General features: G+C 61.4%; 107 protein-coding genes (2 of these 107 running past the window's edge). 59 read left to right on the top strand and 48 right to left on the bottom strand.

Going from position 1 to position 114,191, the window contains the following annotated elements:
• Positions 1-1,103, top strand: partial view of a sigma-54 interaction domain-containing protein gene (locus tag AC1RME_RS23280; protein WP_096821136.1) — the 3' portion only. It extends 1 nt beyond the left edge of the window; 1,103 of the gene's 1,104 nt are visible here — the last part of the coding sequence; only part of the start codon is in view: it crosses the left edge, with 2 bases visible at positions 1-2; the stop codon is at positions 1,101-1,103.
• Here the strand turns inward: AC1RME_RS23280 and AC1RME_RS23275 are convergent.
• Positions 1,100-1,465: an antibiotic biosynthesis monooxygenase gene (locus tag AC1RME_RS23275; protein WP_096821135.1), complete on the bottom strand. Its 366-nt coding sequence runs from the start codon at positions 1,463-1,465 to the stop codon at positions 1,100-1,102. The two genes, AC1RME_RS23280 and AC1RME_RS23275, sit on opposite strands and share 4 nt — an antisense overlap.
• Positions 1,466-1,555: 90 nt before the next feature.
• On the opposite strand from AC1RME_RS23275, the gene soxR reads away from it, so the two are divergent.
• The gene (soxR, locus tag AC1RME_RS23270; RefSeq protein ID WP_192558599.1) at positions 1,556-2,014 is read left to right on the top strand and encodes a redox-sensitive transcriptional activator SoxR; all 459 of its coding nucleotides are present in this window, start codon (positions 1,556-1,558) and stop codon (positions 2,012-2,014) included.
• Positions 2,015-2,050: 36 nt separating this feature from the next.
• Here soxR and AC1RME_RS23265 read toward each other — a convergent pair whose 3' ends face one another.
• The 3 genes from AC1RME_RS23265 to AC1RME_RS23255 all read right to left on the bottom strand — a co-directional run bounded on the left by AC1RME_RS23265 (position 2,051) and on the right by AC1RME_RS23255 (position 4,777).
• Positions 2,051-2,821, bottom strand: a complete 771-nt coding sequence (locus tag AC1RME_RS23265) for a MetQ/NlpA family ABC transporter substrate-binding protein (protein WP_493091792.1) — start codon at positions 2,819-2,821, stop codon at positions 2,051-2,053.
• Between the two features lie 73 nt (positions 2,822-2,894).
• Positions 2,895-3,560 (bottom strand): methionine ABC transporter permease, encoded by a 666-nt coding sequence (locus AC1RME_RS23260; RefSeq protein ID WP_493091791.1) that lies wholly within the window; start codon positions 3,558-3,560, stop codon positions 2,895-2,897.
• A gap of 2 nt (positions 3,561-3,562) precedes the next feature.
• On the bottom strand, positions 3,563-4,777 hold the full coding sequence (locus tag AC1RME_RS23255) for an SfnB family sulfur acquisition oxidoreductase (protein ID WP_493091789.1): 1,215 nt from the start codon (positions 4,775-4,777) through the stop codon (positions 3,563-3,565).
• Between the two features lie 272 nt (positions 4,778-5,049).
• Between AC1RME_RS23255 and AC1RME_RS23250 the strand changes: the two genes are divergently transcribed.
• From AC1RME_RS23250 to AC1RME_RS23205, 10 genes are all read left to right on the top strand, one after another.
• Complete coding sequence (locus AC1RME_RS23250) at positions 5,050-5,508, top strand: VOC family protein (RefSeq protein ID WP_493091788.1); 459 nt, start codon at positions 5,050-5,052, stop codon at positions 5,506-5,508.
• Between the two features lie 143 nt (positions 5,509-5,651).
• Complete coding sequence (locus AC1RME_RS23245) at positions 5,652-6,527, top strand: alpha/beta fold hydrolase (RefSeq protein ID WP_493073150.1); 876 nt, start codon at positions 5,652-5,654, stop codon at positions 6,525-6,527.
• 224 nt (positions 6,528-6,751) lie between these two features.
• A complete protein-coding gene (locus AC1RME_RS23240; protein ID WP_493091787.1) occupies positions 6,752-7,951 on the top strand; it encodes a PepSY-associated TM helix domain-containing protein in 1,200 nt (399 codons plus the stop codon).
• Positions 7,952-7,965: 14 nt separating this feature from the next.
• Positions 7,966-8,490 (top strand): PA2404 family protein, encoded by a 525-nt coding sequence (locus tag AC1RME_RS23235; protein ID WP_493073162.1) that lies wholly within the window; start codon positions 7,966-7,968, stop codon positions 8,488-8,490.
• Entirely contained in the window at positions 8,487-8,819 is a 333-nt protein-coding gene (locus tag AC1RME_RS23230) for a hypothetical protein (protein ID WP_096821127.1), read from the top strand. The genes AC1RME_RS23235 and AC1RME_RS23230 overlap by 4 nt, the downstream gene beginning before the upstream one ends.
• Positions 8,816-9,391 carry a DUF6162 family protein gene (locus AC1RME_RS23225; RefSeq protein ID WP_493091785.1) on the top strand — a complete coding sequence of 192 codons (576 nt, stop codon included), beginning with the start codon at positions 8,816-8,818 and terminating at the stop codon, positions 9,389-9,391. Before AC1RME_RS23230 ends, AC1RME_RS23225 begins: the two co-directional genes overlap by 4 nt.
• Positions 9,392-9,426: 35 nt before the next feature.
• Complete coding sequence (locus AC1RME_RS23220) at positions 9,427-10,356, top strand: metal ABC transporter substrate-binding protein (protein WP_102620413.1); 930 nt, start codon at positions 9,427-9,429, stop codon at positions 10,354-10,356.
• Positions 10,353-11,096 (top strand): metal ABC transporter ATP-binding protein, encoded by a 744-nt coding sequence (locus tag AC1RME_RS23215; protein WP_096821124.1) that lies wholly within the window; start codon positions 10,353-10,355, stop codon positions 11,094-11,096. The genes AC1RME_RS23220 and AC1RME_RS23215 overlap by 4 nt, the downstream gene beginning before the upstream one ends.
• A complete protein-coding gene (locus AC1RME_RS23210; RefSeq protein ID WP_096821123.1) occupies positions 11,096-11,995 on the top strand; it encodes a metal ABC transporter permease in 900 nt (299 codons plus the stop codon). Before AC1RME_RS23215 ends, AC1RME_RS23210 begins: the two co-directional genes overlap by 1 nt.
• Complete coding sequence (locus AC1RME_RS23205; protein ID WP_493091783.1) at positions 11,996-12,901, top strand: metal ABC transporter substrate-binding protein; 906 nt, start codon at positions 11,996-11,998, stop codon at positions 12,899-12,901.
• A 113-nt stretch (positions 12,902-13,014) separates the two neighbouring features.
• Here AC1RME_RS23205 and AC1RME_RS23200 read toward each other — a convergent pair whose 3' ends face one another.
• From AC1RME_RS23200 to AC1RME_RS23180, 5 genes are all read right to left on the bottom strand, one after another.
• Positions 13,015-13,239, bottom strand: a complete 225-nt coding sequence (locus AC1RME_RS23200; RefSeq protein WP_096821121.1) for an MbtH family protein — start codon at positions 13,237-13,239, stop codon at positions 13,015-13,017.
• Between the two features lie 83 nt (positions 13,240-13,322).
• Positions 13,323-14,735, bottom strand: a complete 1,413-nt coding sequence (locus AC1RME_RS23195) for an aspartate aminotransferase family protein (protein WP_493091781.1) — start codon at positions 14,733-14,735, stop codon at positions 13,323-13,325.
• 143 nt (positions 14,736-14,878) lie between these two features.
• Positions 14,879-15,364, bottom strand: a complete 486-nt coding sequence (locus AC1RME_RS23190) for a GNAT family N-acetyltransferase (protein ID WP_096821119.1) — start codon at positions 15,362-15,364, stop codon at positions 14,879-14,881.
• A 101-nt stretch (positions 15,365-15,465) separates the two neighbouring features.
• Entirely contained in the window at positions 15,466-16,788 is a 1,323-nt protein-coding gene (locus AC1RME_RS23185) for an ATP-binding protein (RefSeq protein WP_096821118.1), read from the bottom strand.
• A complete protein-coding gene (locus tag AC1RME_RS23180) occupies positions 16,788-17,468 on the bottom strand; it encodes a response regulator (protein ID WP_085607085.1) in 681 nt (226 codons plus the stop codon). The genes AC1RME_RS23185 and AC1RME_RS23180 overlap by 1 nt, the downstream gene beginning before the upstream one ends.
• Before the next feature lie 153 nt (positions 17,469-17,621).
• Here AC1RME_RS23180 and dsbD point away from each other — a divergent pair, with 153 nt between their 5' ends.
• Genes dsbD through dsbG form a run of 3 tightly spaced genes read left to right on the top strand, consistent with a single transcriptional unit; the run spans position 17,622 to position 20,976 of the window.
• Positions 17,622-19,355, top strand: coding sequence for a protein-disulfide reductase DsbD (dsbD, locus tag AC1RME_RS23175; RefSeq protein ID WP_096821117.1), 1,734 nt, complete (start codon positions 17,622-17,624; stop codon positions 19,353-19,355).
• Positions 19,355-20,230 (top strand): TlpA disulfide reductase family protein, encoded by an 876-nt coding sequence (locus AC1RME_RS23170; protein WP_096821116.1) that lies wholly within the window; start codon positions 19,355-19,357, stop codon positions 20,228-20,230. The genes dsbD and AC1RME_RS23170 overlap by 1 nt, the downstream gene beginning before the upstream one ends.
• A complete protein-coding gene (dsbG, locus tag AC1RME_RS23165; RefSeq protein WP_096821115.1) occupies positions 20,206-20,976 on the top strand; it encodes a thiol:disulfide interchange protein DsbG in 771 nt (256 codons plus the stop codon). Before AC1RME_RS23170 ends, dsbG begins: the two co-directional genes overlap by 25 nt.
• Before the next feature lie 82 nt (positions 20,977-21,058).
• On the opposite strand, the gene AC1RME_RS23160 is transcribed toward dsbG, so the two are convergent.
• Both AC1RME_RS23160 and AC1RME_RS23155 read right to left on the bottom strand, forming a co-directional pair.
• A complete protein-coding gene (locus AC1RME_RS23160; protein WP_096821114.1) occupies positions 21,059-21,871 on the bottom strand; it encodes an alpha/beta fold hydrolase in 813 nt (270 codons plus the stop codon).
• Positions 21,872-21,993: 122 nt separating this feature from the next.
• Entirely contained in the window at positions 21,994-34,992 is a 12,999-nt protein-coding gene (locus tag AC1RME_RS23155; RefSeq protein WP_493091778.1) for a non-ribosomal peptide synthetase, read from the bottom strand.
• 380 nt (positions 34,993-35,372) lie between these two features.
• Between AC1RME_RS23155 and AC1RME_RS23150 the strand changes: the two genes are divergently transcribed.
• Positions 35,373-35,927: an RNA polymerase factor sigma-70 gene (locus tag AC1RME_RS23150; RefSeq protein ID WP_096821112.1), complete on the top strand. Its 555-nt coding sequence runs from the start codon at positions 35,373-35,375 to the stop codon at positions 35,925-35,927.
• A gap of 71 nt (positions 35,928-35,998) precedes the next feature.
• On the opposite strand, the gene AC1RME_RS23145 is transcribed toward AC1RME_RS23150, so the two are convergent.
• From AC1RME_RS23145 to AC1RME_RS23135, 3 genes are all read right to left on the bottom strand, one after another.
• The gene (locus AC1RME_RS23145; RefSeq protein WP_096821111.1) at positions 35,999-37,012 is read right to left on the bottom strand and encodes a GNAT family N-acetyltransferase; all 1,014 of its coding nucleotides are present in this window, start codon (positions 37,010-37,012) and stop codon (positions 35,999-36,001) included.
• Between the two features lie 87 nt (positions 37,013-37,099).
• Positions 37,100-37,897, bottom strand: a complete 798-nt coding sequence (locus tag AC1RME_RS23140; protein WP_096821110.1) for a substrate-binding periplasmic protein — start codon at positions 37,895-37,897, stop codon at positions 37,100-37,102.
• Between the two features lie 91 nt (positions 37,898-37,988).
• The gene (locus tag AC1RME_RS23135; RefSeq protein WP_096821109.1) at positions 37,989-38,612 is read right to left on the bottom strand and encodes a TetR/AcrR family transcriptional regulator; all 624 of its coding nucleotides are present in this window, start codon (positions 38,610-38,612) and stop codon (positions 37,989-37,991) included.
• A gap of 187 nt (positions 38,613-38,799) precedes the next feature.
• Between AC1RME_RS23135 and AC1RME_RS23130 the strand changes: the two genes are divergently transcribed.
• From AC1RME_RS23130 to ppnP, 8 genes are all read left to right on the top strand, one after another.
• Positions 38,800-40,590: an acyclic terpene utilization AtuA family protein gene (locus AC1RME_RS23130; RefSeq protein WP_102620520.1), complete on the top strand. Its 1,791-nt coding sequence runs from the start codon at positions 38,800-38,802 to the stop codon at positions 40,588-40,590.
• 10 nt (positions 40,591-40,600) lie between these two features.
• Positions 40,601-41,470 (top strand): SDR family oxidoreductase, encoded by an 870-nt coding sequence (locus AC1RME_RS23125; protein WP_493091777.1) that lies wholly within the window; start codon positions 40,601-40,603, stop codon positions 41,468-41,470.
• 3 nt (positions 41,471-41,473) lie between these two features.
• Entirely contained in the window at positions 41,474-43,090 is a 1,617-nt protein-coding gene (gene atuC / locus AC1RME_RS23120) for a geranyl-CoA carboxylase subunit beta (RefSeq protein ID WP_493091776.1), read from the top strand.
• Between the two features lie 29 nt (positions 43,091-43,119).
• On the top strand, positions 43,120-44,277 hold the full coding sequence (gene atuD, locus AC1RME_RS23115) for a citronellyl-CoA dehydrogenase (RefSeq protein WP_096821105.1): 1,158 nt from the start codon (positions 43,120-43,122) through the stop codon (positions 44,275-44,277).
• Positions 44,274-45,071, top strand: a complete 798-nt coding sequence (locus tag AC1RME_RS23110; RefSeq protein WP_493091775.1) for an enoyl-CoA hydratase/isomerase family protein — start codon at positions 44,274-44,276, stop codon at positions 45,069-45,071. The genes atuD and AC1RME_RS23110 overlap by 4 nt, the downstream gene beginning before the upstream one ends.
• 68 nt (positions 45,072-45,139) lie before the next feature.
• Positions 45,140-47,101, top strand: a complete 1,962-nt coding sequence (locus tag AC1RME_RS23105) for an acetyl/propionyl/methylcrotonyl-CoA carboxylase subunit alpha (protein WP_096821103.1) — start codon at positions 45,140-45,142, stop codon at positions 47,099-47,101.
• A gap of 69 nt (positions 47,102-47,170) precedes the next feature.
• A complete protein-coding gene (locus AC1RME_RS23100) occupies positions 47,171-47,713 on the top strand; it encodes a 3'-5' exonuclease (RefSeq protein WP_096821102.1) in 543 nt (180 codons plus the stop codon).
• 81 nt (positions 47,714-47,794) lie between these two features.
• Positions 47,795-48,079: a pyrimidine/purine nucleoside phosphorylase gene (gene ppnP / locus AC1RME_RS23095; protein WP_007940055.1), complete on the top strand. Its 285-nt coding sequence runs from the start codon at positions 47,795-47,797 to the stop codon at positions 48,077-48,079.
• 71 nt (positions 48,080-48,150) lie between these two features.
• Here ppnP and AC1RME_RS23090 read toward each other — a convergent pair whose 3' ends face one another.
• Positions 48,151-48,957 (bottom strand): MOSC domain-containing protein, encoded by an 807-nt coding sequence (locus AC1RME_RS23090; protein ID WP_096821101.1) that lies wholly within the window; start codon positions 48,955-48,957, stop codon positions 48,151-48,153.
• Positions 48,958-49,069: 112 nt separating this feature from the next.
• Complete coding sequence (locus AC1RME_RS23085) at positions 49,070-50,005, bottom strand: chemotaxis protein CheV (RefSeq protein ID WP_034155209.1); 936 nt, start codon at positions 50,003-50,005, stop codon at positions 49,070-49,072.
• Between the two features lie 455 nt (positions 50,006-50,460).
• Between AC1RME_RS23085 and AC1RME_RS23080 the strand changes: the two genes are divergently transcribed.
• From AC1RME_RS23080 to AC1RME_RS23070, 3 genes are all read left to right on the top strand, one after another.
• Positions 50,461-50,931 carry a hypothetical protein gene (locus tag AC1RME_RS23080; protein WP_096821100.1) on the top strand — a complete coding sequence of 157 codons (471 nt, stop codon included), beginning with the start codon at positions 50,461-50,463 and terminating at the stop codon, positions 50,929-50,931.
• Between the two features lie 490 nt (positions 50,932-51,421).
• On the top strand, positions 51,422-52,315 hold the full coding sequence (locus AC1RME_RS23075; protein ID WP_096821099.1) for a sensor histidine kinase: 894 nt from the start codon (positions 51,422-51,424) through the stop codon (positions 52,313-52,315).
• Complete coding sequence (locus AC1RME_RS23070) at positions 52,312-52,971, top strand: response regulator (protein WP_096821098.1); 660 nt, start codon at positions 52,312-52,314, stop codon at positions 52,969-52,971. Before AC1RME_RS23075 ends, AC1RME_RS23070 begins: the two co-directional genes overlap by 4 nt.
• Here AC1RME_RS23070 and yegS read toward each other — a convergent pair.
• Positions 52,955-53,872, bottom strand: coding sequence for a lipid kinase YegS (gene yegS, locus AC1RME_RS23065; RefSeq protein ID WP_493091774.1), 918 nt, complete (start codon positions 53,870-53,872; stop codon positions 52,955-52,957). The two genes, AC1RME_RS23070 and yegS, sit on opposite strands and share 17 nt — an antisense overlap.
• A gap of 315 nt (positions 53,873-54,187) precedes the next feature.
• On the opposite strand from yegS, the gene AC1RME_RS23060 reads away from it, so the two are divergent.
• Complete coding sequence (locus AC1RME_RS23060) at positions 54,188-54,496, top strand: hypothetical protein (protein WP_493091773.1); 309 nt, start codon at positions 54,188-54,190, stop codon at positions 54,494-54,496.
• Positions 54,497-54,537: 41 nt separating this feature from the next.
• Here the strand turns inward: AC1RME_RS23060 and AC1RME_RS23055 are convergent, their stop codons facing one another.
• Together AC1RME_RS23055 and moaB are read right to left on the bottom strand one after the other, a co-directional pair.
• Positions 54,538-55,764 carry a molybdopterin molybdotransferase MoeA gene (locus AC1RME_RS23055; protein ID WP_493091772.1) on the bottom strand — a complete coding sequence of 409 codons (1,227 nt, stop codon included), beginning with the start codon at positions 55,762-55,764 and terminating at the stop codon, positions 54,538-54,540.
• A complete protein-coding gene (gene moaB / locus AC1RME_RS23050) occupies positions 55,748-56,287 on the bottom strand; it encodes a molybdenum cofactor biosynthesis protein B (RefSeq protein ID WP_096821094.1) in 540 nt (179 codons plus the stop codon). The genes AC1RME_RS23055 and moaB overlap by 17 nt, the downstream gene beginning before the upstream one ends.
• 81 nt (positions 56,288-56,368) lie before the next feature.
• Here moaB and mobA point away from each other — a divergent pair, with 81 nt between their 5' ends.
• On the top strand, positions 56,369-56,971 hold the full coding sequence (gene mobA / locus AC1RME_RS23045; RefSeq protein WP_493091771.1) for a molybdenum cofactor guanylyltransferase MobA: 603 nt from the start codon (positions 56,369-56,371) through the stop codon (positions 56,969-56,971).
• Positions 56,972-57,049: 78 nt separating this feature from the next.
• Complete coding sequence (locus AC1RME_RS23040; RefSeq protein WP_085710733.1) at positions 57,050-57,271, top strand: YgdI/YgdR family lipoprotein; 222 nt, start codon at positions 57,050-57,052, stop codon at positions 57,269-57,271.
• A gap of 74 nt (positions 57,272-57,345) precedes the next feature.
• On the opposite strand, the gene AC1RME_RS23035 is transcribed toward AC1RME_RS23040, so the two are convergent.
• The 3 genes from AC1RME_RS23035 to AC1RME_RS23025 all read right to left on the bottom strand — a co-directional run bounded on the left by AC1RME_RS23035 (position 57,346) and on the right by AC1RME_RS23025 (position 59,035).
• Entirely contained in the window at positions 57,346-58,239 is an 894-nt protein-coding gene (locus tag AC1RME_RS23035; RefSeq protein WP_096821092.1) for a pseudouridine synthase, read from the bottom strand.
• 69 nt (positions 58,240-58,308) lie between these two features.
• Complete coding sequence (locus AC1RME_RS23030; RefSeq protein WP_085730606.1) at positions 58,309-58,626, bottom strand: transcriptional regulator; 318 nt, start codon at positions 58,624-58,626, stop codon at positions 58,309-58,311.
• Positions 58,627-58,798: 172 nt separating this feature from the next.
• Positions 58,799-59,035: a glutaredoxin family protein gene (locus tag AC1RME_RS23025; RefSeq protein WP_007955734.1), complete on the bottom strand. Its 237-nt coding sequence runs from the start codon at positions 59,033-59,035 to the stop codon at positions 58,799-58,801.
• 202 nt (positions 59,036-59,237) lie between these two features.
• Here AC1RME_RS23025 and AC1RME_RS23020 point away from each other — a divergent pair, with 202 nt between their 5' ends.
• Positions 59,238-60,950, top strand: a complete 1,713-nt coding sequence (locus tag AC1RME_RS23020; protein WP_096821091.1) for a cation:proton antiporter — start codon at positions 59,238-59,240, stop codon at positions 60,948-60,950.
• Here the strand turns inward: AC1RME_RS23020 and AC1RME_RS23015 are convergent.
• Positions 60,947-62,155, bottom strand: a complete 1,209-nt coding sequence (locus AC1RME_RS23015; RefSeq protein WP_096821150.1) for an ammonium transporter — start codon at positions 62,153-62,155, stop codon at positions 60,947-60,949. The genes AC1RME_RS23020 and AC1RME_RS23015 overlap by 4 nt on opposite strands.
• Before the next feature lie 316 nt (positions 62,156-62,471).
• Here AC1RME_RS23015 and AC1RME_RS23010 point away from each other — a divergent pair, with 316 nt between their 5' ends.
• The 8 genes from AC1RME_RS23010 to AC1RME_RS22975 all read left to right on the top strand — a co-directional run bounded on the left by AC1RME_RS23010 (position 62,472) and on the right by AC1RME_RS22975 (position 73,863).
• The gene (locus tag AC1RME_RS23010) at positions 62,472-62,786 is read left to right on the top strand and encodes an ElaB/YgaM/YqjD family protein (protein ID WP_085710739.1); all 315 of its coding nucleotides are present in this window, start codon (positions 62,472-62,474) and stop codon (positions 62,784-62,786) included.
• 2 nt (positions 62,787-62,788) lie between these two features.
• Entirely contained in the window at positions 62,789-63,175 is a 387-nt protein-coding gene (locus tag AC1RME_RS23005; RefSeq protein WP_096821090.1) for a phage holin family protein, read from the top strand.
• Entirely contained in the window at positions 63,172-63,510 is a 339-nt protein-coding gene (locus tag AC1RME_RS23000) for a hypothetical protein (protein ID WP_096821089.1), read from the top strand. The genes AC1RME_RS23005 and AC1RME_RS23000 overlap by 4 nt, the downstream gene beginning before the upstream one ends.
• A gap of 124 nt (positions 63,511-63,634) precedes the next feature.
• Positions 63,635-64,798, top strand: a complete 1,164-nt coding sequence (locus tag AC1RME_RS22995) for an EAL domain-containing protein (protein ID WP_096821088.1) — start codon at positions 63,635-63,637, stop codon at positions 64,796-64,798.
• Positions 64,799-64,866: 68 nt separating this feature from the next.
• Complete coding sequence (locus AC1RME_RS22990; RefSeq protein WP_096821087.1) at positions 64,867-66,195, top strand: deoxyguanosinetriphosphate triphosphohydrolase; 1,329 nt, start codon at positions 64,867-64,869, stop codon at positions 66,193-66,195.
• Positions 66,196-66,589: 394 nt separating this feature from the next.
• Positions 66,590-67,216 carry a response regulator transcription factor gene (locus AC1RME_RS22985; RefSeq protein WP_096821086.1) on the top strand — a complete coding sequence of 209 codons (627 nt, stop codon included), beginning with the start codon at positions 66,590-66,592 and terminating at the stop codon, positions 67,214-67,216.
• Positions 67,217-67,224: 8 nt separating this feature from the next.
• Positions 67,225-70,869, top strand: coding sequence for a transporter substrate-binding domain-containing protein (locus tag AC1RME_RS22980; protein ID WP_096821085.1), 3,645 nt, complete (start codon positions 67,225-67,227; stop codon positions 70,867-70,869).
• Positions 70,870-70,917: 48 nt separating this feature from the next.
• The gene (locus AC1RME_RS22975) at positions 70,918-73,863 is read left to right on the top strand and encodes an HD domain-containing phosphohydrolase (protein WP_096821084.1); all 2,946 of its coding nucleotides are present in this window, start codon (positions 70,918-70,920) and stop codon (positions 73,861-73,863) included.
• Here AC1RME_RS22975 and AC1RME_RS22970 read toward each other — a convergent pair whose 3' ends face one another.
• The gene (locus AC1RME_RS22970) at positions 73,864-74,346 is read right to left on the bottom strand and encodes a GAF domain-containing protein (RefSeq protein WP_085710746.1); all 483 of its coding nucleotides are present in this window, start codon (positions 74,344-74,346) and stop codon (positions 73,864-73,866) included. It abuts the gene before it with no gap.
• Entirely contained in the window at positions 74,343-75,233 is an 891-nt protein-coding gene (locus tag AC1RME_RS22965; protein ID WP_096821083.1) for an ATP-binding protein, read from the bottom strand. The genes AC1RME_RS22970 and AC1RME_RS22965 overlap by 4 nt, the downstream gene beginning before the upstream one ends.
• Positions 75,234-75,399: 166 nt before the next feature.
• On the opposite strand from AC1RME_RS22965, the gene AC1RME_RS22960 reads away from it, so the two are divergent.
• Complete coding sequence (locus tag AC1RME_RS22960) at positions 75,400-77,721, top strand: hybrid sensor histidine kinase/response regulator (RefSeq protein WP_096821082.1); 2,322 nt, start codon at positions 75,400-75,402, stop codon at positions 77,719-77,721.
• Here the strand turns inward: AC1RME_RS22960 and AC1RME_RS22955 are convergent.
• The 3 genes from AC1RME_RS22955 to msrB form a co-directional block, all read right to left on the bottom strand.
• Entirely contained in the window at positions 77,705-78,166 is a 462-nt protein-coding gene (locus AC1RME_RS22955) for a MarR family winged helix-turn-helix transcriptional regulator (protein ID WP_096821081.1), read from the bottom strand. The two genes, AC1RME_RS22960 and AC1RME_RS22955, sit on opposite strands and share 17 nt — an antisense overlap.
• Complete coding sequence (locus tag AC1RME_RS22950) at positions 78,163-78,648, bottom strand: glutathione peroxidase (protein WP_493091769.1); 486 nt, start codon at positions 78,646-78,648, stop codon at positions 78,163-78,165. Before AC1RME_RS22950 ends, AC1RME_RS22955 begins: the two co-directional genes overlap by 4 nt.
• A 101-nt stretch (positions 78,649-78,749) precedes the next feature.
• Positions 78,750-79,145, bottom strand: coding sequence for a peptide-methionine (R)-S-oxide reductase MsrB (msrB, locus tag AC1RME_RS22945; protein WP_096821149.1), 396 nt, complete (start codon positions 79,143-79,145; stop codon positions 78,750-78,752).
• Positions 79,146-79,370: 225 nt separating this feature from the next.
• Between msrB and AC1RME_RS22940 the strand changes: the two genes are divergently transcribed.
• Positions 79,371-80,582, top strand: a complete 1,212-nt coding sequence (locus tag AC1RME_RS22940) for a pyridoxal phosphate-dependent aminotransferase (RefSeq protein ID WP_085710751.1) — start codon at positions 79,371-79,373, stop codon at positions 80,580-80,582.
• Positions 80,583-80,886: 304 nt separating this feature from the next.
• A complete protein-coding gene (gene htpX / locus AC1RME_RS22935; RefSeq protein WP_096821080.1) occupies positions 80,887-81,774 on the top strand; it encodes a protease HtpX in 888 nt (295 codons plus the stop codon).
• Between the two features lie 51 nt (positions 81,775-81,825).
• Here htpX and AC1RME_RS22930 read toward each other — a convergent pair whose 3' ends face one another.
• Entirely contained in the window at positions 81,826-82,482 is a 657-nt protein-coding gene (locus tag AC1RME_RS22930) for a thiopurine S-methyltransferase (protein ID WP_096821079.1), read from the bottom strand.
• 102 nt (positions 82,483-82,584) lie between these two features.
• On the opposite strand from AC1RME_RS22930, the gene AC1RME_RS22925 reads away from it, so the two are divergent.
• Positions 82,585-83,352: a DODA-type extradiol aromatic ring-opening family dioxygenase gene (locus AC1RME_RS22925; RefSeq protein ID WP_096821078.1), complete on the top strand. Its 768-nt coding sequence runs from the start codon at positions 82,585-82,587 to the stop codon at positions 83,350-83,352.
• Between the two features lie 89 nt (positions 83,353-83,441).
• Here AC1RME_RS22925 and AC1RME_RS22920 read toward each other — a convergent pair whose 3' ends face one another.
• The gene (locus AC1RME_RS22920; RefSeq protein WP_007955707.1) at positions 83,442-85,115 is read right to left on the bottom strand and encodes a DEAD/DEAH box helicase; all 1,674 of its coding nucleotides are present in this window, start codon (positions 85,113-85,115) and stop codon (positions 83,442-83,444) included.
• 422 nt (positions 85,116-85,537) lie between these two features.
• Between AC1RME_RS22920 and AC1RME_RS22915 the strand changes: the two genes are divergently transcribed.
• The gene (locus AC1RME_RS22915) at positions 85,538-86,329 is read left to right on the top strand and encodes a crotonase/enoyl-CoA hydratase family protein (protein WP_096821077.1); all 792 of its coding nucleotides are present in this window, start codon (positions 85,538-85,540) and stop codon (positions 86,327-86,329) included.
• 3 nt (positions 86,330-86,332) lie between these two features.
• On the opposite strand, the gene AC1RME_RS22910 is transcribed toward AC1RME_RS22915, so the two are convergent.
• Entirely contained in the window at positions 86,333-87,088 is a 756-nt protein-coding gene (locus AC1RME_RS22910) for a spermidine synthase (RefSeq protein WP_096821076.1), read from the bottom strand.
• 150 nt (positions 87,089-87,238) lie between these two features.
• Between AC1RME_RS22910 and AC1RME_RS22905 the strand changes: the two genes are divergently transcribed.
• Positions 87,239-88,585: a class II 3-deoxy-7-phosphoheptulonate synthase gene (locus tag AC1RME_RS22905; RefSeq protein WP_007955704.1), complete on the top strand. Its 1,347-nt coding sequence runs from the start codon at positions 87,239-87,241 to the stop codon at positions 88,583-88,585.
• Here the strand turns inward: AC1RME_RS22905 and AC1RME_RS22900 are convergent.
• Positions 88,582-89,829: a winged helix-turn-helix domain-containing protein gene (locus AC1RME_RS22900; RefSeq protein ID WP_096821075.1), complete on the bottom strand. Its 1,248-nt coding sequence runs from the start codon at positions 89,827-89,829 to the stop codon at positions 88,582-88,584. The two genes, AC1RME_RS22905 and AC1RME_RS22900, sit on opposite strands and share 4 nt — an antisense overlap.
• A 64-nt stretch (positions 89,830-89,893) precedes the next feature.
• Entirely contained in the window at positions 89,894-90,109 is a 216-nt protein-coding gene (locus tag AC1RME_RS22895; RefSeq protein WP_085607148.1) for a DUF1127 domain-containing protein, read from the bottom strand.
• Positions 90,110-90,206: 97 nt separating this feature from the next.
• On the opposite strand from AC1RME_RS22895, the gene AC1RME_RS22890 reads away from it, so the two are divergent.
• A complete protein-coding gene (locus AC1RME_RS22890) occupies positions 90,207-91,061 on the top strand; it encodes a LysR substrate-binding domain-containing protein (protein ID WP_007955701.1) in 855 nt (284 codons plus the stop codon).
• Here AC1RME_RS22890 and AC1RME_RS22885 read toward each other — a convergent pair.
• Positions 91,051-91,800, bottom strand: a complete 750-nt coding sequence (locus tag AC1RME_RS22885; protein WP_085744971.1) for a sulfite exporter TauE/SafE family protein — start codon at positions 91,798-91,800, stop codon at positions 91,051-91,053. The genes AC1RME_RS22890 and AC1RME_RS22885 overlap by 11 nt on opposite strands.
• Before the next feature lie 112 nt (positions 91,801-91,912).
• Here AC1RME_RS22885 and AC1RME_RS22880 point away from each other — a divergent pair, with 112 nt between their 5' ends.
• From AC1RME_RS22880 to AC1RME_RS22865, 4 genes are all read left to right on the top strand, one after another.
• A complete protein-coding gene (locus AC1RME_RS22880) occupies positions 91,913-92,869 on the top strand; it encodes a LysR family transcriptional regulator (protein WP_096821073.1) in 957 nt (318 codons plus the stop codon).
• 83 nt (positions 92,870-92,952) lie between these two features.
• Entirely contained in the window at positions 92,953-93,417 is a 465-nt protein-coding gene (locus AC1RME_RS22875) for a MarR family winged helix-turn-helix transcriptional regulator (protein WP_102620446.1), read from the top strand.
• Between the two features lie 282 nt (positions 93,418-93,699).
• Positions 93,700-94,119: an organic hydroperoxide resistance protein gene (locus AC1RME_RS22870; protein ID WP_041069547.1), complete on the top strand. Its 420-nt coding sequence runs from the start codon at positions 93,700-93,702 to the stop codon at positions 94,117-94,119.
• Positions 94,120-94,152: 33 nt separating this feature from the next.
• Positions 94,153-95,166 (top strand): alpha/beta hydrolase, encoded by a 1,014-nt coding sequence (locus tag AC1RME_RS22865; protein WP_493091766.1) that lies wholly within the window; start codon positions 94,153-94,155, stop codon positions 95,164-95,166.
• A gap of 65 nt (positions 95,167-95,231) precedes the next feature.
• On the opposite strand, the gene AC1RME_RS22860 is transcribed toward AC1RME_RS22865, so the two are convergent.
• Both AC1RME_RS22860 and earP read right to left on the bottom strand, forming a co-directional pair.
• Positions 95,232-95,801 carry an elongation factor P gene (locus AC1RME_RS22860; protein WP_096821070.1) on the bottom strand — a complete coding sequence of 190 codons (570 nt, stop codon included), beginning with the start codon at positions 95,799-95,801 and terminating at the stop codon, positions 95,232-95,234.
• Between the two features lie 48 nt (positions 95,802-95,849).
• On the bottom strand, positions 95,850-96,992 hold the full coding sequence (earP, locus tag AC1RME_RS22855; protein ID WP_493073120.1) for an elongation factor P maturation arginine rhamnosyltransferase EarP: 1,143 nt from the start codon (positions 96,990-96,992) through the stop codon (positions 95,850-95,852).
• Between the two features lie 124 nt (positions 96,993-97,116).
• On the opposite strand from earP, the gene AC1RME_RS22850 reads away from it, so the two are divergent.
• Together AC1RME_RS22850 and AC1RME_RS22845 are read left to right on the top strand one after the other, a co-directional pair.
• Positions 97,117-97,524, top strand: coding sequence for a hypothetical protein (locus AC1RME_RS22850; protein WP_102620449.1), 408 nt, complete (start codon positions 97,117-97,119; stop codon positions 97,522-97,524).
• Positions 97,525-97,526: 2 nt separating this feature from the next.
• Positions 97,527-98,009, top strand: a complete 483-nt coding sequence (locus AC1RME_RS22845; protein ID WP_096821067.1) for a GreA/GreB family elongation factor — start codon at positions 97,527-97,529, stop codon at positions 98,007-98,009.
• A gap of 22 nt (positions 98,010-98,031) precedes the next feature.
• On the opposite strand, the gene cysB is transcribed toward AC1RME_RS22845, so the two are convergent.
• The 5 genes from cysB to AC1RME_RS22820 form a co-directional block, all read right to left on the bottom strand.
• The gene (gene cysB / locus AC1RME_RS22840; protein WP_007955684.1) at positions 98,032-99,006 is read right to left on the bottom strand and encodes an HTH-type transcriptional regulator CysB; all 975 of its coding nucleotides are present in this window, start codon (positions 99,004-99,006) and stop codon (positions 98,032-98,034) included.
• Between the two features lie 113 nt (positions 99,007-99,119).
• Complete coding sequence (locus tag AC1RME_RS22835; protein WP_085730577.1) at positions 99,120-99,623, bottom strand: universal stress protein; 504 nt, start codon at positions 99,621-99,623, stop codon at positions 99,120-99,122.
• Between the two features lie 98 nt (positions 99,624-99,721).
• Positions 99,722-100,627, bottom strand: a complete 906-nt coding sequence (locus tag AC1RME_RS22830) for a 5'-nucleotidase (protein ID WP_096821066.1) — start codon at positions 100,625-100,627, stop codon at positions 99,722-99,724.
• A 31-nt stretch (positions 100,628-100,658) separates the two neighbouring features.
• The gene (locus AC1RME_RS22825) at positions 100,659-101,612 is read right to left on the bottom strand and encodes a putative 2-dehydropantoate 2-reductase (RefSeq protein ID WP_493091764.1); all 954 of its coding nucleotides are present in this window, start codon (positions 101,610-101,612) and stop codon (positions 100,659-100,661) included.
• The gene (locus AC1RME_RS22820) at positions 101,612-101,998 is read right to left on the bottom strand and encodes a thioredoxin family protein (RefSeq protein WP_096821064.1); all 387 of its coding nucleotides are present in this window, start codon (positions 101,996-101,998) and stop codon (positions 101,612-101,614) included. Before AC1RME_RS22820 ends, AC1RME_RS22825 begins: the two co-directional genes overlap by 1 nt.
• On the opposite strand from AC1RME_RS22820, the gene AC1RME_RS22815 reads away from it, so the two are divergent.
• Both AC1RME_RS22815 and AC1RME_RS22810 read left to right on the top strand, forming a co-directional pair.
• Entirely contained in the window at positions 101,997-102,425 is a 429-nt protein-coding gene (locus AC1RME_RS22815) for a PilZ domain-containing protein (protein ID WP_085730573.1), read from the top strand. The genes AC1RME_RS22820 and AC1RME_RS22815 overlap by 2 nt on opposite strands.
• A gap of 145 nt (positions 102,426-102,570) precedes the next feature.
• Positions 102,571-103,647, top strand: coding sequence for a 3-deoxy-7-phosphoheptulonate synthase (locus AC1RME_RS22810; RefSeq protein ID WP_042560279.1), 1,077 nt, complete (start codon positions 102,571-102,573; stop codon positions 103,645-103,647).
• Between the two features lie 70 nt (positions 103,648-103,717).
• On the opposite strand, the gene AC1RME_RS22805 is transcribed toward AC1RME_RS22810, so the two are convergent.
• Complete coding sequence (locus AC1RME_RS22805) at positions 103,718-103,999, bottom strand: GNAT family N-acetyltransferase (RefSeq protein ID WP_007955658.1); 282 nt, start codon at positions 103,997-103,999, stop codon at positions 103,718-103,720.
• A 637-nt stretch (positions 104,000-104,636) separates the two neighbouring features.
• On the opposite strand from AC1RME_RS22805, the gene oprI reads away from it, so the two are divergent.
• A complete protein-coding gene (oprI, locus tag AC1RME_RS22800; RefSeq protein ID WP_003183784.1) occupies positions 104,637-104,888 on the top strand; it encodes an outer membrane lipoprotei OprI in 252 nt (83 codons plus the stop codon).
• 123 nt (positions 104,889-105,011) lie between these two features.
• On the opposite strand, the gene AC1RME_RS22795 is transcribed toward oprI, so the two are convergent.
• The 3 genes from AC1RME_RS22795 to AC1RME_RS22785 all read right to left on the bottom strand — a co-directional run bounded on the left by AC1RME_RS22795 (position 105,012) and on the right by AC1RME_RS22785 (position 107,090).
• Positions 105,012-105,983, bottom strand: coding sequence for a L,D-transpeptidase family protein (locus AC1RME_RS22795; RefSeq protein WP_096821063.1), 972 nt, complete (start codon positions 105,981-105,983; stop codon positions 105,012-105,014).
• Positions 105,984-106,133: 150 nt separating this feature from the next.
• On the bottom strand, positions 106,134-106,427 hold the full coding sequence (locus tag AC1RME_RS22790) for a hypothetical protein (protein WP_007955656.1): 294 nt from the start codon (positions 106,425-106,427) through the stop codon (positions 106,134-106,136).
• A gap of 57 nt (positions 106,428-106,484) precedes the next feature.
• Complete coding sequence (locus AC1RME_RS22785) at positions 106,485-107,090, bottom strand: arylesterase (RefSeq protein WP_096821062.1); 606 nt, start codon at positions 107,088-107,090, stop codon at positions 106,485-106,487.
• Positions 107,091-107,100: 10 nt separating this feature from the next.
• Here AC1RME_RS22785 and AC1RME_RS22780 point away from each other — a divergent pair, with 10 nt between their 5' ends.
• Genes AC1RME_RS22780 through greB form a run of 3 tightly spaced genes read left to right on the top strand, consistent with a single transcriptional unit; the run spans position 107,101 to position 110,820 of the window.
• Positions 107,101-107,784 carry an ABC transporter ATP-binding protein gene (locus AC1RME_RS22780; RefSeq protein WP_085710774.1) on the top strand — a complete coding sequence of 228 codons (684 nt, stop codon included), beginning with the start codon at positions 107,101-107,103 and terminating at the stop codon, positions 107,782-107,784.
• A complete protein-coding gene (locus AC1RME_RS22775; RefSeq protein WP_096821061.1) occupies positions 107,784-110,288 on the top strand; it encodes an ABC transporter permease in 2,505 nt (834 codons plus the stop codon). Before AC1RME_RS22780 ends, AC1RME_RS22775 begins: the two co-directional genes overlap by 1 nt.
• A 34-nt stretch (positions 110,289-110,322) precedes the next feature.
• Positions 110,323-110,820, top strand: coding sequence for a transcription elongation factor GreB (gene greB / locus AC1RME_RS22770; RefSeq protein WP_003226818.1), 498 nt, complete (start codon positions 110,323-110,325; stop codon positions 110,818-110,820).
• Positions 110,821-110,823: 3 nt separating this feature from the next.
• On the opposite strand, the gene AC1RME_RS22765 is transcribed toward greB, so the two are convergent.
• From AC1RME_RS22765 to AC1RME_RS22755, 3 genes are all read right to left on the bottom strand, one after another.
• Positions 110,824-111,132 (bottom strand): hypothetical protein, encoded by a 309-nt coding sequence (locus AC1RME_RS22765; protein WP_096821060.1) that lies wholly within the window; start codon positions 111,130-111,132, stop codon positions 110,824-110,826.
• A gap of 251 nt (positions 111,133-111,383) precedes the next feature.
• Positions 111,384-111,818: a DoxX family protein gene (locus AC1RME_RS22760; protein WP_096821059.1), complete on the bottom strand. Its 435-nt coding sequence runs from the start codon at positions 111,816-111,818 to the stop codon at positions 111,384-111,386.
• A 107-nt stretch (positions 111,819-111,925) separates the two neighbouring features.
• Positions 111,926-113,347, bottom strand: coding sequence for an MltF family protein (locus AC1RME_RS22755; protein ID WP_096821058.1), 1,422 nt, complete (start codon positions 113,345-113,347; stop codon positions 111,926-111,928).
• Between the two features lie 236 nt (positions 113,348-113,583).
• Here AC1RME_RS22755 and AC1RME_RS22750 point away from each other — a divergent pair, with 236 nt between their 5' ends.
• Positions 113,584-114,191 carry the 5' portion of a TatD family hydrolase gene (locus tag AC1RME_RS22750; RefSeq protein ID WP_096821057.1) on the top strand. It continues 199 nt past the right edge of the window, so 608 of the gene's 807 nt are visible here — the first part of the coding sequence; it begins with the start codon at positions 113,584-113,586; its stop codon lies off the right edge, out of view.

The raw sequence follows: 114,191 nt of genomic DNA, 5'->3' as shown, positions 1-114,191 counted from the left end.
TGCAACTGCTGACCCTACCGCCCTCACCCGCCCTGGCCACGTCGATCCGCGCCACCGCCCAGGTCTTCGAAGACCCGAAGTCCCAGGCCCTGCTCGCGCATCTGCAACAAGTCGCGCCGAGCGAAGCCAGTGTGCTGATCATCGGCGAAACCGGCACCGGCAAGGAGTTGGTGGCGCGGCACATTCATAACCTGAGCAACCGGCGCAACCGGCCGTTCATTGCGGTGAACTGCGGGGCGTTCTCCGAATCACTGGTGGAAGCCGAACTGTTCGGCCATGAAAAAGGCGCCTTCACCGGCGCCCTCAGCGCCAAGGCCGGGTGGTTCGAAGAGGCGGATGGCGGCACCTTGTTCCTCGATGAGATCGGCGATTTGCCGATGGCGATCCAGGTCAAATTGCTGCGGGTATTGCAGGAGCGTGAAGTGGTGCGACTGGGTTCGCGCAAGAGCATTCCCATCGATGTACGGGTGCTGGCGGCGACCAACGTGCAACTGGAGAAAGCCATCAACGCCGGGCATTTCCGCGAGGATCTGTATTACCGGTTGAACGTGGTCAATCTGGAGCTGAGCCCGTTGCGCGACCGACCCGGCGACATCCTGCCGCTGACCCGGCACTTTATCGAGGCTTACAGTCAGCGTCTGGGTTACGGACGCATCACCATCAGCCCCGGCGCCGAGCACAAGCTGCGCGGCTACAGTTGGCCGGGCAACATCCGCGAACTGGAAAACGTCATCCATCACACGCTGCTGATCTGCCGTAACGGCGTGATCGAACGCGATGATCTGCGCCTGTCGAACTTGCGTATCGATCGCCCGGACGACCAGCATTCCAATGTCGACGACTCACCGGAAGCGCTGCTCGAACGCGCTTTCCAGAAGCTCTTCGAACAACAGGCCGGCGCGCTGCATGAAAAGGTCGAGGACGCGTTGCTGCGTTCGGCCTATCGCTTCTGCCACTACAACCAGGTGCACACCGCCGCGCTGCTCGGCCTGAGCCGCAACGTGACCCGCACGCGACTGATCAAGATCGGCGAACTGGCAGTCAACAAGCGACGACCCACGGAAAACCTGCAAGGCGAACGCTTGATCCAGTTGTCGATCTAGCCCACCAATTGGCAGTGCAAGCCATCGTCATGACTGCGGGCGATGCTGCTCAGCACCTGGAATGAACCGAAGGTCACGGTGCGCGCCTGATGGGTGCGGATCAACTGCCAGAAGTCCTGCTCACCGGTTTCGAAACTCTGGAACGCCGCCTCCCCCGCCTCGCGGGATTGCCATTGCAGGAACCCCAACACCCGCCGGCCATCGTCACTGGCCTGAACGCTGGCGCTGACGAATCCGGCATAACGCTGGGCCAGACGCTCGGTCTGCACGGTCAGCGCCGAGACCAGCGCCGGTTGTTGGCCGGGTTCGATTTCAAATTCGATCAATTGGGTGAAGCTGCGGTTTTTCGCTGGTGCTTGCATGACATCCCCACTCTGTCAGGTGAATCTTGCGGTTCGAAGGCCTGCAGGGTAAAACCTCGAGTTAACTAGAGGTCAAGGGACAATTTTCAAATGATCACTGCGGAAAATGTGCACAGGCAACTCACCGTCGGCGAAGTCGCGGCCCGCAGTGGCGTGGCCGTCACTGCCCTGCATTTCTATGAATCCAAAGGCTTGATCAAAAGCCAGCGCAATGCCGGCAACCAGCGGCGTTACCCGCGGGAAGTGTTGCGGCGGGTGGCGTTGATCAAGGTGGCGCAACGGCTGGGCATTCCACTGGCGGAAATCGGCGAGGCGCTGAAACAGTTGCCGGACAACCGCGCACCGACGGCGGCGGACTGGAAAGTGTTGTCGGAACAGTGGCGGCGGGAGCTGGATGAGCGAATCAATCAGTTGATGCTGCTTCGGGATCGACTGACCGGCTGCATCGGTTGCGGATGCCTGTCGATGGAGGCGTGTCCGCTGCGCAATCAGGGGGATGTGCTGGGCGAACAGGGGCCAGGAGCGCACTTTCTCGATATCCCCACCTGAGGGCTCCCTTTTCGTGGGAACCCTCAGATCACTCCATCAGAAGCCCGGCGCAATCTGCCCTTTGTAGCGGGTCAGAATGAACTGACGCACTTCATCGGAATTCAATGCCTTGGCCAGTCTCTGCAAGCCCGGGTCATTGATGTTGTCGGGACGTGCGACCAGAAACTCGATGTACAGGCTTTTGCCCTTCTCGACGATCAGCGCGCTGTTGGTGTCGATCCCGGCTTCCAGCGCGTAGTTGGCGAACACGAAGGCCAAGTCCACCTGGCTGACGGAACGAGCCAGCAACGCGCCTTCCAGTTCACGGATTTTCAGGTGCTTGGGGTTTTCGACGATGTCGCGCTGGGTGGCCAGGGTGTTGCTCGGATCCTTGAGTTTGATCAGCCCCGCCTCGTGCAACAGCACCAAGGCGCGGCCGGTGTTTACCGGGTCGTTGGGGATCGACACGCTGGCGCCGTCCTTCAGCTCCGAAATGTTCTTGATCTTGGTCGAGTAGGCGCCGAACGGTTCGATGTGCACGCCGACCACCGGCACCAGATTGGTATGGCGGGTCTTGTTGAAATCATCGAGAAACGGCCGGTACTGATAGTAGTTGGCGTCGAGGTTTTTCAGCGCCAGTTGCTGGTTGGGCTGGATGAAGTCGGTGAACACCTTGATGTCCAGGTCCACGCCTTCCTTGGCCAGGGTCGGTTTGACGAACTCGAGGATTTCCGCGTGCGGCACCGGGGTGGCACCGACGATCAGTTTTTCGTTGGCGTGAGCGCCGAACGACAGAACGGCAGCCAGAACGGCCAGGGTCTTTTTCATGTTGTGCTCCAAGGCAGATTTGAGTGGCCGTCGTGGGGTGAACGTGGGGCCTTTATGGGTTGAAATTGTTTTTTCAGCGGCGGCTGTAGTGCGCCACCAGACGGTCGCCGGTCATTTGCAGGGCCTGCACCAGAATCAGCAGCAACACCACGGTGACCACCATCACGTCGGTCTGAAAGCGCTGATAGCCGTAGCGGATCGCCAGATCGCCGAGCCCGCCGCCACCGATCACGCCGGCCATCGCCGTGTAATCCACCAGCACGATGGCCGTAACGGTCACCGCGGCGAGCAACCCGTCCCGGGCTTCCGGCAACAGGGTGTGGCGAATGATCTGCCAGGTGTTGGCACCCATGGCCTGGGTCGCCTCGACCACGCCGCGATCGACTTCGCGCAACGCGGTTTCCACCAGTCGCGCAAAGAACGGTGTGCAGCCGACCACCAATGGCGGAATGGTGCCCGGCACGCCCAGCGAAGTGCCCACCAGCAGCGTGGTCAGCGGAATCAACACAATCAGCAAAATGATGAACGGCAGCGAACGCAGCATGTTCACGATCACTGACAGCACTCGATACACGCCGACCGTTTCATGCAACTGGCGCTTGCCGGTGAGAAACAGCAGCAGCCCCAGCGGCAAACCCAGCAACACCGTGAACAGCAGCGCCGCGCCGAGCATGCTCAGGGTGTCGAGACAGGCCTGGGCAATGTCGGCCCAGTAAAGGTGTTTGAACCACTCGGCCATGATCAGGACCAGTCGTGACGCGGTGGCTTGATGCCGTTGAGCAGCCAGTTGCCGACCACGTGATACTTCCAGCGCACCGGGTCATGCAGGGTGTGGACCCGGGCGTTGCGCCAGTGACGGTCGAAGTTGTGCTTCTTCAGGGTCGAGCGGGTGCCACCGAGTTCGAACAACTTGTTGCTGGCCTCGATGGCGATTTCGGTGGTCAGCACTTTGGCCTTGGCCACGGCTAGGGAGGCCAGCGCGACGTTGTCTTCATCGGGCGCCGGGCGCGCGGCGTCGAGCGCCCAACCGGCGCGTTCGAGCAGGGCTTCGGCGGCTTCCAGACGGATTTCCAGTGCGCCGATCTGAATGATCGTCAGCGGATCTTCGCTGGCCTTGTCCACCCCCGCGTCGATCCATGGCCGGGCAAACTGACGAACGAATTCAACGGTGTCGCGCAGCGCCGCCCGGGCGATGCCGGCGTCGATGGCAGCGGTGGTCAACTGGGCGAACGGCCCGGCCAGGGTCGGGTTTTCGTAGGAGCGATAAGTCGGGAACAGATTGAACGGCGCCACCTGAAGCTCTTCCGCCAGCACCGTACCGCTGGACGTGGTGCGCTGGCCGATGCTGTCCCAATCATCAACGATCACCAGCCCTTTCGTGCCGCGCTCGACAAAGGCCAACTGGCCCTTCTGTTCTTCATCCAGCGCCAGCACCGCCAGCCAGTGGGCGTAGAGAGAACCGGTGCAGTAACCCTTGCGGCCGTTGATCACGAATCCGTCGCCATAACGGCGGATGGTTGCCTGAATGTCCTGCACGTTCTTGCCGCCGGTTTCCGACAGCGCGTTGGCGAAACGGTGACCTTGCAGCGCCAACTCAAAGAAATGCGCCTGCTGCGCCGGCGTGCCTTGCAGGCGGATGTCTTCGAGCAGGCAGTAATGGTTTTGCGGGATCTGTCCGAGGGACGGATCGGCGGCGGAAATGATCGCAATCACTTGGGCCAGCACCGCGTAGGACACCTGGGCGCCGCCGTACTCCTTCGGCACGCTGATGCCCCACAGACCACTGTTGGAATACAGGTCGACGATCTCGGCAGGCACTTCACGGCTGCGGTCGCGCTCGGCGGCGTGCTCCTGCAAAACGGCGGCGACCTGTTCGGCCACGCGCAAGGCTTCGGCGGCGTCGGCGATACGGTGGGCGGCCGGCGGGTTGATCGGATAAACGGCAGATTCAGACATGGATGACTCTCGGTATCGGTGTTGTACCGGGTCATTGCAGCTTCTGTGCCTGACTGACAGGCCTTGTTTTTCGGGGCTTTCAGCGGACTTTCGCAGGAAAGAACGATGAAAACCCGCGCATTCTGTTGCTTCACTGTCGATGGCTGAACACTGCTCGTCGGGTACTCGGTCGGGCCGGCGACACACGCCTATAGTTGAGCGACCGGTAACCCCGGCGAAGGCACACCTTCAACCCCCCATAAAATCAGGGCGACAAAAACAAGGAGTACGCCATGAGCGTTCAACCTATTCCCGAGGGGTATCACAGCATTACCCCGTATCTCGGCATCCATAAGGCCGCCGAGGCCATCGATTTCTATAAAAAGGCGTTCGGTGCCACCGAAGTCATGCGCCTGGCCATGCCCGACGGCGGTATCGGCCACGCCGAACTGCGCATCGGTGACAGCGCGATCATGCTCGGCTCGCCGTGCGATCAAGGTCCGTTGAGCAATCCGGACAAAGCCGTGTCCGTCGGCTTGCATCTGTACGTGACCGATGTCGACAAGTCGTTCCAGCGCGCACTGGATGCCGGGGCGACAGCCGTGTCCGAGGTCAAGGATCAGTTCTACGGCGACCGCGGCGGTACATTGAAAGATCCGTACGGGCATCTGTGGTTTCTGGCAACGCGCAAGGAGGACCTGACCCAGGAGCAGATCGAGCAGCGGGCGAAAGAGCTGTTCCAGCAGGGTTAGCAACAACGAATGTCCATTCCCGCGCAACGCGCGGGGATGGGCGAACACGATTCATGAACCGTCGAACCACGCTTCACGCCTTGTCATGAACGCCCGGCGATTTCAGGATGCAGGCCAACCGCCTGAATAAAGGATCACCCCCGATGTTTGCCGGATTCGTCAAAGACCAGCGCCACGTCAACGGCGTGGACATCACCTACCGCCTCGGAGGCAGCGGGCCGGGCCTGCTGTTGTTGCACGGGCACCCGCAGACCCACGTCATCTGGCACAAGGTCGCCGAGCAACTGGCGGAGCACTTCACCGTGGTTGCCGCCGACCTGCGCGGTTACGGCGACAGCAGCCGACCGCCAGCCGATGAGCGGCACACCAGCTATTCCAAACGCGAAATGGCCCGCGACGGCGTGGAACTGATGCAAGCGCTGGGCTTTAAGCAGTTCTCGATCCTCGCCCACGACCGTGGGGCCCGAGTCGCCCATCGCCTGGCCCTCGATCATCCCGCCACCGTGCAACGCATGGTGTTGCTGGACATTGCGCCGACCCTGGCGATGTACAGCCAGACCAACGAAGCCTTCGCCCGGGCCTACTGGCACTGGTTTTTCCTGATCCGCCCGGCGCCGCTGCCGGAAACCCTGATCGAAGCCGATCCCGAAGCCTATCTGCGCAGCGTCATGGGCAGCCGCAGTGCCGGGCTCAAGCCGTTCACTGACGAAGCGTTCGCTGAATACCTGCGTTGCCTGAGCCTGCCCGGCAGCGCCCGTGGGATCTGCGAGGACTACCGGGCCAGTGCCGACATCGATCTGGAACATGACCGCGCCGATCTCGAGGCCGGCCATCATCTGAGCTTGCCGCTGCTGGTGCTGTGGGGCGCCGAAGGCACGGTCGGTCGTTGCTTCGACCCGCTCAGGGAATGGCAACAAGTGGCCACCGATGTGCGCGGCAAGTCTCTGCCCGCTGGTCATTACCTCGCTGAAGAAGTGCCGGAACTGTTGCTCGCCGAAGCACTGACGTTCCTGCGCTGAGCCATCCTTTCCTCCCGCTCACCACAACGCCGACCGGCGTCGTGGTGAGATTGCGGTCGCGAAACATTTACTTTCACATCCTTCATCGGGATTTGCTTCGGTCATCCGTCTTATAGAGATGCGGGCCAGTCGCGTAGGCAAAAGCCACGACCGGCCCATCAGGGACTCCCGCGCTGCGAAGCCCGTAGTGGCCGAGTCCTCTCACCGAATCAAGACCCGTCATCATGTCGAAGAAATCCCGCTCGAAACTGTGGTTCCTGGTACACAGCTGGCTAGCGTTGCCGATCTGGTTTTTTGTCCTGATTGTCTGCGTCACCGGCACCCTGGCGGTGGTCAGCCAGGAAATCGTCTGGCTGGTGAACCCGCAAATGCGCGCCACCCAACCCTCTGACGATGCCCCGCTGCTGGGCTACGATCAGGTCATCGCCGCGATCAAGACTGCCGAGCCGCAGTTGCTGGTCGAACGCATCAGTCGCCCCGACGAATCGCATTTCGCGCTGGAGGTGAACGTCAGTCAGCCTGACGGGCGCTCGGTGACCGTCTACGTCAACCCTTACACCGGTGTGATTCAGGGCACCGCACCAGACTTCAATTTCCGTGCCTTCACCCGAGCCTTGCACGGCTGGTGGCTGGTGCCGTTCACCAACGGTTACAGCTGGGGCTGGTATCTGGTGTCGTTTCTGGCACTGCCGATGCTGGCTTCGCTGGTAACCGGGCTGGTGGTCTACAAGCGTTTCTGGAAGGGCTTTTTCAGCCCGACCCTGCGCCTGCGTCACGGTGCGCGGATTTTCTGGGGCGATTTCCACCGCCTCAGTGGCATCTGGTCGATCTGGTTCATCGCGGTGATCTCCGTCACCGCCGTGTGGTTCCTGATCGAAGCCACTCTTTCCGACAACCATATTTCCATCTCCAGCGAGCCAATCATCGCGGCCATGTCCCGTGAAGGCGTGCCGTTGTCCGCCGATGGTTCGCCTCCGCCACGGGTCAGCCTGGACCACGCCGTCGAAATCGCCCAGCAACGGATTCCCGGGTTCGAAGCCAGCACCATCAATCTGCCCGGCAACGCCTACAGCCACCTCGATATCCGTGGACGCGGCTGGTATCCGCTGATGTTCCAGTCAGCCACGCTCAATCCCTACAGCGGTGAAGTGGCCGCCTCGCGCCTGCTCTCCGATCGGACCTCCCTGGAGTTCGTCACTGAATCCATGCGTCCGCTGCACACCGGCGACTTCGGCGGACTGTGGATCAAGCTGATCTGGTTCTTCTTCGGGCTGGTGCTGAGCATGATGGTCCTCAGCGGGCTGTTGATCTGGACCAAGCGCACCGCGCTGGCGACCGCCAACGCCCTCAAGCGCGAGAACAAGAAACAGCGCGTTCAGGCACAACCGGCCCTGCACCGTGAACCGTCGGAGGCCAACCTGTGAGCAAGTCCACCCCCATGGTTCAGCCTTCGCGGCTGAGCGCGATCTGGCATAAATGGCGCTTCCACATCAACGTGCTGCTGTTGCTGATTCCGCTGGGATTCATGCCCAGGTACTTCGCCGATCAGGCGTTGTTTCGCGGTGACAGCGGGCTGGGTGAGCGCGAGATCGGCGAAGTCCAGGTGGGTCCGTGGAGCCTGCGTCTGGCCGAGTTTCGCAACGAAGCGCCGCTTCCCGATGGCGCAGCCGGCTATCTGAAGGGTTTTAGCGCCGCGCTGTGCGAGGCCTGTGTCGAACAGGTCAAGGCCACCTACCTGCGCATCGGCAAGCCACGCAGCCTGCGCGCCGCCGGTTCGATCTTCTTCGGCACGCCTTACAGCATGGGCACGCAGATGCCCGTCCCGGACAAAACCAGAGCCGACGCCGAACTGTGGATCACCATGGAAGGCTGGGACGGCAGCATGCACCAAGCCTCGATTCCGCTGAGCCAGGCCTCCCCCGCCACTATTGCCTGGCTGAACAAACAAGGAGCCAAACCATGAGCCGCCCTTCCCGTCTGAGCATGAGCACCGCATTGCTGGTGCTGTGTGCCGGTTTCAGCGCCAGCGCCCTGGCCCACAACCCGATGTGCGAGTGCAAGGCCATCGATGCCGAGCAGATCAAATGCACCGGCGGTTTCTCCGACGGCAGCGGCGCACCGGGGGTGACCCTCGATGTGATCGGCTACGACGAAACCATCCTGGTGCCGGGCAAGCTCGGCGCCGATTCAACCCTGACCTTCAAGAAACCCGGCGCCGAGTTCTACGTGCTGTTCGACGCCGGCCCCGGCCATGTCGTCGAAATCGACCAAGCGGATATCGAAGCCCCATGACCACGCCGACCACTCAAGTTGTTCGCCCGGCCGGTGCCGGCCATGAAACCCTCAATGTGCTGCTGATGTGCCTGCTGATCCTCGCGGTCGCCGGCTCCGTGGTGGCGTGGCGCGGGGTGTCCCACGAACCCGAACCGGTTTCCAGCCATCAGCTCGACGCCCGCCGCGACCTCTGCGCCAGCGAGCAAGGCATCTACGCCGACCTCCGAGTAACCCTCGACGAGATCCACCTGTTGCGTGAAGAACAGCAAGCGCTGCCGACCCCGCAAAACCTGGCGGATGAAGGTTTCGCGCCGTTCGCCCAGGACGCCAGCTCCGTGAGCCGTGGCGGCCATGCCTGGCAATTGCTGGCCGACGCCGCCTACTTCGGCCACAGCCAGGCACCGGCCGTGGCCGGCTCGTTTCTGATGCGCCTGAACGCTGCAGATGACGCCACGCCGGACATCTGGCTCAACCGCGCCGCCGATCTACAAGCGCCGACAGACCTGTCCGACGCAACACTGACTGCTGCCGGATGGAAACAGATCGTCGCGCAATTCGATGCCGGGGTGACCCGCGAACATCGTCATTGAACCCTCGCCTTCATTCGAGAGAAGACCGCTTGCCCATGCCTAGTTCATCTCAACGCCGTCCTTTCCTGCGCCTGCTGCTGATCGGCCTGTGCGCCTGCCTGCTGAGCCCGCTGGCCAGCGCCGATCCGGCCAAACGCCTGCGCATCGGCATCACCCTGCACCCTTATTACAGCTATGTGGCGAACATCGTCGGCGACAAGGCCGACGTCGTGCCGCTGATTCCCGCCGGCTTCAACCCGCACGCCTACGAACCCCGTGCCGAAGACATCAAGCGCATCAGCGGGCTGGACGTGATCGTGCTCAACGGCGTCGGCCATGACGACTTCGCCGACCGCATGATCGCCGCCAGCGAAACACCGAACATCAAGACCATCGAAGCCAACGAGAACGTGCCGCTGCTGGCCGCCACCGGAGTCGCAGCGCGCGGTGCCGGCAAAGTGGTGAACCCGCACACGTTCCTGTCGATCAGCGCCTCGATTGCCCAGGTCAACAACATCGCCCGGGAACTCGGCAAGCTCGACCCGGATAACGCCAAAACCTACACCCAGAACGCCCGCGCCTACGGCAAACGCCTGCGTCAGATGCGCGCCGATGCCTTGGCCAAACTGACCCAGGCGCCAAACGCCGAACTGCGGGTCGCCACGGTGCACGCCGCTTACGACTACCTGCTGCGCGAGTTCGGCCTGGAAGTGACGGCGGTGGTCGAGCCGGCCCACGGCATCGAACCAAGCCCGAGCCAGTTGAAGAAAACCATCGATCAACTGCGCGAACTGGATGTGAAGGTGATCTTCTCCGAGATGGATTTCCCGTCCACTTACGTCGAGACCATTCAACGCGAATCCGGTGTGAAGCTGTACCCGCTGTCGCACATTTCCTACGGCGAATACACCGCCGACAAGTACGAAAAGGAAATGACCGGCAACCTCAACACCGTCGTTCGGGCAATTCAGGAGTCCGGCGCATGACGGCTCAGGAAAACCTCTCAATCATCAGCAGTGGCCCGACTCTGGATTTTTCGGAAGTCAGCCTGACGCTGGGTCGCACGACGATTCTGGACAAGGTGACCTTCCAGGTGCAGCCCGGCAGCGTGCACGCACTGGTGGGCCCCAACGGCGGCGGCAAGAGTTCGCTGATCAAGACCCTGCTCGGGCAGATGCCGCATCAGGGTCGGCTCAGCCTGCAATGGCCCGGCGAGCCCGGCACTATCGGCTACGTGCCGCAGGCGCTGGAATTCGATCGAGGTCTGCCGATGACCGTCGATGATTTCATGGCCGCCATGTGTCAGCGTCGCCCGGCGTTTCTCGGCCTGAGCATACGCTACGCCGGCGCCATCGGTGAGGCGCTGGAGCGGGTCGGCATGCAGGACAAACGCAAGCGCCGGATGGGCGCGTTGTCCGGCGGTGAGCGCCAGCGAGTGCTGCTCGCTCAAGGCCTGATCCCCGCCCCGCAATTGCTGGTGCTCGATGAACCGATGTCGGCCCTGGACGAAGCCGGGATCCAGGTGTTCGAACGCCTGCTCGGCGACTGGCGCGCGGCGGGCATCACCGTGCTGTGGATCGAACACGATCTGGAAGCCGTCGGGCGTCTGGCCAATCGCGTCACCGGCCTCAACCGCCGGGTGCTGTTCGACGCCACCCCGCAACAGGCCCTGACCCCGGAACGTCTGCTGACCCTGTTTTCAACCCATCCACGGAGCGCTGCCTGATGAGTTACGAAGCCTTTCGTTTGATGGTGCAGGGCTGGGCCACCTCCGGTTACCTGCCGGAAGCCCTGGCCTACGGTTTTGTGGTCAACGCGCTGCTCGCCGGCCTGTTGATCGGCCCGGTGCTCGGCGGCCTCGGCACACTGGTGGTGGTCAAGCGCTTCGCGTTTTTCTCCGAGGCAGTCGGCCACGCGGCACTGACCGGCGTGGCCATCGGCATCCTGCTCGGCGAGCCCTACACCGGGCCGTACGGCAGCCTGTTCGGCTACTGCCTGTTGTTCGGCATTCTGCTCAACTACCTGCGCAACCGTACCGGCCTGGCCCCGGACACGCTGATCGGCGTGTTCCTGTCGGTGTCCCTGGCGCTGGGTGCCAGCCTGCTGCTGATCCTGGCGGGCAAGATCAACGTGCACATTCTGGAAAACGTGCTGTTCGGCTCGGTGCTGACGGTCAACGGCAATGATCTGGCGGTGCTGGCCATCGTCGGTTCGCTGGTGATGGCCCTGGCCTTGCCGCTGTACAACCGCATCATGCTCGCCAGTTTCAACCCACAACTGGCAGCGGTGCGCGGTGTTGCCGTGAAGACTCTGGATTACCTGTTCGTGATTCTGGTGACCCTGATCACCGTCGCGGCGGTAAAAGTCATTGGCGCGATTCTGGTCGGCGCGCTGCTGGTGATTCCGGCAGCGGCGGCTCGTTTGCTCAGCCAGTCGCTCAAGGGCTTTTTCTGGTGCTCGGTGCTGATCGCCACGGTCAGTACGCTGTGCGGGATTCTCGCGCCCATCGTGTTCGACCTGCCGATTCCGTCCGGCGCCGCGATCATCTTGGTCGCCGGTATCGGCTTCGCCCTCGCCGCCATTGCCCGGGGCGTCGTCCCCAGTCTGAAAGGGAACCTTGGATAAATGTCTTTCTCACTGCGACAACTGACCCTGGCCATCGCCCTGTGCAGCGTGACCACGACCACCGTATTCGCCGCCGAAAGCACCAAACCGCTGCGGGTGCTGGCCTCGTTGCCAATCACCTACGGTCTGGGTGAAGTGCTGCTCAAGGGCACCGACATCAGCCTCGAACGCGCAGCCCCGGCAAATCTGCCGGGCAGCCGCCAGACCGCGTACTTCACCGGACGCGGGGCTCCGGAGCTGAGCAAACTGGCCACCGGCGCCGATGCGGTGATCGGCGTACGCTCGCTGTGGGCCGATGATCCGCTGTACCCGATTGCCCGACGCAGCAACATCCGCATCATCGAAGTCGATGCCGCCCGCCCGGTGGATGGCGCCCTGCCCGGCATCGCCGTGCAACCGGGGCTGAACGTCGATGGCCTGAACAGCCAGCCGTGGCTGGCCAGCAACAACATGGGGCGCATGGCCGACGTGATGGCGGCGGACCTGGTGCGCCTGGCACCGAAGGACAAACCGAAGATCGAAGCCAACCTGGCCGCACTGAAACAGCGCCTGCTGAAACTCAGTGCCGACAGCGAAGCGCGCCTGGCCAGTGCCGACAATCTGAGCGTGATGAGCCTGAGCGATCACTTCGGCTATCTGATCGGCAGTCTGAATCTGGAGTTGATCGGACAGGACCCGCGACCGGACGCCGAATGGACACCGGAAGATCTGAAGAAATTGACCGCCACGCTCAAGGACAACGACGTGGCGGTGGTGCTGCACCATCGGCAACCGTCGGACGCCGTGAAAGCGGCAATTGCCGAGTCGGGCAGTCATCTGCTGGTGCTGAGCAGCGATGCGGCTGATCCTGTGGCAGAACTGGAAGGGAATGTGGATGCGCTGCTCAAGGGTTTGAGCGGCGCCTAAGGAGAAGTGATCGTTCCCACGCTCTGCGTGGGCACGATCAAACGACAATCCTCCAGACATGAAAAAACCCGCTGACTGTTTCCAGTCCAGCGGGTTTCTTTTTGGCCGGTGACTTACTGTGCAGCCGCTTGCGCGTCCATCTTCTGGCGCAGGCTCAGCGGACGCATGTCGGTCCAGGTTTCTTCGATGTAGGCCAGGCATTCCTTTTTCAGGCCGCTCTTGCCCACGGTGCGCCAGCCTTCCGGAATGGCCTTGTAATCCGGCCAGATCGAGTACTGCTCTTCGTGGTTGACCACGACCTGAAAGAGGATGTCCTCGCGGTCGAATACTGACGTCATGCTGTGTCTCCATCGTTGTAGGGGTGGGCTGCACGGTGGGTGCAGCCGGGTATGTAGAAGGAACGTTCGGCGCGGCGAAAAATTTACAGGGCAGCGGTCGCGGCGCTCAGTGCACGACCGAAGATCTCGGCGACGCGGTCGATTTCAGCGGCGGTGATCACCAGCGGCGGCAGGAACCGCACCACCGCGCCATGCCGCCCGCCCAATTCCAGAATCAGGCCACGCTTGAGGCACTCGCGCTGCACCAGCGGCGCCAGACGGGCGAAGGCCGGTGGATGGCCCAGCGCGTCCGGCGCACCGTTCGGATCGACCAGCTCGACGCCGAGCATCAGGCCACGACCACGAATGTCGCCCAGTTGCGGGAAGTCACGCTGCAGGATGTGCAGGTGCTCGCTCAGGCGTTCGCCCATGGCGGCGGCGTGTTCGCAGACCTTGTGCTCGACCAGGTAACGCATCACCGCGGAACCGGCGGCCATCGCCATCTGGTTGCCACGGAAGGTGCCGGCATGAGCGCCCGGCTGCCAGGTGTCGAGCCAGTCGCGGTAGACCACCACCGCCAGCGGCAGGCTGCCGCCGATGGCTTTGGACAACACGACCACGTCCGGGGTGATGCCGGCGTGCTCGAAGGCGAACATCTTGCCGGTGCGAGCGAAACCGCTCTGGATCTCGTCGACGATCAGTGCAACACCCGCCTTTTCGGTGATACGACGCAGACCGCGCAGCCACTCGATGTCCGCCGGAATCACACCGCCCTCGCCCTGCACCGCCTCGACGATCACCGCCGCCGGCAATTGCACCCCGGCTTCAGGGTCGTTGAGCAGGTTTTCCAGGTAACTCAGGTTGGCCTTCACGCCCGCCGCGCCACCGAGGCCGAACGGGCAACGGTAGTCGTACGGGAACGGCATGAACTGCACGCCATTGCTGAGCAGCGCACCCAACGGTTTTTTCGGACCAAGGCTGCCCATCAGGCTCAACGCGCCCTGGCTCATGCCGTGGTAACCGCCGGAGAACGACAGCACGGTGCTGCGTCCGGTGGTGGTGCGTACCAGTTTCAGCGCGGCTTCCACCGCGTCGGTGCCGGTCGGGCCGCAGAACTGGATTTTCGCTTCCTTGGCCAAGGCTGGCGGCAGCAACCCGAACAGGTCCTGAACAAATTGATCCTTCACCGGCGTGGTCAGGTCGAGGGTGTGCAGCGGCAGCTCATCGGCCAGCACCTGCTGGATGGCTTCGATTACCACCGGGTGGTTGTGCCCCAGCGCCAGGGTGCCGGCACCGGCCAGGCAATCGATGAACGTGCGGCCTTCAACGTCTTCGACATACAGGCCCTTGGCGCGCTTCAGCGCCAGGGGAATGCGTCGCGGGTAGCTGCGGGCATTGGATTCCTGCTGGCTCTGGCGGGCCAGCAGCGGCGATTCATTGAACTGATACAGCGTTTCCGCCGGCGCGGAGGCGATCCGGGCCGACGACTCTTCGATAAGGCTGGTGGCGACTGACATCTCTCGACCCCTCAATTCGCTATGGATAGTGACCAAAACTGCACACCGCACAGGTGCGCGTTCCGGTCGCGGGGCGCACATGCAGGTTTTCCTGTTCTGGAAACGCACCAGACCCTCAAGGATTTACACCCTTGAGCGAGTTGTCATGCCGACAGCGGCAGCGACTTGTGCATCGGCAGGCTGCGCATGCCGTGGCGAATGAGCGGCGGCGCCGATTCGCGATACCCCAGACGCCGATAAAAGGCTTCACCGGTGCGGGTGCTGGTGAGCACGGAACGGGCGCTGCCGCGAGTCAGCAGCCAGCCTTCAAGGTCAGCCATCAGGGCCCGGCCGACGCCCCGGCGAAACCATTCCGGCTGCACATGACAAAGAGTGACATCGCCGTCGGCCAGCGCCATGCCGACGCCCACCGGTCGGCCCTGCATCAGGGCGATGTTCAGATAACGCTGTGGATCGGTGAGCCAGGCACTGATGTGTTCCGGCGATTGCTGGCGGATCCAGGCATCGACAAGGTGGGGGTCGTTACGATGGTCGAGCGCACAACCGACGCGGATCGAACGCTCGATGATGCGGCTGATGATGCCGGCATCGGCCGGGGTGGCCGGGCAAATGTAGATGGATGCATCCATGGCGCTGTTTCCCTCAATCCATTGAGTCAAAGGCTGGGGCGACAATAGCGTCGTGGCCGGCCGATGACCAATGGAGAGAGGTTACATTTGATGTGCCGGGCTCAGGCCGGTTGCAGCGGCATGGTCAGCTCGACCCGCAAGCCATCCGGGCGACTGTCGAAATGCAGGGTGCAGGCACAGCGTTGGACAATTGCCTGGACAATCGCCAGCCCGAGCCCGCAGCCGGTGCTCTGGCCGTTACGCCAGAACCGTTGGGTCAGGTGTTGCAGATCGTCCGGCGCAATCCCCGGCCCATGATCGCGAACCACGAAGCGCACGCGGTTGCCGGTGGTTTCCAGGCTCAGCTCCACGGCGCCTTCCGTCGGGGTATGGCGCAGGGCGTTATCGAGCAGATTGCGCAAGGCCGCGATCGACAACACTGCCGGCATTTGCAGAGGCGCGCCGGACAACTTTTCGGGCAGATGCAGTTTGATCCGTTGACGCTCGCCGCTGGCGGAGTCCTGAATCGCCAGTTTCGCCACTTGCTCGGCGCTGCACTGCACGCCGTCGTCGAACGACAGACTGCCCTCGACCCGGGCCAGCAACAGCAATTGCTCCAGGGTTCGATGCAAGCGATCGGCGCCCTCCTCGGCCCGGGCCAGGGACTGATCGCGGGCACTGCCTTCGGTCATGCGCGCCACTTGCAGGTGGGTCTTGATCGCCGTCAGCGGGCTGCGCAGTTCATGGGCGGCGTCACCGGTCAGGCGACGTTCGCGCTCGATGGTCTTGCCGATGCGCTGGAACAGCTGATTCTGGGTCTCGAGCAGGGGTTTCAGTTCGCTGGGGAATGATTGCAACTGCAACGGTTCGAGCGAGTCGGCATTGCGGCGCATCAAGGCTTCGCGCAAGCGATTGAGCGGCGCCAGCCCCTGACCGATCCCCAGCCACAGCAGGCACAGGCAGCCAAGCAGCGCCACACCCACCGGCACCGAAGCCGCCAGCAGGATCGACATGTTCAAGGCTTCACGCTCGATCACCCGGTCAGCGGTGGTGATGCGCACATCGCCCCGGGCCAGGGTGAAGGTGCGCCAGGGTGCGCCGTCGATCATCTGGTCATGGAAGCCCATTTTCTGGGCTTCCAGTGCCTGTTCCGGATTGTTGTGGCTGCGGGCGAGGATTTCGCCGCGCAACGAGCTGACCTGACAGGCCATCCCGCCGGGAATGTTCAGTTGTTCGGCGCTGAAGTGAGTGCCCTCGCCTTTGCTCGGTATCGCCGGCAATTGCTCCAGCAACCCGGCGACCATCCGCGCCGAAGCCACCAGCCGCTGGTCGAGGGAAAACATCATCTGGTTGCGCAGGTCGCTGAGCATCCAGGCCGCCGCCAAGGCCCAGATCAGTGCGAATGCGGCGCCGAGGGTCAGGCTCAGGCGCAGGCGCAGACTCATCACTTGTCAGGTTCTCCACCATCGGCCGGGCCCAGGCGATAGCCCAGACCACGTACGGTTTCGACGATGCCCTTGCCGAGTTTGCTGCGCAGGTGGTGGATGTGCACGTTGAGCGCGTTGCTTTCCAGTTCATCGTTGAAACCGTAGACGCTGTCCTTCAATTGCTCGGTGGACAGCACCCGGCCACGGTTGTGCAGCAAGGCTTGCAGCAGGGATTGCTCGCGACGGGACAGGTCCACCGAACGGCCCGCCAGGGTGGTTTCGCGGCTGCTCGGGTCGTAAGTCAGCGCGCCGTGCTCGATCAGGTTGACGCTACGCCCGGCCACGCGACGCAGCAGGGTTTGCAGACGCGCAAACAACTCACGCAGATCGAAAGGCTTGAGCAGGTAATCGTCGGCGCCGGACTGCAAGCCGTCGACCCGGTCGGTGACCGAATCCCGCGCAGTGAGGATCAGCACCGGAATCTCCAGGCCCTGCTGCCGCAGTTGCTGCAGCAGTTTGAGGCCATCTTCGTCCGGCAAACCGAGGTCGAGCACCATCACGTCGAATTCGGCAACCTTGAGGATCGCCCGCGCCTTGGAGGCGGTGTTGACGTGTTCGACCGTCAAGCCCTGGGCCGTCAGCCCGGCGACGATGCCACTGGCGATCAACTCATCGTCTTCGCAAACCAGTACGTGCATGGTGAGTCCCGTAGAAAAAAGCCGATTAGGCGGTTGGCCGATTAAGCTGACATTATGCCCCGAACGCCACAGCGACAAGGGTGCCGCGGTTAATCATCGGTTAATCGCCGCCGCCCATTGTGCTCATCACTTGCACAGGGACAAGGCTCCTCCATGCGTCATATTTTTTTATTGTTTGCACTGTTGATTTCGGGTCTGGCCCAGGCAGGGAACGATCCTTTTGCGACAAAACCGGAATTTCTACTGGTCGACAAGGCCTTTGTTCTGACGTCCGAACGCCTGGACTCCGGCGAAACCCAACTGTTCTGGCAGATCGCCGACGGTTACTACCTGTATCAGAAACGCCTGAAATTCGACGGGCTGGCGGCGGAAAACGCCCCAGCGCTGCCCGAAGGCGAATCCCACAGTGACGAGTATTTCGGCGAGCAACCGGTCTATCGCCAGGGCCTCGAACTGAAAATCCCGGCAGCAGCCAAAGGCCAGATCAAGGTCAGTTATCAGGGCTGCGCCGATGCCGGCCTGTGCTATCCACCGCAAACTCGCGTGATCGACCTCGGTGGCAAAGCGGCCGCTGTGGCGACGGATGAGGCACAGGATCAAGCGCTGGCCAGCGGTCTGCAACAGCACTCGTTGGGCTGGAGCCTGCTGGCGTTCTTCGGTTTCGGACTGGTATTGGCCTTTGCGCCTTGCTCGTTGCCGATGCTGCCGATTCTGGCTGGCATGGTCGTGGGCAGCGGTGCTACGCCACGTCGTGGTTTCGCGCTGGCCAGCAGCTATGTGGTTTGCATGGCGCTGATTTATGCGGCCATGGGCGTTATCGCCGCGCTGCTGGGGGCCAATCTGCAAGCGTGGCTGCAAAACCCTTGGCTGCTGGGCACTTTCGCAGTCGTGTTTGTGATCCTGTCGCTGCCGATGTTCGGTTTCTTCGAGCTGCAACTGCCGGTAGCCCTGCGAGATCGACTGGAACATGCCTCGCGCAGTCGCAGCGGCGGCAGCCTGGTCGGTGCGGGTGTGTTGGGCGCGTTGTCCGGTCTGCTGGTCGGGCCGTGCATGACCGCACCGTTGGCCGGTGCCCTGCTCTACATTGCGCAGACTGGCAATGCGCTGCACGGCGGTCTGATCCTGTTTTCGCTGGGCATCGGCATCGGCGTACCGCTGCTGTTGCTGGTGACTGTCGGCAATCGATTCCTGCCAAAACCCGGCGCATGGATGAACCTGCTCAAAGGCATGTTTGGTTTCCTGTTCCTGGGCACGGCGGTGTTAATCGTGCGCCCGGTGCTCGATCCGTCGCTGTGGCTCGCGCTGTGCGGCGCGCTGCTGTTGATCGCCGCTTATTGCGCCTGGAAACAGTCCGAAGGCTTCGGCCGGGTCGCCCAGTTGTTCGGTGCCAGCTCGCTGTTGCTGGGACTGTGGGGCGGATTGTTGGTGGTGGGTGCAGCGGGCGGCAGCGATGATCCGTTTCAACCGTTGCAGGTGTACAGCGCCGGGCGCACCGGGGCGGCGGCAACAAACGGCCATGAAGCGTTCACTACGATCAACACTCCCGCAGCCCTGCAACGCGAACTCGACGCGGCCAAGGCTCAGGGCCAGTGGGTACTGCTCGATTACTACGCCGACTGGTGCAAGTCGTGCAAGATCATGGAAAAGAAGGTATTCGGCCAGGCACGGGTGATGCAGGCCCTGAGCGATGTGCGCTTGCTGCGCGTCGACGTCACCGATGACAACGCCGCCAGCAGCGAACTGCTTGGCCGCTACAAAGTGCCGGGACCACCCACTTTTGTGTGGATCGGCGGCGACGGTGAAGAGCGCCGCAGCCAGCGCATCACCGGCGAGGTCGATGCCGACACCTTCCTGCAACACTGGACCACCACCCGAGACGCCCGTTAATGCTGACCTTCACCCTCGGCACCTTTGCCATTGCGCTTAACCACCTGTTGCTGATCAGCGCCCTGGCGCTGGCGACCTTCGTCGGCTGGCGGGTGGCCAAGCGCGGTGGCGATAACCCCGAGTCGGCGCTGTTCAGTCTGTTCCTGCTCGGGATGCTCGCGGCGCGCGTCGCGTTTGTTGCCGTGTACTGGGGACATTACCGCAACGATCCGTGGCAGATCATCGACCTGCGCGACGGTGGTTTTCTCGCCTGGCCTGGGGTGATCGTATTGCTGCTGGCCGCGCTGTATCGCGGCTGGCGGCGGCCGGGTTTGCGTCGACCGTTGGGGTTCGGCGTGGTCAGTGGCGTGGCATTCTGGTTGCTGGCCACCCTGTCACTGAGCATCTACGAGCAAGGCACACGTCTGCCGGACATCACCCTGCGCAACGCCGCCGGGGAAACCGTGAAACTCGCCGACTATCAGGGCGGCCCGCTGGTGATCAACCTGTGGGCCACCTGGTGCCCGCCATGCCGCCGGGAAATGCCGGTGCTGGAAAACGCCCAGCAGCAACGCCCGGACCTGACGTTCCTGTTCGTCAATCAGGCCGAAAGCATGCAAAGCGTCGCGACCTTCCTCGAAACCCAGGGCCTGAGCCTGAACAACGTGCTGTTCGACCGTAGCGGTCATCTGGGCCAGGCCGTGGGTTCCATGGCATTGCCGACTACGCTGTTCTACAGCCCCGAAGGTCAATTGCTGGCCAGTCATCTGGGCGAGTTGTCGAACGCCAGTCTGGCTCGAGCCTTGGAAAACTTCGACATCCCCAATCCGAATACGAACGCCGCACCGGCCACCTCTGCAAGGAAACTGCCATGCCCCGCCTCCGCCACCTGCTGACGCTGACTCTGGGCGCTGCCCTGCTGCACTTGCCGTCGGTGCAGGCCGCTGAAGAATTGCCTGACGCGATCAAGAAGATCGAAGCCAAGGGCGCAAAAATCGTCGGCCAGTTCGACGCGCCCGACGGCCTGCGTGGCTACGCCGCGCAATACCAGAACCGGGGCATGGCGCTGTACCTGACGCCGGACGGCAAGCACGTGCTGCTGGGCAATCTGTACGACGCCGACGGCAACGACCTGAGCAGCGCACCGCTGCAAAAACTGGTCTACGCGCCGATGGCCAAGGAAGTCTGGGCCAAGTTCGAGGCCAGCAACTGGATTCAGGACGGCAACAAGGATGCACCGCGCACGGTGTACCTGTTCAGCGACCCGAACTGCCCGTACTGCAACATGTTCTGGGAACAGGCCCGCCCATGGGTCAAGGCCGGCAAGGTGCAGTTGCGCCACATCATGGTCGGCATCATCCGCGAAGACAGCCCGGCCAAATCCGCCGCGCTGCTGGCCGCCAAAGACCCGGCCAAGGCCCTGGAAGAACACGAAAAGGCCGGCACAGCCAGCACGCTCAAGGCCTTGAAGAACATTCCGGCCGCCGTGCAGACCAAACTCGCAGCGAACATGCAGTTGATGGAGGACCTGGAATTACAGGCCACCCCGGCGATCTTCTATATGGACGACAAGGGTGAGCTGCAACAACAGCAAGGCGCGCCGACGCCGGACAAGCTGGCGAAGATTCTCGGGCCGAAATAAGCAGGACCAAAAGATCGCCGCGCGTCGCAGCGCCTACAGGAAACACACCCCCCTGTAAAAGCTGCGACACGCGGCGATCTTGTTAATGGCGCTCCGCCAGGAAGCTGAACAACACCTCCGTCACAAACTCCGGATTCTCCAGATTGGAGATATGCCCGGCCTCGGGCACCAGCACACTCGGGCAGCCGATCAGCTCGGCCATCTCCTTGGCTTCCGACGGTGGACGGGGTTTGTCCTGATCGCCGCAGACCACCAGTGTGGTCGCCGCATTCAACTCGCCCAGACGCGGCAACAGGTCATCGCGGCCAAAGGTGATGCGCCCCATCGGCACGATGCTTTGACGCAGGCGATCAGCGGAATAACCGGCGAGTTTTGCGCGGAAATCCTGATACAACGCCGACTGCGGATCGATGCCCGGACGGAAGAAGATCGGCACCACGATATCGAGCAACTGCTCGGAGATCTCGCCGCTTTCTTCGATCTGCTTGAACAGGGAAAAGTAATACTGACGGGTCGGTTCCGGCTCGACGCCGACGTAGGTGTCCATCAGTACCAGACCGTTGAGCCGCTGCGGTGCCGACAGAGCGAGGCGCACGCCCCACATGCCGCCGACCGACAACCCGACCAGCGTCACCCGGTCGATGTCCAGATGATCGAGCAAGGCCAGCGCCTGGCGTGCGATGTCATCCAGTGATGTGGTGCCTTCAGGCAAACGCCCCGATTCACCATGGCCCCACAGATCCAGAGCAATCACCCGATAGTGAGGCGACAACGCAGCGATCTGCGGTGCCCACATGGCCTGATCCCACAGGTAGCTGCCAGCCAGCAGCACCGCCGGGCCTGTGCCTTGATCAATGTAATGAAGCGCTTGTCCGTCCACCGTGAAGAAAGGCATCGACTACCCCCGCGACAAAAAAAAGAGAACCGGCAGCCTGAGCTGCCGGTTCTCGATCGTCAACCTTGGAAATGTACGTGAATGTACCGGTTGAATTGTGTTGAACGCACAGGCGCTGAGGACTACAAACCTTCCAGCGCCGCCATCAGATCATTCAACCGATCCACCTTCTCTTCGGTAATGTCACTGGCCGCCAGCCCTTCGATGTACTCGGCCAGTTCCTCCACCGTGCTGCACTCGAACATCGCTCGCAGCGGCACATCCCGTTGCAAGGTTTTCTGCACTCGCGAGGCGATTTGTGTGGCGAGCAGCGAGTGGCCACCGAGTTCGAAGAAGTTGTCGCGTACGCCGACCTTCTCGACCTTCAGCACCTCGGCCCAGATATCGGCCAGGGTTTGCTCCAGATCGCTGCGCGGCGCCAGGTAATCCTGGCTCTGCAACTGGCCGATCTCCAGCGCCGGCAAGGCCTTGCGGTCGAGTTTGCCGTTGGCGTTGAGCGGCAACCGGTCGAGCCACAACCAGTGCAGCGGCACCATGTATTCCGGCAGTTCGGCGCGCAGGCGCTGCTTGATCCGCTCCAGCCGTTCGCTCTGATTCAGTGCGGAATCTGCGGCCACCAGGTAGCCGACCAGATGCTTGCCGTTGACACCTTCCTGCACGCCGACCGCCCCGTCACGGACTTCCGGTTGTTCGTGCAGACGCGCCTCGATTTCACCCAGCTCGATCCGGTAACCGCGAATCTTCACCTGATGGTCGACCCGGCCGACGTATTCCAGCACCCCGTCGCTGCGACGGCGCGCCAGGTCACCGGTGCGATACAGACGCTCGCCCGGCCCGCCGAACGGATTCGGCACGAACACCGGCGCGGTGCGCAGCGGATCGCTGACATAACCACGACCGACACCGGTGCCGGCCACGCACAACTCACCCACCGCACCCAGCGGCACCAGATCCAGCGCGCCATCGAGCAGGTACAGCAAGTTGTTGTCGGTCGGCGTACCGATCGGCAGGTAACTACCGCGAGTCGAAGCCAGATCGACACGGAAGAACGCCACGTCGTCCGAGCACTCCGCCGGGCCGTAAGCGTTGACCAGACCGATGTCCGGATAACGCAGCAGCCATTGGTGCGCCAGTTCCGGCGGCATTGCTTCACCCGTCGGCAGCATCCAGCGCAGGCCATCCAGGCTCAAACGATCCGAGGCGAGCATGCCCTGGATCAGCGACGGCACGCTTTCCAGCACGGTGATGCCCTGCTGCTGCACATGCACCAGCAAACCTTGCGGATCGTGGGCGATGGTGTTCGGCACGATGTCCACCCGCGCCCCGAACAGCGGCGCGGCGAGGAACTGCCAGACCGAAATGTCGAAGCTTTGCGACGCGGTCTGGGCGATCACATCGGCGTCGCTCAGATTCAGGTACGGCACCTTGCTCAACTGGTTGTTGAGCATGCCGCGCTGCTCGACCATCACGCCCTTCGGCAAACCGGTGGAGCCCGAGGTGTAGATCACGTAGGCCAGGTTGTCCGGGCCGCTGAAGAGGCCCGGATTCGCCGACGACACCGCGCCCGCCTGAACCTCTTCCCACACCAGCAGGCGTGGACGGTTGGCGCAGCTGAATTCATCCAGCAAGGTCGTCGCCTGTTCACGGCAAGCCTCGGTGCACACCAGCACCGGCGTGCGACTGAGCTCAATGATGCGTTGCAGACGCTGACTCGGCAGCCCCGGGTCCAGCGGCAGGTAACCGGCACCGGCCTTGAAGCTGCCGATGATCATGCCTAGCAGATCCAGATTGCGCTCGCCCAGCAACGCCACCGGTTGATCGATCTGCACCCCGGCCGCAACCAGTGCATGGCCGAGACGGTTGGCGTTGTGGTTCAGTTGCTCGTAGCTCAATTGCTGATCGAGGCAACTGGCGGCAATGCGTTGCGGATGTTGCGCGACCTGCGCTTCGAACAGTTCGACGTAGCTCTGCTCCAGCGGATAGTCGTGCTCACTCTGGTTGCAGCCGTGGAGCAGGAAATCCTGTTCATCAAAGCCCAGCAGCGGCAGGTCTGCCATGTCGCCATGGAAGCCGTCGACCAGCGCCAGCAACAGACGCTTGAACTCGCCGAGCATGCGCTCGATGGTCGACTCGTCGAAGTAACGCTGGTCGTAAGACAGGTGCAGACCGAGGTCATCACCCGGGTAGCACACCGCCGTCAACGGGAAGTTGGTGTGAGTACGGCCCGAGTCCGACGTCGCGTTGAGGCTCTGTGCACGGTCCAGCACCGAGACTTCCACCGGGGCGTTTTCGAACACGAACAGGCTGTCGAACAGCGGCTGGCCCTTCGGCAATTCGCTCTGCTCCTGGATGTTCACCAGCGGCAGGTATTCGTACTCGCGCAGCTGCATGTTGCTGTCGAGCAGACCGCTCAACCACTGACGCACGCTGGCGCGTTGATCGTCCGCCGGGATCCGCACCCGCAGCGCGATGCTGTTGATGAACAGGCCGACGGTGCGTTGCATCTCAGGCATTTCCACCGGACGCCCGGCCACGGTCACGCCGAACAGCACGTCGCGATCACCGCTCATGCGTCGCAGCACCAGTGCCCACGCCGCTTGGGCGAAGGTGTTGATGGTCAGTTGATGGGCCTGGGCCAGCTCGCGCAGACGGGCGCCGTCCTCGACATTGAGGCGGGTGTAGCGGTCGCCGACGATCATGCCGCCGCTTTCCCCAGCGTGTTCACGCAGGAACGGACGGTCGCTCGGGATCGGCGTGGTGCGCTCGAACCCTTGCAGGTTCTGCTGCCACCACTGACGCGCCTCGGCCAGGCTCTGGCGTTGCAGCCAGCCGATGTAATCGCGGTAGCGCGGCGGCACCGCCAATTGCGCTTCGCGACCTTCGCCCAGAGCGGTGTAGATCTCGAAGAAATCGTTCATCAGCAGCGAGCGGCACCAGGCATCGATCAGGATGTGGTGGTTGCTCATCATGAACCAGTACCGCGCCGCGCCAACCTTGATCAGGCGCAGGTGGAACGGTGCCTGATTGAGCAGATCGAAGCCGGCTTCGCGCTCGGCCTTGAGCAGCGCTTGCAGTTTCGGCTCCTGCTCGGCGTCAGCGATGGCGCTCCAGTCCAGGTACTCGATCGGCGTGCGACCCGGTGTGTGGATCACTTGCAACATGTCTTCGCCGACGTTCCAGCAGAACGACGCACGCAGCGCTTCATGACGGGCGATCACCGCTTGCCACGACTGGGCGAAACGCTCGGGGTCGAGTTCGCTGTTGATGCGATAGCGATCCTGCATGTAGTACAGACCGGTGCCCGGCTCCAGCAAGGTGTGTAGCAGCATGCCTTCCTGCATCGGGGTCAGCGGGTACACATCTTCGATGTGCGCCGCCGGCACCGGCAGTGCGTCGAGTTGCGCCTGGGTCAGTTTCGCCAACGGGAAGTCCGACGGCGTCAGACCACCGGCCTCGTCCTGCAGGCAATGTTCGATCAGGCTCTGCAACTCACCGACGTAGGCATCGGCCAAGTCGTTGATGGTCTGGGCGTCGTAACGTTCGGCGCTGAAGGTCCAGCGCAGCAGCAGTTCCCCGCCGTACACCTGACTGTCGACGCTCAACTCGTTCGGCAGTGGTGCGTGCGGATCGTGGGCGGCACCGACCGATTCATCCAGCGGACGGAACAGCGCATCGCTGCCGAAACTCTGGTCGAACTGGCCGAGGTAGTTGAAGGTGATCGGTGCATTCGGCAACGCTGCCATGCTCTGGCGGCTGACGTCATCGGCCAGATAACGCAGCACGCCATAACCGAGTCCTTTGTGCGGAACGGCGCGCAGTTGTTCCTTGATCGCCTTGATCGAAGCGCCCTGCCCGGCGGCTTCTTCGATGTTGTGCGGAGTCAGGCGCAACGGATAAGCACTGGTGAACCAGCCGACGGTGCGGGTCAGGTCGATCTCGTCGAACAGGGTTTCGCGGCCGTGGCCTTCCAGTTGAATCAGCGCCGACGCTTGACCGCTCCAGCGGCACAGCACGCGGGCCAGCGCGGTCAGCAACAGATCGTTGACCTGCGTGCGATAGGCGCTCGGTGCCTGTTGCAGCAGTTGTTTGGTTTTTTCTGCATCCAGACGCACGCTGACGGTTTCCGCGTGACGATTCTCGCGGCCACCCTCAGGGCGTTCGCACGGCAAATCGGCATTCGGGCCAGCCAGTTGCGCCTGCCACCAGCTCAGTTCTTCACGCAGGGATTCACTGCCGGCGTAGGCCTGCAAGCGTGCCGCCCAGTCCTTGAAGGCGCTGGTTTTCGCCGGCAGTTTCACCGACTGATCGGCGTCGAGCTGGCGATACACGGTTTGCAGATCGTCGAGCAGTACGCGCCACGACACACCGTCGACCACCAGGTGATGGATCGCGATGAACAGTCGTTGCTGACCCTCCGGCCCGTCAATCAACAAGGCGCGCACCAGCGGGCCCCGCTCCAGGTCGAGACTGCGCTGGGCGTCGGCGAACAGTGCGGCGCACTTGTCCATCGATGGCACGCGAACCTGCCACAGCACGGCGGCATCGGTGACCGGTTGATGGGTCGCTTGCCATACGCCGTTGGCCTCGGTGAAGCGCAGGCGCAAGGCGTCATGCTGCTCGATCACGGCCAGCAACGCCTGTTCCAGACGATGCGGTTCAAGCGCCACAGTCGGCTCCAGCAACAACGCCTGGTTCCAGTGTTGTCGCTCGGGAATCTCGGTGTCGAAGAACCAGTGCTGAATCGGCGTCAGACGCGATTCGCCGGAGACCAGACCTTGTTCGGCCGTCACGGTTTCACTGCGACTGGCGACAGCGGCCAGCGTCTGTACAGTCTGGTGCTGGAACAGATCGCGAGGGCTGAAGTGAATGCCCTGCTGACGCGCGCGGCTGACCACTTGAATCGACAGGATCGAGTCGCCACCCAGTTCGAAGAAATTGTCGTTGAGACCGACCTGCTCGACGTTGAGCACTTCGCACCAGATCTGCGCCAGGGTCTGCTCCAGCTCGTTGCTTGGCGCCACGTAATCCTGACGATTGAGCTCCGGATCCGGCGCCGGCAAGGCGCGACGGTCGAGCTTGCCGTTGGCGGTCAGCGGCATGCTGGCCAGCAGAATCAAATGCGTCGGCACCATGTAGTCCGGCAATTGCGTCTTCAGGTGCGCCTTGAGGGCTTCGCGCAGTTCTGCTTGCTCGGCTTCGCTTCGCGAAGCGACCTCGGTCACGAGATAGCCGACCAGTTGCTTGCCGCTCGGTGCATCCAGCGCCAGCACCACCGCTTCGCGGATCGAAGCGTGATCGAGCAGGCGGGTTTCGATCTCGCCCAGTTCGATCCGGAAACCACGGATCTTCACCTGATGGTCGATCCGCCCGAGGTATTCCACCAGACCATCGGCGCGCTGGCGCACCAGGTCGCCGGTGCGGTACATGCGCCCGCCATTGGCGGCAAACGGGTCGGCGACGAAACGTTCGGCAGTGATGCCGGCGCGGTCGTGATAACCCTGGGCCAGGCCGGCGCCGCCGACGAACAACTCACCAGTCGCGCCTTGCGGCACCAGTGCCAGATCGGCGTCGAGGATGTAGGCCACGCGATCTCCGATCACGCTGCCGATCGGCACACTACCGGCACCCTCTTCCAGCACCTCGGGTGCAAGGCTGGCCAGCGGCATGACCACGGTTTCGGTCGGGCCATAGGCGTTGAAGAACAGGCTCGGTTTGAACGCTGCACGAATCCGCTGCAGGTGTTCGCCGGTCAGCGCTTCGCCGCCGGTGATGATCATGCGCACCGGCAGGATGTCGTTTTGCGTCGCGAGGAACTGCGCCAACTGGCTGCCGTAACTCGGGGTGAAGCCGAGAATATTGATCCGATGTTCGCGGATCAGGCTGCAGATTTCTTCCGCGTCCCACTGTCCTTGCGCACGCAGCACTACCTGCGCGCCGCTGAGCAGCGGCACCAGCAGACGCTCGGTGGCGGCGTCGAAGTTGATCGAATAGAAGTGCAGCTCGCAATCGTCCGCACGCATGCCGAAGCGTTCGATCACGGCCTGGCAGTGCATGGCGATTTCACCGTGGGACACCACCACGCCTTTCGGCTTGCCGGTGGAGCCCGAGGTGTAAATCAGGTACGCCTGATGCTGCGGCAGGCTGATAAATGGCAGCTCGGTAGCCGGGTAATCAGCCAGCGCTGCGCTGTCGTCTTCCAGGCACCAGCGCGCCACGTTCGACGGCAGCTCGCCGAGGGCTTTGAACATCGCCCGGTCGCTGAGCAGCAGGCCGACGCGGCTGTCTTCGATCATGTAATGCAGGCGGTCGAGTGGGTATTCCGGGTCCAGCGGCACGTAGGCACCGCCGGCCTTGAGGATCGCCAACAGGCCGACGACCATTTCCAGCGAACGCTCCAGCGCCAGACCGACCCGCACTTGCGGGCCGACACCGCGTTCGCGCAGGGCCCAGGCCAGACGATTGGCGCGGGCGTCGAGTTCGGCGTAGCTCAGGGTCTGCCCGGCAAAGGTCAGGGCCGGCGCATCTTTGCGCGCCAGTGCCTGCTCGGCGAACAGGTGATGAATGCACTGATCGAGACGACGCTCGCCCGGCTCGACGCCAAGGCTGTCGAGCAATTGTTGTTGCTCAGGCGCATCGAGCAATGGCAATTCGCTGAGGCGCTGTTGAGGGTCGGCGATCAACGCTTCCAGCAGGTTGCGCCAATGTCTGGCCATGCGCGCGATGGTCGGTTCATCGAACAAGTCGGTGCTGTAAGTCAGGCAGCAACCGAGGCGATGGTCGAGGTCGGTGACTTCCAGGTTGAGGTCGAACTTGGTCGCCCGCGCATCGTTGGCCAGGTATTCAACAGTCATCCCGGCGAGCATGCGGCTCTGCTGGAATTCCCAGCGCTGCACGTTGCACATCACCTGGAACAGCGGGTTGTACGCCGCGCTGCGCGGTGGCTGCAAAGCTTCAACAAGATGATCGAACGGCAGGTCCTGATGGGACTGGCCTTCGATCACGGTGTGACGCACCTGCTCGAACAATTCGCCGACCGACATCTGGCCGTCGAGCTGGCAACGCAACACCTGGGTGTTGAGGAACGCCCCGATCAGCCCTTCGCTTTCCGGACGGATACGGTTGGCTACTGGCGCGCCGATGCGCAGGTCGGTCTGGCCGCTGTAGCGATAGAGCAACGTTGCAAGTGCGGCGGTCATGGTCATGAACAGGGTCAGACCGTTCTGCGCGTTGAACGCCCGAACGCGAGCGGCAAGGTCATCGCTGAGGTCGAAACGGAACAGTTCGCCCTGATGACTCTGCACCGGAGGACGCGGACGGTCGCCCGGCAGTTCCAGCAGCGGATGTTCGCGGCCCAGTTGCGCAGTCCAGTAGTCGAGCTGACGCTGACGCTCGCCGGACTCCAGCCAGTTGCGTTGCCACACGCTGTAGTCGAGGTACTGCACCGGCAGCGGCTCCAGTGGTGAGTCGCGGTCATCGACGAACGCTTCGTACAGCGCGCTGAGTTCCCGGGCGAAGATGTCCATCGCCCAGCCTTCGGTGACAATGTGGTGCAGGGTCAGGACGAAGTAATGCTCGTGCTCGGCAGTCTTGACCAGACAGGCGCGCAGCAGCGGGCCGGTCTCCAGATCGAACGGCAAATGCGCTTCATCGTCGGCCAGTTGCTGGACCTTCTGCTCGCGCACATCAGCGGCGAATTTCGAGAAATCCTTCCAGTCCATGCGCACGCCGGTCTCGGCATGCACGTGCTGACGGGCCACACCATCGACACTCGGGAACGTGGTGCGCAGGGTTTCGTGGCGCAGGATCAGCGCTTGCAACGCTGCTTCGAAACGCCCGACATCCAGAACGCCACGCAGGCGCGCCATGCCGCCGACGTTGTACGCCGGGCTGTCCGGTTCCATCTGCCAGAGGAACCACATGCGCTGCTGGGAATAGGACAACGGCACCGGTTTGCTGCGATCAACCTTGTCGATCGGCGGCTGTTTGTTGGTGCGGCCGCTGGCCTGGATCTGGCGGATCTGTTCGGCGAAATCACCGAGTTCGCTGTGTTCGAACAAGGCACGCAGCGGCAATTCGACGTCGCAGGCCTGACGGGTGCGGGAAATGATTTGCGTGGCCAGCAGCGAGTGACCGCCGAGGGCGAAGAAGTCGTCGCGCAGGCCGACCTGTTTCAGGCCCAGCACTTCGCGCCAGATCGCAGCGATCTGTTGTTCCAGCTCGGTGACCGGTTCGACGTGTTCGCGCACCTGCCATTGCGGCTCGGGCAAGGCGCGACGGTCGAGTTTGCCGCTCGGGCTCAGGGGCATTGCGTCCAGGCACATCAGTTGTGCCGGAACCATGTATTCCGGCAGCTCGGCGGCCAGTGCGGTTTTCAGGCGAGCGATTTGCGCGTCCTGATCTTCATTGGCATCGGTGGCGGTGAAATAGCCGATCAATTGCGGACCGGCGACGGTTTCACGCACCAGCACGGCGGCCTGGGCGACACCATCCTGAGCGAGCAGACGCGCTTCGATTTCTTCCGGCTCGACGCGGAAGCCGCGCAGTTTGACCTGCTGATCGAGACGGCCGAGGTATTCGATCACGCCATCGTTGGTCCAGCGCGCGCGGTCACCGGTGCGGTACAGACGCGCACCCTGCTCACCCAGCGGATCGACCACGAAACGTTCGGCGGTCAGCGCCGGGCGGCCGAGGTAACCACGGGCCAGGCCGATGCCACTGATGCACAGCTCACCCGGCACACCGGCCGGCACTGGGTTGAGATCGCTGTCGAGCACACGGCAAACCACGTTGCCCAGCGGACGACCAATCGGCGAACGCTCGCCGTCGGCCACGCTGCAATGCCAGTGGGTGACGTTGATCGCGGTTTCAGTCGGGCCGTAGCGGTTGTGCAGTTGCACCGCCGGCAGTTGCGCCAGCACGCGGTTGCGCAGTTCCGCCGGCAGCGCTTCACCGCCGGAGAACACGCGACGCAGGCTGGTGCACTCGGCGCTCAACGGTTCATCGATGAACAGCGAAAGCAGCGGCGGTACGAAGTGCAGCGTGGTCACACCGTACTGCTGAACCAACTGCGCGATGCGATGCGGATCGCGGTGTTCACCGGGGCCGGCGATCAGCAGGCGCGCGCCGGTGATCAACGGCCAGAAGCATTCCCACACCGACACGTCGAAACTGATCGGCGCCTTTTGCATCAGCACGTCGGTGTCGTTCAGGCGATACGTGTTCTGCATCCATTGCAGACGTTCGGCCAGCGCCGCGTGAGTGTTGCCCACGCCTTTCGGCTGGCCGGTGGAACCGGAGGTGTAAATCACGTAGGCGAGGTTTTCGCCATGCAGGTGCAGACCCGGTGCCTGGCTCGGCCAGTTCTCCAGGTGCAGGGTGTCCATGGCGATCACGCTGACGCCTTCGCTGGCCGGCAAGCGGTCGAGCAATGCAGTCTGGGTCAGCAGCAGTTCGACGCCGCTGTCGCTGAGCATGTAGGCCAGACGATCGGCCGGGTAATCCGGGTCCAACGGCACGTAGGCGCCGCCGGCCTTGATGATCGCCAGCAGACCGATCAGCAGTTGCGGCGAACGCTCGGCGGCGATGGCCACGCACACGTCCGGGCCGACGCCTTTGTCGCGCAGGTAATGGGCGAGACGGTTGGCCTGGGCGTGCAGTTCGGCGAAGTCGAGGCTGCCGCCGTCCCATATCAGGGCGGTGCGATCAGGGGTCTGACGGGCCTGTTCATTCAGCAGTTCCGGCAGCCATTGCTGAGCCGGCGTGCATGGGGCGACGCTCCACGCGTTTTGCTGAGTGTGTTCGTCGGCGGTCAGCAGTGGCAGGTCACCAATTGCCTGATCCGGGCGCTCGCAGACAGCGCGCAGCAGGTTGCTGAAATGCTCGGCAAGACGCTCGATGGTCGCGGCGTCGAACAGTTCATCGGCATAGTCGAAGGACAGCGTCAGACGACCATTTCGGTCTTCTTCGCTGTGCAGTTGCAGGTCGAACTTGGCCTCGCGACTGTGCCACGGCAGTTCCTCGGCGAGCACGCCCGGCAGACGCTTGAGCGCACTCAGGTCGCGTTGCTGGTGGTTGAACATGACCTGGAACAGACCTTGTTCGCGAGCCTGCGGGAAGGCTTCGAGCAGTTGTTCGAACGGCAGGTCCTGATTCGCCTGAGCACCGAGCGCAGCCTGACGGGTTTGCGCCAGCAGTTCGGTGAACGGCAGACGCGAATCGACGTCAGCGCGCAGTACCTGAGTGTTGATGAAGAAGCCGATCAGGCCCTGGGTTTCCAGGCGCGGACGGTTGGCGTTCGGCACGCCGATACGAATGTCGCGTTGACCGCTGTAGCGATGCAACAGGCTTTGGAACGCCGAGAGCAACAGCATGAACGGCGTGGATTGATAGGCCTGGGCAGTCTGGCGAATGGCGTCGCTGAGGCTGATTCCCAGGCGAACGCTGTGGCGTGCGGCGCTGTGAATTTGTTTGGCAGAACGTGGATGGTCGGTCGCCAGTTCCAGCGTCGGATGCTCATCACCCAACTGTGCTTTCCAGTACGCCAATTGCCGCTCGCCCTCGCCTTGCGCCAGCCACTGGCGCTGCCAACTGCCATAGTCGGCGTATTGGGTGGGCAGCGGCGCCAGTTCGGCGCGCTGGCCTTGGGACGCGGCGGCGTACAGGCGCGAGAATTCATCGATCAACACGTTCAGCGACCAGCCGTCGGCGATGATGTGGTGCATCGTCACCAGCAGTTGGTGATCTTCGTCGTCGAGGCGAACCAGCGTCACCCACAGCAGCGGGCCTTTCTCCAGGTCGAACTGGGTTCGGGCTTCGTCTTCGCGAATCTGTTGTGCGCGTGCCTCACGCTCGGCGGCCGGCAGATCGCTGATGTCGATCAGTTGCAGGTTGAACTCGCCCGCCGCTTCGACCTGTTGCAGGGCCACGCCATCGCGCTCGAAGAATCGCGTGCGCAGGGATTCGTGGCGTTCGATCAGTTGCTGGAAACTGGCGCGCAGGGCGTCTTCGTCCAGTTCGCCACGCAGGCGCAGGGCACCGGGAATGTTGTAGGCGCTGCTGTGCGGATCGAGTTGCCAGGTGATCCACAGACGGTTTTGCGCCAGCGATTGTGGCAGTGCTTCGTTGCGCGACAGTGCGGTGATTTCGCCCTGGGCGCTGCCGCCGTCCTGCTGCTGTTGCGCCACGGCAGCGGCGAACGCGGACAGGGTTGGGGCTTCGAACAGCAGACGCAGATTGAGCTCCAGGCTCAGTTCTTCGCGTACCTTGGCGATCACTTGAGTTGCGGCGATCGAGTTGCCGCCGAGCAGGAAGAAGTGATCGTCGGCGTTGACTTGCTTGACGTTGAGTTGCTCGGCCCAGACCTTGCCGATCAGGGCTTCCAGTTCGGAGGCGGACGCGGTCGATTCGCTGGTTTCAGCGGTGGCCGACGGGAACACCGCGTAGCTGTCGAGGCTGCCGTCAGCCAGACGATTGCGGCAGGCCGAACGTTGCAGCTTGCCGCTGGAGGTCTTCGGCAGCGCACCCGGGTTGAGCAGCACCACCACGCTCGGTGCTTCCTGATAAGCCTCGGCCACCGCCTGACGGATGGCTTTGATCAGCGCTTCGGGTGGCAGGATTTTCTGCACGCTGCGGCTGATTTCCGCCGCGATGCCGATGCCTTCTTCGCCATTCTGATTGACCGCGAACGCGGCGACGCGGCCCTTGCGCACCACCTCCACTTCGCTCTCGACCGTCTTCTCGATGTCCTGCGGGTAGAGGTTGTGACCGCGCACGATCAGCATGTCCTTCAGGCGACCGGTGATGAACAGTTCACCGTCGCTAATGAAGCCCAGGTCACCGGTGCGCAGCCAGGTCTGGCCGGCGTGCTGGACGAAGGTCTTGGCGCTGGCCTCGGGGTTGCGCCAGTAGCCGTGGGCGATGCTCGGGCCGGTGGCCCAGACTTCACCGACGGCGTTGTCGGCCAACTCTGCCAGCGTGGTCGGCTCGACAATCAGCACCGCATGATCGGGCTGGCTGATGCCGCAACTCATGATCGGGCTGCCCTCGCCCGGCTCGGCACGGTTCTGGGCCAGGGCTTGATCGTCGACGCGCAGGGCCGGAATGCCCGTGCCGCGAGGCGTGCCGGCGACGAACAGGGTCGCTTCCGCCAGACCATAGGACGCCATGAAACTGTTTTCGCTGAAACCACACGCAGTGAACTTCTCGGCGAAACGCTCAAGGGTGTCGAGACGGATCGGCTCGGAACCGGAATAGGCGACGCGCCAGCGGCTCAGGTCGAGACGCTCCAGTGCCGATTCGCTGACCCGCTCGCTGCACAGTCGATAGGCAAAGTCCGGCCCGCCGCTGATGGTGCCGCCGTATTGGCTGATCGCTTCGAGCCAGCGCAACGGCCGGCCGAGGAAGTACGCCGGTGACATCAGGATGCACGGCACGCCGCTGAAGATCGGCTGCAGCAGACCGCCGATCAGGCCCATGTCGTGGTACAGCGGCAACCAGCTGACGATCACGTCGTCCGGGTTCACGTCGATACCGAAACCGTGACGGATCAACAGTTCGTTGGCCACCAGGTTGCCGTGGCTGACCTGCACACCTTTGGGCAGCGCGGTGGAGCCGGAGGTGTATTGCAGGAAGGCGATGTGGTCTTGCGGCAAGGTCGGTTCGACCCAACGCTCGGCCAGCGAGGCGTCGAGGGTGTCGACGCACAACAGCGGCGGCGCACCTTCGATTTGCTGCAAGGCGTCGCGCAGGTCGGCGCTGGTCAGCAGCAGACGCGGTTCGGCGTCGGCAATGATCGACAGCAGGCGTTCCTGATGGTGACGCTTGGCCGATTCCGGCGGATAAGCCGGCACCGCGATCACGCCCGCGTACAGGCAACCGAAAAACGCCGCGACGTAATCCGGGCCGCTCGGAAACAGCAGCACCGCGCGATCACCGAATCCGGCCTCGGCCTGCAACGCTGCCGCGATGGTGCGCGCACGCTGATCGAGTTCGCGATAACTGAGCACCACAGCCTGCTCCTCGGTTTCAGCGAGAAAACGCAAGGCCAGCCGATCCGGCGTCAGAGCCGCGCGGCGCTGGAGGGCTTGGACCAGGGTGCTGGGGAGTTCGAACGCGTCGGTCATGAGGTTTCCTGCCTGAATTCGGCTTGCTGGTGGAATCGGGTTGGCTGCGGCATGCCCGTGCAAGGCATGCGGGACACGGTCTTCGCCGACCGTGCAAGGCATTGGAATGCGGTATGGCCGGGGCTGTGTACCCGGAACCATTCACCAATGAGAACGGATGACGTCTTGAAATAATTAGTCGGCAGGCTGGATCGCCAATGGGGCTGGGCGCTTGGACGAGTGCGGCGGCGTGTCGCAGTTCACGGATCGCACCGTTATGGATCATTAGTTCTCTTTCTCAATTGACAATCATTATCATTCAACATAATTTGTCGCTCGATGTGTAGGACGGCCCCGTCCCCCAGGCGTCCCACTAACCTATTGGCAGCAAGGTGATTTCCATGACGGAACAAGTATCCACAAGCAGGTGCGATTCACCGCTACTTCAGGCATTCGTCGACAATCGACTGATTCTGGTCAAGATTGCAGCCCGCATTACCGGCTGCCGTTCACGCGCCGAAGATGTGGTGCAGGATGCGTTCTTCCGACTGCAATCGGCGCCGCCGATCACGTCGTCGATCAAGGCCCAGCTGAGTTATCTGTTCCAGATCGTGCGCAATCTGGCCATCGATCACTACCGCAAACAGGCGCTGGAGCAGAAGTACGCCGGCCCCGAGGAGGAAGGGTTGAACGTGGTCATTCAGGGCGCCTCGCCGGAAACCTCACACATCAACTTCTCGACCCTGGAACACATTGCCGATGCGCTGACCGAGCTGCCGGTCCGCACCCGCTACGCCTTCGAGATGTACCGTCTGCATGGCGTGCCACAAAAGGACATTGCCAAGGAACTCGGCGTTTCGCCGACCCTGGTCAACTTCATGATTCGTGATGCGCTGGTGCACTGCCGCAAGGTGTCGGGCAGTCGTGCAGATGCCGTGACTGCGAACCGTCGCTGACAGCACACCGCCAAAAAAAAGATCGCAGCCTTCGTTGAAGGGCTGCGATCTTTTTTTGTTTCAGCGAAGCGTCACGCCAGTTTGCAGCGATCAAAAAACCGCTCACGCCCCAGGATCATCAACGCTGCGCGCTTGTGCGGGAAGTCGAACTCCTTTTCGCAGTGGAAGCACTGGTTGTGCATGTGGCCGATCATCTTCGCATTGTCGGCACGCGGCTCGGCGACGACGCGCTGAGTACGCGGATCATCCAGAAACAGGTAATGCACCAGCGCCGACAGCCAGCTCGCCACCTTGTGCGGGCCGCGATGATCTTCTTCGCCGACCAGCATGTGAATCCCGCGATCGTAGTTATCGGCATCGTAGAACGGCGCAATGCGATCTTCCTTGGCCCAGTAGGCTTCGAAATAAGCGAACGGCTGGTCGTCGAAACAGCCAATCAGCGTCAGAGTGTGCGGATCGGCGTCGAGCTTGCTCAGGTACTCGCGATGCTGTTCGATACTGCCCTCTTCCTGCCAGAAACTGGCGACTCGCGGGCTGTTCTGCCAGCGGTTGAAACGCGCCAGATCCTGCTCGATCTCCACCGTTCGCAGGGAAATCCACGCACCGAGACGTGCATCGAAACGCCGATAAACCTCACCGCGCGGTTTCACCGGTCGCAACGGATGGCGCTTGCCGTTGCTGATGACCATCTGCTGCGGATAACTGCCGGTCAGCGAAGCCCCCAGCCACGGTTGCGGCAGTTGCCAGAACAGCGTGCGCTCGCAGCGATATTCGCCCGCCACTTCAGTGCTCACCAGCAAACCGCTGAGCAAGGCTTCGGTCGGCGGCTGATCCAGTTGCCAGATCAATTGCTGACGCGCCGGATCCCGGGCAAACAGCCAATAGCAGGCCGCCCACAGCGCCTGGCCTGGCGGCAGCGCATAGCGTTCATCGATCTGGATCGGCCCCTGACCTTCACGATCGAGGCGCAGGCGAATCAGCGGTTGCCCGTCCAGGCTGAGGCTCAGACGGCTTTCGGTGGCATCGGCTATCAGTTGACTGCCCGAAGGCAAGGCCAGGGCAGTCAGGTCATTCAGATTGGACATGGGTCGGGCTCACGATAATCGTCGACAGTTCAACGATGGGACGTGAGCCGGGGCGGGAAATTTAGGCCGGGCGCGAAAAACCGCCCGTCATGGGTGAGGCACTGGCACCACGGCAATCTTGTACGGATCGAAGATCTTCAGCATCTGCCCGCTGTCGCGCAGCCCTTGCAGCAACTTGCCGAACGCCTCGCCGGTAATCGGCGCTTTCGGGCTGAGAATGGCGTAATGGTGATAGATCTGGTCGATGCGTTGCGACACCAGCAATTCGTCACGCACCTTGTCGTTGCGCAGCAGGTAATCGAACAGATACGAGCGAGTGACCAGGGCAATGTCCGCCCGACCGCGCAGCACCATCAACAGGTTGCTGTCGTGGGAATAGGTCAGCGTGGCGTTGTAGGTTTCCGCGAGGTATTTGGGGTCGGCATTGAAGTTGGCGAACTCGTAGTGATAGCCGCTGTACAACGCCAGGCGTTTGCCCTTGAGATCAGCGAAGTAATTCTGCTGGCGGCCGGGTTCGTTTTCCGCGACGAAAATCTCCGCATCCTCCAGTCCCATGTCGACCGTGGTATGGGGAATGTCTTTCCAGCCCCAGTCCGGATTCTCGAAGATCGCCATGTCCGTGCGGCCCTCCTTGAAATCGCCGAACCGTCGCGGAATCGAGGTGGGGACAAGCTCGAAACGGTAGTCGCTCTGCGAGCTGTTCAATGCAGCGACGAGCTCCGGCAGCAGCCCGGTGTCGGCACCGTTTTCCGGGCGAATGGTGTAAGGCGGGAAATGCGCCGCACCCACCCGAACCACTTGCACCGCCTCAGCAGGCAAAACCCAGGATGCAGCCAGCGCTGCGAGCATCAGCCCGGCGGCCGTCCGATTTGACGAAGACTTCAAAACACCCCACTCCCCGAAAAAGTACCGTTCCATGCATTCAAGCTAGGCGGTTTCGCCCAGTTAGCCAGTTTCCCGGGCCGATAGAAAGTAATCAGCGTTCTTCGAGCACCAGGATCAGCGCTTCTTCGGCCAGTTGATCGAGGCTCAAACTGCCGCCGGCGCGGAACCAGGTGGTGGTCCAGGACAATGCGCCCGTGAGAAAACGTCGGGTAATGAACACATCGCCGCGGATGAACCCCGCTTCCTTGGCCTCGCCCAGCACTTGCAGCCAGATGTCCTCGTAAATGTCACGCAGCGCCAGCACCTTGGCCTGACCGTCTTCGGACAGCGAGCGCCACTCATACACCAGCACCGCCATCGCTTCGCCGCTGCCGCCCATGATCGACTGCAATTCGCAGCGGATCAGCGCCAGCACCCGCTCGCGCACATCGGCCGCTTCGGCCAGGGCTGCACGCATCAGCGCCGTGTTGTAGCGGATGGTTTCTTCCATCACCGCGCGCAGGATTTCGTCCTTGCTCTTGAAGTGATGAAAGATGCTGCCTGACTGAATGCCCACAGCGCCGGCCAGGTCGCGCACAGTGGTGCGTTCGTAGCCTTTGTTGCGAAACAGGTGGGCCGCCACTTGCAGCAGTTTGCCGCGAGCGCTGTCCGGGTCGGTCAACCGGCCTTCGTCGACCAGTTCGCGCATGACCTTCAGGGCTTTTTGCTCGTCCACCCGTTCTCTCCTACAGTCGTTCAGTCGTCTGCCGCCCTGAAACCGCAGGGTTGCGCGGGCAATTTAAGCCGCCGGCCGCGACCAAGCAAGCGCTTGGGCAGAAGATAACCTAGCCTGTTTACAAACCAAGCGCTTGCTTGGTAGCCTCGATGCACTTCTGTCACAGGTTGCTGAGTCGGAGATGAAAATGCCCACCACCGTCCGCATCGGATGCGCCAGCGCATTCTGGGGAGATACCTCGACCGCCGCCGCGCAGCTCGTGGCCGCAGGACAGCTGGATTATCTGGTGTTCGACTACCTGGCCGAAATCACCATGTCGATCATGGCCGGCGCCCGCATGAAGGACCCGCAGGCCGGGTTTGCCGGCGATTTCATCGAAGTCCTGGCGCCCCTGCTGCCGCAACTGGCCGAACAGAAGATTCGCGTCATCAGCAATGCCGGCGGGGTCAATCCCCAGGCCTGTGCCGCCGCCCTGCAAGCGGCCTGCGACAAGGCCGGCGTGGCGCTGAAAATCGCCGTGTTGTCGGGCGATGACCTGCAACCACACTTCAAACAGCTCGCCACCCAGGGCATCACGGAAATGTTCAGCGGCGCCCCGCTGCCCCCGATGTGCGTTTCGACCAACGCCTACCTCGGCGCACCGGGCATCGTCGAAGCCCTGCGTCTGGGCGCCGACATCGTCATCACCGGCCGCGTGGTCGACAGCGCAGTGGTCAGCGCCGCACTGGTGCATGAATTCGGCTGGTCGTGGCACGACTACGACAAACTCGCGCAAGCAGCCTTGGCCGGGCACATCATCGAATGTGGCGCACAGTGCACCGGCGGCAACTTCACCGATTGGCGCGACGTACCCGATTACGAACACATCGGTTTTCCGATCGTCGAGGTCAGCACCGACGGCCAGTTCATCGTCAGCAAACCCGAAGGCTCCGGCGGACTGGTCACGCCGCTGACCGTCGGCGAACAGATGCTTTACGAAATCGGCGATCCACAGGCCTATCTGTTGCCCGATGTGGTCTGCGACTTCAGTCAGGTCAAGCTTCAGCAGCAAGGCAAAAACGCAGTTCGCGTCCACGGCGCCAGAGGCTTGCCGCCCAGCGACAAATACAAGGTCAGTGCGACGTACCCGGACGGTTTCCGCTGCACCGCCAGTTGTCTGATCGCCGGCATCGATGCGGTGGAAAAAGCCCGACGCGTCAGTCAGGCGATCATCGACAAGACTTCTGAAATGCTCGAGCAACGCGGCTGGGGCCCCTACAGCGAAACCCATATCGAGCTGCTCGGCAGCGAAGCCACCTACGGCCCTCACGGCCAGCGTCGGGACAGCCGCGAAGTGGTGATCAAACTCGCCGTGCGCCACCCGAACAAACAGGCCTTGATCCTGTTTTCCCGGGAAATCGCCCAGGCCGCCACCGGCATGGCGCCGGGGCTGACCGGCATCGTCGGCGGGCGGCCGACGGTGTATCCGCTGATCCGGCTGTTCTCGTTCCTGATCGACAAAAGCGCCTGCAGCTTGCAGATCGACATTGCCGGCGAGCGCCACCCGTTTGCCCTGCCCGCCTCGGCCACCCTCGACAGCGAGGATTTGCCCCTGCCCCACGAAACGCCCAAACCCCATGGCCGCGCCGACGCCAGCGTGCCGCTGGTAAAACTGGCGGTGGCGCGCTCCGGCGACAAGGGCAATCACAGCAACATCGGCGTCATGCCACGTCGCCCGGAGTACCTGCCGTGGATCGCCGAAGCGCTGACCCCGGCCGTGGTCGTCGACTGGATGAGCCATGTCCTCGACCCGATTCACGGCCGGGTCGAACGCTGGTATCTGCCGGGTACTCACAGCCTGAATTTCCTGCTGGAAAACGCCCTCGGCGGCGGTGGCGTGGCGAGCCTGCGCATCGACCCGCAGGGCAAAGCCTTCGCCCAACAATTGCTGGAAATCCAGATCCCGGTGCCACAGAGCATCGCCGAGCAGTTCGACTAGAGGATTGTCCATGGCATACGAATCGATTTTCCGGGCTGACCTGTTCAGCGGCCAGACCGTGATCGTCACCGGTGGCGGCAGCGGCATCGGGCGTTGCACCGCCCATGAACTGGCCGCGCTCGGGGCCACCGTGGTGCTGGTCGGACGCAAACCGGAAAAGCTGCAAGCCGTTGCTGCCGAAATCGCCGAGGACGGTGGCCGGGCGCACTGGAGGGCTTGCGACATTCGTGACGAAGAAGCGGTGAAAGCGCTGGTCAGCGAACTGATCCGCGAACACGGGCCGATCCATGGACTGGTCAACAATGCCGGCGGGCAATACCCGTCGCCGCTGGCCTCGATCAATCAGAAAGGCTTCGAAACCGTGCTGCGCACCAATCTGGTCGGCGGTTTCCTGATGGCTCGGGAAGTGTTCAATCAATCGATGAGCAAACACGGCGGCAGCATCGTCAACATGCTCGCCGACATGTGGGGCGGCATGCCCGGCATGGGCCACTCCGGCGCCGCCCGTTCAGGCATGGACAATTTCACCAAGACCGCGGCATTCGAATGGGGTTATGCCGGGGTTCGGGTTAACGCAGTGGCGCCGGGCTGGATCGCCTCCAGCGGCATGGACACCTATGAAGGCGCGTTCAAGGCGGTGATCCCGACCTTGCGCGAACACGTGCCGCTCAAACGCATCGGCACCGAATCGGAGGTCAGCGCCGCGATTGTATTTCTGTTGAGCCCGGCGGCGTCGTTCATCAACGGAAGCACGTTGCGCATCGATGGCGCGGCCAGCCTGGGCAGTCGCGCATGGCCGTTGCACAAGGCGACCCACAGCGAATCCTTCAACGGCTTCCACCGGGCCTATATGCCGGACGTCTTGAAGGACAAGGAGTAAGCCATGCCGCAGATCCAGTCCCAGCTTGACCCGCACAGCGAAGCCTTTGCGCGCAACCGCACCGCCATGCTCGCGGCCATCGAGCAAGTCCAGCAGCTCGAACAGAACCTGCTGAACAAGGCCGCCGAAGCCAAACCGAAATTCGACAAGCGCGGGCAACTGCTGCCCCGCGAACGCCTGAACCTGCTGCTAGACCCTGGCGCGCCATTCCTCGAACTGGCGAGCCTGGCCGGCTACAAACTGCACGACGACAAGGACGGCAGCTCGGCCGGTGGCGGTTTGATTGCGGGCATTGGCTACGTTTCCGGCGTGCGGGCGCTGGTGGTGGCGAACAACAGCGCGATCAAGGGCGGGACGATTTCCCCGTCGGGTCTGAAAAAATCCCTGCGCCTGCAACAGATCGCCCAGGAAAACAAACTGCCGGTGATCACCCTCGCCGAAAGCGGCGGCGCCAACCTCAACTACGCGGCGGAAATTTTTGTCGAAGGTGCACGCAGCTTTGCCAATCAGGCGCGCATGTCAGCCATGGGCCTGCCGCAGATCACCGTGGTGCACGGCTCGGCCACGGCCGGCGGCGCGTATCAGCCGGGGCTGTCGGATTACGTGGTGGTGGTGCGCGGCAAGGCCAAGCTGTTTCTCGCAGGCCCACCCTTGCTCAAGGCAGCGACTGGTGAAGTGGCCACCGACGAAGAACTGGGCGGCGCCGAGATGCACGCGCAAGTCGCCGGAACCGCCGAATATTTGGCCGAGAACGATGCCGACGGCGTGCGTCAGGTGCGGGAAATCATCAGCCTGTTGAACTGGAACGAGCAGCTTCCGTGGCTGCCCGAACCGCAATTCAAAGAGCCGCTGTATCCCATCGACGAACTGCTGGGCCTGATCCCGGACGACCCGAAAAAGCCCTACGACGTGCGTGAAATCATTGCGCGGATCGCCGATGAATCGCGTTTCATGGAGTTCAAGGGCGAGTTCGATCAGCAGACCGTTTGCGGCCACCTGAAAATTCAGGGCCGCGCCTGCGGTTTCATCGGCAACAACGGCCCGATCACGCCCAACGGTGCAAGCAAGGCGGCGCAGTTCATTCAGCTGTGCGACCAAAGTCAGACACCCCTGCTGTTTTTCCACAACACCACCGGGTTCATGGTCGGCACCGAATCGGAACAGCACGGCGTGATCAAGCACGGCTCCAAATTGATCCAGGCCGTGGCCAATGCACGGGTGCCGAAACTGACGGTTGTGGTCGGCGGCTCCTATGGCGCGGGCAACTATGCGATGTGCGGACGCGGGCTCGATCCGCGCTTCATCTTCGCCTGGCCCAACAGTCGCACCGCAGTGATGGGTGGCGCCCAGGCCGGCAAGGTGCTGCGGATCGTCACCGAAGCCAAGCAGCTGAAGGACGGTCTGGTGCCCGACCCGAAGATGCTCGACATGCTGGAACAGGTCACCGCGCAGAAACTCGACAGCCAGTCCACCGCCCTCTACGGCAGCGCCAACCTGTGGGACGACGGGCTGATCGATCCACGCGACACCCGCACCCTGCTCGGTTACCTGCTGGATATCTGCCACGAAGCCGATGTGCGCACGCTGGCCCCCAACAGCTTCGGCGTCAGCCGGTTCTGATTGCCACGGACTCAAGGAGAACAATAAAAATGATCTTCACCCCGGAACACGAAGCACTGCGCCGCACCGTCCGCCAATTCGTCGAGCACGAGATCAACCCGCACGTCGATGAATGGGAAAAGGCCGGGCGCTTTCCGATCCACGAGATTTTCCGCAAGGCCGGCGACCTCGGCCTGCTGGGGATTTCCAAGCCGGAAAAATTCGGCGGCATGGGCCTGGATTACAGCTATTCGATCGTCGCCGCCGAAGAGTTCGGCACCATCCATTGCGGCGGCATTCCGATGTCGATCGGCGTGCAGACCGACATGTGCACCCCGGCCCTCGCCCGCTTCGGCTCCGATGAATTGCGCGACGAATTCCTGCGCCCGGCGATCACCGGCGAGCAGGTCGGCTGCATCGGCGTCTCGGAAGTCGGCGCCGGCTCCGACGTCGCCGGGCTCAAGACCACCGCGCGCAAGGACGGCGACGACTACGTGATCAACGGCAGCAAGATGTGGATCACCAACTCGCCGAGCGCCGACTTCATCTGCCTGCTGGCCAACACCTCGGACGACAAGCCGCACGTCAACAAGTCGCTGATCATGGTCCCGATGAACACACCGGGCATCAGCCTCAGTTCGCACCTGGACAAGCTCGGCATGCGCAGCTCGGAAACCGCCCAGGTGTTTTTCGACAACGTGCGGGTGCCCCAGCGCAATCGCATCGGCCATGAAGGCGCCGGGTTCATGATGCAGATGCTGCAATTCCAGGAGGAACGCCTGTTCGGTGCGGCCAACATGATCAAGGGCCTGGAATACTGCATCGACAGCACCATCGAGTACTGCAAGGAGCGCAAGACCTTCGGCAATGCGCTGATCGACAATCAGGTGATCCACTTCCGTCTCGCCGAATTGCAGACCGAAATCGAATGCCTGCGGGCGCTGGTCTATCAGGCCACCGAGCAATACGTGAAAGGCCAGGACGTCACCCGACTGGCTTCGATGGCCAAGCTCAAGGCCGGGCGTCTCGGTCGCGAAGTCAGCGACAGCTGCCTGCAATATTGGGGCGGCATGGGCTTCATGTGGGACAACCCGGTGGCCCGCGCCTACCGCGACGTGCGACTGGTGTCGATTGGCGGCGGCGCCGACGAAATCATGCTGGGGATCATCTGCAAACTGATGGGCATCCTGCCGGGGAAAAAGAAATGAGCACCCTGCCCGATTGCCAGACGCTGTTGCTGGAGCCGCATAACGGCGTGCTGCACATCACCCTCAATCGCCCGGAAAGCCGCAACGCCATGAGCCTGCAAATGGTCGCCGAACTGCGCGCAGTGCTGGCCGCCGTGCACGATGACCGCAGCGTTCGCGCGCTGGTGCTCAGCGGTGCCGGCGGGCATTTCTGTGCCGGTGGCGACATCAAGGACATGACCAACGCCCGCGCTCAGGGCAGCGATGCCTATCGCGAGTTGAACCGCACTTTCGGGTCGTTGCTGGAAGAAGCGCAGCACGCGCCGCAAGTGCTGATCACCGTGTTGCAGGGCGCGGTGCTCGGGGGCGGTTTCGGGTTGGCGTGCGTAAGCGATATCGCGATGGCCGATCATCAGGCGCAATTCGGTCTGCCGGAAACCAGCCTCGGCCTGTTGCCGGCGCAGATCGCGCCGTTTGTGGTGCAGCGCATCGGCCTCACTGAAGCCCGCCGCCTGGCCCTGACCGCCGCGCGTTTTGACGGCCATCAGGCGCGGCGCCTGGGGCTGGTGCATTTTGTCGAGCAGGATCCCCAGGCACTGGCCGAACGGCTGGATGAAGTGCTGCAACATGTCCTGTGCTGCGCCCCCGAAGCGAATGCCGCTACCAAGAAATTACTGCTGGCCAGCGCCGGCCAGCCGTCGAGTGAATTGCTGGATGAAGCGGCGCAGTGGTTCAGCGAAGCCGTGACCGGTGCCGAAGGTATCGAAGGCACGATGGCGTTCGTGCAAAAACGCAAACCTGGATGGAGCACCTGACCTTGTGGGAGCAAGCTCGCTCGCGATGAGGCCCTCCAATTCACCGCCAACATTCAGGAAAAACCACCATGCCCGCCCTCCACAAAATCCTGATCGCCAACCGCGGTGAAATCGCCTGCCGCATCCAGCGCACTGCCCAGGCCCTCGGCTATCGCACCGTCGCGGTGTTCAGCGACGCCGACGCCGATGCGCTGCATGTCCAAATGGCGGACGAGGCCGTGAACATCGGCCCGGCGCCGGTGCAACAGTCCTACCTGAACATCCCGACCATCCTCGACGCCGCCCGGCGCAGCGGTGCCGACGCGATCCATCCTGGTTATGGCTTCCTTTCGGAAAACGCAGGGTTCGCCCGAGCCTGCGAACAGGCCGGCCTGACCTTCATTGGTCCCAGCGTCGAAGCCATCGAACTGATGGGCAGCAAACGCCAGTCGAAAATTGCCATGCTCGCTGCCGGGGTGCCGTGCATCGCCGGCTATCAAGGCGCCGAGCAGGACGACGCGACCCTGACACGCGAAGCCGAACACATCGGTTATCCGCTGATGATCAAGGCCAGCGCCGGCGGTGGCGGACGCGGCATGCGCCTGGTGCATCACGCCGAGGAGCTGGCGGCGCAATTGCGCACCGCCCGCTCCGAAGCCTTGAACGGTTTCGGCAGCGACGAACTGATCCTCGAACAAGCCCTGATTGAACCGCGCCATGTCGAAGTGCAGTTGTTCGGCGATCACCACGGCAACCTGATCTACCTGGGCGAGCGCGATTGTTCGATCCAGCGTCGCCATCAGAAAGTCATCGAAGAAGCACCGTGCCCGGTAATGACCGAAGAACTGCGTCAGGCGATGGGCGAAGCGGCGCTCAAGGCCGGACGCGCGGTGAACTACGTGGGCGCCGGCACCGTGGAGTTTCTCCTCGACGCCCGAGGCCAGTTCTACTTTCTGGAAATGAACACCCGGCTGCAGGTCGAGCATCCGGTAACCGAGTTGATCACGGGGCTGGACCTGGTGGCGTGGCAGCTCTTGGTTGCCGAGGGCCAGCCGCTGCCGCTGACGCAAGCACAAGTCAAACTCGATGGCCACGCCATGGAGGTGCGCCTCTACGCCGAGGATCCGGCCCAGGGATTTCTGCCGCAGACCGGCCGTGTCGAAGCCTGGGAACCGGCACTGAATCGGGGTGCGCGGGTTGATCATGGGCTGATCGAAGGTCAGTCGATCTCACCGTTCTACGACCCGATGCTCGGCAAACTGATCGCCCACGGCGCGACCCGCGAAGAGGCCCGGCGCAAACTGTTGTGCGCGGTGCAGGACAGCGTGTTGCTCGGCGTGCAGAGCAATCAGCGACTGCTCGCCAGTCTGTTGCAGCATCCGCAGTTCATCAGCGGTGAATTCAGTACCGGGTTTATCCCGCAACACTTCGCCGACCATCCTTGTCTGCACCCGCATACACCGAGTGCCGAAGAACTCGCAGTCGCAGCGTTGCTGTTTTATCAATCCTGTGCCGGGGCGCATCGTTCACCCTTGGCCGGTTGGCGCAACAATGCCGGGGCGCCGTTGCACTATCAACTCGGTCTCGACGACCAGACGTGGAGCGTGCAGTTGCTCGCGGCCCCGGACGGCATCGTTCGGGTTCAGGTGGCTGAACGTGCCTTCGAACTGAAGCTCATCGAATACAACGAACGCTCGATATCCCTCGAAATCGAAGGCCTGCGCCGGCGCCACGCCTATCGCCTGCACGACGACCATCTCTGGCTGTTCACCCGTCCCGGCAGCCTGCGCCTGGTGGATCGAACTCATGCCGTGATCGACAGTCAGACCAGCGTCAGCACCGGCACCTTGAAAGCCCCGATGGATGGCGCAATCATCGACGTGCTTGTCAGCGAAGGCAGTCCGGTCAGCAAAGGCCAACTGCTGGTGGTGCTGGAAGCGATGAAAATGGAGCACCCGCTCAAGGCCGGCATCGATGGCGTGCTCAAGCGGGTGCAGGTCAAGGTCGGCGATCAGGTCAAAAATCGTCAGGTTCTGTTGCAGGTCGAGTAGTCGCCGCGCGCATCCGCAAGGTTTGACTACGCTCTGAATAATCAGGACGCGGAAATCAGGAACCCTGCGATGCCCCATTGGCTGGTCATTGATCTGGAAGCCACCACCGATGAAGGTGGCTGGCCGGTTACGGAAATGGAGATCATCGAGATTGGCGCCACCCTGGTGGATCGTGCCGGTCGCGAGCAGGATCACTTTCAACGCTTCGTCAAACCGACGCGTCGGCCACTGCTGACGCCGTTCTGTCGTGAGCTCACGCATATCACTCAGGCCAACATCGACGCGGCGCAACCGCTGACCGACGTCTGGCCGGCGTTCGAGCGCTGGCTCGGTCAGCACCAGACACGCCTTGAAGGCTGGGCCAGCTGGGGCGATTACGACCGCAAGCAATTGCTTCAAGAATGGCAGCGCCTGCAACTCGACAGCGCCCTTAGCCGCGTGCCGCACATGAACCTCAAACAACGCTTTGCCAAGGCCCGACGCCTCGAACGGCCTCTGGGACTCAATGGCGCCCTGCAACTGGCGGGCATGCAGTTCACCGGTCAGCAGCATCGAGCACTGGAAGATGCGCGTAATACCGCCCGATTATTACCGCTGGTGCTGCCGCTCTAGCGCAGGTGACGGCGCCCTGAGCCTTGTGCATACTGGCCGACCTTTTTGACCCTTTTAAGCCCTTTTCGAGAGGAATCGCCCATGTTTAAAGTCAACGAGTACTTCGACGGCACCGTCAAGTCGATCGCCTTTGGCACTGCTGAAGGTCCTGCGACCATCGGCGTCATGGCCCCGGGCGAATACGAATTCGGCACCAGCCAGCGTGAAATCATGCACGTGGTGTCCGGCGCACTGACCGTCAAACTGCCGGACAGCAGTGACTGGGAAACCTTCGCTGCAGGCAGCCAGTTCAACGTGCCAGCCAACAGCAAGTTCCAGCTGAAAGTGGCTGTCGACACCGCTTACCTGTGCGAATACCGCGGCTGAAACCACGGTTTCCTGCGGCAATAAAAAATGCCCGTGTCCTTGGACACGGGCATTTTTCGTTTCGGGGCAGATTACTCGAGGATTTCCACCGGCATGCCGACTTCGAGTCGACCGTTGCTGTCATTGACCAGGTTCTGACCGAACATCGCACCGTCGGCCTGGGCGCGGGTCTTCTGCAGAGTCGCCAGCGGCTCGCGATCCGCGCTGCGTTCACCGGTTTTCGGATCGATCGTAGTGAGAATGCAGCGTGAACACGACTTGACCACGCGGAACTCGACATCACCGATGCGGATGCGCTTCCAGCCATCCTCGGCATAGGCCTCGCTGCCTTCGATCACCAGATTCGGCCGGAACCGCAGCATTTCCAACGGACGCCCGACTTCCTGCGACAGATGTTGCAGCGACGCCTCGCCAATCAGCAGCAGCGGGAAACCGTCGGCGAACGCCACCTGGTCGTCATCGTTGCCGTACCCGGCCGCAGTCGTGCGGGCGCGATCCAGCGGCACTTGCACCAGGCGGGTCGGCTTGCCGATGAATTCGCTGACCCAGCGGGCCGCTTCTTCGCCGGCATCCGGCACGCGCAGGGTGTCGCGCCAGATGGTCACGCCGCGCAGTTCGGCTTCGTTGCCGGGCAACGCGATATCAATTGCCGAATGCCCCGGCGCATCGAGGGTCAGGCCACCGTCGGCATTCCACAGCGCCGACAACTGGCTCATCTTCGCTTCGGCACGTTGAGTCAGGAAACGCCCGCTGGCCTCGTCCACCAGCATCCAGCGTCGATCGCCCTCAAGCCCCAGTTTGTCCAGGCCGATCCCTTGCAGAACCTCGCCCTTGCCGGATTTCAACGGGTAACGATAAAGCGCGCTCAGACGCAGCATGGCCAGCTCCCTGATGGGTGAAAAACGCCACCCTATACGAGCTGGGTCGCCGAATCAAAGGCCAGAGAATGAGGAAGCGAACTTGCTCGCTTCCACTGCAACCGCTTTGTGATCAGGCCGGTACTTCGTCGAGCATCAGGCGCTGGCGCACCACGTCGACCAGTTTGTCCGGCTGGAACTTGGAGAGGAAGTTGTCGCAGCCGACCTTCTTCACCATCGAGTCGTTGAAGCTGCCGGACAGCGAGGTGTGCAGCACCACGTACAGGCCACGCAGACGCGGGTCGTTGCGGATTTCGGTGGTCAGGCGATAGCCGTCCATTTCCGGCATTTCCGCGTCGGTGAAGATCATCAGCAACTTGTCGGTCATGTTGACCCCAGTGTCGGCCCAGGCCTTGAGCATGTTCAGGGCCTTCAGACCGTCGCTGGCGATGTGCATCTTCACGCCCAACTGGCCGAGGGTGTCGCGCAACTGCGACAGTGCAACATTGGAGTCATCCACCAGCAGCACTTCGCGACCACGGGCGCGCTCCAGGACCGGATCGTCGAGTTTGTCGCGGGAGACCTTGGCGTTGTACGGGACGATTTCGGCGAGGACTTTCTCGACGTCGATGATTTCCACCAATTGATCGTCGACCTTGCTGATGGCGGTCAGGTAATGCTGGCGGCCGGCGCTGGTCGGCGGTGGCAGGATGGCTTCCCAGTTCATGTTGACGATGCGATCCACACCACCGACGAGGAAGGCCTGCACCGAGCGGTTGTACTCGGTGACGATGATCGTGCTGTTGGGGCCCGGCACCAGCGGACGCATGCCGATCGCCTGGGACAGGTCGATCACCGGCAGGGTCTGGCCGCGCAGGTTGACCACACCGCAGACAAACGGGTGACGCTGAGGCATCAGGGTCAGCTTCGGCAGTTGCAGGACTTCCTGAACCTTGAACACGTTGATCGCGAACAATTGGCGCCCGGCCAGCCGGAACATGAGAATTTCCAGGCGATTCTCACCCACCAGTTGCGTGCGTTGGTCTACCGTATCGAGAATGCCGGCCATCAATGACTCCTGGGCTTGTTCTGGTGAATTCACTAAAGGGGGTTATCGGCTGATTCCGGCCAATCTTGATCCCCATACAAATCACCTACAAAATGCCATGAGAAGGCATTGATGTCACATTAACATCATGCTTTACTGGCCCCGTGATTTCATCTGCTACATTCTCTGCGGCGCGACCTCGGTTTGCGCGGTAGGTTCCCGTGTCTAAGGGATTCCCCTAGTAACAATCAGGCCCAACCTGATGTTCGCAATATCCAATAGCCATTAATGTGACGCCATTCTCATTGCATGAACGGAGTCAGGCTTTTGTGTGCGATCGCAGGTCAGTGGAACCCCATCCTCTCGAAACCCCCGGCACAAGCCTCCTCGGCACTGCAGGGCGCGATCTCACGACGGTTCATGATCGTCGACACACACGACATTCGCTCATCAGACATGACGTTGTGGAGATAAGCATGCCGAACGACCGTAAAGAGTGGGCGCAGCGCTTCCCCGAATTTCTTGTCGAGGCTGAAACGCTCCTGGCCAAGTCCGAAGAGTGCCTGAGTCATTTGCAACTGATCAGCAATGACAAGGACGCCATCGACTGCATGCTCAGCACCCTGCTCAAACTGGCGAACAAGGCCGATGCCCTTGCATTGGTGGCCGTGTCCGAGTTCTGTCTGCACCTGCATGGCCTGCTCACTCAGACGCAGGATCATGTCGACCTGCATGCCCAGGCGCTCGACGCCCTGAAAGATTGCTTCACCTTGATGGCCTGGCAACTTGAACTGGTCGACCAGAGCACCGGCCAGCTGAGCCTGGACGAAAGCGAGCAGACGTCCCTCATCGAAGCGTTCGCCTTCCAGGTGGGTCAGAGCCAGTTTCAACCGCCGCTCAGTGCCAAACCCTTGTCTCTCGTGTCCTATTCGGAGCGGCAAGCGTAATCGAGTGCACGCCGGGCCCATTGCAGCCCGTTAGTTCGAGCCATCGAATGTCGCAATTGAATAACTCATGCCTGCCAGCGACATCCTCAAATAAATAATTACGCGTCAACATGCAGACTGCCCAGCGCTGAAGTCAGGGTTTACCTGTGTATGAAAAATGAAAACTTCAGGTTTCATCGATAATTATCGATTCCAATAATTCAACTTTTTCCATTATGGAACTCGCGTCCAACATGGTGTATTTCCTGACTCTTTGGACATATAGGGCGAACGCGACCAACGGTATGTTAAGTGGTATTATGCCGCGCGTTAGTTGCTTTCACTTAATGGCACAGTGACTTCAATGATCGGTCTGCTCCGAAGTTGACAGTCAATTATCGATCACTGAACCGTATTGAAACCAACAACCTGAACCACAGATTTTCAGACAGAGACCGCCAGCCACTCTGACCGGTCTGCCCGCAGCGAACATCCATTGGCTCCATCCGCTATGTACGCCAGCCTCAAGTCAATCGCCACATGGCCACCCTCCCGAGAAAACGCGCGCAGGTTCACGCTCACGCTTTGCATTGGCGCGGCAGTGGGCAGTCTGCTGACTTATGGTTTGTCCGCGCCGCTGTCGTTTGGCCTGCTGCTGATCAATCTGGCAGCCGCCGCTTGCGTCTTTACCCAGCATCGCCTGTCGCGCAAATCGATCAAGTTCCAGCCTCAGGAACTGGCCGACCGATTACTCGAAGTCCAGGAAAACGAACGTCACCGTCTCAGTCGTGAACTGCACGATGATATTGGTCAGTTGCTGACCGCCGCCAAACTGCAAAGCGAATGGCTCAAGCGACGCCTGCCGGACGACTTGCAGGAACAGTGTTCGGCACTCTGCGACACCCTTGAGGAAACCCTCAACAAAGTTCGCGATGTTTCGGCCATTCTCAATCCACGGCAACTGACCAGCCTGGGGCTGGAAGCCAGTTTGCGCGCACATCTGCTCAAGACACTGACCAACACCTCGGTGCACTGGAGCCTGGACTGTCAGCAGCGTTTGAACGGCATCCCTGAGGAAATGGCAGTCGCCGCCTTCCGCATCACCCAGGAAGCCGTGACCAACATCCTGCGTCATGCGCAGGCCAAGAACCTGCTGATCCGCGTGCAACGTCTTCCCCAAGGCTTGACCCTGCTGATCAGCGATGACGGTCTGGGCTTTGCCCCGGCCGCCAATCCCGGTCGTGAAGGACAACGAGGCATGGCCGGGATGGCCGAACGGATCGAGCAACTGGGCGGCACCCTGAGCGTGACGAGCGAACCGGGCAAAGGCACTCAAATCGAAGCACTATTCCCCTGGGCGCCCCGTGCACTCGAGCGGGCCAGTACGAATAAGGTTATGCGTTGACTTGTAACTTACTTCTGGTGGATGACCACTCGCTGATCAGAGCCGGCGTGCGCGCTCTGGTGCTGGATATTCCCGGTTATGCGGTAATCGGCGAGGCCAATGACGGCTCGCAGTTGCTTGAAATGGTCGAGCAACTGAACCCCGATATCGTCTTGCTGGATATCTCCATGAAAGAAACCGGCGGCCTCGAAGCGTTGCAACGGCTCAGACGGGTTCGTCCGCACAGCAAAGTGCTGATCCTCTCGATGCACACCGATCCTGCACTGATCATGCAGGCACTGGAATCCGGCGCTCACGGTTACTTGCTCAAGGACACCACGGCGACCGAGCTCGAACACGCGCTGGAAGCCCTGCGCAACAACGAGCGCTACCTGAGCCCGGCCATCGCCCACACGGTGATCAATCAGGCACTGACCCGCAATCAGAAGCTGCAACCGGAGGTCGCCGACTCACATAACCTGACAGCGCGCCAGCTGGAAATCCTGCGCCTGATCGTGCGCGGCAAGTCCACCCGCGAGATCGCCAATGGTCTGGGCCTGAGCATCAAGACCGTGGAAACCCACCGCTCGCAGATCATGAAACGCCTGCAGATCTACGATGTGGCCGGGCTGGTGCTGTTTGCCGTGCGGGAACAGATCATCAGTCTGGACGACTGAAGCACCGCGTCCTGCCCAACAGCGGCGAGTTCTCCGGCAAATGCACACGCAGTGCCGCCGGACGCGCCGCAAACCGCAGACTGTCTCCCTCCAGGGGCTCGCCATCAAGATTGATGCAGAGCCCTTCGGCCACCTTGATTTCGACCCACGGCAAACGCGTGCGCACAAACATGTTGTCGATGCCGAACCCGTCGCTGAGCAGGGTTTTCAGCGTGCCGACCAGCTCCTGAGGCGCCGGCAGGATACTGATATCCAGCAGGCCGTCATCGGCCAGTGCCTCTGGGCACAATACATGCCCTCCACCCGCCTGGCGGCCATTGCCGATACCCAGCGCGAGCAGCTCACCGCGCCAATGGAAATCCGGCCCCTGCAATTCGCCATGGGCGGCGTGCAACTCACTGAATCGCGACAGGCCCGTAAACAGATAGGCCGCGCCCCCCAGCACCTTTTTCAGATCTTCCGAGGTATTGGCGGTGACCTGACTGCCAAAGCCGCCCGTGGCCATGTTCAGGAATATCTGCCCGCCCACCTCCCCCAGATCGATGTCACAGGCAGGCGCATCAAGCAATTCGAGTGCCTCATCCGGTTCCAGAGGAACACCGGCCGCGCGAGAAAAGTCGTTGGCGGTTCCCAGTGGCAACAACACCAGACTGGCCTTGCCCGGGTGAGCCGCCAGGGCCTCGGCGATATCGCGCAAGGTACCATCGCCACCGCCAGCAATGATTTGCCCGAATCCGGCAGCCAGCGCTTCTTCGACCAGACGCTGGGCATCGCCGGCTTCCCAGGTCAGGCGCACAGCCAATTCCCAGCCCTGTCCGCGTTTGCGTTCAACCGCGGCGCGAACCGCTTCGTTGAGTGCCTGCTTGCCATGCAGAATCAACAATGCCCTGCGTTCACTCATTTTGGTCACTCCCGGAATTGAATCGGTTCGGGACATCTTGACCCTCACGGCACGCAAAAGAGCCGCCGCAATCCCAAGTATTTCCAGCGCCCCCCTTTCACGCGTCCTACAAGGCGGTATTTTTTCGTACGGAATGTAAGGAATCGGCTCAATTGACCCGTCCTGGCCATTGGTACACCGTGTGTCGGTGGCAACAATCTTCAACCCGATCACACAAGGATGTGCAGGTAATGAGTCAATACATCATCAGGACTTTCGATCATTCGAGTAACCGTTTCTGCCGGCAGAAACTCATGGCAGCAGGCGGGAATCTGCATGTACAGCCATGAAGCAAGAATGCCATCGAGCCCGGTTGCTCCCCTCTCCGACAGTCGTGCCAGTCAAAGGGCCGAACTCAACAGCTGTGCCAAAAACACTGGAGAAACCGTTATGGAACCTCGTGTCACCGAGCTGGAAACCCACCTCAAATACATCCGCCGTGACATGGACGAAGTAAGAGGAGACGTCAAAGCCATCAAGCACCGTCTCGCCTACTCCGCAGGTGCCACAGCGGTGATTCTTGGATTGTTGGGCTGGGTTGCCAATAGTCGCTTCGATCAGCTCGTTGCACTGATCAGCCGCTGACGGACTGAAATGCAGGCCCACACGAGCCTGCATTTCAATGATCAGCCGAGAAGTTCACTCAGGGGAATGAAAGGCACCATATCTCCCTGGGACAGGGTGCGCCCCTCCTGCACCTCCACCAATCCATCAGCCCAGGCGGCGCTACGCAGAACGCCCGAGCTCTGGTTTCGGTAGATCGTTGCCTGTCCCTGTTCCAGGCGCCCCCGCAGGAATTCACGCCGATTGCCGGCCTGGGGCCAGACGAAGCCAGCCGGGACTGGAAACTTGAGTGGCTCGACATCCTGCACACCCTGACGACGCAGCAGATAGGGCTTGGTCAACAAGGCAAACGTCACCAGGGTCGACGCCGGGTTGCCGGGCAGGCCGATGACCGGAACACCACGGAAATGACCAACAGTCAAAGGCTTCCCGGGTTTGATCGCCAGCTTCCACAGTGTCAGCTCACCCTCTTCCCTCAGCGCAACACCGAGGAAATCCGCTTCACCAACCGATACGCCACCGGTCGACAGTATCAGATCGGCCTCTTTGAGCTCCCCAAGACGTGCGCGGGTGGTGGGCAAGTCATCCGGAAGAATACCGGCATCCAGCACTTCACAGCCCAAACGCTGCAGCCAGCTGCACAGCACCACCCGGTTGCTGTTGTAAATCTGTCCCGGGCCCAATGCCGTTCCCGGTTCGACCAACTCATCGCCAGTGGACAGCACTGCCACGCGGATCTTGCGGACCACGTCAAGGCCGGCACAGCCCAAAGACGCGGCCAGCCCTTGCTCGATCGGACCGAGCCGGGTTCCCGCGGACAGGATCAACTCGCCCACGGTGGTTTCCTGCCCCTGCGGGCGGATGTTCTGTCCGGACACCATGGTCTCGATGAACCGCACTCGTTCGTCGGCCTCGATCACCGCGTTTTCCTGCATCTCGACGCAATCGGCGCCCGGCGGAACGGGTGCGCCCGTAAAGATGCGGGCGCAGGTGCCCGGCTCCAGCGGTTCAGGCGACTGGCCGGCAAAAATCTTCTGGCTGACCGGCATTGGCTCACCTGTCCAGTCGGCCAGGTTCAAGGCATAACCGTCCATGGCACTGTTGGGCCATGGCGGCAGATCCAGTGTCGAAACCAGATCCTGCGCCAACACGCGCCCCTCGACCTGCGCCAGTGGCAGATATTCGGATTCGACAATCCGCGAGGCGTCAGCCATTTCCAGCAGACGCGCCAGGGCCACCTCGACCGGCATCAGGCTGCCGGTCTTGCCAGGCTTACCCACGGGATTCACAGGGAGCTGCCTGTTTCAGGTGAGGGACGAAATTGCACGGGCGGTGCCGCGAATCCAGTTGTTCAGCCAGGATGCCATCCCAACCGGTACGTACCGCGTTGGTCGAACCCGGCAGACAGCAGACCAGCGTACCGTTGGCCAACCCTGCCAGGGCACGGGACTGCACAGTGGAGGTGCCGATGTCGGCAACCGAAATCTGGCGGAACAGCTCACCAAAACCATCGACTTGTTTGTCCAGCAGGCACCCAACGGCTTCCGGCGTGCTGTCGCGCCCCGTGAAGCCAGTGCCCCCAGTGATCAGCACCACTTGCACGACGTCTTCGGCAATCCAGTGGGCGACTTGCGCACGGATTTTGTACAGGTCATCTTTGAGCAATACCCGCTCCGCCAGGTTGTGACCGGCTGCGGTCAAACGGTCGACGAAGACCTGGCCGGAGGTATCGGTTTCCAGAGTGCGGGTGTCGCTGACCGTCAGTACCGCGATATTGAGCGGTGCGAAAGGTACATCAGCCTTGGCTTTCATAGGCTCATCCAGTTGTAGGAGAAACAGCCCGGTGTTATATCACAGCGCCTCATTTTTTCGCCGAACCTGCGGAGAGTTGCCATGACTTCCAATACCCGATTGCCGCCCTGCTCCGTCCTGTTGCTGGCCGGTGGACGAGGCCAGCGCATGGGCGGTCAGGACAAGGGGCTGATCGAATGGCACGGGGAACCACTGATCGCTCATTTGCAGCACAAGGTTCGTCCGCTGACCGACGACCTGATCATTTCCTGCAACCGCAATCGCGAACGCTATGCACCCTTTGCCGATCAATTGGTCTCGGATGACGAGGAAGATTTTCCCGGACCATTGGCCGGTATTCGTGCAGGTTTGCGAGCCGCCCGCCATACGCATCTGCTGGTGTTGCCATGCGACGTACCGCGAATCGACCTTCCCTTGTTGCAGAGCATGCGCGAGGTCGCCAGCCTGCACCCTGAAAATCCTCTGATGCTGCGTCACGACGAGCACTGGGAACCGCTGCTTTGCGTGATTCCCGTGGCGCTTCTGCACGCATTCGAAGAGGCCTGGCACGAGGGGGAGCGCAGCCCTGGCCGGCTCATGCGCAGCCTTGGCGCCCAGGCCCTGACTTGCCCGGACAACGACCCACGGCTGGCCAATCTCAATACCCCGGAACTGTTAAGCTCTCATAACACTGTGTCAGACTGACCGCGTTCAAGGAACTCTCACGCCTTGTATACGTCTACAAGCTCAGTAACCAAAAGAATTCCCTTCGGAGACAAACACATGACTCAACGGACTCTCGCCACTTTCATGCTCGCACTGGGCCTGGCCACCCTCGCCGGTTGCGCTTCGCCAACTGTGATCACCTTGAATGACGGTCGCGAAATCCAGGCCGTCGACTCGCCTAAATACGACAAGGATTCGGGCTTCTACGAATTCGAACAACTGGACGGCAAGCAGACTCGCATCAACAAAGATCAGGTTCGCACCGTTAAAGAGCTGTAAGCGACGCCAGATACAAAAAAGCCCGCATTTTGCGGGCTTTTTCGTGGGCGGTAGAAAGTGGATTGCGCTATGGATCACCAGTCCAGCGTGATCCGGCTTTCAAATTCACGCGCCTGACCCGTGACCGGATCGATGAACCGCAAACCCTGCGCCAGAAGCTTGAGCGGTTTGGCGTAATCATCCTCAACGTCCTTCAGCACCTCGGGATAGAACGGATCGTTGCAGATGCTGGCGCCCAGCGACGTCATATGCACCCGCAACTGGTGTTTCTTGCCGGTCACCGGATACAGGCCGTAGCGCCAGAGGTCACCGTTCTTTTCCCGCACTTCCACTGCCGTTTCGGTGTTGCTGACACCTGGGCCTTCCTGCATACGGAAAAACGGCTCGCCATCGACCATGCGGCTCTTGTGCACCAATGGAAAATCCAGCCCCGGCAATGCAGCAGCGATGGCTTCGTAGCGTTTTTCGATTTGCCGTGTCGGGAACAATGACTGATACGCCGAGCGCGTCTGAGGATTGGCCGAAAAAATCACCAACCCGGCGGTGTGCCGGTCAATCCGGTGCAGCGGCACCAGGTGCGGGTTGTCCAGTCGGCGAATCAACCGGCGCAGCAGCGTTTGCTCCACGTACTCCCCCGCTGGCGTCACCGGCAGGAAATGGGGTTTGTCCGCGACAACCAGGTGCTCGTCCGCATAGAGAATCGACTCGAACACCGGAATCGGCTTTTCATCCGGCACTTCGCGAAAGTAATGGATGCGCAGGCCTTCCTTGTACGGCAAGTCCAGCGCAATCGGCTGGCCTTCACCATCCAGCACCCGGCCTCGGGCAATCCGGTCCAGCCATTGATCGCGTCCGATGGCACTGAAGTGATCACACAGACAATCGAACACTGTCCGCCAGTCGCCGGGGGGCAGATAAAGCGTGCTGGCCTGATTCTGTGCGGCGGAAAATGTAGATGTGCTGGACATACGGAGAACTCGAACCCTCAAGGCAGAGCGGCATTATCCAACACGGGACGCAGCAGACCTAGCGCAGAATCAGGCGGGAATCGATTTGAGGGCCGCCGCCTCAGTGAATTCCTTCAGCCAGCGCAATACATCGACGGCCTCCCAGCGGCCCGGATCGTACAAGGCGTACAACAAGCCCTGATAACCCACCACATCCAGTTGCTTGTGATAACCGGCGCGCTGGAACAACGCCTCGATCTCGGCAAAACAGGTATTGAAATGCAGCTTGTTGAACGGCGTCTTGCCTTCCGTGACCAGACCGTCCAGGCGCAATTCGTGGACGGCTTCGCGCACCACGTCAACCGACATCCGGTTCACGCTGCTTTTCAACTGTTCGACATTGACCACGGTTCATCCCTCTGACGTCCTGGCTGCCCTGCCTGATGCCCCAAAAGGACACAGCACGACGAGCCCACTCAATTACTGTATGAACATACAGTAACCGAATAAACCCGAGAGTGCCAAGGATCGATGACCGTCGCGATGAATGGCCAGGTCGGAACAACGTCGAGGGAAAAGGCTAACGCAGGAATGCCACAACCTGATCGGCGCTGAACGGCCACCCCAGCTCCGCCCCGGTATCGACCCGGCGCAGCACAGGAATCCGCAGGCTGTAGGCCTCGAACCAGGACTCATCATCAGCAATGTCCACCAGTTCCACCAGCAGGCCATGCTCGACAAACGGCATCAGCTCGGCTTCAGCGACTTCACACAGATGGCACCCCAGGGTGCCGAACAACTGGCATTCAGGAAGCATGCGCGTTCAATCCCAAAATTTGATTGGCCATTTTAGGCCTCACCTGTGAACCCGTCGACCCATCAAAGGCTTCAAGCCATCGAGCGGGTTTATCCTCGCAAAACCCTGACTCAAATCAGCCCGCACAAATGCGTTTTCCAGCATGCTCCGGTGTTTTTTGCCTCTACGCTTGAAGAGCCTGACCCTGCCGCCGGAGTGTTTTGTGTTTGCCAATCTGTTGATCATTCTTGCCTCGTCCCTGGTGATGATTGCCCTGTTCCGCCGCCTGCGCCTGCCGCCAGTGCTGGGCTACCTGTGCGTCGGACTGATGGTCGGACCGAAGGCGTTCGACTGGATCAACGAGAGTGAACACCTGCCGGACCTTGCCGAGCTGGGTGTGGTGTTTCTGCTGTTTTCGCTGGGGCTGGAATTCTCCCTGTCGAAAATGATTGCGCTGCGCCAGGTGGTTTTCCGTCTGGGCAGCCAACAGGTGCTGATCAGCACAGCGCTGCTGGGAAGTATGCTGATGCTGCTGGGCATGCCCCTCACCCCGGCGCTGCTGCTCGGCGCGGGGCTTTCGCTTTCATCCACGGCGATCGTCACCAAGGAACTGGGCAGCCTCGGCGAAATCTTCAGCAGCCACGGCCAGAACGCCGTGGGTGTCCTGTTGTTTCAGGATGTGGTGGCCGTGTTGTTGCTGACGCTGGTACCCGTCTTCGCCGGTAGCAGCGATCAGGCCTGGTATTGGGCGTTGCCGCTGACACTGCTCAAGACGGTTGTGCTGTTCATCGGCTTGCTGCTGGCCAGTCGCTGGCTGTTGCCACGTCTGTTTCAGGAGGTGGCGGCCTCGCGTTCGGCCGAGCTGTTCGTGCTGCTGGCGCTGGTGATCGTGTTGCTCACGGCGTGGCTGACTCACCTGCTCGGCCTGTCCCCTGCCCTCGGCGCCTTCCTGGCCGGCATGCTGCTGGGGGAAAGTCATTATCGGCATCAGATCGAAGCCGATATCCGGCCGTTCCGCGACATCCTGCTCGGCCTGTTCTTCGTCAGCATCGGCATGCTGATCGACCTGCAATTGTTTGCCAGCCACAGCCTGCTGATACTCGCCATGACCCTGGGTTTGCTGGTGATCAAGGGTTCAGTGGTGGCGCTGCTGGTGAAATGGCGCGGCAACGACAATGAAACCGCGTGGCGCAGCGGCCTGGCGCTGGCTCAGGGCGGCGAGTTCTGTTTCGCCCTGATGGCGCAGATGCAGCAGAACCGGTTGATGCCCGCCGAACTCGGCGCGCTGCTCCTCGCTGCCACATTCTGCTCGATGCTGCTGACGCCGCTGATGTTGCGTGCAGCACCGCGTATCGCCGCCGCCCTGCACCGCAAACCCAATCAGGAAGCACAGATCGAACACATCAGCGCCCTCAATGCCGGACTCGATCAGCATGTGGTGATCTGCGGTTACGGTCGTGTCGGTCAGTCGATCGGACGCTTCATGCGCAATGCCGGGCAACCTTACATCGCCCTGGATAACGACCCCGTACGTATACAGGAGGCCGCCACCGTCGAACGCGACGTGCATTACGGCGACTCGGCACGCGGCGACCTGCTGACTGCCGTCGGTTTGCTGCGCGCAAGGCTGCTGGTGATTGCCGTGGATAAAAGCGATGTGGCGTTGCGGGTGCTCAAGGAAGCCCGGCGACTCAACTCGAAGGTGCCGATTCTGGTGCGCACCCGCGATGACAGTCAGTGGGCCGAACTGAAAGCCGCCGGCGCCAGCGAAGTGGTGCCGGAGCTGTTGGAATCAAGCCTGATGCTCGCGTCCCATGCCTTGATTCTGCTCGGTCTGCCGGCACACCAGGTGCAGGAGAAAGTCGATCGGGTGCGCATCGACCGCTATCGCCTGCTGCATGGCTTCTACCCGGGTGCCGAAGATGAAGAGACTTAGTCCTGACTTACCGCGCCAATCTTGTGCAGCGACAGATCAGCGCCGTAATACTCCTGTTCCTGACTCAGGCGCAGACCATGCAGCGCCTTGATCGAACCGTAGACGGCGAAGCCACCGACCAGCGCCACCAACACGCCCAACGCCGTGCCGATCAACTGGCTGATCAGGCTGACGCCACCGAGCCCGCCCAACGCGGTCGAGCCGAAGATCCCGCAGGCGATGCCACCCCACACGCCACACAAGCCGTGCAGCGGCCAGACACCCAGCACGTCGTCGATCCGCCATTTGACCTGCGCCGCCGTGAAGCACCAGACAAACAGGGCGCCCGCAATCGCACCGGTCACCAGCGCGCCCACCGGGTGCATCAGGTCGGAGCCGGCACACACCGCCACCAGACCGGCCAACGGGCCGTTGTGCAGAAAGCCCGGGTCATTGCGCCCGACGATCAACGCCGCCACGGTACCGCCCACCATCGCCATCAACGAATTAACCGCCACCAGACCACTGACACCCTGCAAGGTTTGCGCGCTCATCACGTTGAAGCCGAACCAGCCGACGATCAGGATCCACGATCCCAGCGCCAGAAACGGAATGCTCGACGGTGCGAATGCCACCAGCCGGCCATCGCGATAGCGGCCATTACGCGGGCCGAGCAACAGCACCGCCGCCAGCGCCAGCCAGCCTCCCATGGCGTGAACCACCACGGAACCGGCGAAGTCATGGAAGGATGCACCGAACCGCGCCGCCAGCCAGGCTTGCAGACCGAAGTTGCCGTTCCAGATCATGCCCTCGAAAAACGGATAGATGAACGCCACGATCAGCGCCGTCGCGCACAATTGCGGAACGAACCGTGCCCGCTCGGCTATGCCCCCGGAAATGATCGCCGGAATCGCTGCCGCAAAGGTCAGCAGGAAGAAAAACTTCACCAGCCCGTAACCATGATCGGCGCTGAGCACCGCCGCCGGTTGCAGGAACGTCACCCCGTACGAAATCCAATAGCCTATAAAGAAATAGGCCAGCGTCGACACCGCGAAGTCGCTGAGGATCTTCGACAAGGCGTTGACCTGATTCTTCTGGCGAACCGTTCCGACCTCCAGAAAGGCGAAACCGGCGTGCATGGCCAACACCATGACCGCACCGATCAGAATGAACAACGTGTTGGAACTGTGAACGAGCGTATCCACAGCGCTTTGCAGATTTTCCATGAAGAGGCAGACCCAAGGCTGAAAAAGGCACCAAAGCGGTTCATGCAGACATTTCATGCACCAAGTTGCGACCGCGCAGTCACCGATCCACTGGTCCGGCGAACCGCTTTGGCGCACAAGGTCGATGTCCTGATATGAACCCGTGTCATCCGGGCTATGATTTCCCGGCTTCGCGCCCGGCAACAGCGCACTGCTGTCCGGTGACGCACCACGACACAGCAAAAGATGTACCAGTCATTTGTACTGAACCTTCACGCAAGGCTCATACTCGAAAGTTTCAGAAGCCGTTTCAGACAGCCACTTACGGAGATTCCCCATGGCCAGCACCAAGGCAAAGACTGCTCAAGAAATCCTGATGAACGACTTCCAGACCCTGGTCAGCGACACCGAACGGTTGCTGGAACACACCGCCACGCTGGCCGGTGATCAGGCGGATGAGTTGCGCGAACAGATCCACGAAAGTCTGCTGCGCGCACGGGAAACCCTGAAACTGACCGAAGACACCCTGCGCGAGCGCGGTCAGGCAGCGGTCACCGCCACTGAAGATTATGTCTCGGCCAACCCGTGGCAATCGGTGGGTATCGCGGCGGGCGTGGGCTTTCTGATTGGCCTGCTGGCCACGCGGCGCTGATCATGTCGATCGGTGAATCCGGCCCGACTTCGGGCACCACTTCCTCCACGCGGCGCCTGGGCGCAGCCGTCCTTGGTCTGTTGCACAGTCATGTCGAACTGTTCGGCATCGAACTGCAGGAGCAGAAGGCACGCACCGTCAGCCTGTTGCTGTTTGCAGGCCTGGCGCTGGTGTTTGCATTGCTGTTGCTGGTCGGCCTGTCGACCCTCGTCCTGATCGTGTTCTGGGACACGTATCGTCTCGCCGCGATCATCGGCCTGTGCGTGTTCTACACCCTGGCGGCGATCTTCTGCGCGCTGCGTCTCAAGGCTGCGATCTTCGATGAATCCTCGCCCTTCCACGGCACCCTGGAAGAGCTGGCCAACGACCGGGAGCGCCTGCTGCCATGAGCCTGCCTGAACTTCCGCAAAACAGCTCGCGCCAGGAAATGCGCAAGGCCCTGATCCGTCTGCGCATGGAAATGCATCGTCAGGAAATCCGTCACGAAGCCGGCCAGGTCCTGCAACCCTTGCAACGCATGCGTGGCATGACGCAAAACCTGCAGGACGGTTTCGGCATCAAGCACGCGCCGTTGTGGGGCGTGGCCGCCGTGACGCTGCTGGGCTTCCTCACCGGCAAAGGTGCCAAGAGTGGAGGCGTCGGCGGTCTGAGTCGGTTGATCCGTCTCGGCACCAGCCTTGCTCCGCTGATCAAACTGGTCATGCAGAACACCAGCAAGCGCTGAGCTGCACATCTGGCTGCATTCTTGCAGTGCTGGCGGGATTGAATCTCTTCATCCGGAGATTCAATCCCGCTCGTCTATCCGGCCGGCAGGATCCCACCCGAACAACAACGACCAAGGAGGCCCCGTGATCGACGGGCAACCGCTCGCCTGCTTTCAGCCTTTCATCGATACCGCCACCGGACGCATTGCAGGCGTCGAAGCGCTGGGCCGTCTGCGCCAGGCGCAAGGGCAACTGACATCGGTCGGGCCGCTGTTCGCCGATCCACGAACGCCAGCCACCGCGTTGCGCCGCCTCGACCGGCAGGTTCGCGACAATGCGCTGAGCCGATTGCACGAAGCGCCACCGGACTGGTTTCTCAGCCTGAACATGTCGCCGCGCTGGATCAGCCGTCTGCGCGCCGACCAGGCGCTGCCGAGCCTCAAACAACTCGCCCGGCATGGCGTCGACCCGCAGCGGATTGTCTTCGAGATCACCGAGCTCGGCGGTAACAGTCAGCGTCTGTCTGAAGTGGTCGCGCGCTATCGCGATGCCGGGGCGCGAATCGCCATCGACGATTTCGGCGCTGGATACTCACAACTTGATCGTGTGCTCGCATTGCAACCGGACATCCTCAAGCTCGACATGCGCCTGTTCCAGGCCGCCGCGCTCGGCGGGCCCAGCAGCGATGTGGTCAAGGCGCTGGCACAGATGGCCGAAAAAACCGGCTGCTGGATCATCGCTGAAGGCGTGGAGACCGAAGCGCAGCTGAATTTCGCGCTGGAGTGCGGCTCGCGTTACGTGCAGGGTTTTCTGTTCGCCCGGGCGCAGGAGGCTTTCTTTGCGACGGATGCGTTCGTCCAGCGCTTCGCTGAACTGCGCCAGGCCTATGTGAAGCAGAAGCTCACTGAGCGCGGCAAGTTGATGTCGATGCGCCAACAGCTCGGCGAGTTGATGACAATCCTGCAGACCTGGGCTCAGGCTCGCGCGCCGCTCAGTGCCTTGCCGCAACTCGATGCCTTTCCGTGGTTGCTGCGGTTTTATCAGTGCGACCGCCAGGGCACGCAACTGACCCCGAATCTGGAATGGCGCCAAAGCGGCTGGGTCGCCGACAACCGCTACCTGGGCCACAACTGGTCGTGGCGCCCCTACTTCTACCACCTGCTGGCCGAAGGCTGGGAAGAACGGCGGCTGACGCTTTCCAACACCTACCGCGATGCCACCAGCAACCAGTATTGCCTGACCGCCGGGCAATTCTTCGACAATGGCGAACGCCTGCTGTTGATCGACATTGACGCTGCCGGACTGTAGTTGCGCTTGCAGACACTCGCTCGAACCGGGAAGCTAGGGCACCAGTCACCCGACGGAGAGAATCAGCCTTGGATTGGCAAACCCTGCTCAACCGCGAACGTCTCGGCAAGCCGCTGCACAGTCCGCAGGAACTCGGCCGCAGCCCGTTCCACAAAGACCATGACCGCATCATTTTCTCTGGCGCCTTCCGCCGCCTGGGCCGCAAGACCCAAGTGCACCCTGTATCGAGCAACGACCACATCCACACGCGTCTGACCCATTCGCTGGAAGTCAGTTGCGTCGGTCGTTCGCTGGGCATGCGCGTCGGTGAAACCCTGCGTCGCGATCTGCCCGAGTGGTGCGAGCCGAGCGATCTGGGCATGGTCGTTCAGTCCGCCTGCCTGGCCCACGACATCGGTAACCCGCCGTTTGGCCATTCCGGCGAAGACGCCATTCGTCACTGGTTCCAGCAGGCTGCCGGGCGCGGCTGGCTGGATGCGATGAGTGACGCCGAGCGCGGTGATTTCCTGAATTTCGAGGGCAATGCCCAAGGCTTCCGTGTCCTCACGCAACTGGAATATCACCAGTTCGACGGCGGCACCCGGTTGACCTATGCGACTCTCGGCACCTATCTGAAGTACCCGTGGACCGCGCGTCACGCCGACTCCCTCGGCTACAAGAAACACAAGTTCGGTTGTTATCAGAGCGAGTTGCCACTGCTGGAACAGATCGCCCACAAACTGGGCCTGCCGCAACTCGAAGAGCAGCGCTGGGCACGTCATCCGCTGGTGTATCTGATGGAGGCCGCAGATGACATCTGCTATGCGCTGATCGATCTGGAAGATGGCCTGGAGATGGAGCTGCTGGACTACGCCGAGGTCGAGTCGCTGCTGCTGGGCCTGGTCGGCGACGATCTGCCGGAAACCTATCGCCTGCTGGGCCCTCAGGATTCGCGCCGGCGCAAACTGGCGATCCTGCGGGGCAAGGCCATCGAGCACCTGACCAACGCCGCCGCCCGGGCCTTCGTCGAGCAACAGGACGCACTGCTGGCGGGTACGCTGCACGGGGACCTCGTGGAGCACATGCATGGCCCGGCCAAACGTTGCGTCTTGAACGCCAAGGACATCGCCCGCCGAAAGATCTTCCAGGACAAGCGCAAGACGCTGCACGAGATTGGTGCCTACACGACACTGGAAATTCTGCTCAACGCGTTCTGCGGCGCGGCCCTGGAACAGCACAACGGCCGTACGCCGTCGTTCAAGAGCCGCAGAATCCTCGACTTGCTGGGCAACAATGCACCGGATCCGCACGGCCCGTTGCACGCATCGTTCCTGCGCATGATCGACTTCATCGCGGGCATGACTGACAGTTACGCCAGCGACATGGCCCAGGAAATGACAGGCCGCTCCAGCCAATGATGCCTCGTGCTCCGACCGGTCAGGCGCTGATCGGTCGGGCGCACGCATCACACAAGACAGAATTCAGGACAGGGTCTGTTGCAGGTTCCGATTTTTCTTTATATGCATCGTCCAAATATCGAAAAGAATCACTGAAACAAAAAAACCGAAGCCCCTTAACATCCTATAAATATTAAACAGCCAGGCCTTTCAATAATGCACGGCGTTCCATTGACGAGACTCAATTAACGCCCCACTCCCTCTACCTACGCCAAAACTAGTTCACGCGTAGTCTCATTCTTCTTTATATGTAGGAATAATCCTAGATTGCCACTGAGGCACTGTCGGTTCATGCGACCGCTCATCCATCTGAGCTAAGGTGCGCCCTTTATTCGCGCTCGCATGGGACTTTATTATGAACTCCGTTTTTATCGTCGATGATCATCCGGTTATCCGTCTTGCCGTTCGAATGCTATTGGAACATGAAGGCTACAAAGTCGTCGGTGAAACCGATAACGGGGTCGATGCCATGCAAATGGTCCGCGAATGCGCGCCTGACCTGATCATCCTCGACATCAGTATTCCAAAGCTTGACGGCCTGGAAGTCCTTGCCCGCTTCAATGCCATGAGTTCGCCGTTCAAGACACTGGTACTGACCGCACAGTGCCCGACACTGTTCGGCATTCGTTGCATGCAATCCGGCGCGTCGGGTTATGTCTGCAAACAGGAAGACCTCAGCGAACTGGTCAGTGCCATCAAGGCTGTTCTATCCGGTTACAACTACTTTCCCAGTCAGGCACTGAACCCGGTTCGCAGCGATGATGTGCGTTACACGGAACTGGAACTATTCAAAGCCGTCAACGACCGGGAATTAATGGTATTGCAACTATTTGCCCAAGGTCGCACAAACAAGGAAATTGCCAAAGGCATGTTCCTCAGCAACAAGACCGTCAGCACTTATAAAAAACGCCTGATGCAGAAACTCAAAGCCAAGTCCCTTGTAGAACTTATCGAAATGGCCAAACGTAACGCACTCGTGTGAGAGCCAACATGCCCAGTCGCTTGAAAACCTGTCTGATTGTATTGAGTGCATGCCTTGGTTTAAGTGCTCATGCAACAGCCACGCCCGTCACTTCACAAGACCTGGCCCTGCTCAGTCGTTCGTCCGACAAGTTGCTGCCGGTCCTGCTTGAACATTCGCAACGGGACTGGTTGCACAATCGCAATGAGTTGATTCTGGGCACGTCCGCTCCCGACTATCCGCCTTTTGACATGACCGCCAGCGGCCGCGACTACGAAGGTTTCACGGCCGATTATGCCGGGCTCATTGGCCAGACAACCCGTCTTCCGGTCAAGGTCAAGCGCTTTGCCACACGGGACGCCGCGATACGGGCATTGATCGATGGCAGCATCGACATGCTCGGTACGTCCAACGGACTGGAGGCGGAAAACGCCGACATCGTGCTGTCCAGCCCTTACGCCATCGATCAACCGGTACTGGTCACCCGCGTCGGTGAAACCCGCTCACTGACCGATGGCCTGGCCGGCCTGCGGCTGAGCATGCTGTATCACTATCTGCCGCTGGACGAGGTCAAGGCCCTGTATCCCAAGGCCCTCATCACGTCCTATCCGTCGTACCAGAACGCAATCAACGCGGTCGCTTTCGATCAGGCGGACGTGTTTCTCGGCGACACCATTTCCACCCACTACATGATCAGCAAGGGGTATCTGAACAACATCCGCATGGCCAATTTCGGCAAGCACGAGGCCCACGGTTTCAGCTTTGCCGTACGCCGCGACAATCCTCAACTGCTGGGCATCATCGATAGCGTGCTCAAGGCCGTCCCGGGCAGCGAGCGGGAAAACATCGCCAAACGCTGGAGTGCCGGCAGCGATACCTTGCTGACCGATCAGAAACTGCAACTGACCCATCGCGAAGAACAATGGCTGAAAAAACACCCGGTGGTGAGCGTGGTCGTCAACGAGGCCTTTGCGCCCCTGAGCTTCTTTGATACCGATGGCAACTTTCGCGGCATCAGCGCCGACCTGCTCGAACTCATCCGCTTGCGCACCGGCCTGCGCTTCGAAGTCCGCCGCAGCCGCAGCGATGCCGAGATGATCAAGCAGATCGAAAACCATCAGGCCGACCTGATCGCCGCCCTGCTGCCAACCGCCCTGCGCGAGGAAACGCTCAAGTTCAGCCGCCCCTACCTTGAAAACTCCTACGTCCTGCTGACTCGAAAGGCTGCCGACAGTCCGACGCACCTGGGCCAGCTCAAGCGCAAGCGTCTGGCCATCGCCCAGGGCAACCCGATGATCGAGTACCTGCGCCGCGAGTTTCCTTACATCCAGTTGATCGAAACCCCGGACACCTTCAGTGCGGTGGCATTGCTCGACGAAGGTCAGGTCGAGGGCGCGGTGAACTCGCTGGTGATCGCCAACTATTTCATCGCCTCACACATCTTCGAGCAGCCCTTGCAGATCACCACCACCATCGGCACACGGCAGGCAGCCTTTTCCCTGGCAACCGCCCGGGACAACACGGAACTGGGCTCGATCATCGACAAGACGCTGATGAGCATAACGCCCGAAGAACTGGGCATCATCAACGGTCGCTGGCGGGGCTACTCCAGCCTTTCGCAAGGCACCTGGCATCAGTATCGACGCTTGTTCTATCAGGTGATCGTGGGCGCCAGCCTGCTCTTGCTGCTGTCGCTGCTCTGGAATGCCTACATGCGTCGCCAGATCAAACAGCGCCAATCGGCCGAACGCGCCTTGAACGATCAACTGGAGTTCATGCGTTCGCTGGTCAATGGCACGCCCCACCCGATCTATGTGCGAGATCGACAGGGCCTGCTGCAAAGCTGCAACGACAGTTACCTCGAAGCCTTCAATGCCCGGCGCGAAGACGTCATCGGCAAGAGTGTGATGGAAGGTGCCCTGAACAATGCCTTCGAAGCCCGCGCCTATCAGGCCGACTATCAACGGGTGGTGACCGAGGGCAGGCCGCTGGTGCTCGACCGGCCGTTGCATATCGGCAACCGGCGCCTGACGATTTATCACTGGATCCTGCCTTACCGCGACTCCGGCGGCGATGTCCAGGGGATCATCGGCGGCTGGATCGACATCAGTGAACGTCACGAGCTGCTCGACGAACTTCGTGCTGCCAAGGAACGCGCGGATGATGCCAACCGGGCCAAGAGTACTTTCCTGGCGACCATGAGCCACGAAATACGTACACCGATGAACGCGGTCATCGGCATGCTCGAACTGACCCTCAAGCGCATGGACAAAGTGCATCCGGACCGCTCCAGCATCGAAACCGCCTACAGTTCGGCCAAGGATCTGCTGGGGCTGATCGGCGACATTCTGGATATCGCCCGGATCGAGTCCGGGCGCCTGAGCCTGAGCCCCGAGCGGGTCAACCTTATCGAAACCATCACCTCGGTCGTCAGGATCTTCGAAGGCCTGGCCCGGCAGAAACGGCTGACGCTGGTGGTGAACGTCTCCCCTCCCGAACTCAACGTCGACGTACACCTGGATCCCTTGCGCTTCAAACAGGTGCTGTCGAACCTGATCAGCAATGCCATCAAGTTCACCGAAAAAGGCCAGATCAGGATCACGCTGGAACTGCTGGCCAGCGATGTTCCCGATGTCTCGCAGGTACAACTGACGGTTCAGGACAGCGGCATCGGCATCTCTGCCGAGGATCAGCAACGGCTGTTCGAACCTTTCGCCCAGGCCTGCCAAGGCAGGGATCGGGCAATCAGTGGCGCCGGGCTGGGACTGGTCATCAGCCGCAGCCTGTGCGAGATGATGGGAGGTCAGTTGCAATTGAGTAGCCAGCCCGGGATCGGTACACAGGTAAGTGTGTCGCTGCCGCTGGCTATCCTGCCCGCGGAAGTGACAGGCCGAAAACACGAACCGCAGATCCAGACCGCCCTTGCCCCGCTGAACGTTCTGGTGGTCGACGATCATCCGGCCAATCGCCTGCTGATGTGTCAGCAACTCGAGTTCCTGGGGCACCACTTCAGCATCGCCGAAGAAGGCCAGAGCGCATTGGAACAATGGAAAAACGGTGCATTCGATCTGGTCATCGCCGATTGCAACATGCCCGTCATGAATGGCTATGAACTGACCCGAGCGATCCGGCGCCACGAAAAACTCACGCAGCGCCCCACCTGCACCGTGCTGGGGTTTACCGCCAATGCCCAACCGGAAGAGGTGCTTCGCTGCAAGCAGGCCGGCATGAACGAGTGCCTGTTCAAACCACTGAGCCTGAGTGCCTTGAGCCAATGGGTCGACAGTGTCCGGCCAGCGCTCATTTCGCCTGCGTTCAATCTGCAAGGGTTGCACGCCCTGACAGGAGGAAACCCCGCTCAGACCCGCCGACTGCTGACCGAACTGCTCAACAGCAGTCGGCTTGACCGTCAGGATCTGCTGGCGTTGTCCCCGGGGCGGGATCACCAGGCTCTGGCCGAGATGGCGCACAAGATCAAAGGCGCCGCGCGCATTGCCCAGGCGTCACGCCTGATCGACAGTTGCGACGCTCTGGAACAGGCCTGCCTGCAAGCGTTGCCGGTGGACGAGATCAAACGCCGCTGCAAGGCGAGCAGCTTCGCCATCCTTGAACTGGAGAAGGCACTGGAGCAACAACTGACGCTGACCGACCAGAGCAGAATGACCGGGCCTTAACTATGCTTGGGCGCTGAGCAGTGTGTTTACCAACACGGAGAGTCCGCAATGCCCAGCCCACTGCGCCCGGATCAACGCCGGTTTCCTTTGCACGTGCACATCAGCGTCATGTTCACCTTTCTGCTGTTGCTCACTGGGGTCGTGCTGGGGCTGTTCAACTACCGGCAGACCACGCAGATCATTCTGTCGAGCAGCGAAAAACTGTTCGAACGCATCGAACAGGATGTACGTGTCGACCTGCAATCGACCTACGCGCCAATCCGGCACCTGCTGAGCCTGCTCGCGGACAACCCCGGGACTCAGGCCTCAACGCTTGAACAACGCCTGACGCTGCTCAAGCCGTTCAGCCAGTCACTGGCGGACAACCCGGACCTGGCCTCGTTGTATCTGGGTTACGACAACGGTGATTTCTTCATGGTGCGCCCCTTGCGCACCGCGTCACTGAAAACCTTGCTGAAAGCTCCGGATGCGGCGGCGTATCAGGTCTGGAGCATCGAACATGACGCCGATGGCGGCGCCAGATCGCAATCGCTGTTCTTCGATCAGGCGTTGTCAGCGGTGGGTCGTCACGACAATCCGGACGATGCCTACGACCCGCGCAGCCGCACCTGGTACACCCGCGCGCAGCAACAGAACGAACAAATCACCACCGAACCCTATGTGTTTTTTTCCACCCACAATGTCGGCACCACCCTCGCCCGGCGCAGCAGCGTGCACGCGGTGATCGCTGCCGACCTGACCCTCGACGCACTGTCGGCAACCCTGACCAAACACGTAGTGACGCCGGCGACAGAAATCGTCCTGTTCGATGCCGAAGGCAACGCTGTGGCCTATCCCGACAGCAGCCGGCTGATCGTCGATGACCGTACCGCGCGCCTGGCCAAGGCGGCTGACCTGAGCCCGAGCCTGCATGCCCTGCTGTCGGCCGATCATCAGGGCAAACGCCTGAAAGCTGAGGGGCGACGCTGGATCGTTGCCCGCAGCAGCCTGCAGGAAGGCGGCCCGAAAGGTTTGCAGATGGCCTTGCTGGTGCCGGAGGACGAGTTACTGGTCGATGCCTATCGCATGCGCTGGCAAGGTGCGCTGATCACCCTTGCCACCCTGTTGTTGTGCCTGCCGCTGGGCTGGCTGATCTCGCGGATTCTGGTCAAGCCGCTGCATGCACTGGTCAAGGAAGCCGATGCCATCCGCAGCTTCGATTTCAACTTTCCCGTGACCCGCCGCTCACCAGTGCTGGAGGTCGACCAGTTGAGCCTGTCGATGGCGCGGATGAAGGACACCCTGGCCAGCTTCTTTCGCATCACCGACAGTCTGACTGCCGAAACCCGGTTCGCCCCGCTGCTGCAACGGGTGTTGTTCGAAACGGTGCAGATTGCCCAGGCCCAGGCCGGTCTGATCTACCTGCGCGAAAGTGATGGCAACCGCATGGAACCTTACGGGCTGGTGGTCGACGGCACTTCCCGGCCGCTGGCAGCGTTCGATATTCAAGGCCACAACCTTGATACCGCGCAGGGTCCCGAATGGTTCGAGCAACTGGCGCATGCCGACAACGTGGTCAGCAACCTCGGCTTCGAACAGGCCGCCGACCTGCAAAAGGTTCTGCTGGCCATGGGCACGCCGCGCGTCCACCTGATCGGGATCCGCCTGCACAACCAGCACAACGAAACAATCGGCCTGCTGGTGTTGCTGATCAATGACAGCGGCACCCCGGCCGACCTGGAGAAGCTGCGACCCGACCGCATCGCGTTCCTGCAAGCGGTGTCCGGTGCGGCGGCGGTGAGTATCGAGAGCCAGCGTCTGCAAGCCCGGCAGAAACAGCTGCTGGATGCGTTCATTCAACTGCTCGCCGGCGCCATCGATGCCAAGAGCCCTTACACCGGCGGGCATTGCCAACGCGTGCCGGAACTGACCCTGATGCTCGCCCACGCCGCCGCGGCCAGCGAGGCCCCCGCCTTCAGCGACTACCAGCCCAGTGAGGACGAATGGGAAGCCTTGCACATCGCCGCGTGGCTGCACGACTGCGGCAAAGTCACGACGCCGGAATACGTCGTCGACAAAGCCACCAAACTGGAAACCCTGAACGATCGCATCCATGAAGTCCGCACCCGGTTCGAAGTGCTCAAGCGCGACGCGTGGATCAGCTACTGGCAAGCCCTGGCGTCGGGTGGCGACGAACGACAACTGGCCAGCCTGCGCGACGCGACGCTGACAGCGCTGGATGATGACTTCAGTTTTGTCGCCCGCTGCAATCTGGGCAGTGAGGCCATGGCCGACGCCGACCTTCAGCGTCTTGAGGGCATTGCGCAGCGCACCTGGACACGTACGCTGGATGATCGCCTGGGCGTGTCCTGGGAGGAAAACCGGCGCCAGGCACGCACATCGGCGCCCACCCTTCCGGTCAGCGAAAGGTTACTGGCGGACAAGCCCGAGCATCTGCTCGAACGTGCCGACAGCGAACTGATTCCGGAAGACAACCCATGGGGGTTCAAACTCGACGTCCCGCGCTACAAATACAACCGTGGCGAGCTGTACAACCTGAGCATTCCTCGTGGCACGCTGACCCGAGAGGAGCGTTACATCATCAACCACCACATGGTGCAGACGATCCTGATGCTCAGTCATCTGCCCTTCCCCGGGCATCTGAACAACGTGGCGGAGATTGCCGGCGGCCATCACGAAAAAATGGACGGCACCGGTTATCCGAAACGTTTGAAACGCGAGGAGATGAGCCTGCCGGCACGGATGATGGCGATTGCCGACATCTTCGAAGCGCTGACCGCCGCCGACCGCCCGTACAAAAAGGCCAAGACCCTCAGCGAAGCGCTGGGAATCATGGCCACCATGTGCCGCGAGGCACATATCGATGCCGAGCTGTTCGGCCTGTTCATCCGCGAAGGCCTGTATCTGCAATACGCCAGCCGTTTCCTCGACCCGCAACAGATCGATGCTGTCGACCCTGCCGGCGTGCTGCGCAAGGCCGGTCTTGCGGCGTGATCAGCAGTCGGTCAGGCGCAGGAAGATCGCCGCCAGTCGTTCGATACCAGCCTGATCGTCTGCGCCGAAACGCGAAAGCTTCGGGCTGTCGAGGTCGAGTACGCCAATCAGGCGACCATCCTTGACCAACGGCACCACCAGTTCGCTGTTCGACGCGCTGTCACAGGCTATGTGGCCGGGGAACGCGTGAACGTCTTCGACCCGTTGTGTCTGCAGACTGGCCGCCGCCGCGCCACATACACCGCGACCGAACGGAATGCGTACGCAAGCGATCTGGCCCTGGAACGGGCCGAGCACCAGCTCTTCGTTGCGATTGAGGTAGAAACCAGCCCAGTTCAGATCATCGAGCTGGTTGAACAGGAACGCCGAAAACTGCGCGGCGTTGGCGATGAAATCGCGCTCGTCCGCCAGCAGCGACTCCAGTTGCGCGGCCAACATGCCATAGCCTTCGAGGCCCTGGCCGCTCTGTTGCAAATCAATCATGCCTTGTGCTCCAGCAATTTCAGTCCCACCCAGTAACGGGCGAATTGGTACGCGCAACGTCCGTTGCGGTTGCCACGGCCGGTCGCCCAGCGCACGGCGAGAATGTCCAGTTGTTCGTCGCGCTGCCAGCTCAGGCCGGCCTTGGCGGCCAACTGGCCGATCCAGTGTTCGACGACGTTGAGGAAATGTTCCTGGGTGAACGGATAGAACGACAGCCACAGGCCGAAGCGATCCGACAGAGCGATCTTGTCTTCCACCGCTTCGCTCGGGTGCAGTTCGCCATCGACGCGCTTCCAGTTTTCGTTGTCGCTTTCCTTTTCCGGCACCAGATGGCGACGGTTGGAGGTGGCGTACAGCAACACATTGTCCGGCGCCTGCTCCAGCGAGCCATCCAGCACGCTTTTCAGCACCCGGTAATCACCTTCGCCGGATTCGAACGACAGGTCATCGCAGAACAGCACGAAACGTTGCGGCAGTTTGCCGATCTGCTCCACCACCCGTGGCAGGTCGGCCAGGTGATCGCGTTCGATCTCGATCAGGCGCAGACCGGCCTTGGCGTGCTCGGCCAGCAGCGCCCGTACCAGCGAGGATTTACCGGTACCGCGCGAACCCCAGAGCAACGCATGGTTGGCCGGCATGCCGTCGAGGAACTGCTGGGTATTTCGGCCCAGTTGCTCCAGTTGCCGATCGACACCGATCAAGTCCGACAGACGCATGTCGAGGCTGACTTCCAGCGGCAGCAGATAGCCGCTGCGACCGTCACGCTGCCAGCGTGCGGCCAGGCAAGTGCCCCAGTCGATGACCGGGCGTGGTGCTGGCAGCAGCGGTTCGATCCGCGCCAGAACCGACTCGGCGCGCTCAAGAAAAGCATTCAATCGGGAATCCACGTCTTCTCCTCGGGCTGGTTCACAGTAATGATGGCGATACAGCGACGACCGATAGCGTTCGACACCCGCCCCGGCCCTTGTTACAAGGCGATTCGGGAACCACGGTATCCATACATGATCGACTATGCTTGAGCAGCGAAGGGAAACGGAAGTGGTTCAACACCCCATGGATATCAAATTCACCCACCGGCTGTCATACAAACAGGCCCGGCTTACCGTGCTGGTCGGGTTCATTCTGGGCACGCTGCTCAGCCTGCTGCAAATCGGCATCGATTATGCCAGTGAAGACGCCTCCATCAACCGTGAAATCCTGTCTTTGCTGGAAATCAGCCATAACCCGGCCTCGCGTATCGCCTATAACATCGATGCCGAGCTGGCCCAGGAACTCACGCTGGGCCTGCTGCGCTCGCCGGCCATCATTTCCGCACAACTGACCGACAACAATCAGACGGTTCTGGCCAGCGTGAAGCGCCCGGAGCTGCAAAGCGGCTATCGGTTGATCAGCGACTTTCTGTTCGGCGCCAAACGCGAGTTCGAAGATCGGCTCTATCTCGACCATTTGCCCAACGAATCCCTCGGCACCCTGAGCCTGGAAGTCGACACCTATGCCTTCGGCAGCCGCTTCCTGCGTCGGGCCGAAGTCACGCTGCTCAACGGTTTTGCCCGCAGCCTGATCCTGACCGGCATCCTGCTGGCACTGTTCTACGTGATGCTGACCAAGCCGCTGGTGCGGGTGATCCGTGAACTCAGCGGGCGCGATCCGCGCAGTGCCGAACCGACCACGCTTGAATGTCCGAGTGGACACGCCAACGACGAGATCGGCGTGCTGGTGAAGGTCGCCAACCAGCAGTTCGAGAACATCGCCACGGAAATCCAGCAACGGCGCACCGCGGAAAACCGTCTCACCGACTACCTCGCTCAACTCGAAGACATCGTGTCGGCACGCACCGCCGAACTCAAAGCGATCAACGCCCGCCTCAGCCAGTCCAACGAGGAACTGGAGGTCGCCCGCAGCACCGCACTGGACATGGCAGAGGCCCGCTCGGCGTTCCTTGCCAACATGAGCCACGAGATTCGCACCCCGCTCAATGGCCTGCTGGGCATGATCGCGCTGTCCCTCGACGGCCCGCTCAACGGCGAACAGCAGCAACAACTGTCCATTGCCCACGACTCGGGCAAAGTGCTGGTGGAGTTGCTCAACGATATTCTCGACCTGTCGAAATTCGATGCCGGGCAACTGGAACTCGAACACATCCCGTTCGACCTCGGCTCGTTGATCGAAGACACCGCCAACCTGCTGTCGCAGAACGCCGCGCCAAGCGTGGAGTTGACGTGTCTGATCGATCCGCACTTTCCGGCGCTGGTGCTCGGAGACCCGACACGGGTCAGGCAGATCGTCAGCAACCTGCTGTCCAACGCCCTGAAGTTCACCCGTTTTGGTCGGGTCGATGTACGTTTGTCGACCTGGAAGGATGGCGTGCGCATCGAGGTCTGCGATACCGGCATCGGTATCGCCCAGGAAGCCCAGGTGAAGATTTTCCAGCCCTTCACCCAGGCCGGGGCCGGTATCACCCGCCAGTACGGCGGCACCGGGCTGGGCCTGGCCTTGACCTACAACCTGTGCGAGGCGATGCAAGGGCGCCTGACGATCAGTTCCGAAGTCGGTTTCGGCAGTCAGTTCTGTGCCGAACTGCCGTTGCCCTGCCACACCCGCGCAGTCATCCCCGCCCCGCTGCATGGCAGCGTACTCGCCATCACCACTGCGGCCAGCGGCCTGTCAGAGCTGCTGGGCAGTCTGTTGCCGGTCTGGGGTCTGTCGTACGAACAGCGCACAATTGAAGCGTCACTCCTCGGCCCGTCACCGGACATCATCATCACCGATTGCCCCGAATGCCTGTTTGGCCTGCGGCCGACCATGACCGCACCGATTCTGCTGGTGACGGCTTACGGCAGTTTCATGCCGGGCGAAGAAGCTGCGGCCCTTGCCCCGCTACAGCAGCAGGCGCGTCCCCTGGCACGCAACGCGCTGTATCAGAATCTGCGCAGAACCCTGCAACCGGATATCACCACCATCGACCGTGCGCGTCTTGAAAGCGTGCCGTCGCAGCGTCGCGGTCGGGTGTTGCTGGTGGAGGACAACCCGGTCAACCAACTGGTGGCCAAGGGCATGCTCGGTAAACTCGGCTGCGAGGTGGTGGTGGCGGCCCATGGCGCAGAAGCGCTGGATCAACTGGAACACCATGAGTTCGATCTGGTGCTGATGGACTGCAACATGCCGGTGATGGATGGTTACGAAGCGAGCCGGCAGATCCGTCAGAGCGGTCGCTGGCCACACTTGCCGATCGTGGCGTTGACGGCCAACGCCATGTCTGAAGAACGCGAGCGCTGCCGGGCGGCGGGCATGAGTGACTACCTGGCCAAACCGTTCCGTCGCGAAGAACTGGCAGCGCTGCTGGATCAGTGGATACCGACTACGACAGCGCTTTGATTTGCCCCAGCAGATGATCAAGCCCGGTACGCAGTTCGTTGAGACGATCCAGGTCCACGCCGCTGTCGCACAGCAACCGGTCCTTCAAAGGCCCGACCTGCTCGCGCAGCGCCTGGCCCTGAGGCGTGAGGCTCAGGTGAACCTCACGCTCGTCCCGCGCCGAACGTTGACGCTGCACCAGTTGCAGTTGCTCCAGACGCTTGAGCAGCGGCGTCAGCGTCCCGGAATCCAGCGCCAGACGCTCGCCCAGTGCCTTGACGGTCGGTTGTTCCGGCGCCGCGCCCTGCCATTCCCACAGCACCAGCATCGCCAGGTATTGCGGGTAGGTCAGGCCGAGCTGATCGAGCATCGGCTTGTAGGCACGAATCACGGCCCGGGACGCGGCGTACAGCTTGAAGCACAACTGACTGTCGAGCTTCAGCGCATCGGCTGACAGATCGTTCATTTGAGCAGGGCTTCGATCTCGCGGCTCAGGTCCTGCGGCTTGGTGGCCGGGGCGAAGCGCTTGACCAACTGGCCGTCCTTGCCGATCAGGAATTTGGTGAAGTTCCACTTGATGCCCTGGAAACCCAGTACACCCGGCGCGCGCTTCTTCAACTGCACGAACAGCGGATGCGCACCGTTACCGTTGACTTCGATCTTCTTGAACAGCGGGAAGCTGACGCCGTAATTGAGCTCGCAGAACTCGCTGATCGCACCCTCGTTGCCGGGTTCCTGCTTGCCGAACTGGTTGCACGGAAAGCCCAGCACCACCAGCCCCTGATCCTTGTAGGTCTGCCACAGCTCTTCAAGGCCCTTATATTGCGGGGTGAAGCCGCACTTGCTGGCAGTGTTGACCACCAGCACCGCTTTGCCGGCGAAATCGGCCAGGGTCTTTTGCTCACCCTTGATGGTGGTGCACGGGATGGTCAGCAGGTTATCGCTCATGGTGCGCACTCTGGAAAGTTGAGAAGCTGTAAAAATAGCGAGCAATTGAATTGTGTGCAATTTAATTATCCGAAAGGCGATCCAGGGATCGCCCGCATCGGCTATTCGCGCGGCACCAGGTCCAGGCAGACCGAGTTGATGCAGTAACGCAGACCGGTCGGCGGCGGGCCGTCGGGGAACACGTGACCCAGATGTGCATCGCATCGGGCGCATTTCACTTCGGTGCGGATCATGCCGTGGCTGGTGTCACGGATTTCGGTCATGGCGCTCTCGCCGATCGGTGCGTAGAAGCTCGGCCAGCCGCAACCGGAGTCGAATTTGGTCTTGGAATCGAACAACGGCTCATTGCAGCAGATGCAGTGATAGACACCGTCGGTCTTGGTGGCGTTGTATTTGCCCGAGAACGGTCGCTCGGTGGCACTGAGACGACACACGTTGTATTGCTCCGGGTCGAGCATCGCGCGCCATTCTTCCAGGGTCTTTTCAATCTTTTCCATCATCACACCTCAACGGCTGAAAAAGCCCGATCTGTACCTTTTCCACGGATCGGGTGGCACGTATGATTGCGCCTCGTCACACGCCAGTCTGGCAGCGGGATCCTGCGCATTCAAACGGATTGTTGGAAACCGCCGCTCAAGACGCTTGCCTGTGTGAAGACGCAGGATTCCCAGCACGGTTGTCCATTCGCCGCCTGGATCGTTCATTTTCGGGATCACATCGCCATGCAGTTCAGCAAATCGAACAAGCTCGCCAACGTCTGCTACGACATTCGCGGCCCAGTGCTCAAGCACGCCAAACGCCTGGAAGAGGAAGGCCATCGCATCCTCAAGCTGAACATCGGCAACCCGGCGCCCTTTGGTTTCGAAGCGCCGGACGAAATTCTCCAGGATGTGATCCGCAACCTGCCGACCGCCCAGGGCTACAGCGACTCCAAAGGCCTGTTCAGCGCGCGCAAGGCCGTGATGCAGTACTACCAGCAGAAACAGGTCGAAGGTGTCGGCATCGAAGACATCTACCTGGGCAACGGCGTATCCGAGCTGATCGTGATGTCGTTGCAGGCACTGCTCAACAACGGCGACGAAGTGCTGGTGCCGGCGCCGGACTATCCGCTGTGGACCGCTGCCGTAAGCCTGGCCGGTGGTAACGCGGTGCACTACCTGTGCGACGAAGGCGCCGACTGGTTCCCGGACCTGGCCGACATGAAGGCCAAGATCACCCCGAACACCAAGGCCATGGTGATCATCAACCCGAACAACCCGACCGGCGCGGTGTATTCGAAGGAAGTGTTGCTGGGCATGCTGGAACTGGCTCGCCAGCACAACCTGGTGGTGTTCTCCGACGAGATCTACGACAAGATTCTTTACGACGACGCCGTACACATCTGCACCGCTTCGCTGGCGCCGGACCTGCTGTGCCTGACCTTCAACGGTCTGTCGAAGTCGTATCGCGTGGCGGGTTTCCGTTCCGGCTGGATCGCCATTTCCGGGCCGAAACACAATGCCCACAGCTACATCGAAGGCATCGACATGCTGGCCAACATGCGCCTGTGTGCCAACGTGCCGAGCCAGCATGCGATCCAGACCGCCCTCGGCGGCTATCAGAGCATCAACGACCTGGTCCTGCCGCAAGGTCGCCTGCTGGAACAGCGTAACCGCACCTGGGAGTTGCTCAACGACATTCCCGGCGTGAGCTGCGTGAAGCCGATGGGCGCCCTGTATGCCTTCCCGAAGATCGACCCGAAGATCTGCCCGATCCACAACGACGAGAAATTCGTCCTCGACCTGCTGCTGTCCGAGAAGCTGCTGGTGGTTCAGGGCACGGCCTTCAACTGGCCGTGGCCAGATCACTTCCGTGTCGTGACCCTGCCGCGTGTCGATGATCTGGACATGGCCATCGGACGCATCGGCAACTTCCTCAAGTCCTACCGCCAGTAACCGGCGATCCGTGCGCAACGAGCCTTTCGTTGCGCACTGTCTGATTCAGCAACACTTCTGCACCGCCCCCTTCCGTACGCCTTCTACACTGTCGATTCGTACCGATCACATGCGCCTGATGCAATGCCGGTGGGTGGCGCGCGGCTGTCATCCTTGTCGTCTTCAGGGGTGGGAATTGTCCCGCACACCGGAGAATCCGATGTAGGACACAGTTTGAAATAGTCACTCGGTTGAATCGCCCGGTGCCGCACCTTATATACCCCGCAGTACGCTACATCTTTAGCTTGAGGAGATTTCTACAACCATGATGCGCATCCTGCTGTTTTTGGCCACTAACCTGGCGGTCGTGCTGATAGCCAGCATCACCCTGAGCCTGTTCGGCTTCAACGGGTTCATGGCGGCCAACGGGGTTGACCTCAACCTCAGTCAGCTGCTGGTCTTCTGTGCCGTCTTTGGTTTCGCCGGTTCGCTGTTCTCGCTGTTCATCTCCAAGTGGATGGCGAAGATGAGCACGAGCACCCAGGTCATCACCCAGCCGCGCACCCGCCACGAGCAATGGCTGATGCAAACCGTCGAGCAACTGTCCCGCGAAGCCGGGATCAAGATGCCCGAAGTCGGGATTTTCCCGGCCTACGAAGCGAACGCCTTCGCCACCGGCTGGAACAAGAACGACGCGCTGGTCGCGGTCAGCCAGGGCTTGCTGGAGCGTTTCTCTCCGGATGAAGTGAAAGCCGTTCTGGCCCACGAGATCGGCCACGTGGCCAACGGTGACATGGTCACCCTGGCACTGGTCCAGGGCGTGGTGAACACCTTCGTGATGTTCTTCGCGCGGATCATCGGCAACTTCGTGGACAAGGTGATCTTCAAGAACGAGGAAGGCCAGGGCATCGCGTATTACATCGCGACCATCTTTGCCGAACTGGTTCTGGGCATCCTGGCCAGCGCGATCGTGATGTGGTTCTCGCGCAAACGGGAGTTCCGTGCCGACGAAGCCGGCGCCCGTCTGGCCGGTACCAGCGCGATGATCGGCGCCCTGCAACGCCTGCGTGCCGAACAAGGTCTGCCGGTGCACATGCCCGACACGCTGAACGCCTTCGGCATCAACGGTGGCATCAAACAAGGGTTCGCCCGCATGTTCATGAGCCACCCGCCGCTGGAAGAGCGTATCGACGCCCTGCGTCGTCGCGGCTGATCAGCCCGGCTAAAAAAAGGCCCGCAGTGATGCGGGCCTTTTTTGTGCCTGTTACTGGCCAGTCAGCCGGTACACCCGCTCTTCCAGGCGCGTCACTCCCGCCTGCAGGAACTTCCCGCTTTCGCTCAACACGTCCTGTTCTTCCAGCGCCTGCACCTGCCAGCCGCCACCGAACAGACGCTGCACCTCGGCATCTTCCACTGCAAACGGCGGTCCGGGCATTTGCGCCTGATCATAATCCAGCGTGATCAGCAAACCGCGTACGCCTGCCGGCAAGATATTCTGCAAGTGCGACGCGTAGCGCTCACGCATCGGCGCCGGCAAGGCGATCAGCGCCGCGCGGTCATACAGTGCCGTGCATTCGGCCACATCGCTCGCGGACAAGGCGAAGAAATCCCCGCACCACAACTCGATCGCCCCAGCCCGATAAACCTTGAAGCCGCCCTCTTCGCTGATCTGCGGCTGCAATTGCTGTTCACGGAAGAAGTCTTCGACAGCCCTCTGCGACAGCTCGACGCCGAGAACCCGATGCCCACGACCGGCCAGCCACAACAGATCCAGGCTTTTCCCGCACAACGGCACCAGCACACGCGCCTGCGCCGGGATCGCCAGATCGGGCCAATGCCGTTGCAAATACGGGTTCACCTCGGGTTGGTGAAAGCCGATCTGGTTCGATTCCCACTTCTTGTGCCAAAACTCCGGCTGCATGGTTCCTCCTAAGAATTCGATCAAAAAGCGTTAAAACTTATATTGGAATTAGATCAATGAACTGACTGAAGATGAACCATCTTAACGCTCAGGAACCCTTCCATGCTTCCCAGCCTGTTTATCTCTCACGGCTCGCCCATGCTCGCGCTGGAACCCGGCGCCAGCGGCCCGGCCCTGGCGCGCCTGGCCGCCGAACTGCCACGCCCGAAAGCCATCGTCATCGTTTCCGCCCACTGGGAAAGCCATGAGCTGCTGGTCAGCAGCCATCCGCAACCGGAAACCTGGCACGATTTCGGCGGCTTCCCCCGTGCATTGTTTGAAGTGCAGTACCCCGCACCGGGCAATCCGCAGTTGGCGCAAGAGGTCGCCGAACTGCTGACCGCCAACAACCTGCCCGCGCGTCTCGACCCGCAACGACCGTTCGACCATGGGGTATGGGTGCCGCTGTCGCTGATGTATCCGCAAGCCGACATCCCGGTGGTTCAGGTTTCCCTGCCCAGCCGTGGCGGCCCGGCGTTGCAGACCCGCGTCGGCCAGGCGCTGGCCAGCCTGCGCGGCCAGGGCATTCTGTTGATCGGCTCCGGCAGCATCACCCATAACTTGCGTGAACTGGACTGGCATGCCGGCCCGGAAAGCGTCGAGCCGTGGGCCCGGGACTTCCGTGACTGGATAATCGACAAGCTCGCGGCCAATGATGAAGCCGCCCTGCACGATTACCGCCAGCAAGCGCCAAACGCTGTGCGCAGCCATCCGAGCGACGAGCATCTGTTGCCGCTGTACTTCGCTCGCGGCGCCGGCGGTGAGTTCAGCATTGCGCACCAAGGGTTCACCATGGGCGCGCTGGGCATGGACATCTACCGCTTCGGCTGACGAGTTCGTTCCCACCTCAAATCGCAGGCAAAAAAAATCCCCGAACCAGTCGGGGATTTTTATGTTCGATCAATCAGCCCAAGGGTGGATCAATCTTCGCGGTAGCGACGCAGCTTCAACTGCTTACCGGCAACGCGAGTGTCCTTCAGCTTGGTCAGGAGCTTGTCCAGACCATCTTCCGGCAGCTCGACGAGGCTGAAGCTGTCACGCACCTGGATGCGACCGATGGCTTCACGTGCCAGACCACCTTCGTTGAGGATGGCGCCCAGCAGGTTTTTCGCCGCGATACCGTCACGCGCGCCCAGCGCGGTACGGCAACGGGCACGACCTTCACCCAGCGGCATCGGAGCACGACGCTCGCGATCACCACGGTCCGGACGATCACCGGAACGCTCAGGACGGTCGCCACGTGGAGCGCTGTTCGGCACCAGTGGACGTTCCTTCTCGATCGCTGCCAGGTTCAGCGCCTGACCATTGGTGGCCTTGCGCAGCAGAGCAGCAGCCAGGGCACGTGGGGTGCAACCGATGTCGGCGGTCAGGCGATCCAGCAGATCACCGTGAGTCGATTCGGCGTCAGCCACCAGCGGCGACAGGCTGTTGGTCAGTTTCTTGATGCGGGCATCGAGAACGGCCTGAGCGTCCGGCAGACGCACTTCGGCAACTTTCTGACCGGTTACACGCTCGATCACTTGCAGCATGCGGCGCTCACGTGGAGTCACCAGCAGCAGCGCGCGGCCTTCGCGACCGGCACGGCCGGTACGGCCGATACGGTGCACGTAGGATTCCGGATCGTACGGCATGTCCACGTTGAATACGTGGGTGATGCGCGGTACGTCCAGACCACGGGCGGCTACGTCGGTCGCCACAACAATGTCCAGACGGCCATCTTTCAGCGAGTCGATGACGCGCTCACGCTGGTTCTGGGCGATGTCGCCGTTCAACGCTGCGGCTTTGTAGCCTTTGGCGTCGAGGGCGCTGGCCAGATCCAGGGTCGCTTGCTTGGTGCGCACGAACATGATCAGAGCGTCGAAATCTTCCACTTCCAGCAAGCTGAGAACGGCAGAGGTCTTCTGGTCAGCGTGAACCAACAGGTGAGCCTGTTCGATCGCGGTAACGGTCTGGGTCTTGCTCTGAATCTTCACGTGCTTTGGATCGCGCAGGTGACGCTCGGCGATGGCACGGATCGATTGCGGCAGGGTAGCCGAGAACAATACGGTCTGACGGGTTTCCGGCATGGCCTTGAAGATGACTTCGAGGTCGTCCATGAAGCCCAGTTTGAGCATTTCGTCTGCTTCGTCGAGAACCAGGTGGTTCACGGTCTGCAGCACTTTTTCGTCGCGACGCAGGTGGTCGCACAGACGGCCCGGAGTGGCGACAACGATCTGTGCGCCATTACGGATTGCTTTCAATTGTGGGCCCATCGGCGCGCCGCCGTAGACAGCCACAACAGTTACGCCCGGCATTTGCTTGGCGTAGGTTTCGAAAGCGGTTGCAACTTGTAGCGCCAACTCACGAGTTGGGGCCAGGATCAGAGCTTGCGGCTCGCGCTTGGACGGATCAATGCGGTGCAGGATAGGCAGGGCAAAGGCAGCGGTTTTACCGGTACCGGTTTGCGCCTGACCAATCATATCGTGACCGGCGAGGATGATCGGGATCGACTGCTGCTGAATGGCCGAAGGCTCTTCATAGCCGGTAGCGACTACTGCAGCGACAATATTGGGATGAAGTTCAAGAGCGGCGAAGCCGCCGATTTCCTGGGTCATGGGTCTGCCTCTAAGTGCATCCGCAAAGACCCATGCTCCAAAGCTGCACATGCCGTGTTGAGACTCAAGAGTCGCCCTGGCAGCTTTGTCGGCGGGGATTTGCGAAAACGAATGAATGAAAAAGAATCGTCAAGGAAGAGCCCGCAGTGCGGACGTGCAGCCGAAGCTGACTTCGGGGAATTGCGCTACCTAAACGCGGCCCGGTTAAAGGCCGGCGCGCACTATACCGGAATTTGCCAAAAAAGGGAGCTTTTTTTATCGGTGAAATACAGTTGTCACCGCTGTGTAACGGGGTTTTGCGGATAATCGGGCAAAGGTCTATTTTTCAAAGACCCCGGCCCTGCGGGCGATGGCGCTTAAACGATTCACCGACGTGCGGCATCTGGTCGCTGCACCCTTTCTTCCCGTCCGAGGAAACACCCATGAATCAGCCCTGCCCCGGCCGCGTCAGCCGTGCGCGCCACGGTCACGTCCATTTGATTGGCCTGGACCGTGCAGCCAAGCGCAATGCTTTCGATCTGGATTTGCTCAATGACCTGGCCCTGGCCTACGGTGAATTCGAGGCCGACAGCGACGCGCGGGTGGCCGTGGTGTTCGGGCATGGTGAGCATTTCACCGCCGGGCTCGATCTAGTCAACGCCAGTTCCGCCCTCGCCCAGGGCTGGCAGGTGCCGCCCGGCGGTTGCGATCCGTGGGGCGTATTTGTCGGGCCACGGGTCAGCAAACCGGTGATCGTCGCCGCGCAAGGCTATTGCCTGACCATCGGCATCGAGCTGATGCTCGCCGCCGACATCAACCTGTGCGCCAGCAACACCCGCTTCGCGCAGATGGAAGTGCAGCGCGGGATCTTTCCGTTCGGCGGTGCGACGTTGCGCTTTCATCAGATCGCCGGCTGGGGCAATGCCATGCGCTGGCTGCTGACCGGCGACGAATTTGATGCCCATGATGCGTTGCGCCTGGGTCTGGTACAGGAAGTCATGGCCAGTGAAGATTTGCTGCCGCGAGCCATCGAACTGGCCGAACGGATCGCCCGACAGGCGCCACTGGGCGTGCAGGCGACGCTGATGTCGGCACGTCAGGCGCGCTATGAAGGCGAGACCGCAGCGGCGCAGAGCTTGCCGCCGCTGGTGAAGAAGTTGCTGGCCAGTGAGGATGCCAAGGAGGGCGTGCGCTCGCTGGTGGAGCGCAGACCGGGGGTCTTCAAAGGCATTTGAGGCTCAGGTCGCCGGGCGAATAGCCTTGATCAACGACTGCAACGAGTATCCCAGCTTCGGCGCGAGCGCTTCAGCCCGGGCGGTGAGCGCCTGCATGTCCAGCACCTGATCGAGATCCGCCGGCACGATCAGAATCACGTTGCCCTCCTTCACCGGCAGTTCCCAGTAATGTCGGTGATAGAGCCCGCGCAACAGCGCCGCCCCCAGAGGCTTGCCGTCATCGGTGGCCCACTGGTTGATCACCAACCAGCCGCCGGGATTCAGACGTTTCTGACAGTCGCCGAGGAAATTCCACGCAAGGTGAGCGGCACCGGGGCCGACATCGGTGTAGAGGTCGACGAAGATCAGATCCGCCGGTTCGGCCGTCGGCAGCAGTTCGATTGCATCGCCAACGCGGATATACAGCCGCGGATCGTCATCGAGACCGAGGTATTCGATGGCCAGACGCGGCACATCCGGGCGCAACTCGATGGCTTCGACATCTTCCAGCGGCAGGAACTTGAGGCAGGCCTGGGTCAGCGTGCCGGCGCCAAGACCGAGAAACAGTGCGCTCTCCGGTTGCTCATGGCACAACGCGCCAATCAGCATCGCCCGGGTGTAGTCGTACTCCAGCCAGCTCGGGTCGGCGGTAAACACGCAGCTTTGCTCGATGGCATCGCCGAACTCCAGAAAGCGGTAGTCGGCCACTTCCAGCACGCGAATCACGCCGAACTCATCCTGTACCTCGGCGAGCAACAGCTCGACGCGCTCCTCAGTCATTTCGTCTCCTGGTGGTCACCGGACGCGGTGACGCGATGGCACCGCTCTGGTGCCGTGGCAAAGCGGCGATTGTCGGCGAAGCGGCGGGAGCAGGTCACGCACTAATTGCTGCTAACATGGCCGTCCGTGCGTAGAACCATAGAGACCGTGATGAGCCAACCCTGGAGCCCTGACAGCTGGCGCGCCTTGCCGATCCAGCAACAACCCCAATACCCCGACGCCGCGCACCTGCGCCAGGTCGAGCAGACGCTGGCCAGCTATCCGCCGCTGGTGTTTGCCGGTGAAGCGCGGGAGCTGCGTCGTCAGTTTGCCGAAGTCACCCAGGGCCGGGCGTTCCTGCTGCAGGGCGGCGACTGCGCGGAAAGCTTCGCCGAGTTCTCCGCCGCGAAGATTCGCGACACCTTCAAAGTGCTGCTGCAAATGGCGATCGTCATGACCTTCGCCGCCGGTTGCCCGGTGGTGAAAGTCGGGCGCATGGCCGGCCAGTTCGCCAAGCCGCGCTCGGCCAACGACGAGACCATCGACGGCGTGACCCTGCCGGCCTACCGTGGCGACATCGTCAACGGCATCGGCTTCGACTCGGCCAGCCGCGTGCCGGATCCGGAGCGTCTGCTGCAGTCCTATCACCAGTCCACCGCCACCCTCAACCTGTTGCGCGCCTTCGCCCAGGGCGGTTTTGCCGACCTGCATCAAGTGCACAAGTGGAACCTCGATTTCATCGCCAACTCGGCGCTGGCGGAGAAGTACAGCCACCTCGCCGACCGCATCGATGAGACCCTGGCGTTCATGCGCGCCTGCGGCATGGACAGCTCGCCGCAACTGCGCGAGACCAGTTTCTTCACGGCCCACGAAGCGCTGCTGCTGAACTACGAAGAAGCCTTCGTGCGCCGCGACAGCCTGACCAACGATTACTACGATTGCTCGGCGCACATGCTGTGGATCGGCGACCGCACCCGTCAGCTCGACGGCGCCCACGTCGAATTCCTGCGCGGCGTGAACAACCCGATCGGTGTCAAAGTCGGCCCGAGCATGAACCCCGACGACCTGATCCGCTTGATCGATGTGCTCAACCCGGACAACGATCCGGGCCGCCTCAACCTGATCGCGCGGATGGGCGCGAACAAGGTCGGCGATCACCTGCCGGCGCTGATCCGCGCGGTGCAGCGTGAAGGCAAGCAGGTGCTGTGGAGTTCCGACCCGATGCACGGCAACACCATCAAGGCCAGCAGCGGCTACAAGACCCGCGACTTCGCGCAGATCCTTGGCGAGGTGAAGCAGTTCTTCCAGGTTCACGAAGCGGAAGGCAGCTACGCTGGCGGCATCCACATCGAAATGACCGGGCAGAACGTCACCGAATGCATCGGTGGTGCGCGGCCGATCACTGAAGATGGTTTGTCGGATCGCTATCACACCCATTGCGACCCACGGATGAACGCCGATCAGTCGCTGGAACTGGCGTTTCTGATTGCCGAGACGCTGAAACAGGTCAAACGCTAAACCGCGATGACGTTGGCTCGGTCGTTTTCGACTTGAGCCAACGCCACCCGCAACCGCCCGGCACTTTCGCGCTGGCAATTGAGCAGCACCTGCTCCAGCCCCAACCAATCCGCCATCTGCCGCAAGTTCAGCGCCAACGCCAGCATCCCCGCCTCATCCAGCCCCGGTTCTTCCTCGTGCACCGCATGCACCGCCAATCGCCCCGCCGCCCGCTCGGCGCGCAGATCAACCCGCGCAGCAATCCGTTCGTTGTGCAGGAACGGCAGCACGTAATAGCCGTAGACCCGCTTGTCCTGCGGCGTATAAATCTCCAGCCGATAGCGGAAGTCGAATAGCCGCTCGGTGCGACTGCGTTCCCAGATCAGCGAATCGAACGGCGACAGCAATGCGCTGGCCTCGACTTTGCGCGGGACTTTCGGTTCGGGCAGGCAGTAGGCAATCTGACGCCAGCCAGCAACTTCGCAGGTCAGCAGTTGCCCGGCCTCGACCAGCTCCGCCAGGCGTGGTCGGGCATCGGCAGGGTTCAGGCGGAAGTAATCGCGCAGGTCTTTTTCCGTGCCTACGCCCAACGCCTCAGCCGCGTGCAGCAGCAAACCGCGCTGCGCCTCGGCCTCATCGGGCAATGGCTGTTGCAGCACGGACGCCGGAATCACTCGCTCCGGCAGGTCATACAGCCGTTCGAAGCCGCGCCGCCCGGCCACGGTGACTTCGCCGGCGGCAAACAACCATTCCAGCGCATGTTTTTCCGCACTCCAGTCCCACCAGGGGCCGGCCTTTTCCTCTCGGGTCGACAGGCTGCCGGCGCCCAGTGCGCCCTGCTCTTCGACCGACGCCAGCACCCGGCGAATGGTGCCTTGTTGCTCACGGCCGAAACGCGCCAGTTGCTGATAGATATCCTCACCGCGCCTGGCTCGCTGCATGCGCCAGCCCATCAACGGGTACATCGACAGCGGCAGCAATGACGCTTCATGGCCCCAGTATTCGAACAACGAACGACGTCGCCCCGAACTCCAGGCAGCCTGGTCGAGCAAGTCAGCAGAATAGGAACCGAGACGGGAAAACAGCGGCAGGTAGTGCGAGCGCACCACGGCGTTGACGGAGTCGATCTGCAACAGGCCGAGACGTTCGATCAGCCGGTTGACGTGCATCGCCTTGACAGCCGGCGGCTGGCGCCCGTGAAACCCTTGGGCAGCCAGTGCCAGACGTCGAGCCTGTTTAAGGGAAAAGGACAATGTCGCGGGCATGTGTACCTCCATGTCTGCTCGCAACCTACCTCACCACAAGAGGGTTTGTGTAGCGATGGCCTCATCATTTATGCATCGGATCGTCCCAGAACGGCCGAATCGCTTCGTGTTCGACATCGGCACGGCTGACCCCGATGTCCTTCAACGCTTCGTCGCTCAGACTGGCGAGCAGCTCGCGTTCGCGGTGAAGTTCGTACCAGCGGCTAAACTTGTGCAGCAGATCGGAAATCAGATGGACCGGAACTCTTTCATCGCTCACATACAGTTTTTGACCTTTCATCGTGTTGCCCTCCTTTAGGGATGGCTCAAGTCTCGCGCCGGGGCTACGATCAATCCAACGAATGTTTCTGATGGCAAGCATCACGGAGATTCATCAATTGTCGGCGTACCCCAGTATCGATACCGATGTCCTGCGTACCTTTGTCGCAATTGCCGATCAGGGCGGTTTTACCCGCGCCGGCGAAATGGTCAACCGCACTCAGTCGGCGGTGAGCATGCAGATGAAGCGTCTGGAAGAGGACGTGTTGCAGCGCCAGTTGTTCGAGCGCGACGGGCGTCAGGTGCGCCTCACCGCCGAAGGCCAGGTGTTGCTCGGCTACGCGCGGCGCATCCTGAAATTGCACAGCGAAGTCTTCAACACCCTGCGCGAGCCGCACATGGTCGGCACGGTGCGGATCGGCACGCCGGACGACTACGTGATGCGGTTTCTGCCGGGGATCCTGTCGCGCTTCGCTCAGTTCTACCCGCTGATCCAGATCGAAGTGCATTGCGAGTCGACCAAACAGTTGCTGCAACGCACGGACCTGGATCTGTCGATCGTCACCCGCGAGCCGGGCAACGAGATTGGCCAGTTGCTGCGCAAGGAGCGCTTTGTCTGGGCCGAGGCGCAGAACTTCAGCGCCCACGAGCAGACGCCGTTGCCGCTGGCGATGTTCAACAGTGATTGTTTCTGTCGACTGTGGGCCTGCAATGCGCTGGACGCCATGGGCCGTGAATACCGGATTGCCTACAACAGCACCAGCCTGTCGGCGTTGATGGCGGTGGTGAGCGCGGGTCTGGCGATCACCGCGCAACTGGAAAGCCTGATCACCCCGGACTTGCGAATTCTCGGTGCCGCCGAAGATCTGCCGCTGTTGCCCGAGGCCAGCATCATGCTGATCCGCAATCTGAACAATCCGTCGCCGATCACCGAATGCCTGGCCGAGCACATCGTCGAAGGTTTCAAACTTTAAAGGCGAGCATCACCGCACACAGCACCAGGAACCCGCAGAACAGCCCACGCAGGAGTTTTTCCGGCATCGCGTGGGCCACCTTCACGCCCCAACTGATGCTGGCCAGACCGCCGATGGCCAGCGGCAGGCCGATCATCCAGTCCACTTCGTGGTGCACCGCGTACGTCACCAGCGTGACACCGGTGCTCGGCAATGCCAGCGCCAGCGACAGGCCTTGAGCGACCACCTGAGTGGTGCCGAACAGGCTGGTCAGCACCGGCGTCGCCACCACTGCCCCACCGACACCGAACAGACCGCCCATGGTGCCCGACGCCGCGCCGAGCACGCCCAGCCACGGCCATGAATAACGCATCTCGGAAGTCGCCGCCGGACGCGCGCCGAACATGCGCACCAGGTTGTACGCTGACAACGCCACAAGGAACGCGACAAAACCGATGCGCATGGTTTGCGCGTCGATGCCCACGGCCCAGATCGAGCCGATCCACGCAAAGCAGAATCCCATCACCGCCAGCGGCAACGCATGCCGGAGTTCGATGCGGTTGCGCTGGTGATAACGCCACAGCGCCAGCATCACGTTCGGCACCACCATCACCAGCGCCGTGCCCTGGGCGATCTGCTGATCAAGCCCGAACCACACACCCAGCAGCGGAATGGCGATCAAGCCGCCGCCGATTCCGAATATCCCACCCAGGGTGCCGAGGGCGGCGCCAAACAACAGGTACAGCAAAAACTCGATCACAGCAGAATTCCTCATACGTCAGGGGATTCATCCTACGCAGTCGGCGCTGGCACGGAAACGCACAGCAACGCACAATGGCTGTGCCAAATCCGCATAGGCACTGAGCTGATTCATGAACCCCAATCAATTGACCGAACAACTCGGGCTGTTTCTCGATGTGCTGGAGAGTGGCAGTTTTTCCGCCGCCTCGCGCCGGCATCCGCTGACGCCATCGGCCGTCGCCCGGCGTATCGACAGCCTGGAAAGCGCTGTCGGCAGCCAGTTGTTCATCCGCAGCACTCATGCGGTGCGCGCCACGCCGGCCGGCCTGGCGTTTGCCGAACGGGCGCGGCGGATCGTTGCCGAACTGCAACTGGCCCGCGCTGAAGCCGTTTCCCTGAGCAGCGCGCCGGAAGGCTTGATCCGGGTGGATGCGCCGGCAGCGTTCGGACGTCGGCATCTGGCGCCAGTGATTGCCGACTTTCTGGTGCTGTATCCGGGGCTGGACGTGCAACTGCATCTGATCGACAGCTTCGTCGACATGGACGGCTCGAACCTGGGCAAGGTCGATCTGGTGTTGCGCGCCGGGCAAATGGCCGATACCCGACTGGTCGCCACACCGCTGGCGAGCATGGTGCGCATTGCTTGCGCCAGCCCCGACTATCTCAAGCGTCGGGGTGTGCCGAGCGAGCCGGCACAACTGGGTGAACATGACGGCCTCGATTGGGACGGCCTCGCCCCGCCCTTCGCCTGGCGATTCGAACAGGACGGGCAGATGCAGTTGCACCGCCCGGCGCGGGTCCGCATGAGCGCCAACAACGCCGAGGCCCTGGTGTGCGGTGCACTTGCGGGCCTCGGGATCGCGCATCTGCCGACCTGGCTGGCCAGCGAATACTTGCTGCGCGGCGAACTGCTGCCGCTGTTCTGTGAAAACGGCCTGCCAAAACCGGAGAGCACCGGCATCTACGCGCTGCGACTGGAACAACAGGCCAGCTCCCGCAGCCGCCTGCTGCTGGAATACCTCAAGACCCGCTTCAGCCCCGTGCCACCGTGGGATCTGGCACTGCAACGGGAGCTGGGCCGGCACTGACCGATTCGCCACCGGGCACAATTGTCTGGCGCATTAAAGATTCGAGCGCTAGATTCATCTGCATCACTGTTCAAGGCACCGACATGACCACCACCCGCGACACCACCGACCACTGCGAAGAGCTGCTGCTCGACAATCAGGCCTGCTTCGCCCTGCATTCCACTTCGCTGATGATGACCAAGGTCTACAAACCGCTGTTGCAAGCGCTTGGCCTGACTTATCCGCAGTATCTGGCGATGATGGTGCTGTGGGAGAAGGATGGTTTGACCGTCGGAGAAATCAGCACGCGCCTGCTGACCGATCCGGGTTCGCTGACCCCGCTGCTCAAGCGCCTGGAAGGTGAAGGTTTGCTGAGCCGAACTCGAAGCCGCGAGGATGAACGGGTGGTGATCGTCGAATTGACCGCACAGGGCCGCGCCTTGAAAGACAAGGCCCGAACCGTTCCGCAATGCATTCTGGGGGCCAGTGGCTTCACGCTGGAGCGCCTGCAAAACCTGCAAGCCGAGTTGCAGGCCTTGCGCGGTCATTTGCAGGACAGCCTCACTTAAGCCTCCCCCTTTCCCTGTAGGAGCGACCTCGAACCTACAGGGAAATCGCGCCTTTCTCTGCTTTCCCCCTCTCCCGCAAAATTTTTTCTCTCTCGTTTTCCCTTCGTAAAAACCTTTCATATCAAAGAGTTGAGATCTCTTCTCAGCCTGATCCATGTCTCGGCTTCATCATTTTTCAAAAATTTATCTTGCGCGCTAAATATTAGCGCAGTACATTTACTTCGCACCTAGTTAGCGCGCAAACAATTAGCGCAATAAATCACACTCAATGAGGCTCACACCATGCAAACTCTCTACACCGCAATCGCAACCTCCACTGGCGGCCGTGACGGTCGTGCGATCTCCAGCGACAACATCCTCGACGTCAAACTGGCCACCCCGAAAGAACTCGGCGGTGCCGGCGGCGCAGCCACCAACCCTGAGCAACTGTTCGCTGCCGGCTACTCGGCCTGCTTCATCGGCGCGCTGAAATTCGTTGCCAGCCAGACCAAACGCAAAATCCCGGACGACGCCTCGATCACCGCTCACGTCGGTATCGGTCAGATTCCTGGTGGTTTCGGTCTGGACATCGACCTGCACATCAACCTGCCGGGCCTGGAACAGGCTGACGCACAAAGCCTGGTCGACGCCGCCCACCAGGTCTGCCCGTACTCCAACGCCACCCGTGGCAATGTCGATGTGCGCCTGCACGTCACCGTGTAATCACTGACACCCAGGCCCGAACAGGAAATGAACATGAACACTTTCAGCAAAGTCTTGACCGGTACCCTTCTCGCCCTGTCCGTTCACAGCGCATTCGCCGGTGACGTCGAGCACAACACTCAGGCGTTCCTCGATGTGCTGAACGCCGGCACCGGCAAACCGATGGAACAACTGACGCCCAAGGATGCCCGCGCCGTACTGACGGGCGCTCAGTCGGGGATCAAACTGACGCTGCCCAAGGCAGACGTCAGCGAGAAGACCATCCAGGTCGATGGCCAACCGTTGAGCCTGACCATCGTCCGGCCGGCCGGGGTCAAGGGCGAGTTGCCGGTGTTCATGTTCTTCCACGGCGGCGGCTGGGTGCTGGGAGATTTCCCGACCCACGAACGTCTGGTGCGGGATCTGGTGGTCGGCTCGGGGGCCGCGGCGGTGTTCGTCAACTACACCCCTTCGCCGGAAGCGCATTACCCGGTGGCGATCAACCAGGCGTACGCGGCAACCAAATGGGTGGCCGAACACGGCAAAGAGATCAACGTCGACGGCAAGCGTCTGGCGGTGGCGGGCAACAGTGTCGGCGGCAACATGGCGGCAGTCGTCGCCTTGATGGCCAAGGACAAAGGCACCCCGGCGATCAAGTTCCAGGTACTGCTGTGGCCGGTGACCGATGCCAGTTTCGACACCGGTTCGTATAACCAGTATGCCGAGGGGCACTTCCTCACCCGCAACATGATGAAGTGGTTCTGGGACAACTACACCACCGACGCCAACCAGCGTAACGAGATCTACGCCTCGCCGCTGCGGGCCACGACCGCGCAATTGAAAGGTCTGCCGCCCGCACTGGTCCAGACTGCGGGGGCCGACGTGTTGCGTGACGAAGGTGAAGCCTACGCCCGCAAACTCGACGAAGCCGGCGTGCCGGTGACCTCGGTGCGCTACAACGGCATGATCCACGACTACGGTTTGCTCAACGTGGTCAGCCAGGTGCCGGCGGTGCGCTCGGCGATGTTGCAGGCCTCGGAAGAACTGAAACAGCACCTGAAGCAGTAATTTTCATCAGGCACAAAAAAGCCCGACTCAATGGTCGGGCTTTTTCTTTCCGCAAAAAGCAGTGCTTATTTGGCACGGCCTTTGTAGGAACCGCCTTCGCGGGTATCGATTTCGATCTTGTCACCGATTTCGATGAAGTCGGCAACCTGCAGCTCAGTACCGTTGCTCAGCTTGGCTGGCTTCATGACTTTGCCGGAAGTGTCGCCACGAGCCGAACCTTCGGTGTAGTCAACTACGCGCACGATGGTGGTCGGCAGCTCTACGGAAACCAGACGCTCTTCGAAGAACACGGCTTCGCAAACGTCGGTCATGCCTTCTTCAACGAAAGGCAGAACGCTTTCGATGTCTTCGGCGTTCAGCTCGTACATGGTGTAGTCGCTGGTGTCCATGAACGTGTAGGTGTCACCGCTGATGAAGGACAGGGTCGCTTCTTTGCGGTCCAGGATCACGTCGTCCAGCTTGTCGTCCGCACCGTAAACGGTTTCGGTCTTGTAACCGGTCAGCAGGTTCTTCAGCTTGGTCTTCATGATCGCGCTGTTACGGCCCGATTTGGTGAATTCAGCTTTCTGAACCAGCCAAGGATCGTTGTCGATACGGATCACGGTACCGGGTTTGAGTTCTTTACCAGTTTTCATTGCGAATATCCGAATTTGGATGGGATTTACAAAAATCTAGGCCGCGTATCATATCCAATTTCGGTAAAACTGTACCAGCGCCGTCGCAAGATCGGCCTGCAAGGCCTGTTCCAGACACCATGCTTCGGCATTTTTCTGCAGTTCGGGCCAGTATTTACGGGCCTCAAGCCAGTGCTCGCCGATAGGCTGCCCGGCACTCCAGGCTCGCCAGAGACCGTTCATCGCCTCGGCAGCTTCCGTCGAAAGGCCTTTTCCATAGAGCGCGAGGAAGGCATCGAGCTTGTCCAGATGGATATCTTCGTCCTGCTGATAGATGTGCCACAACATCGGCCGCCCTGCCCACTGCGCCCGGATGAACGAGTCTTCGCCGCGCACCGCGTTGAAATCGCAGCACCACAGCAGTTGATCGTATTGATCCTGACGGACGAACGGCAGCACCTGCACGGTCAGCGATCGATCGACATGCACAGCGCCGGCAGACAGCGACTCGACGCCGAGCCAACGTGCGACATCACCGAGAATCCGCCCTTCCGGCACCAACAGATGAGTGGGCGTCGAATCGGCCGCGAGTACATCCAGCCAACTGGCGAGCCCGGCATTCTCGTAGGCGAACAGCGAAATCAGTTGCGTACCGGGTGCAGGATCGACCCCCAACGCCTGCAGGAATTGTCGCTGCGCCTCGGGATCCTGCTGAAACCGCTGACGTCGCTCAAGCAATCCGCTTTCACGCAATAACCCGCCAGTGCCCGCCTGGAATCCCGGGAAGAAAAAGATCTTCTGCACGGACTTGTACTTCACCGAAGGCAGGCCGTGGCAGCCGGCCACCCAGTCTTCAGCGCTGAGATAGTCGAGGTTCATCCACAATGGCGGCTTTTCCCGCTCGGCCATGGCGTCCATGTAGGCACCCGGCAACTGGCAGGCGAACGCGGCGATCACTACATCGGCGGCGTCCGTTTCCGGCCATTCTGCCGGCCAGTGCCGGACCTCGACACCCTGCTGCCATTGCGCGTCGAGATTGATGTCGAGTTCCGGGCAAATCCGTTCGAACGCGCGCAGATCATCGACCCACAGCCGCACGGCCAATGCATGCTCGGCCACCAGTTGCCGGGCCAGACGCCAGGTCACCCCGATGTCGCCGTAGTTATCGACCACGGTGCAAAAGATGTCCCAGCGGGTTTTCGGTTGCGGCATTCAAGACTCCCGTTGGCAAAAGCGACGATTGTCCGCATAAATGTGTGCGTGCAGAAGAGCCGACGACGATTAATCTTCGTGCGACAATCGCCACTTGCCCGCAATCATCCGCCAGGAGGCAGCCATGCCCTACCGCCCAAACCCGCGCCGCCCCTTGCCTGTTCAGCTTAGCGCGCTGCAATTGACCGGCAGCATTGCCCTGGGCCTGTGGCTGGGTTTCCTGGCCATTGCGCTGACCTGCTGGCTCATTTCACGCTTTGTCTTCAATGAACAACTGGCGCCAGTTGCCCAGGCCGTACAACAACTGGCCAATCCACCGGCGGTACGAGCGGTGCCGGATATTCCTCCACAAAGCCCGTTGTTCGAGCAGTACGAAGAAAACCTGCGCAAGAACGAACAACAAAACCGTCTCGATCAGGCCCGCAGCAGCACGCGCAACCAGTCGAATCCGAAATGCCAGTTCTGGCTCCAGCAGGATCAGACGGCCCCGAGCGAAAAAAGCCGCGCCAACGTCCTGCAATTCTGCGATTGATCATGAACAAGCACGCCGTCCATCAACTGATTCTCGACAAACTGCGCGTCGACCTCGATATCGCCGAACGCGCCGCGCAAACCGCTTACGAAACCGCGACCCACGAAGAGAACATCGCCGAAAACAAGTACGACACCCTGGGACTTGAGGCGTCGTACCTGGCAGCCGGGCAAGCGAAACGGGTCGAGGAGATCCGCCAGTCACTGGCGGTCTGCCAGAACCTGACGCTTCGGGCCTATGACGATCAACGCGGAATTGAAATCGGCGCCCTGCTCGGTCTGGAAGACGAAAAGGGTCGCGAGCAATGGCTGTTTCTGGCACCGGATGCGGCGGGACTGAAAGTCGACGTGGTCGGTCAGCCAATTACCGTCATCACCCCGCGCTCGCCGCTGGGCAAAAGCCTGCTGGGCAAGTTCGAGGGCGATGAGGTGGAGATTCTGGTGGCGGGCACCCGGCAACAGTTTGCTGTCACCGAGGTGCTGTAGACAGGGGCTCAGCGACAGGGGCTTAGTGAACCGGCAGTTCAACGCCTTCGAACAGCTCTTCGAGTTCCTGCTTGTTGTGGCACTGAATGGCCTTGGCCATGACTTCGCGAGTCAGGTGCGGCGCGAATTTCTCGATGAAGTCGCACATGAAACCACGCAGGAAAGTGCCGCGACGGAAACCGATCTTGGTCACGCTGGACTCGAACAGTTCGCTGGCATCGAGTACCACCAGGTCGTTGTCGAGTTTGGTATCGACGGCCATTTTCGCCACGATGCCAACACCCAGCCCCAGGCGCACGTAGGTTTTGATCACGTCGGCGTCGGCAGCGGTGAACACTACTTTCGGCGTCAGACCACGATGGCTGAAAGCCTCGTCGAGTTTCGAACGGCCGGTGAAGCCGAACACGTAAGTCACGATCGGGTATTCGGCCAGCGCTTCGAGGGTCAGCTTCGGCAGCTTGGTCAGCGGGTGGCCTTGCGGTACAACCACGCAGCGGTTCCAGCGGTAGCACGGCATCATCACCAGATCGCCGAACAGCTCCAGCGCTTCGGTGGCAATGGCGAAATCGACGGTGCCGTCAGCGGCCATTTCGGCGATCTGCATCGGCGAACCCTGGTGCATGTGCAGCGCCACGTCCGGGTATTGCTTGATGAAATTGCTGATCACCGGCGGCAGTGCATAACGTGCCTGGGTGTGAGTGGTGGCGATCGACAGGGTGCCTTTTTTCTCGTTGGAGAATTCCTGGGCGATCTGCTTGATGCTCTCGACCTTGCGCAGAATCTCACCGGCGGTGGTGATGATGCGCTCGCCGGCCGGAGTGACACGGGTCAGGTGCTTGCCACTGCGGGCGAACACTTCGACGCCCAGTTCGTCTTCCAGCAGACGGATTTGCTTACTGATGCCCGGTTGCGAGGTGTAGAGACTTTGGGCTGTAGCGGAAACGTTGAGGTCGTGGTGCGCCACTTCCCAGATGTAGCGCAATTGTTGAAGCTTCATATGAATCCCTCAAAGCAGGTAGACGCCACGGGCATCAGCGACGGTATATAACTATATTAATGGTTTGAAGAATAAATCTAGAACTTTTTTATCAAAACGCCATTATTCCCGCCTCAGCGATCCTCCCGACGCCGACGCTCCACCAGCGGCACCATGTAAACCGGCACCTTGGACAATTGCAGCAAGCGAGTCGCCGTGCGCCCCAACGGTGTTTCCGCCCCAACCCCGTGGCTGTGACTTCCTACGATCAGCAAATCGACGGAGAGTTTCTGTACCTGGTCGAGAATCACCTGCGACGGATCACCCTGCAGCACCCGCACCGCACGAATCCGCAGCAGATCCTGCTCGCCTTCGTCCCCCAGTTCCTCGCGAAAACTGTCCAGCACCCGCTGCTCGATATTGGCGATGACGGTTTTCAGACCCTGACTGTGAAATTCGTTCAACGCCTGCTCGTCGAGATAGCTCTGCAACACCGATTCGGCAAACAGCCCCATGGGTTCCACCGCGTGCACCACATACAAGTCGGCATTGAATATTCGAGCCATCGCCAAGGCATGCTGCATCACTAACGGTGCGTACAGACCGAGGTCAGTGGCATACAGCATCGAACGAATCATATGACCTCCTCGCTAGCCAACATGGCGGAGATTTGATTCAGCTTAGCAGTGCCTTGGCGAGTACGACGTGCGACGCAACGTCTTGAACCACGTGGGCTTTAGACCGCCGGTTCGTTGCTGATGCCGTGCGGGACATGGCCGGTGGCAACCACCTCCCGGGCCAGCTCGCAGTGACCGGCCTGATCGTCGAAAAACACGTCGGCGGCAAAGGCTTCGAGGAACGCCGACTTGGTCAGGCCGCCGAGGAACAGCGACTCGTCCAGACGGATGTCCCACTCGCGCAAAGTGCGGATCACCCGCTCGTGAGCCGGCGCCGAACGTGCGGTGACCAGCGCGGTGCGGATCGGACAGGCGTCGTCCGGGAACTCGCGCTGCAACAGATTGAGCGCCGCGAGGAAGCCTTTGAACGGCCCGCCACGTAACGGCTCACGAGCGGATTCACGCTCCTTGGCCTGGAAGGCTTCGAGGCCACCGGATTGATAGACCCGCTCCGATTCGTCGGAAAACAGCACCGCATCGCCGTCGAAGGCGATGCGCAATTCATCGCTGGCCGCACGGCTGGCGCCGCCGGAAAGAATGGTCGCCGCCGCAAAGCCGTTATCCAGCGCCGAACGCACGTCTTCAGCATGGGTAGAAAGAAACAGGTCGCAACCGAACGCTTTGAGATAAGGATAAGGACTGCGCCCGCCGACAAATGCCGCGCGGGAAATCGCCAAGCCGTAATGATCGATCGAGTTGAACACCCGCAGGCCGGTGTCGGCACTGTTGCGCGACACCAGAATCACCTCGACCCGGGCACGGCCGAGGCGACTGTTGAGGTTGAGCAGTTTTTCCACCAGCGGAAAGGCATCGCCCGGCGCGAGGATTTCGTCTTCGTGCTCGATCTGATATTGCCGATAGGCTTCGACGCCGCTCGACAGATACACCTTGTGACTCTCGCTCAGGTCGAACAGGGCACGGGACGAAATCGCCAGCACCAGTTTGTCATCGATGTTCTTGGCCATGCCTTCCCCCAAATCCCCTCAAGAAACCGACTCAGGTGTTACGCCGGTCGATGAAACGCAAATTGCGATACAGCGCTTCGATGCGCGGCAGCTCGCAACCTGCCGCTTTTGCCGCCGCCAAGGGTCGAGCGTAGATGGCGTCCAGTTCCAGCGGTCGTTTGTGCAGAAAATCGTGGTACATGCTCGGCCAATAGTCGGGCATTTTCTCGGTCATCATGAACAGATATTCGGCGTAACCGGGCGGCATGTCGTGGCCGCAGGCCTTGGCACCCTGCACCACTTCGGCCATCAGCGCCTGGATCTGCGCGCGGCTGTCGGCATCGGCCATCAGCGGCGTGGTGCTCGCCCCGAGCAACACCGAAAGACCATTGTAGGGAATGTTCCAGACCAGTTTCTGCCAGCGCGCCTGATGCAGGTTCGGCATGGCCTGGGAGTCGATGCCCGCAGTGCGGAACAGTCCGACGCCCTCCTCGACGATCGCCATGCGCGCCGCATCATCGGCTGCCGGACCGCTGTGATAACCCACGTTCACCGCCCCCAGCGCCTGATGAGTGATGTGGCCCGGGCCTTCCCGGTGAACACAGATCAGGCACAAACCGCCCAGCAGATGCAGGGAATCGGGCAACAACGCCCGCAGACTGTCTTCGACGTCCAGACCGTTTTGCAGCACCAACACTTTCGCGTCGGGTTTGGCCGCCTGAATGATCGACGGCGCCAGCCCGGCATTGCTGGTGGTCTTGGCGCCGACCAGCAACCAGTCACAGAGCGGCATGTCTTCAGCCGAGGAATAGGCCTGCACCGGATTCAGCGTCAGCGTGCCGTGAACCGCACTGTCCACCTGCAAACCACGTTCGGCGACGGCGGAAAACTCGCTGCGCAGTAAAAAGTGCACATCGAACCCGGCCCGGGCCAGCATCAAGCCGTAAAACCCTCCAATTGCGCCGGTACCGATAATCCCCACGACCGGTCTGTTCACTGCTCCCATCACGGCAACTCCTCTGCAATTCGACCCAGCGCCTGGGCCACGGCTGCGTTCAGCTCCGTGGCGTTCAAGCGCGTGTGTACTGCCCCAAAGAACTCGCCGTCGCGCACCACGAACAGCGCCGGCAAATGAAAGACCTGATAACGCTCGACCAGCCCGCCGTTGTTGCCAGCGTCGATCCAGCACACGCGATCGACCGCCAGATCGAGCCCTGGCAACACCTCGCGGGCATAGCGGCAACTCGCGCAGCCGACGCTGGTGAAAATCACCAGCGAAATGCCGTTCATCGCCAGCAGCCGTTGGTCGGCGTCGAAATCGGTCAGTTCCGATTCGAACACTATACTGGGGGAAACAATGTCAAATGGCCGACACAGGGAGTCTGTGCTCATGGGACGGTTTATTCCTCATCCGGATGATGTGCCCGTCGAATTAACGTTGCTCAAACCTGAGTGCATTTCGCGGCAACAGCTGCACACTATCAGCCTCGGCGGCATCGCTTGCAATTACCACCGCGCCTGGCGTCATGGCACCGCGCTGCAAGTGCGCATGCCCACACTCAATGCCGACTTCGCCTATCCGGGCTATGTGGCCTGGTGCTTGCGCCGTAAAAAAGGTTATCTGGTGGGCATTGCGTTCACCGATGAGCAGACGCTGTTCAGTGCGCGAATGGGTGAGCAGGTGTGTCAGATCGAGCGTTATTGCCGAATCAACGATGCCCACGATGACCTGCAGGATATCCAGGCGCGAGCGCTGCAATGGGTCGAGCAGCACGCCGAAGAATTCTCCCACGACAGCGTTCGCAAGGCTTTTGCGTAACCAGAGCTGGACTGAACAGTGACTTGCCCATTGTCTAGCAGGCGTCTAACGCGATAAGGTTCGGCTCCCCGACGCGCTTAAATCTGCTGTGCTCCGCCGCGCGGGGATCGCTGGCGGCCGGCACCCGTGACCTGACGAGTAAACGATGGCTGATTTACCGATCAACGACCTAAACGTCGCCTCCAACGAGACACTGATCACTCCCGATCAGCTCAAGCGTGATATCCCTCTGAGCGACGCTGCCCTGCGCACCGTCACCAAGGGTCGCGAAGTCATCCGCAACATTCTCGATGGCACCGACCACCGTCTGTTCGTGGTCATCGGGCCTTGCTCGATCCACGACATCAAGGCTGCCCACGAGTACGCCGAGCGCCTGAAGGTGCTGGCGGCGGAAGTATCGGACACCTTGTATCTGGTCATGCGCGTGTACTTCGAAAAACCGCGTACCACCGTCGGCTGGAAAGGCCTGATCAACGACCCGTACCTGGACGACTCGTTCAAGATCCAGGACGGTCTGCACATCGGTCGCCAGTTGCTGCTGGACCTGGCCGAGAAAGGCCTGCCGACCGCCACCGAAGCCCTCGACCCGATCTCCCCGCAATACCTGCAGGATCTGATCAGCTGGTCGGCCATCGGCGCCCGCACCACCGAATCCCAGACCCACCGTGAGATGGCTTCCGGCCTGTCCTCGGCGGTCGGTTTCAAGAACGGTACCGACGGCGGCCTGACCGTGGCGATCAACGCCTTGCAGTCAGTCTCCAGCCCGCACCGTTTCCTGGGTATCAACCAGGAAGGTGGCGTGTCGATCGTCACCACCAAGGGCAACGCCTACGGTCACGTGGTATTGCGCGGCGGCAACGGCAAGCCGAACTACGACTCGGTCAGCGTTGCCCTGTGCGAACAGGCGCTGAACAAGGCGAAGATCAAGCCGAACATCATGGTCGATTGCAGCCACGCCAACTCCAACAAGGATCCGGCCCTGCAACCGCTGGTGATGGAGAACGTCGCCAACCAGATCCTCGAAGGCAACCAGTCGATCATCGGCCTGATGGTCGAGAGTCACCTGAACTGGGGTTGCCAGGCGATTCCGAAAGACCTCGCCGACCTGCAATACGGCGTCTCGATCACCGATGCCTGCATCGACTGGTCGGCCACCGAAAACACCTTGCGCAGCATGCACGCCAAGCTCAAGGATGTGCTGCCGAAACGTCAGCGCAGCTGATAGCCGTTTCGCAGGCATAAAAAAACGCCGGGCATTGCCCGGCGTTTTTGTGTGTGCGGTGTGAGGTCAGTCAGATCTTGGCGGTGCGCCGCTGATGACGCTCCATGTAGCGCTCCACGTAGGAGCACGACGGGATGACCGTGTAGCCCATTTCATCGGCGTACTGCAGCGCCCGTTCGGTCAGGGCTGCCGCGATGCCTCGGCCACGCAATGCGTTGGGCACGAAGGTGCGGTAGATATCCAGGGTCTGTTTCCCCAGATCCATATAGGTCAGGTAGGCACGATGACCGTCCACATTGGTCTCGAACTGATGACCAGCCTGGTCATGGTGGATGGACAACGCCTCGCTCATCACTACTCCTCGCGGGTCTCGAATTCTGACCCCTACCTTACCGATGTTTTCCCGGCGAAGGAACATCTACGCCACCCCGTGCCTGATGGACACCGAGAAGAACTGCACCGATCTCGCGCAACCCGAGCACGTATCAAATAGTAGGCACCAATGGCGAAAATGCTCAAGGCGCACTCGTCATCGTGCTGATTGACGGGGCAGCTCCGGTGGACTCAGGGCCGGTTCGGGAGAAGCTCGTCCCGAGCCGAAAGGCTGAACATCGCCGGATGTTGAGACTTAAGACGTGCCTGGTTTTTTAAAGTCACCTGAACATGGACAAAGATAGGTGAGACGCTGCACAAAAACGCAACAAAAGTGTGGACGAATCCATATAGACAGACTCTAGCCACTACCCGCAAAACAGCACCGGACCACGGGAACTTTTTCTCATTAACTCGCTCATCTCGGGCCTTGCAGCTGAATATTTTTTATACAACCCAGTTAAAAGTTGCTCGAAAAAGAATCAACGCCTACAATTTTTTTTGCTTCTTGCCTTACGTCAGTTTACTTACTACAAGTAATGGGTAGTATGTACGCCGGCTATTTCCTCAATCGGAGGAGACAGCCACTTAATTGAAAGTCCTTGAAGGGGAACACGATGAACAACGTTCTGAAATTCTCTGCTCTGGCTCTGGCCGCAGTTCTGGCTACCGGTTGCAGCAGCGCATCGAAAGAAACCGAAGCACGTCTGACCGCTACTGAAGACGCAGCTGCTCGCTCCCAGGCTCGTGCAGACGAAGCTTACCGTAAAGCTGATGAAGCTCTGGCTGCTGCTCAAAAAGCACAACAGACTGCTGACGAAGCTAACGAGCGTGCTCTGCGCATGCTGGAAAAAGCTAGCCGCAAGTAATAGTCCTTCGGGATTGTTATCAAGCCGACCCGTTTTTCGGGTCGGCTTTTTTTTGCCTGAAATTTTCTTCATGCAATAAAAAACCCGCCGACGCGCAAGCATCGGCGGGTTCTTTTTATCGGCTTACTGCTGCAAGTCGATCGGTGCGCTGGAGACGATCGGCGCCGAGGTGTTCGGCGTGCCGATTTCGGTTGGCAGGCCATCTTCGGCCGCGACTACATCACGGACGACATCCCAGTTCATGCGCAGGTTGTTGGTGATGTCTTCGCGCTTGAGCATCGCGTTGATCACGGCGGTGTGCTTGTCGACCACTGACGGGTTGCCCTTGTCGTCGATCGGTGTGTGCGCTTCCAGGTAGACCTTGCCACCACTGCGACCGAACTTGTACGCATCGTTGAGGATTCGCACCGACGTGCCCACCGGCACCATGCCGGCCATTTCCAGCACGTTGTTGTTGAACATGCGGAAGCAGCCGTGGCTGGTGCGCATGCCGATGCCGAACTTCTTGTTCGAACCGTGGATCAGGTAGCCCGGTGTGCCCAGGGTGAACTTGAACGGACCCAGCGGGTTGTCCGGACCGGCCGGCACCACGTTCGGCAGCGGATCGCCATCGGCGGCGTGTTCAGCCTTGATCGAGGCTGGCGGTGTCCAGGTTGGATTCGGCGTCTTGGCAGTGATCGTGGTGTGGGCGATTGGCGAGCCCCAGCCTTCGCGACCGATACCCAGCGGGAAGGTGTACACCACGTTCCGGCCTTTCGGGTAGTAGTAGAGGCGGTACTCGGCCAGGTTGATCACGATGCCTTCACGTGGACCCGGCGGCAGGATGAAACGGGTCGGCAGGACCACTTCGGTGCCCGCACCCGGCAACCAGGCATCGACGCCCGGGTTGGCCGCAACCATTTCCGAATAGCCCAGATCGTAGGTGGTGCCCAGATCGGCAAAGGTGTCTTCGTACTTGGCCTTGATCACCTGCACCTGGCCGATGATGTCCTCACCAGGTGGTGGCAGGGGAAACTCCAATGCGGCAACGGGGCCGGCCACACACAGGGCGGCAAGAGACAGGCAGCGGGTGACGGCAGGGAAACGCGGCAACATCCGGAGAATCCTTCGCAAGATCGACAAGGGTATAAGAACGCGATTGTACACCGCGCCTCGGGGATTCGGGGAGATGCGCCGATGGGCAGGCAGAACTCTTCATAATTGAAGCCACCGCCAGCTCGGGCTGTGTTCGAAAGATGCTTGCGCTTAAAGCTCGAAACGCAGCTCAGGCCAGATCGGCGAGGTTCCACGCTTCTGCGATTCGAGAATCGCCCGGCACAGCGAGCACAGGCGCTGATCCTGAAACACCCGACGATCCACGCTCGACCAGCGCGGTTGCGCCGGCAGCAGACTGCCGCACAGGGTTCGGTCAGCCGAGCCACCGAGCTCCAGTTGACGGGTCACCAGATGCACCCGCACTTCCTGGCAGGCGAACAGATCCAGCTGCTCGTCAGGCTCGATCAGTTGGTAGGCAAACAGGGACCAGGCAGAACGCGGCATCGGGGGCTCCATTTAGGGGGGCGCCACATTAGCCGAAAGCCTGCCGCTAGAAAAGCCTCATAGCAGCGGTTTTAGCGTAGGCCAGACATTTTCCAGCAACTTGCCCTGGGCCCCGACCGCCGGGTGCAGACCATCGGCCTGCATCAAGTCGGGATGACCGCCGATTCCGTCGAGGAAAAACGGCACCAGCGGGATCTTTTTCTCCTCGGCCAGTTGGCCGTACACCTGCGCGAACGCATCGGTGTAGCGCTTGCCGTAATTGGGCGGCAATTGCATGCCGAGCAACAGCACCCTGGCACCGCTTTGACGGGAGCTGTCGATCATCGCCGCAAGGTTTTGTTGCAATTGCGTCGGCGGCATTCCGCGCAGGCCATCATTGCCGCCCAACTCGAGGATCACCAGCTCCGGCTTATGCTCTGCAAGCAGCGCCGGCAGGCGCGCCTGGCCTCCGGCACTGGTGTCGCCGCTGATGGAGGCATTGACCACTTTATCGTCAAAACCTTCGGCCTTGAGCCGCTGCTCAAGCAGCGACACCCACCCCAACCGGGTATCCAGTCCGAAACCGGCGCTGATACTATCGCCAACGATCAGGACTGTACCCGCCGCTGCGTTCTGGGCCATGCACATCAAGGCCAGGCCAGCACTCAAAAACCACACACGCATCGGATTCTCCATGGGCGCAAGCATTCTCACCGCGAAGAACCTTAGCAAAGTGGTTCCCAGCGCGGAAGGTGAACTGACCATCCTGCACGAACTCAGCCTGGAACTGAACAAGGGCGACAGCCTGGCCATCGTCGGCGCGTCCGGCTCCGGTAAATCCACCCTGCTCGGCCTGCTCGCCGGCCTCGACCTGCCAAGCAGCGGCGAAGTCGTTCTCGCCGGCCAGTCCCTGAGCAACCTCGACGAAGACCAGCGCGCACGCATTCGTGCCGAACACGTGGGTTTCGTCTTTCAATCATTCCAGTTGCTCGACAGTCTCAACGCCCTGGAAAACGTCATGCTGCCGCTGGAACTCGACGGCCGCAAAGACGCCCGCGGTCGCGCCACCGAATTGCTGCAGCGGGTCGGCCTCGGTCAGCGCCTGACGCACTCGCCGCGCCAGCTCTCCGGTGGCGAGCAGCAGCGTGTCGCCATTGCCCGAGCCTTCGCTGCCGAGCCGGATGTGCTGTTCGCCGACGAACCCACCGGCAACCTCGACAGCCACACCGGCGAGCGCATCAGCGATTTGCTGTTCGAACTGAACAAGGAACGCGGCACCACCCTGGTGCTGGTGACCCACGATGAACGCCTGGCCCATCGCTGCCGGCGCCTGATCCGACTTGAAGCCGGCCTGCTGGTCGCCCCCCTGGAGCCTTGATGGCACGTCTGCCGCTGTTGCGTCTGTTCAGCCTTGCCCTGCGCCAACTTATGCGCGATGCCCGCGCCGGGGAGTTGCGGGTGCTGTTCTTTGCCTTGCTGGTGGCCGTGGCGGCGAGTACCGCCATCGGCTACTTCGGCGCTCGTCTGAATGGTGCCATGACCTTGCGCGCCACCGAATTTCTTGGCGCGGACCTGGTGCTCGAAGGCAGTTCTCCCGCCCGAACGGAACAGATCAAGAGCGGCACCGAGCTGCGCCTCGACCATGCGCAGATCGTTGAATTCTCCAGCGTCATCGCCACCGATAACGGCATTCAGTTGTCGAGCATCAAGGCCGTCGACCGCGCCTATCCGCTGCGTGGTGAGCTGAAAAGTGCACCAGCGCCGTTTGCTGCCGAAGAATCAGGCGGCGGACCACAGCCGGGAGAAGCCTGGGTCGAATCGCGCCTGCTCACGGCGCTGGACCTTAAGATTGGCGACAGCATCGACGTCGGCATGAAGACCTTGAAGCTCACAAGGGTGTTGACCTACGAGCCGGATCGCGCCGGCAACTTCTACAGTCTGACGCCACGGGTGCTGATCAACCTCGACGACCTCGCCGCGACCGGCGTAGTCCAGCCTGGCAGCCGGGTGAGCTACCGCGAATTGTGGCGCGGTGAACCCAACGCGCTGGAAACCTATCGCCAACTGATCAAGCCGGGCCTTGCCGCCAACCAGCGGATTCAGGATGCCCGCGACGGCAACCGGCAGATCGGCGGTGCATTGGGCAAGGCCGAGCGTTATCTGAACATGGCCAGTCTGGTCGCTGTACTGTTGGCCGGCGTGGCGGTGGCGTTGTCGGCGAATCGCTTCGCCAGCCGCCGTTTCGATGCCAGTGCGCTGTTGCGTTGCCTCGGTTTGTCTCGCCGGGAAACCATGGTCCTGTTCAGCCTGCAACTGGCGGTGCTTGGCCTGTTCGCCAGCCTCAGCGGCGCCCTGCTTGGCTGGCTTGCCCAGTTGGGATTGTTTGCGCTACTGCATGATCTGCTGCCGACCGACGTACCGCCGGGTGGCTTGCTGCCGGCGCTGGCGGGGATCGGCACCGGGCTCGTTGCGCTGGCCGGTTTTGCCTTGCCGCCACTGGCCGCATTGGGCCGCGTTCCACCGCTGCGGGTTTTGCGCCGGGACATGTTGCCGATTCCGTCGAGCACATGGATGGTCTACGGCGCAGCGCTCGGTGCGCTCGGGTTGATCATGTGGCGCCTGAGCCTGGATCTGTTGCTGACCTTTGCCTTGCTTGGCGGTGGCGTGGTCGCCGCACTGGTGCTGGGTGGTTTGCTGTTGCTGCTGCTCAATAGCCTGCGTCGTCTGCTGGCTCGTGCATCGCTACCGTGGCGTCTCGGCTTGGGCCAGTTACTGCGTCATCCGCTCGCGGCAGCAGGACAGTCCCTTGCATTTGGTCTGATCCTGCTGTCCATGGCGTTGATCGCTTTGCTGCGCGGTGAATTGCTCGACACCTGGCAAAACCAGTTGCCGAAAAATGCTCCCAACTATTTCGCCCTGAACATCCTGCCGGCGGACAAGCAGGCTTTCACCGATCACCTGATCAATGTCTCGGCCCAGGCGGCGCCGTTGTATCCGGTGGTGCCGGGACGACTGATCAGCATCAACGGCGAAGCGGTGCAGCAGATCGTCAGCAAGGACTCGGCCGGTGACCGGGCGATCCAGCGCGACCTGAGCCTGACCTGGGCCGCTGACCTGCCGGCAGGCAACAAGCTCACCGCCGGTGAGTGGTGGAAAGATCAGCCACAGGACGATGTGCCCGGCGTATCGGTGGAAGGCAAAGTCGCCGAAAGCCTCAAGCTCAAACTCGGCGACCACCTGGTGTTCACCGTTGGCGGAGTGAATCGCGAAGCGAAGGTCACCAGCCTGCGGGAGATCAACTGGGACAACTTCCAGCCGAACTTCTTCATGATCTTCCAGCCCGGCACCCTGAAGGATTTGCCAGCAACCTACCTGACCAGCTTCTATCTGGCGCCCGGTCACGACCAGCAGATTGTCGAGTTGTCACGAGCATTCCCGGCGGTGACCATCCTGCAAGTCGAAGCCTTGCTCGAACAGCTGCGCAGCATCCTCGCCCAAGTCACCCTGGCGGTGGAGTACGTGTTGTTGTTTGTGTTGGCAGCCGGGATGGCGGTGCTGTTTTCCGGGTTGCAGGCAACCCTCGATGAACGCATTCGCCAGGGCGCATTGTTGCGTGCGCTGGGGGCGGAACGGCAGTTGCTGGTCAAGGCACGGCGGATCGAGTTCGGCTTGCTCGGCGCGGTCAGCGGGTTGCTGGCGGCCATCGGTTCGGAAGTGGTGAGTCTGGTGTTGTATCGCTTCGCGTTCGACCTGCCCTGGCACCCGCATCCATGGTTGCTGGTGCTGCCGTTGATCGGTGCGGCCCTGATCGGTGGCGCCGGTGTGTTCGGCACCCGTCGGGCACTGAATGCGAGCCCGCTGACAGTGTTGCGCGAGGGTTGATAGACTCCAGCCCTCAATACCACAAGAAGTTGCCATGAGCCGTTATCGCCCTCCCCGCACCGCCGGCACCGCGCTGATCACCCCCGAAGGTGAAGCGCGGATGCGCGCCGAATTCCATGAGCTGTGGCATGTGCGCCGCCCGCAGGTGACGCAGTCGGTCAGCGAAGCGGCGGCTCAGGGTGATCGTTCGGAGAATGCCGAGTACACCTACGGCAAGAAGATGCTGCGCGAGATCGACAGCCGCGTGCGCTTTCTCACCAAACGCCTTGAAGCCCTGAAGGTCGTCAGTGAAAAACCGAGCGACCCGAACAAGGTCTACTTCGGCGCCTGGGTGACCATCGAAGACGAAGACGGCAAACAGTCGCGCTACCGTATCGTCGGCCCGGATGAGCTGGATCTGAAACTGGGCCTGATCAGCATCGACTCACCACTGGCCCGCGCCCTGATCGGCAAGGCGCTGGACGCCGAAGTTCGGGTACAGACGCCAACCGGCGAGCAATTCGTCTACATCGTGGCGATCGACTATCCCTGACACTCAGCGCCGGGCAATCAGACCCTGGCGGGCAACGCGGGTCAGTTGACGGATCATTTCCGGGGCGTCTTCAGCGTTGGGCGACTGGATCACCGCCAGGTCGAAACTGTCATCGGCAAAACGCGCGAGCGACTCGCCGTCTTCGACAAACTGGATCAGGAAGGCGGCAGGACCGCCGCTGCGACGTGGCCAGCCATCGAGATAACGCAACAGCGTCGGCTGGTGTTTGCCGCCAAGCAGGATTTTTGGATTGCGCTGGGTGATATGTGCCGTGATCGGCGCGGGACGTGCTGGAGGGCGAAGTGCATTCATCGTGTCGTGTCTCTGCCTCAAAAGTCTGCATGGCAGGTGAGAGGCAACACCGAACCAGCGCTTTAGCGGTATTTCGAAGCCCTGTTCCGGCTTCTGACGGCAACTGAAGAATAGTCACCTGGCGCCCCGCAAGTAGCTGTTTAAATCGGCGCATGAGCGGCATCCTAGAGAACGTGACCAGCCAGTGTCAAGAATCAGCCGCAACAAAAAAGGCCCGCACAATGCGGGCCTTTTTGCTTGAACCAGAGCGGTCAACCGGCGATGGCGCGATCCACCGAGAGTTTACCGGCGCCTTCGATCAGCACCGCGAGGCTGCCACCGAGCAGGGCCAGGGCGAACTCGTAACCGTTGTTGGCCATGAACAAACCGTTGTGGATGTGCACCGAGAAAATCGCGACCAGCGACAGGAAGGTCAGCCCCAGTGCCGCCGGGCGAACCAGCAGACCGATGATCAATGCCAGACCGGCGAAGAACTCAGTACCGCCCGCCAGAGTCGCCATCAGGTAACCCGGGGTCAGACCGATACTTTCCATGTATTGCGCAGTGCCGGCCAGGCCGTAGCCACCAAACAGGCCGAAGAGTTTCTGCGAACCGTGGGCGGCGAAGATCACGCCGACGGCAATGCGCAGAATGGTCAGACCGTAGCCAGCGCGGGTGAACAGGACCTTGTTGATCAGAGAGCTCATGTTTCGATTCCTTGTTGTGAGAAGTGCTTGTTGGTTGGCCGCCATATTAATCAGTTAAATTTATGTTAAAAGCGCAAATATTCCGCCATAACAATCAATTTATTAGATCATTTGCGTGAGACAACTTTCTGTCCCCGGGGCTCCAACGACTCCCGCTCCCGGTCGAACGCCAAGTAATACTTGTTCACGCTATTAACATAGCTGACGGCGCCCATGCCCACCTGCTCCATCGCGATGCGCTCGACCTGGAAGAACCATTGGTTCGGGTTCAGCCCACGGCGCCGGGCCTCGGCGCGCATACCCTGCACACGCTCCGGGCCGATGTTGTACGCGGCGAGGGTGAACGCCATGCGCTCGCGCTCGTTGAGCTTGGGACTGTTGAAGAACTTGCGACGGATCATCGCCAGGTACTTGGCTCCGGCCTGCACATTCGCATCGAGATTCTGGATGTTGTTGACGCCGACCCGCTGTGCGGCGGACGGGGTGATCTGCATCAGCCCGGTCGGGCCTCCGCCGCCGCGTGCACTGGGTTGCAGTGCCGATTCCTTGAACGCCAGCGCTGCCAGATTCAGCCAGTCCATGTTCTGCGCTTCGGCATGTTTTTGCAGGGTCGGACGCAGTTTTTCCAGGCGCTGGCGGTCAGCCTTGGCCAATGGATAGTGCACTTGATAGAGGCGGCGGTAGATCCGCAGAAACGCTGCATCTTCGTTCGACGGCGTCTTGTAGCCGGTCAGGAAGCGGTCGATGCTCGCTCGCAGCATCGCGGCATCGCGCCGCACGAACCAGTACTCCTCGCCCGGCTCGCTGATCATCAACTGCCGGTCGAAGCGCAGTTTGGGCAGAATTTTCCCCCAGCGCTCGGCAATCGGTTGCTCGACGATGGTCAGGTGGAAGATCCCGCCCTGGACCATTTCCAGCACGTCCTCGACGGCCAACGTAGGATCGACCCATTCGATCTTGATCGGCGCCAGTTTGTGCAGCGCCAGTTTCTGGTTGAGCTGGCTGACCGCCTCCCCCGCCGCGCTGCCAGTGGGCAGCGCCAGGGTTTTGCCGGCGAGTTGCTCGACCTTGGTGTAGCGCTTCTCACCCTTGATGCCTACCAGCACCAGCGGCACATTGCTGGCGATCGGCTCGCTGCTGGCGACCGCGTGACCCGGTTGCAGATCGAGCAGCTCGCCCGGCGCTACCAGATCGCCTTCGCCACGCTGCAACGCGCCGAGCAATTGATCCTTGGCTTTGGGAATGATCTTGAGGGTGATTTCCTGGCCGTCGCGGGCGTGGCCATTGAGGTACTGCTCGAAGGCGCGCAAACGGTGATATTCGACGCCGATGGTCTGGCCCTGAACTTCGCCGGAGCTGTTGCGGCTCTGGTTGACCAGCACCCGCAGCACGCGGCTGTTGCGGATTTCGGTCAGGTCGCGAACCTTGGTGGCCGGCACGGCTTGCAGCGGCCCGGGCAGGCGCGCGACCGCCGTCATCGGCAGCAGCAACGATCCACACAGCAGTAGCAAAACCGAGGGACGAACCATCCACTCTCCGGAAAGAATACGGGGTGTTTTCACCGCTGAGCGGTCGCAAAACACCGACGAAAACAGAGCGCCTGAAGCGCTGATAAAGTGCGAGAGACTGGCACAGTGATGGCAACTCTGTCACCCCATCCTGTCTCGCGGCCTCAACAGACAGCCATAAGCCGTTGTAGTTCTTGGCTTTTCTTTTAAATCTACCGCTCTGATATGCTTTCCGGCCTTCGGCCCGAGGTAGCACCATGCAACTCATCGATATCGGCGTCAACCTGACCAACCCCAGTTTCGCCGACAAACACCAGGCCGTGCTCGACCGCGCCTACGCTGCCGGGGTCTGCCAACTGGTGCTCACCGGCACCAGCGTCGAGGGCAGCGAACAGGCGCTGGAACTGTGCCAGCAACTGGATCCGGACGGGCAGCGACTGTTCGCCACCGCCGGTATTCACCCGCATTCGGCCAGTGACTGGAACGCCGACAGCGCACGGCGTCTGCGCAGTCTGCTGAAGGAATCGAACGTGGTGGCCGTGGGTGAATGCGGACTGGATTTCAACCGTGATTTCTCGCCGCGCCCGCAGCAGGAAAAAGTCCTCGAAGAACATCTGGCCCTGGCCGTGGAACTGCAATTGCCGGTGTTCCTCCATGAGCGCGATGCGAGCCAGCGCCTGCTGGAAATCCTCCGTGATTTTCGTGATCAGTTGCCTGCCGCCGTGGTGCATTGCTTCACTGGCGAGCAGAAAGCGCTGTTCAGTTACCTCGACCTCGACCTGCACATCGGCATCACCGGCTGGATCTGTGACGAGCGTCGCGGCACCCATTTGCATCCGTTGGTGAAAGAGATCAAGCGGGGTCG

This window comes from Pseudomonas sp. GW822-FHT03F08, assembly GCF_058801265.1.
This window is presented reverse-complemented; position numbering and strand designations above follow the sequence as displayed.

Coding starts and splice junctions, on each gene's coding strand:
- dsbD (WP_096821117.1), top strand. CDS start 17,622: ATGCGTCATATTTTTTTATTGTTTGCACTGTTGATTTCGGGTCTGGCC.
- AC1RME_RS22810 (WP_042560279.1), top strand. CDS start 102,571: ATGGCTGATTTACCGATCAACGACCTAAACGTCGCCTCCAACGAGACA.
- AC1RME_RS22820 (WP_096821064.1), bottom strand. CDS start 101,998: ATGAGCACAGACTCCCTGTGTCGGCCATTTGACATTGTTTCCCCCAGT.
- AC1RME_RS23215 (WP_096821124.1), top strand. CDS start 10,353: ATGACGGCTCAGGAAAACCTCTCAATCATCAGCAGTGGCCCGACTCTG.
- AC1RME_RS23060 (WP_493091773.1), top strand. CDS start 54,188: ATGTACAGCCATGAAGCAAGAATGCCATCGAGCCCGGTTGCTCCCCTC.
- AC1RME_RS22780 (WP_085710774.1), top strand. CDS start 107,101: ATGGGCGCAAGCATTCTCACCGCGAAGAACCTTAGCAAAGTGGTTCCC.
- AC1RME_RS22875 (WP_102620446.1), top strand. CDS start 92,953: ATGACCACCACCCGCGACACCACCGACCACTGCGAAGAGCTGCTGCTC.
- AC1RME_RS23080 (WP_096821100.1), top strand. CDS start 50,461: ATGCCGAACGACCGTAAAGAGTGGGCGCAGCGCTTCCCCGAATTTCTT.
- AC1RME_RS22775 (WP_096821061.1), top strand. CDS start 107,784: ATGGCACGTCTGCCGCTGTTGCGTCTGTTCAGCCTTGCCCTGCGCCAA.
- AC1RME_RS22825 (WP_493091764.1), bottom strand. CDS start 101,612: ATGGGAGCAGTGAACAGACCGGTCGTGGGGATTATCGGTACCGGCGCA.
- AC1RME_RS22865 (WP_493091766.1), top strand. CDS start 94,153: ATGAACACTTTCAGCAAAGTCTTGACCGGTACCCTTCTCGCCCTGTCC.
- AC1RME_RS23145 (WP_096821111.1), bottom strand. CDS start 37,012: ATGTCCAATCTGAATGACCTGACTGCCCTGGCCTTGCCTTCGGGCAGT.
- AC1RME_RS23230 (WP_096821127.1), top strand. CDS start 8,487: ATGAGCCGCCCTTCCCGTCTGAGCATGAGCACCGCATTGCTGGTGCTG.
- AC1RME_RS23130 (WP_102620520.1), top strand. CDS start 38,800: ATGCCCACCACCGTCCGCATCGGATGCGCCAGCGCATTCTGGGGAGAT.
- mobA (WP_493091771.1), top strand. CDS start 56,369: ATGACTTCCAATACCCGATTGCCGCCCTGCTCCGTCCTGTTGCTGGCC.
- AC1RME_RS23025 (WP_007955734.1), bottom strand. CDS start 59,035: ATGCTTCCTGAATGCCAGTTGTTCGGCACCCTGGGGTGCCATCTGTGT.
- AC1RME_RS22845 (WP_096821067.1), top strand. CDS start 97,527: ATGAACAAGCACGCCGTCCATCAACTGATTCTCGACAAACTGCGCGTC.
- AC1RME_RS22920 (WP_007955707.1), bottom strand. CDS start 85,115: ATGACCCAGGAAATCGGCGGCTTCGCCGCTCTTGAACTTCATCCCAAT.
- AC1RME_RS22925 (WP_096821078.1), top strand. CDS start 82,585: ATGCTTCCCAGCCTGTTTATCTCTCACGGCTCGCCCATGCTCGCGCTG.
- AC1RME_RS23075 (WP_096821099.1), top strand. CDS start 51,422: ATGTACGCCAGCCTCAAGTCAATCGCCACATGGCCACCCTCCCGAGAA.
- AC1RME_RS23180 (WP_085607085.1), bottom strand. CDS start 17,468: ATGCACGTACTGGTTTGCGAAGACGATGAGTTGATCGCCAGTGGCATC.
- AC1RME_RS23185 (WP_096821118.1), bottom strand. CDS start 16,788: ATGAGTCTGCGCCTGCGCCTGAGCCTGACCCTCGGCGCCGCATTCGCA.
- AC1RME_RS23275 (WP_096821135.1), bottom strand. CDS start 1,465: ATGCAAGCACCAGCGAAAAACCGCAGCTTCACCCAATTGATCGAATTT.
- AC1RME_RS22805 (WP_007955658.1), bottom strand. CDS start 103,999: ATGAGCGAGGCGTTGTCCATCCACCATGACCAGGCTGGTCATCAGTTC.
- AC1RME_RS23085 (WP_034155209.1), bottom strand. CDS start 50,005: ATGGCCGGCATTCTCGATACGGTAGACCAACGCACGCAACTGGTGGGT.
- ppnP (WP_007940055.1), top strand. CDS start 47,795: ATGTTTAAAGTCAACGAGTACTTCGACGGCACCGTCAAGTCGATCGCC.
- AC1RME_RS22930 (WP_096821079.1), bottom strand. CDS start 82,482: ATGCAGCCGGAGTTTTGGCACAAGAAGTGGGAATCGAACCAGATCGGC.
- AC1RME_RS23195 (WP_493091781.1), bottom strand. CDS start 14,735: ATGTCAGTCGCCACCAGCCTTATCGAAGAGTCGTCGGCCCGGATCGCC.
- AC1RME_RS22790 (WP_007955656.1), bottom strand. CDS start 106,427: ATGCCGCGTTCTGCCTGGTCCCTGTTTGCCTACCAACTGATCGAGCCT.
- AC1RME_RS23155 (WP_493091778.1), bottom strand. CDS start 34,992: ATGACCGACGCGTTCGAACTCCCCAGCACCCTGGTCCAAGCCCTCCAG.
- AC1RME_RS22870 (WP_041069547.1), top strand. CDS start 93,700: ATGCAAACTCTCTACACCGCAATCGCAACCTCCACTGGCGGCCGTGAC.
- AC1RME_RS23170 (WP_096821116.1), top strand. CDS start 19,355: ATGCTGACCTTCACCCTCGGCACCTTTGCCATTGCGCTTAACCACCTG.
- AC1RME_RS23265 (WP_493091792.1), bottom strand. CDS start 2,821: ATGAAAAAGACCCTGGCCGTTCTGGCTGCCGTTCTGTCGTTCGGCGCT.
- dsbG (WP_096821115.1), top strand. CDS start 20,206: ATGCCCCGCCTCCGCCACCTGCTGACGCTGACTCTGGGCGCTGCCCTG.
- AC1RME_RS23240 (WP_493091787.1), top strand. CDS start 6,752: ATGTCGAAGAAATCCCGCTCGAAACTGTGGTTCCTGGTACACAGCTGG.
- AC1RME_RS22940 (WP_085710751.1), top strand. CDS start 79,371: ATGCAGTTCAGCAAATCGAACAAGCTCGCCAACGTCTGCTACGACATT.
- htpX (WP_096821080.1), top strand. CDS start 80,887: ATGATGCGCATCCTGCTGTTTTTGGCCACTAACCTGGCGGTCGTGCTG.
- AC1RME_RS23005 (WP_096821090.1), top strand. CDS start 62,789: ATGTCGATCGGTGAATCCGGCCCGACTTCGGGCACCACTTCCTCCACG.
- AC1RME_RS22955 (WP_096821081.1), bottom strand. CDS start 78,166: ATGAACGATCTGTCAGCCGATGCGCTGAAGCTCGACAGTCAGTTGTGC.
- AC1RME_RS22900 (WP_096821075.1), bottom strand. CDS start 89,829: ATGCCCGCGACATTGTCCTTTTCCCTTAAACAGGCTCGACGTCTGGCA.
- AC1RME_RS23110 (WP_493091775.1), top strand. CDS start 44,274: ATGAGCACCCTGCCCGATTGCCAGACGCTGTTGCTGGAGCCGCATAAC.
- msrB (WP_096821149.1), bottom strand. CDS start 79,145: ATGGAAAAGATTGAAAAGACCCTGGAAGAATGGCGCGCGATGCTCGAC.
- AC1RME_RS22860 (WP_096821070.1), bottom strand. CDS start 95,801: ATGAAAACTGGTAAAGAACTCAAACCCGGTACCGTGATCCGTATCGAC.
- AC1RME_RS23260 (WP_493091791.1), bottom strand. CDS start 3,560: ATGGCCGAGTGGTTCAAACACCTTTACTGGGCCGACATTGCCCAGGCC.
- AC1RME_RS23235 (WP_493073162.1), top strand. CDS start 7,966: ATGGTTCAGCCTTCGCGGCTGAGCGCGATCTGGCATAAATGGCGCTTC.
- moaB (WP_096821094.1), bottom strand. CDS start 56,287: ATGAAAGCCAAGGCTGATGTACCTTTCGCACCGCTCAATATCGCGGTA.
- AC1RME_RS23225 (WP_493091785.1), top strand. CDS start 8,816: ATGACCACGCCGACCACTCAAGTTGTTCGCCCGGCCGGTGCCGGCCAT.
- soxR (WP_192558599.1), top strand. CDS start 1,556: ATGATCACTGCGGAAAATGTGCACAGGCAACTCACCGTCGGCGAAGTC.
- AC1RME_RS22795 (WP_096821063.1), bottom strand. CDS start 105,983: ATGTTGCCGCGTTTCCCTGCCGTCACCCGCTGCCTGTCTCTTGCCGCC.
- atuD (WP_096821105.1), top strand. CDS start 43,120: ATGATCTTCACCCCGGAACACGAAGCACTGCGCCGCACCGTCCGCCAA.
- yegS (WP_493091774.1), bottom strand. CDS start 53,872: ATGAGTGAACGCAGGGCATTGTTGATTCTGCATGGCAAGCAGGCACTC.
- AC1RME_RS22880 (WP_096821073.1), top strand. CDS start 91,913: ATGAACCCCAATCAATTGACCGAACAACTCGGGCTGTTTCTCGATGTG.
- AC1RME_RS23200 (WP_096821121.1), bottom strand. CDS start 13,239: ATGACGTCAGTATTCGACCGCGAGGACATCCTCTTTCAGGTCGTGGTC.
- AC1RME_RS23090 (WP_096821101.1), bottom strand. CDS start 48,957: ATGCTGCGTCTGAGCGCGCTTTATCGTTACCCGTTGAAATCCGGCAAG.
- cysB (WP_007955684.1), bottom strand. CDS start 99,006: ATGAAGCTTCAACAATTGCGCTACATCTGGGAAGTGGCGCACCACGAC.
- AC1RME_RS22850 (WP_102620449.1), top strand. CDS start 97,117: ATGCCCTACCGCCCAAACCCGCGCCGCCCCTTGCCTGTTCAGCTTAGC.
- earP (WP_493073120.1), bottom strand. CDS start 96,992: ATGCCGCAACCGAAAACCCGCTGGGACATCTTTTGCACCGTGGTCGAT.
- atuC (WP_493091776.1), top strand. CDS start 41,474: ATGCCGCAGATCCAGTCCCAGCTTGACCCGCACAGCGAAGCCTTTGCG.
- AC1RME_RS23255 (WP_493091789.1), bottom strand. CDS start 4,777: ATGTCTGAATCTGCCGTTTATCCGATCAACCCGCCGGCCGCCCACCGT.
- AC1RME_RS22830 (WP_096821066.1), bottom strand. CDS start 100,627: ATGGCCAAGAACATCGATGACAAACTGGTGCTGGCGATTTCGTCCCGT.
- AC1RME_RS23160 (WP_096821114.1), bottom strand. CDS start 21,871: ATGCCTTTCTTCACGGTGGACGGACAAGCGCTTCATTACATTGATCAA.
- AC1RME_RS23220 (WP_102620413.1), top strand. CDS start 9,427: ATGCCTAGTTCATCTCAACGCCGTCCTTTCCTGCGCCTGCTGCTGATC.
- AC1RME_RS22895 (WP_085607148.1), bottom strand. CDS start 90,109: ATGAAAGGTCAAAAACTGTATGTGAGCGATGAAAGAGTTCCGGTCCAT.
- AC1RME_RS23035 (WP_096821092.1), bottom strand. CDS start 58,239: ATGTCCAGCACATCTACATTTTCCGCCGCACAGAATCAGGCCAGCACG.
- AC1RME_RS22910 (WP_096821076.1), bottom strand. CDS start 87,088: ATGACTGAGGAGCGCGTCGAGCTGTTGCTCGCCGAGGTACAGGATGAG.
- AC1RME_RS22980 (WP_096821085.1), top strand. CDS start 67,225: ATGCCCAGTCGCTTGAAAACCTGTCTGATTGTATTGAGTGCATGCCTT.
- AC1RME_RS23125 (WP_493091777.1), top strand. CDS start 40,601: ATGGCATACGAATCGATTTTCCGGGCTGACCTGTTCAGCGGCCAGACC.
- AC1RME_RS22815 (WP_085730573.1), top strand. CDS start 101,997: ATGGGACGGTTTATTCCTCATCCGGATGATGTGCCCGTCGAATTAACG.
- AC1RME_RS23015 (WP_096821150.1), bottom strand. CDS start 62,155: ATGGAAAATCTGCAAAGCGCTGTGGATACGCTCGTTCACAGTTCCAAC.
- AC1RME_RS22835 (WP_085730577.1), bottom strand. CDS start 99,623: ATGATTCGTTCGATGCTGTATGCCACTGACCTCGGTCTGTACGCACCG.
- AC1RME_RS23190 (WP_096821119.1), bottom strand. CDS start 15,364: ATGGATGCATCCATCTACATTTGCCCGGCCACCCCGGCCGATGCCGGC.
- greB (WP_003226818.1), top strand. CDS start 110,323: ATGAGCCGTTATCGCCCTCCCCGCACCGCCGGCACCGCGCTGATCACC.
- AC1RME_RS23010 (WP_085710739.1), top strand. CDS start 62,472: ATGGCCAGCACCAAGGCAAAGACTGCTCAAGAAATCCTGATGAACGAC.
- AC1RME_RS22915 (WP_096821077.1), top strand. CDS start 85,538: ATGAATCAGCCCTGCCCCGGCCGCGTCAGCCGTGCGCGCCACGGTCAC.
- AC1RME_RS22765 (WP_096821060.1), bottom strand. CDS start 111,132: ATGAATGCACTTCGCCCTCCAGCACGTCCCGCGCCGATCACGGCACAT.
- oprI (WP_003183784.1), top strand. CDS start 104,637: ATGAACAACGTTCTGAAATTCTCTGCTCTGGCTCTGGCCGCAGTTCTG.
- AC1RME_RS22960 (WP_096821082.1), top strand. CDS start 75,400: ATGGATATCAAATTCACCCACCGGCTGTCATACAAACAGGCCCGGCTT.
- AC1RME_RS23210 (WP_096821123.1), top strand. CDS start 11,096: ATGAGTTACGAAGCCTTTCGTTTGATGGTGCAGGGCTGGGCCACCTCC.
- AC1RME_RS23205 (WP_493091783.1), top strand. CDS start 11,996: ATGTCTTTCTCACTGCGACAACTGACCCTGGCCATCGCCCTGTGCAGC.
- AC1RME_RS22985 (WP_096821086.1), top strand. CDS start 66,590: ATGAACTCCGTTTTTATCGTCGATGATCATCCGGTTATCCGTCTTGCC.
- AC1RME_RS22975 (WP_096821084.1), top strand. CDS start 70,918: ATGCCCAGCCCACTGCGCCCGGATCAACGCCGGTTTCCTTTGCACGTG.
- AC1RME_RS23245 (WP_493073150.1), top strand. CDS start 5,652: ATGTTTGCCGGATTCGTCAAAGACCAGCGCCACGTCAACGGCGTGGAC.
- AC1RME_RS23105 (WP_096821103.1), top strand. CDS start 45,140: ATGCCCGCCCTCCACAAAATCCTGATCGCCAACCGCGGTGAAATCGCC.
- AC1RME_RS22970 (WP_085710746.1), bottom strand. CDS start 74,346: ATGATTGATTTGCAACAGAGCGGCCAGGGCCTCGAAGGCTATGGCATG.
- AC1RME_RS22785 (WP_096821062.1), bottom strand. CDS start 107,090: ATGCGTGTGTGGTTTTTGAGTGCTGGCCTGGCCTTGATGTGCATGGCC.
- AC1RME_RS22755 (WP_096821058.1), bottom strand. CDS start 113,347: ATGGTTCGTCCCTCGGTTTTGCTACTGCTGTGTGGATCGTTGCTGCTG.
- AC1RME_RS23040 (WP_085710733.1), top strand. CDS start 57,050: ATGACTCAACGGACTCTCGCCACTTTCATGCTCGCACTGGGCCTGGCC.
- AC1RME_RS23250 (WP_493091788.1), top strand. CDS start 5,050: ATGAGCGTTCAACCTATTCCCGAGGGGTATCACAGCATTACCCCGTAT.
- AC1RME_RS23100 (WP_096821102.1), top strand. CDS start 47,171: ATGCCCCATTGGCTGGTCATTGATCTGGAAGCCACCACCGATGAAGGT.
- AC1RME_RS23150 (WP_096821112.1), top strand. CDS start 35,373: ATGACGGAACAAGTATCCACAAGCAGGTGCGATTCACCGCTACTTCAG.
- AC1RME_RS22950 (WP_493091769.1), bottom strand. CDS start 78,648: ATGAGCGATAACCTGCTGACCATCCCGTGCACCACCATCAAGGGTGAG.
- AC1RME_RS22760 (WP_096821059.1), bottom strand. CDS start 111,818: ATGAGCTCTCTGATCAACAAGGTCCTGTTCACCCGCGCTGGCTACGGT.
- AC1RME_RS22905 (WP_007955704.1), top strand. CDS start 87,239: ATGAGCCAACCCTGGAGCCCTGACAGCTGGCGCGCCTTGCCGATCCAG.
- AC1RME_RS23000 (WP_096821089.1), top strand. CDS start 63,172: ATGAGCCTGCCTGAACTTCCGCAAAACAGCTCGCGCCAGGAAATGCGC.